This is a genomic window from Enterococcus sp. FDAARGOS_375 (assembly GCF_002393265.1).
GTDB lineage: Bacteria > Bacillota > Bacilli > Lactobacillales > Enterococcaceae > Enterococcus_D > Enterococcus_D innesii.
The window spans coordinates 807403-922745 of the sequence record NZ_CP023515.1 but is presented as its reverse complement, the minus strand read 5'-3'; the positions used below and the strand labels follow the sequence as shown (position 1 = coordinate 922745).

Annotated in this window: 100 protein-coding genes, 3 pseudogenes and 2 other annotated features (2 of these 105 only partly in view); of the genes and pseudogenes, 76 read left to right on the top strand and 27 right to left on the bottom strand. The window is 40.8% G+C overall.

The genetic code is table 11. The features are described from left to right. From CO692_RS05315 to CO692_RS05275, 9 genes are all read left to right on the top strand, one after another. Positions 1-1022, top strand: the end of a protein-coding gene (locus tag CO692_RS05315; protein WP_096741764.1) for a cation-translocating P-type ATPase. The gene continues 1657 nt to the left of window position 1, outside the view; the window shows 1022 of its 2679 coding nt (coding positions 1658-2679); its start codon lies beyond the left edge, outside the window; it ends in the stop codon at positions 1020-1022. 169 nt (positions 1023-1191) lie between these two features. Beyond that, on the top strand, positions 1192-1620 hold the full coding sequence (locus CO692_RS05310) for a hypothetical protein (RefSeq protein ID WP_096741763.1): 429 nt from the start codon (positions 1192-1194) through the stop codon (positions 1618-1620). Positions 1621-2115: 495 nt separating this feature from the next. After that, complete coding sequence (gene abc-f / locus CO692_RS05305) at positions 2116-3618, top strand: ribosomal protection-like ABC-F family protein (protein ID WP_096741762.1); 1503 nt, start codon at positions 2116-2118, stop codon at positions 3616-3618. Positions 3619-4087: 469 nt separating this feature from the next. Next, complete coding sequence (locus tag CO692_RS05300; protein ID WP_096741761.1) at positions 4088-5161, top strand: ABC transporter ATP-binding protein; 1074 nt, start codon at positions 4088-4090, stop codon at positions 5159-5161. Continuing rightward, positions 5161-6042, top strand: coding sequence for a carbohydrate ABC transporter permease (locus CO692_RS05295; RefSeq protein WP_008379450.1), 882 nt, complete (start codon positions 5161-5163; stop codon positions 6040-6042). Before CO692_RS05300 ends, CO692_RS05295 begins: the two co-directional genes overlap by 1 nt. Before the next feature lie 4 nt (positions 6043-6046). Next, the gene (locus CO692_RS05290; protein WP_096741760.1) at positions 6047-6865 is read left to right on the top strand and encodes a carbohydrate ABC transporter permease; all 819 of its coding nucleotides are present in this window, start codon (positions 6047-6049) and stop codon (positions 6863-6865) included. Next, positions 6849-8141, top strand: coding sequence for an MBL fold metallo-hydrolase (locus CO692_RS05285; protein WP_096741759.1), 1293 nt, complete (start codon positions 6849-6851; stop codon positions 8139-8141). Before CO692_RS05290 ends, CO692_RS05285 begins: the two co-directional genes overlap by 17 nt. A gap of 16 nt (positions 8142-8157) precedes the next feature. Further along, positions 8158-9441 carry an ABC transporter substrate-binding protein gene (locus CO692_RS05280; RefSeq protein ID WP_096741758.1) on the top strand — a complete coding sequence of 428 codons (1284 nt, stop codon included), beginning with the start codon at positions 8158-8160 and terminating at the stop codon, positions 9439-9441. A 176-nt stretch (positions 9442-9617) separates the two neighbouring features. Next, on the top strand, positions 9618-11165 hold the full coding sequence (locus tag CO692_RS05275) for a bifunctional metallophosphatase/5'-nucleotidase (protein ID WP_096741757.1): 1548 nt from the start codon (positions 9618-9620) through the stop codon (positions 11163-11165). A 43-nt stretch (positions 11166-11208) separates the two neighbouring features. Here CO692_RS05275 and CO692_RS17650 read toward each other — a convergent pair whose 3' ends face one another. From CO692_RS17650 to CO692_RS05260, 3 genes are read right to left on the bottom strand one after another with little or no spacing between them, the layout of a single operon-like run. Beyond that, positions 11209-11370: a hypothetical protein gene (locus CO692_RS17650; RefSeq protein WP_005233739.1), complete on the bottom strand. Its 162-nt coding sequence runs from the start codon at positions 11368-11370 to the stop codon at positions 11209-11211. Positions 11371-11403: 33 nt separating this feature from the next. After that, positions 11404-11754: a hypothetical protein gene (locus CO692_RS05265; RefSeq protein WP_005233740.1), complete on the bottom strand. Its 351-nt coding sequence runs from the start codon at positions 11752-11754 to the stop codon at positions 11404-11406. A gap of 19 nt (positions 11755-11773) precedes the next feature. Next, positions 11774-12796: a lactonase family protein gene (locus CO692_RS05260; RefSeq protein WP_034878296.1), complete on the bottom strand. Its 1023-nt coding sequence runs from the start codon at positions 12794-12796 to the stop codon at positions 11774-11776. Positions 12797-12914: 118 nt separating this feature from the next. On the opposite strand from CO692_RS05260, the gene CO692_RS05255 reads away from it, so the two are divergent. The 8 genes and pseudogenes from CO692_RS05255 to CO692_RS05220 all read left to right on the top strand — a co-directional run bounded on the left by CO692_RS05255 (position 12915) and on the right by CO692_RS05220 (position 21710). Beyond that, positions 12915-13268, top strand: coding sequence for a PTS glucitol/sorbitol transporter subunit IIA (locus CO692_RS05255; RefSeq protein WP_096741756.1), 354 nt, complete (start codon positions 12915-12917; stop codon positions 13266-13268). A gap of 15 nt (positions 13269-13283) precedes the next feature. Further along, a complete protein-coding gene (locus tag CO692_RS05250; protein ID WP_077452243.1) occupies positions 13284-14465 on the top strand; it encodes an AI-2E family transporter in 1182 nt (393 codons plus the stop codon). A gap of 280 nt (positions 14466-14745) precedes the next feature. Beyond that, positions 14746-15315 carry a TetR/AcrR family transcriptional regulator gene (locus tag CO692_RS05245; RefSeq protein WP_096741755.1) on the top strand — a complete coding sequence of 190 codons (570 nt, stop codon included), beginning with the start codon at positions 14746-14748 and terminating at the stop codon, positions 15313-15315. Between the two features lie 33 nt (positions 15316-15348). Next, positions 15349-15885: a flavodoxin domain-containing protein gene (locus tag CO692_RS05240; RefSeq protein ID WP_081117762.1), complete on the top strand. Its 537-nt coding sequence runs from the start codon at positions 15349-15351 to the stop codon at positions 15883-15885. A gap of 563 nt (positions 15886-16448) precedes the next feature. Further along, positions 16449-17339: an ROK family protein gene (locus CO692_RS05235; RefSeq protein WP_096741754.1), complete on the top strand. Its 891-nt coding sequence runs from the start codon at positions 16449-16451 to the stop codon at positions 17337-17339. Between the two features lie 129 nt (positions 17340-17468). Continuing rightward, positions 17469-19736: pseudogene (locus CO692_RS18085) on the top strand (helix-turn-helix domain-containing protein). Positions 19737-19755: 19 nt separating this feature from the next. Continuing rightward, positions 19756-21057, top strand: coding sequence for a family 20 glycosylhydrolase (locus CO692_RS05225; RefSeq protein WP_096741753.1), 1302 nt, complete (start codon positions 19756-19758; stop codon positions 21055-21057). 152 nt (positions 21058-21209) lie between these two features. Further along, a complete protein-coding gene (locus CO692_RS05220) occupies positions 21210-21710 on the top strand; it encodes a GNAT family N-acetyltransferase (RefSeq protein WP_081117758.1) in 501 nt (166 codons plus the stop codon). A 239-nt stretch (positions 21711-21949) separates the two neighbouring features. On the opposite strand, the gene CO692_RS05215 is transcribed toward CO692_RS05220, so the two are convergent. The 4 genes from CO692_RS05215 to CO692_RS05200 are packed head-to-tail and all read right to left on the bottom strand — an operon-like array spanning position 21950 to position 26312. Then, positions 21950-23254, bottom strand: coding sequence for an alpha-L-fucosidase (locus tag CO692_RS05215; protein ID WP_096741752.1), 1305 nt, complete (start codon positions 23252-23254; stop codon positions 21950-21952). 25 nt (positions 23255-23279) lie between these two features. Beyond that, the gene (locus CO692_RS05210) at positions 23280-23777 is read right to left on the bottom strand and encodes a hypothetical protein (RefSeq protein ID WP_096741751.1); all 498 of its coding nucleotides are present in this window, start codon (positions 23775-23777) and stop codon (positions 23280-23282) included. 18 nt (positions 23778-23795) lie between these two features. Further along, positions 23796-25667: a beta-N-acetylhexosaminidase gene (locus tag CO692_RS05205; RefSeq protein ID WP_096741750.1), complete on the bottom strand. Its 1872-nt coding sequence runs from the start codon at positions 25665-25667 to the stop codon at positions 23796-23798. 15 nt (positions 25668-25682) lie between these two features. After that, on the bottom strand, positions 25683-26312 hold the full coding sequence (locus CO692_RS05200) for a DUF624 domain-containing protein (protein ID WP_096741749.1): 630 nt from the start codon (positions 26310-26312) through the stop codon (positions 25683-25685). 297 nt (positions 26313-26609) lie between these two features. On the opposite strand from CO692_RS05200, the gene CO692_RS05190 reads away from it, so the two are divergent. From CO692_RS05190 to CO692_RS05160, 7 genes are all read left to right on the top strand, one after another. Then, positions 26610-27968: an alpha-L-fucosidase gene (locus CO692_RS05190; protein WP_096741748.1), complete on the top strand. Its 1359-nt coding sequence runs from the start codon at positions 26610-26612 to the stop codon at positions 27966-27968. 55 nt (positions 27969-28023) lie between these two features. After that, on the top strand, positions 28024-28977 hold the full coding sequence (locus tag CO692_RS05185) for an ABC transporter permease (RefSeq protein ID WP_008379472.1): 954 nt from the start codon (positions 28024-28026) through the stop codon (positions 28975-28977). Between the two features lie 15 nt (positions 28978-28992). After that, positions 28993-29907, top strand: a complete 915-nt coding sequence (locus CO692_RS05180; RefSeq protein ID WP_008379474.1) for a carbohydrate ABC transporter permease — start codon at positions 28993-28995, stop codon at positions 29905-29907. A gap of 21 nt (positions 29908-29928) precedes the next feature. After that, positions 29929-31581, top strand: coding sequence for an extracellular solute-binding protein (locus tag CO692_RS05175; RefSeq protein ID WP_061053315.1), 1653 nt, complete (start codon positions 29929-29931; stop codon positions 31579-31581). Between the two features lie 84 nt (positions 31582-31665). After that, positions 31666-34713: an alpha-mannosidase gene (locus tag CO692_RS05170; RefSeq protein ID WP_096741747.1), complete on the top strand. Its 3048-nt coding sequence runs from the start codon at positions 31666-31668 to the stop codon at positions 34711-34713. 6 nt (positions 34714-34719) lie between these two features. After that, positions 34720-36975 carry a glycoside hydrolase family 3 N-terminal domain-containing protein gene (locus tag CO692_RS05165; RefSeq protein WP_096741746.1) on the top strand — a complete coding sequence of 752 codons (2256 nt, stop codon included), beginning with the start codon at positions 34720-34722 and terminating at the stop codon, positions 36973-36975. Then, positions 36972-38357 carry a glycoside hydrolase family 1 protein gene (locus CO692_RS05160; protein WP_096741745.1) on the top strand — a complete coding sequence of 462 codons (1386 nt, stop codon included), beginning with the start codon at positions 36972-36974 and terminating at the stop codon, positions 38355-38357. Before CO692_RS05165 ends, CO692_RS05160 begins: the two co-directional genes overlap by 4 nt. A gap of 68 nt (positions 38358-38425) precedes the next feature. Here CO692_RS05160 and CO692_RS05155 read toward each other — a convergent pair whose 3' ends face one another. Next, entirely contained in the window at positions 38426-39286 is an 861-nt protein-coding gene (locus CO692_RS05155; protein WP_008379484.1) for a MurR/RpiR family transcriptional regulator, read from the bottom strand. Between the two features lie 216 nt (positions 39287-39502). Here CO692_RS05155 and rpsO point away from each other — a divergent pair, with 216 nt between their 5' ends. From rpsO to celB, 4 genes are all read left to right on the top strand, one after another. Continuing rightward, positions 39503-39772 carry a 30S ribosomal protein S15 gene (gene rpsO, locus CO692_RS05150; RefSeq protein ID WP_005228072.1) on the top strand — a complete coding sequence of 90 codons (270 nt, stop codon included), beginning with the start codon at positions 39503-39505 and terminating at the stop codon, positions 39770-39772. A gap of 382 nt (positions 39773-40154) precedes the next feature. Further along, positions 40155-42272 carry a polyribonucleotide nucleotidyltransferase gene (pnp, locus tag CO692_RS05145; protein ID WP_077452226.1) on the top strand — a complete coding sequence of 706 codons (2118 nt, stop codon included), beginning with the start codon at positions 40155-40157 and terminating at the stop codon, positions 42270-42272. A 210-nt stretch (positions 42273-42482) separates the two neighbouring features. Then, positions 42483-43883, top strand: a complete 1401-nt coding sequence (locus CO692_RS05140) for a glycoside hydrolase family 1 protein (RefSeq protein ID WP_096741744.1) — start codon at positions 42483-42485, stop codon at positions 43881-43883. A gap of 2 nt (positions 43884-43885) precedes the next feature. Beyond that, entirely contained in the window at positions 43886-45226 is a 1341-nt protein-coding gene (celB, locus tag CO692_RS05135; protein ID WP_096741743.1) for a PTS cellobiose transporter subunit IIC, read from the top strand. Positions 45227-45310: 84 nt separating this feature from the next. On the opposite strand, the gene CO692_RS05130 is transcribed toward celB, so the two are convergent. The 5 genes from CO692_RS05130 to mvk form a co-directional block, all read right to left on the bottom strand. Further along, positions 45311-47233, bottom strand: coding sequence for a heavy metal translocating P-type ATPase (locus tag CO692_RS05130; protein ID WP_096741742.1), 1923 nt, complete (start codon positions 47231-47233; stop codon positions 45311-45313). Between the two features lie 293 nt (positions 47234-47526). After that, on the bottom strand, positions 47527-48567 hold the full coding sequence (gene fni / locus CO692_RS05125; RefSeq protein WP_096741741.1) for a type 2 isopentenyl-diphosphate Delta-isomerase: 1041 nt from the start codon (positions 48565-48567) through the stop codon (positions 47527-47529). Beyond that, positions 48564-49646 carry a phosphomevalonate kinase gene (locus CO692_RS05120; protein ID WP_016609860.1) on the bottom strand — a complete coding sequence of 361 codons (1083 nt, stop codon included), beginning with the start codon at positions 49644-49646 and terminating at the stop codon, positions 48564-48566. The genes fni and CO692_RS05120 overlap by 4 nt, the downstream gene beginning before the upstream one ends. A 36-nt stretch (positions 49647-49682) precedes the next feature. Next, entirely contained in the window at positions 49683-50681 is a 999-nt protein-coding gene (mvaD, locus tag CO692_RS05115; RefSeq protein ID WP_096741740.1) for a diphosphomevalonate decarboxylase, read from the bottom strand. Continuing rightward, positions 50674-51606 (bottom strand): mevalonate kinase, encoded by a 933-nt coding sequence (mvk, locus tag CO692_RS05110; protein ID WP_192940721.1) that lies wholly within the window; start codon positions 51604-51606, stop codon positions 50674-50676. Before mvk ends, mvaD begins: the two co-directional genes overlap by 8 nt. 305 nt (positions 51607-51911) lie before the next feature. On the opposite strand from mvk, the gene CO692_RS05105 reads away from it, so the two are divergent. Then, positions 51912-52556, top strand: coding sequence for a deoxynucleoside kinase (locus CO692_RS05105; RefSeq protein ID WP_008379503.1), 645 nt, complete (start codon positions 51912-51914; stop codon positions 52554-52556). A gap of 89 nt (positions 52557-52645) precedes the next feature. Continuing rightward, a complete protein-coding gene (locus CO692_RS05100) occupies positions 52646-53551 on the top strand; it encodes a magnesium transporter CorA family protein (RefSeq protein WP_081117743.1) in 906 nt (301 codons plus the stop codon). Here CO692_RS05100 and CO692_RS05095 read toward each other — a convergent pair. Next, positions 53548-54183 (bottom strand): annotated as a pseudogene (locus CO692_RS05095) (pentapeptide repeat-containing protein). The gene CO692_RS05100 and the pseudogene CO692_RS05095 sit on opposite strands and share 4 nt — an antisense overlap. 332 nt (positions 54184-54515) lie before the next feature. Between CO692_RS05095 and nox the strand changes: the two are divergent. The 4 genes from nox (at position 54516) to rplT (CO692_RS05070) (ending at position 57334) form a co-directional block, all read left to right on the top strand. Further along, positions 54516-55850, top strand: coding sequence for a H2O-forming NADH oxidase (gene nox / locus CO692_RS05085; RefSeq protein WP_081117741.1), 1335 nt, complete (start codon positions 54516-54518; stop codon positions 55848-55850). Between the two features lie 101 nt (positions 55851-55951). After that, positions 55952-56075, top strand: a sequence feature (ribosomal protein L20 leader region). 47 nt (positions 56076-56122) lie between these two features. Beyond that, positions 56123-56644 (top strand): translation initiation factor IF-3, encoded by a 522-nt coding sequence (infC, locus tag CO692_RS05080; RefSeq protein WP_005228103.1) that lies wholly within the window; start codon positions 56123-56125, stop codon positions 56642-56644. A gap of 60 nt (positions 56645-56704) precedes the next feature. Further along, positions 56705-56905: a 50S ribosomal protein L35 gene (rpmI, locus tag CO692_RS05075; RefSeq protein ID WP_003128650.1), complete on the top strand. Its 201-nt coding sequence runs from the start codon at positions 56705-56707 to the stop codon at positions 56903-56905. A gap of 63 nt (positions 56906-56968) precedes the next feature. Then, a complete protein-coding gene (gene rplT / locus CO692_RS05070) occupies positions 56969-57334 on the top strand; it encodes a 50S ribosomal protein L20 (protein ID WP_096741738.1) in 366 nt (121 codons plus the stop codon). Positions 57335-57393: 59 nt separating this feature from the next. Here the strand turns inward: rplT (CO692_RS05070) and CO692_RS05065 are convergent, their stop codons facing one another. After that, entirely contained in the window at positions 57394-58560 is a 1167-nt protein-coding gene (locus CO692_RS05065) for a site-specific integrase (RefSeq protein WP_096741737.1), read from the bottom strand. Between the two features lie 188 nt (positions 58561-58748). Between CO692_RS05065 and CO692_RS05060 the strand changes: the two genes are divergently transcribed. The 3 genes from CO692_RS05060 (at position 58749) to CO692_RS05050 (ending at position 62035) form a co-directional block, all read left to right on the top strand. Continuing rightward, positions 58749-59786, top strand: coding sequence for a hypothetical protein (locus CO692_RS05060; protein ID WP_096741736.1), 1038 nt, complete (start codon positions 58749-58751; stop codon positions 59784-59786). Beyond that, positions 59786-61216: a hypothetical protein gene (locus CO692_RS05055; protein WP_096741735.1), complete on the top strand. Its 1431-nt coding sequence runs from the start codon at positions 59786-59788 to the stop codon at positions 61214-61216. Before CO692_RS05060 ends, CO692_RS05055 begins: the two co-directional genes overlap by 1 nt. Before the next feature lie 243 nt (positions 61217-61459). Beyond that, a complete protein-coding gene (locus CO692_RS05050) occupies positions 61460-62035 on the top strand; it encodes a tyrosine-type recombinase/integrase (RefSeq protein WP_096741734.1) in 576 nt (191 codons plus the stop codon). Positions 62036-62051: 16 nt separating this feature from the next. Here CO692_RS05050 and CO692_RS05045 read toward each other — a convergent pair whose 3' ends face one another. After that, positions 62052-62966: a hypothetical protein gene (locus CO692_RS05045; protein ID WP_096741733.1), complete on the bottom strand. Its 915-nt coding sequence runs from the start codon at positions 62964-62966 to the stop codon at positions 62052-62054. A 1109-nt stretch (positions 62967-64075) separates the two neighbouring features. Between CO692_RS05045 and CO692_RS05040 the strand changes: the two genes are divergently transcribed. From CO692_RS05040 to CO692_RS04950, 17 genes and pseudogenes are all read left to right on the top strand, one after another. Continuing rightward, positions 64076-64645, top strand: a complete 570-nt coding sequence (locus CO692_RS05040; protein WP_096741732.1) for a recombinase family protein — start codon at positions 64076-64078, stop codon at positions 64643-64645. Positions 64646-64862: 217 nt separating this feature from the next. After that, a complete protein-coding gene (locus CO692_RS05035; protein ID WP_096741731.1) occupies positions 64863-65075 on the top strand; it encodes a preprotein translocase, SecE subunit domain protein in 213 nt (70 codons plus the stop codon). Between the two features lie 17 nt (positions 65076-65092). Next, complete coding sequence (locus CO692_RS05030) at positions 65093-66013, top strand: hypothetical protein (RefSeq protein ID WP_096741730.1); 921 nt, start codon at positions 65093-65095, stop codon at positions 66011-66013. Between the two features lie 9 nt (positions 66014-66022). Next, entirely contained in the window at positions 66023-66265 is a 243-nt protein-coding gene (locus tag CO692_RS05025; RefSeq protein ID WP_019723519.1) for a hypothetical protein, read from the top strand. A gap of 465 nt (positions 66266-66730) precedes the next feature. After that, positions 66731-67000: a hypothetical protein gene (locus CO692_RS05015; RefSeq protein WP_002338247.1), complete on the top strand. Its 270-nt coding sequence runs from the start codon at positions 66731-66733 to the stop codon at positions 66998-67000. Then, positions 66981-68825: a hypothetical protein gene (locus CO692_RS05010; protein WP_096741728.1), complete on the top strand. Its 1845-nt coding sequence runs from the start codon at positions 66981-66983 to the stop codon at positions 68823-68825. The genes CO692_RS05015 and CO692_RS05010 overlap by 20 nt, the downstream gene beginning before the upstream one ends. A 631-nt stretch (positions 68826-69456) precedes the next feature. After that, positions 69457-70428 carry an Abi family protein gene (locus CO692_RS05005; protein ID WP_096741727.1) on the top strand — a complete coding sequence of 324 codons (972 nt, stop codon included), beginning with the start codon at positions 69457-69459 and terminating at the stop codon, positions 70426-70428. A 1214-nt stretch (positions 70429-71642) separates the two neighbouring features. After that, a complete protein-coding gene (locus CO692_RS05000) occupies positions 71643-71825 on the top strand; it encodes a hypothetical protein (protein WP_096741726.1) in 183 nt (60 codons plus the stop codon). Between the two features lie 728 nt (positions 71826-72553). Next, positions 72554-73234, top strand: a complete 681-nt coding sequence (locus CO692_RS04990; protein ID WP_002315125.1) for a DUF6998 domain-containing protein — start codon at positions 72554-72556, stop codon at positions 73232-73234. Between the two features lie 137 nt (positions 73235-73371). After that, positions 73372-74511: a recombinase family protein gene (locus CO692_RS04985; protein WP_025477256.1), complete on the top strand. Its 1140-nt coding sequence runs from the start codon at positions 73372-73374 to the stop codon at positions 74509-74511. Beyond that, complete coding sequence (locus tag CO692_RS04980; RefSeq protein WP_096741725.1) at positions 74511-74936, top strand: hypothetical protein; 426 nt, start codon at positions 74511-74513, stop codon at positions 74934-74936. The genes CO692_RS04985 and CO692_RS04980 overlap by 1 nt, the downstream gene beginning before the upstream one ends. A 336-nt stretch (positions 74937-75272) precedes the next feature. Further along, complete coding sequence (locus CO692_RS04975) at positions 75273-75494, top strand: hypothetical protein (RefSeq protein WP_096741724.1); 222 nt, start codon at positions 75273-75275, stop codon at positions 75492-75494. A 53-nt stretch (positions 75495-75547) separates the two neighbouring features. Continuing rightward, a complete protein-coding gene (locus CO692_RS04970) occupies positions 75548-75991 on the top strand; it encodes a restriction endonuclease subunit S (RefSeq protein WP_096741723.1) in 444 nt (147 codons plus the stop codon). A gap of 3 nt (positions 75992-75994) precedes the next feature. After that, complete coding sequence (locus CO692_RS04965; RefSeq protein WP_096741722.1) at positions 75995-79072, top strand: type I restriction endonuclease subunit R; 3078 nt, start codon at positions 75995-75997, stop codon at positions 79070-79072. Between the two features lie 65 nt (positions 79073-79137). After that, a complete protein-coding gene (locus CO692_RS04960) occupies positions 79138-79422 on the top strand; it encodes a hypothetical protein (RefSeq protein WP_096741721.1) in 285 nt (94 codons plus the stop codon). Between the two features lie 131 nt (positions 79423-79553). Then, positions 79554-79724 (top strand): annotated as a pseudogene (gene rplT / locus CO692_RS04955) (50S ribosomal protein L20); the annotation flags it as partial. A 195-nt stretch (positions 79725-79919) separates the two neighbouring features. Further along, the gene (locus CO692_RS04950) at positions 79920-81539 is read left to right on the top strand and encodes an ABC transporter ATP-binding protein (RefSeq protein WP_096741720.1); all 1620 of its coding nucleotides are present in this window, start codon (positions 79920-79922) and stop codon (positions 81537-81539) included. A 25-nt stretch (positions 81540-81564) separates the two neighbouring features. Here CO692_RS04950 and CO692_RS04945 read toward each other — a convergent pair whose 3' ends face one another. The 4 genes from CO692_RS04945 to CO692_RS04930 form a co-directional block, all read right to left on the bottom strand. Then, entirely contained in the window at positions 81565-82140 is a 576-nt protein-coding gene (locus tag CO692_RS04945; RefSeq protein WP_010750013.1) for a helix-turn-helix transcriptional regulator, read from the bottom strand. Positions 82141-82584: 444 nt separating this feature from the next. Beyond that, a complete protein-coding gene (locus CO692_RS04940) occupies positions 82585-83589 on the bottom strand; it encodes a PTS glucitol/sorbitol transporter subunit IIB (RefSeq protein WP_096741719.1) in 1005 nt (334 codons plus the stop codon). A gap of 27 nt (positions 83590-83616) precedes the next feature. Beyond that, positions 83617-84138 (bottom strand): PTS glucitol/sorbitol transporter subunit IIC, encoded by a 522-nt coding sequence (locus CO692_RS04935; RefSeq protein ID WP_096741718.1) that lies wholly within the window; start codon positions 84136-84138, stop codon positions 83617-83619. Then, positions 84139-84531, bottom strand: a complete 393-nt coding sequence (locus CO692_RS04930) for a transcriptional regulator GutM (RefSeq protein ID WP_096741717.1) — start codon at positions 84529-84531, stop codon at positions 84139-84141. A 263-nt stretch (positions 84532-84794) separates the two neighbouring features. Between CO692_RS04930 and CO692_RS04925 the strand changes: the two genes are divergently transcribed. The 13 genes from CO692_RS04925 (at position 84795) to CO692_RS04865 (ending at position 98034) form a co-directional block, all read left to right on the top strand. Next, entirely contained in the window at positions 84795-86039 is a 1245-nt protein-coding gene (locus CO692_RS04925) for an NAD(P)H-dependent oxidoreductase (RefSeq protein ID WP_096741716.1), read from the top strand. 79 nt (positions 86040-86118) lie between these two features. Then, a complete protein-coding gene (locus CO692_RS04920; RefSeq protein ID WP_096741715.1) occupies positions 86119-87066 on the top strand; it encodes a sugar-binding transcriptional regulator in 948 nt (315 codons plus the stop codon). A 56-nt stretch (positions 87067-87122) separates the two neighbouring features. After that, entirely contained in the window at positions 87123-88124 is a 1002-nt protein-coding gene (locus CO692_RS04915) for a thiamine pyrophosphate-dependent dehydrogenase E1 component subunit alpha (protein WP_096741714.1), read from the top strand. Between the two features lie 9 nt (positions 88125-88133). Next, positions 88134-89117, top strand: a complete 984-nt coding sequence (locus CO692_RS04910; protein WP_096741713.1) for an alpha-ketoacid dehydrogenase subunit beta — start codon at positions 88134-88136, stop codon at positions 89115-89117. A 10-nt stretch (positions 89118-89127) separates the two neighbouring features. Next, complete coding sequence (locus CO692_RS04905) at positions 89128-90345, top strand: dihydrolipoamide acetyltransferase family protein (protein ID WP_096741712.1); 1218 nt, start codon at positions 89128-89130, stop codon at positions 90343-90345. Between the two features lie 15 nt (positions 90346-90360). After that, entirely contained in the window at positions 90361-91749 is a 1389-nt protein-coding gene (gene lpdA / locus CO692_RS04900; RefSeq protein ID WP_096741711.1) for a dihydrolipoyl dehydrogenase, read from the top strand. Between the two features lie 35 nt (positions 91750-91784). Next, entirely contained in the window at positions 91785-92141 is a 357-nt protein-coding gene (locus CO692_RS04895) for a PTS glucitol/sorbitol transporter subunit IIA (RefSeq protein WP_096741710.1), read from the top strand. Between the two features lie 218 nt (positions 92142-92359). Next, positions 92360-92959 carry an MptD family putative ECF transporter S component gene (locus CO692_RS04890; protein ID WP_016609843.1) on the top strand — a complete coding sequence of 200 codons (600 nt, stop codon included), beginning with the start codon at positions 92360-92362 and terminating at the stop codon, positions 92957-92959. Further along, the gene (locus CO692_RS04885) at positions 92956-93657 is read left to right on the top strand and encodes an energy-coupling factor transporter transmembrane component T (protein ID WP_096741709.1); all 702 of its coding nucleotides are present in this window, start codon (positions 92956-92958) and stop codon (positions 93655-93657) included. The genes CO692_RS04890 and CO692_RS04885 overlap by 4 nt, the downstream gene beginning before the upstream one ends. Continuing rightward, on the top strand, positions 93654-95090 hold the full coding sequence (locus CO692_RS04880) for an ABC transporter ATP-binding protein (RefSeq protein WP_096741708.1): 1437 nt from the start codon (positions 93654-93656) through the stop codon (positions 95088-95090). The genes CO692_RS04885 and CO692_RS04880 overlap by 4 nt, the downstream gene beginning before the upstream one ends. Before the next feature lie 142 nt (positions 95091-95232). Next, a complete protein-coding gene (locus CO692_RS04875; RefSeq protein WP_096741707.1) occupies positions 95233-95940 on the top strand; it encodes a response regulator transcription factor in 708 nt (235 codons plus the stop codon). Next, positions 95930-97288: a sensor histidine kinase gene (locus CO692_RS04870; protein WP_096741706.1), complete on the top strand. Its 1359-nt coding sequence runs from the start codon at positions 95930-95932 to the stop codon at positions 97286-97288. The genes CO692_RS04875 and CO692_RS04870 overlap by 11 nt, the downstream gene beginning before the upstream one ends. A gap of 107 nt (positions 97289-97395) precedes the next feature. Then, a complete protein-coding gene (locus CO692_RS04865) occupies positions 97396-98034 on the top strand; it encodes a PepSY domain-containing protein (protein ID WP_096741705.1) in 639 nt (212 codons plus the stop codon). A 68-nt stretch (positions 98035-98102) separates the two neighbouring features. Here the strand turns inward: CO692_RS04865 and CO692_RS04860 are convergent, their stop codons facing one another. Together CO692_RS04860 and CO692_RS04855 are read right to left on the bottom strand one after the other, a co-directional pair. Beyond that, entirely contained in the window at positions 98103-98273 is a 171-nt protein-coding gene (locus CO692_RS04860; RefSeq protein ID WP_008379536.1) for a hypothetical protein, read from the bottom strand. Between the two features lie 90 nt (positions 98274-98363). Continuing rightward, positions 98364-98798, bottom strand: a complete 435-nt coding sequence (locus CO692_RS04855) for an acyl-CoA thioesterase (RefSeq protein ID WP_008379539.1) — start codon at positions 98796-98798, stop codon at positions 98364-98366. Between the two features lie 189 nt (positions 98799-98987). Then, positions 98988-99192: a binding site (T-box leader), on the top strand. A gap of 534 nt (positions 99193-99726) precedes the next feature. Between CO692_RS04855 and hisS the strand changes: the two genes are divergently transcribed. The 4 genes from hisS (at position 99727) to CO692_RS04835 (ending at position 105911) form a co-directional block, all read left to right on the top strand. Then, entirely contained in the window at positions 99727-101025 is a 1299-nt protein-coding gene (hisS, locus tag CO692_RS04850; protein WP_060791494.1) for a histidine--tRNA ligase, read from the top strand. Between the two features lie 11 nt (positions 101026-101036). Further along, positions 101037-102812 (top strand): aspartate--tRNA ligase, encoded by a 1776-nt coding sequence (aspS, locus tag CO692_RS04845; RefSeq protein ID WP_096741704.1) that lies wholly within the window; start codon positions 101037-101039, stop codon positions 102810-102812. A gap of 156 nt (positions 102813-102968) precedes the next feature. Continuing rightward, positions 102969-103844 (top strand): YitT family protein, encoded by an 876-nt coding sequence (locus CO692_RS04840; RefSeq protein ID WP_096741703.1) that lies wholly within the window; start codon positions 102969-102971, stop codon positions 103842-103844. Positions 103845-104042: 198 nt separating this feature from the next. Continuing rightward, a complete protein-coding gene (locus CO692_RS04835) occupies positions 104043-105911 on the top strand; it encodes an acyltransferase family protein (protein WP_096741702.1) in 1869 nt (622 codons plus the stop codon). 77 nt (positions 105912-105988) lie between these two features. Here CO692_RS04835 and dhaL read toward each other — a convergent pair whose 3' ends face one another. From dhaL to CO692_RS04815, 4 genes are all read right to left on the bottom strand, one after another. Further along, positions 105989-106594, bottom strand: a complete 606-nt coding sequence (gene dhaL / locus CO692_RS04830; RefSeq protein ID WP_096741701.1) for a dihydroxyacetone kinase subunit DhaL — start codon at positions 106592-106594, stop codon at positions 105989-105991. 14 nt (positions 106595-106608) lie between these two features. Next, positions 106609-107592, bottom strand: coding sequence for a dihydroxyacetone kinase subunit DhaK (dhaK, locus tag CO692_RS04825; RefSeq protein ID WP_005228158.1), 984 nt, complete (start codon positions 107590-107592; stop codon positions 106609-106611). Continuing rightward, positions 107589-107993 carry a dihydroxyacetone kinase phosphoryl donor subunit DhaM gene (gene dhaM, locus CO692_RS04820; RefSeq protein WP_005228160.1) on the bottom strand — a complete coding sequence of 135 codons (405 nt, stop codon included), beginning with the start codon at positions 107991-107993 and terminating at the stop codon, positions 107589-107591. The genes dhaK and dhaM overlap by 4 nt, the downstream gene beginning before the upstream one ends. A gap of 204 nt (positions 107994-108197) precedes the next feature. Then, positions 108198-110522 carry an HAD-IC family P-type ATPase gene (locus CO692_RS04815; protein ID WP_096741700.1) on the bottom strand — a complete coding sequence of 775 codons (2325 nt, stop codon included), beginning with the start codon at positions 110520-110522 and terminating at the stop codon, positions 108198-108200. Positions 110523-110781: 259 nt separating this feature from the next. Between CO692_RS04815 and queG the strand changes: the two genes are divergently transcribed. Then, positions 110782-111957, top strand: a complete 1176-nt coding sequence (gene queG / locus CO692_RS04810; RefSeq protein WP_096741699.1) for a tRNA epoxyqueuosine(34) reductase QueG — start codon at positions 110782-110784, stop codon at positions 111955-111957. A gap of 39 nt (positions 111958-111996) precedes the next feature. Here queG and CO692_RS04805 read toward each other — a convergent pair whose 3' ends face one another. After that, on the bottom strand, positions 111997-112353 hold the full coding sequence (locus tag CO692_RS04805) for a hypothetical protein (protein WP_008379558.1): 357 nt from the start codon (positions 112351-112353) through the stop codon (positions 111997-111999). A 165-nt stretch (positions 112354-112518) separates the two neighbouring features. Between CO692_RS04805 and CO692_RS04800 the strand changes: the two genes are divergently transcribed. From CO692_RS04800 to CO692_RS04785, 4 genes are all read left to right on the top strand, one after another. After that, a complete protein-coding gene (locus CO692_RS04800; RefSeq protein WP_096741698.1) occupies positions 112519-113394 on the top strand; it encodes an SPFH domain-containing protein in 876 nt (291 codons plus the stop codon). A 3-nt stretch (positions 113395-113397) separates the two neighbouring features. Further along, entirely contained in the window at positions 113398-113895 is a 498-nt protein-coding gene (locus CO692_RS04795; RefSeq protein ID WP_005233908.1) for an LURP-one-related/scramblase family protein, read from the top strand. Positions 113896-113914: 19 nt separating this feature from the next. Then, entirely contained in the window at positions 113915-114787 is an 873-nt protein-coding gene (scrK, locus tag CO692_RS04790; protein WP_077452152.1) for a fructokinase ScrK, read from the top strand. Positions 114788-114887: 100 nt separating this feature from the next. Further along, positions 114888-115343: the 5' portion of an alpha/beta fold hydrolase gene (locus CO692_RS04785; RefSeq protein WP_015510359.1), read on the top strand. Its footprint extends 294 nt past the window's final position; only the first 456 of its 750 coding nucleotides appear in the window; its start codon is at positions 114888-114890; its stop codon lies off the right edge, out of view.

Here is a 115343-nt window from a genome sequence, read left to right as displayed (position 1 = left end):
ACCGAGATACAGCTGAAGCCATTGCGGGACGTTTAGGGATCATCAAACCGGGCGATGATGATGCCGTCTTGACTGGTGCTGAACTCAATAAAATGAGCGATGAAGAGTTCGCTCAAAAAGTAGCCCACTATTCAGTCTATGCGCGGGTATCACCGGAACATAAAGTCCGCATCGTCAAAGCTTGGCAACAAGAAGGCAAAGTCGTTGCTATGACCGGTGACGGGGTCAACGATGCACCATCACTGAAGCAAGCCGATATTGGTGTCGGCATGGGGATCACAGGTACCGAAGTTTCTAAAGGTGCTTCTGATATGGTCCTAGCCGATGACAACTTTGCTACGATCGTCGTAGCAGTGGAAGAAGGACGAAAAGTCTTCTCCAATATTCAAAAAGCGATTCAATACTTGCTAGCCGCTAACCTAGGGGAAGTTTTGACCTTGTTCTTAGCAACCTTGTGGGGTTGGGACTCGCTATTGCCGATCCACTTGCTTTGGATCAACCTAGTAACGGATACCTTCCCAGCAATTGCCCTAGGAATGGAGCCTGCTGAAAAAGATTTAATGAAACATGCACCGCGGGGACGCAGTTCCAACTTCTTTTCTGGTGGTGTGATGAGTAGTATCATCTACCAAGGGATCTTAGAAGCGGCAACCGTGCTGTTCGTTTATTGGTCAGCGATCCAATGGCCCGTTCACAATACGTACGATGCGATCCATGCCGATGCCTTAACGATGGCTTTTGCCACGTTAGGATTGATGCAGTTGTTCCATGCCTTCAACGTCAAATCGATCCATCAGTCGCTCTTTAAAGTAGGGGCATTTAGAAACAAAGCCTTCAACTGGGCGATCCTGTTGTCCTTTGCGTTGATGCTAGTGATCTTCATCGTGCCAGGATTAAATGATATCTTCCGTGTTGCACACCTTGACTTGTATCAATGGGGCATCGTTTTAGGCGCCTCCTTTGCGATCATTCCAGTCGTTGAGATCGTCAAAGCGATCCAACGAGCAATGGGACGCAAATAAGCCAAAATAAACGGAAAAACAATCAATGGTCTGCTGTCCTTCTCCATGGGCAGCAGGCCTTTTTTTGCTGGCTTATTTCGATAAACCCTGTGTCTGTTTCTTGACCTTTTCATTTGCAGTAAGAAACGGTAAAATAGAAGATAATAACAAAGAAAGTAGGGAACCCACTGTGCGACCAAACTTAGGTTTTTATGTACAAACAATCAACGATCTTGTCAAAGAAACAGAAGCGATCGGGGAAAAAATGAATCCCAATTATGAAGAGATCCGCAAAGCGATTGACGAGAAAAAAGAAGCCGAGGTAACACCTGAGCGGCTAGCTGAGATTACCAGAATTTTTAAAGAAGGCACGGACAAATACCGCTTGATGCTGGAAAAAATCAGCAAATTGCGTCCACCAGCGAATGTGATGGGGATCCATAAAAAATTCGAGCGGGCGTATATGAAATATGTTGCCGGCTGTGATGAGATGATTTTGAGTCTGGATAACAAAATCGACCAAGAAGCCTTTGATGCGGCAGAAGCTAAGCAAGATGAAGCAACGGCTGAAATTTCTTTTGCTATCCAACGGATGACCGCTTTATTGTTAAAAAAATGATAAACATTCAAGTTAAACAAGAGTTATTTAATTTAACTGTTATGTTTTTCACATGTAAAGTTTTTTTATCGGAGGTATAATGAATTCACAACCAACAACCTTTTTATTTTTCATTTTACTCCTTTTGCCATCAGGACTAACCAACCTGATGGTTTTTTTGTTTTTCAAGTGTTTTTTAATGAAACGTTTCCAGCGATAACGGGTTTAGTTTGTGAATAAAATAGAAAGATAAAGCAGCAGTGAGTACCGAACTTGCGCTTTTTTGTCGATCAATGCTATACTTAGGGCACTATTAAACGAAATGAGGGATCCTCCATTGAAAAATTAACCAATTTGTTGAAAGCTGCATGAAACTGTTCCTCCAAGGGGATAGTCTGCAGATTTTCAGGATTGGTTGACTTTTTCAATGGGGGATCTTTTTGTGTACCTCTAAAAACTGATTCTGAAAATAGCTTTAGGTCTACTCTATTCCGTGAATAGAGACGAGGTATATTTATGTCGAATATCAGTATTAATCATTTAACTTTTGGCTTTGATAGCCAGGAACGGTTGCTTTTTGAGGATGCCAACTTGAACCTTGATACACAATGGAAATTAGGGTTGATTGGCAGGAATGGTCGCGGCAAAACGACCTTGCTGCGTCTGCTGCTCAATGAATTGCCTTATAGCGGCTCGATCACCCATGAGCAACAATTCGTTTATTTTCCCTTAACCGTCGCTGATGATCAGCAATTGACGCTTTTTGTTTTACAGGAATCTGGCGAATTTGAGCAGTGGCGTTTGGAGCGGGAATTGAACCTGCTGCAACTTGATCCAGAAGTGCTTTGGCGTCCCTTTGCGACTTTATCTGGCGGCGAGCAAACGAAAGTCCTATTGGCGCGGTTGTTCGTTGATGAAGAGAATTTTCCTTTGATCGATGAACCGACCAACCATTTGGATGTGACCGCTCGCCAACATGTTGCCCGCTATTTGCAGCAAAAAACCGGGTTTATCGTTGTGAGCCATGATCGACAGTTTGTCGATGAAGTCGTCGATCATGTATTGGCGATCGAAAAAAGCCGCTTGGTGTTGTACAAAGGGAATTATTCAGTCTATGAGCTGCAAAAGCAGCAAAAAGATGCCTATGAGCAAGAACAAAACAGCAAGTTGAAAAAAGAAATCGGGCGTTTGAAGCAGACAGCAGCCGAAAAAGCGGAGTGGTCCCGAGGGCGTGAACGGGACAAATTAGGGTCGCCGACCAAAAAAGGCAGCGGGGCAATCTATGATACGGGGGCGATCGGTGCCCGAGCGGCACGGACCATGAAGCGCTCGAAAGCGATCGTTAAACGGATGGAAGATCAAATTCAAGACAAGTCTGCGTTGTTAAAAGACATTGAGTGGATCGATCCGCTGAAAATGACCCCACTGGTTAGCCATCATGACGTGTTGCTGGAAGCAGAGCATTTTCAGCTCGGCTATGAGCATCCTTTGTTTAAACCGCTGACGTTTGCGATCCGTCAAAAAGAGCGCTTGGGGATTCAAGGGGCCAACGGATCTGGCAAGTCCTGTTTGATTGCGAGTATTCTAGGTACTTTCGATGGACAGCAGACAGGGACAATCAAAACAGCCCACGGGATCACTATTAGTTACGTCCGGCAAAATTATGAGGACAACCGTGGGATGCTGACAGAGTTTGCCCAAGAGCATGGCTTGAATTATCAAGATCTGCTAAATAATTTAAAAAAACTTGGCTTGGAAAGAACTGTCTTTCAAACCCCGATCCAGCAAATGAGTATGGGGCAACGTAAACGCGTGGAGCTAGCCAAATCATTAGCAACACCAGCGGAATTGTTTATCTGGGATGAACCGCTGAATTATTTGGACGTCTTCAATCAGAAGCAATTAGAGGAAGTGATCCATTTGGTGGAGCCTTCTATGCTGATCATTGAACACGACCGTTATTTTCTTGAGCAAGTCTCAACGAAATTGCTGACGTTGACGATCGATGAAAAAGAATGAATAAAGAGAAAAAAGGACGATTGTTTTCTTAGATAAATCGTTCTTTTTTTGTTATTTTAAACGGGAATTTACTGACAGGTTTAGTAAATAAATACTAAGGGTGCTTTTGATAAAAAAGAAGTGTAAAAATAGTGTTACTATACACAGCTGCATATATTTGATAAAATTCATTCATTTTTTCATGAAAATTTTCGAAAAATGACGAAATGTTCGTGTTTAGTGGGGATAATCCTCTTTGAGCCACTCATCGTTTTCTCATTATTAGGTAAATTAATTAAAAATTCTTTCATAATTCCCAATGATTTTTACAAAACATTTACAATAATAGTATCGAATAAAAACATTCGTTTGTTATGATTAAAATCGAATTTCTTTGAGCGTTTGACCGAAACATCAAGAGTTCGTTTTTTTTGTGACTTGAAATGCCAGTCAACTATTCGGAGGAAAAAGAGAAAATGGAGGGGCAGTTTTGATAGAAGTAGTCGGGTTGAAGAAGGTTTTCGATAATAAGTTTGAAGCCTTGAAAGCAGTAGATTTTACAATAGAAAAAGGCGATTTGGTTTGTTTGTTGGGACCGAGTGGTTGTGGGAAATCGACGATATTGAATTTGATCGCGGGGTTGTTAAGTCCCACCGATGGAGATATCCGCTTTAATGGTACTTCCGTTGTTAAGACAGAGCCGAAAGACCGCAATATCGGGTTTGTTTTTCAGAATTATGCCCTTTATCCCCATATGACTGTGTTAGAAAATGTCATGTTTCCCTTGACAGTCGGAGAGAAAAAAATCAAGAAAAATGAAGCACAAAAAATTGCTGAGAAGTTCATGAAACTGACCAATATTGAAGAATTAAGTCAGAAAAAACCTGGAACCCTTTCCGGTGGACAGCAGCAACGGGTCGCTATCACTCGTGCTTTGGTACAAAGTCCAGAAGTCTTACTGCTGGATGAACCATTGAGTAACCTAGATGCCCGTTTGCGCTTGAAGATCCGTGAAGAGATCCGTCGGTTAGTCAAAGAAGTAGGTATCACCACGATCTTCGTGACTCATGACCAGGAAGAAGCTCTTTCTATCAGTGATAAGATCATTTTGATGAACGAAGGGATCATTCAGCAAAATGATGATCCGCAAAACCTTTACTTAGAACCAAACAATCTTTTCGTAGCGAAATTTATTGGTAATCCAATCATCAACATCTTGCCAGTAGAAGTCAAAGAGGGACAAATGATCCATCCAGCGTTTACGATCCCGGTTGACCGCTTTACCGACATTCGCTTCAAAAAACCATTGACAGACGGCCAATATACGTTAGGTATTCGTCCAGAAGATGTGCTGACCACTTTACAAGCAGGGTTGTTCCAAACAGAAATCAAGAGTGTAGAGCTGATCGGACGAGAACGAATCTTGAACTTTGATCTGGCTGAAAAACATATGAAATCGATCGTTAGTATTGAAGAGATCATTGAAGAAGGCGCGCAAGTGTCATTTGATTTTCATTACAAAAAAGCCTTTATCTTTGATGAAAAAGGAGAGCGGGTCTACTAATGTTCAAAAAAAATTATAACCCTGAGAATCAACCAAAGGCGTGGCTGTTTTTACTGCCTTCATTGGTCATTATTTTCTTATTCAGTGTGTATCCGCTGTTTCGTTCCTTCATCATGAGTTTCCAAAAAGGAACCTTGATTAACCAACAGTATGCTGGGCTTGAGAACTATCAAAGGGTTTTAACGGACCCCGTATTCTTTCGAGCACTGCAAAACACAGCGCTGTTTGCTTTTGCGGTCGTGCCGATCTCGCTGATTCTCTCATTAGCGATTGCTTGGATCATTTTTGAAAAAGTCAAATACAAAAGTTTTTTTGAAACGATCTTCTTTATGCCCTATGTCACAAGTACGATTGCGATCGGGATCGTGTTTCGTTACTTTTTCAATGGCTCTTACGGGATCATTAATTATCTGCTAGGTCTTGTCGGCATTGCGCCAGTCAATTGGCTAGATAACGTCAACATGAGTATGACGACTTTGATCATCTTCGGCGTTTGGACGAGCCTCGCCTTCAACATTATTATCTTGTTGGCAGGAATGCGCAACATCGACAAAGAACACTATAAAATCGCAAAAATGTTTGGCGCTACCGATGGCGAAATTTTTCGGAAAATCACCTTTCCGCAGTTGATCCCGACCTTTGCTTTCTTGTTGACGGTCAATCTGATCAGTGCCTTTAAAGTTTATACTCAAGTATATGCTTTGTTTGGCGGCCAGCCAGGGATCGCTCGTAGTGCAACGACAGCAGTCTTTTATATTTATGACAAATTCCATATTGCCGGACGTCCGGGGATTGCAATGGCGGCAACCGTGATCTTGTTCATCATTATTTTGCTCGTCACCTTTATCCAAAATAAACTTTTGAAGAAAGTGGGCGAATAAACGAATGAAAAAAATTGTGACGATTGTTTCGATGTTGTTTTTAGCAATTTTAGCAGTAATCACGCTGTTTCCCTTTGTCTATATGATCTTGGCTGGGCTAATGACCTACAGTGAAGCAACCAGTATTCCCCCAACGATCATGCCGGAGTCTTTCCAGTGGAACAACTACGGGGAAGTCTTTACCCGAGCACCTTTTTTACGCTACTTCTTTAATACGGTCTTCGTTTCTGCGGTGACGACTATCGCGACGCTGATCACGGCGATTCTAGCTGCCTTTGCATTAACAAGTCTTGAATTCAAATACAAACGTCTCGTGATTGGCTTGATGATCTCGTTATTGATGGTTCCTTATGAATCGATCATTTTCACCAATTACAATACGATTGCGCGAATGGGCTTATTGAATACGTATAGTGCCTTGATCATTCCCTTTTTGACCAGTATTTTTTACATCTATTATTTAAACGGTTATTTACAAAGTATTTCTAATACCTTTTATAAGGCAGCCAAAATTGACGGTGCCAGCGACCTAGCTTATATCCGCCGGATTTTGATCCCCATGTCAAAACCAGCCTTAGTGACAGTCGGGATTCTGACGTTCATCTCTAGCTGGAATTCCTTCTTATGGCCGTTGTTAGTGACCAATGAGAAAAAATACCGCCTCTTAAATAATGGGTTGGCTGCCTTTACCACAGAAAGCGGCAGTGACGTTCATTTACAAATGGCGGCAGCGACCTTGACCGTCATTCCAATTCTGATCATTTACTTGATCTTTAGAAAAGAAATTATCAAAGGAGTGGCTAAAGATGGCATCAAAGGATAAAACAACGATCACCTTCCATAGCGGGATCTTAACGATTGGAGGGACCGTCATCGAAGTTGCGTATAAAGATGCCCATATCTTTTTTGACTTCGGTTCGGAATACCACCCAGAAACACCTTTACCAGATGAAGAAATACAAACTCTAGTCTCCCACCGTTGGATACCAGAACTGAAAAATGTCTACGATCCACGCTTAGACTACACGTATCAAGGCAGTGAAACGAAAGAATACCAAGAAACAGCAGTCTTCCTTTCCCATGCCCATCTGGATCACTCAAAAATGATCAACTTTTTAGACCCAAATATTCCTATGTACACCTTGAAGGAAACCAAAGCGATCCTTGAAGTGTTGAATCAAAAAGGGGACTTCTTGCTGCCCGTTCCTCATGAGGAAAAAAGCTTTGTCCGTGAATTGATCGGCTTAGAACCTCACGATGTGATTAGAGTCGGGGAAATTGAAGTCGAGATCATTCCAGTCGATCATGATGCTTATGGAGCGGCAGCTTTGTTGATTCGCACGCCGGATCATTTTATTGCTTATACCGGTGATTTACGTTTGCATGGCTATCATCCAGAGCGTACCAAAGAATTCTGTCAATTAGCCAAACACACGGATCTATTGATGATGGAAGGGGTCAGCATCAGCTTCCCAGAAAGAGAACCGGATCCCAATGCGATCACGGTGGAAAGTGAAACAGAATTGATCGAGACGTTTGTGCGTTTGGTCAAAGAAAATCCTCAACGACAAATTACCTTCAATGGCTATCCAGCCAATGTCGAGCGCTTTATGGCGCTTGTCGAAGCCGCACCACGGACGGTTGTTCTAGAGGCGACGCAAGCCGCATTGTTGAAAGAAATTTTCGATAAAGATGTACCGTTCTATACGATCGATGATCAAGTACCAGCGACCCTCGATCCAGCCTTCGCTATTTCTTATCAGGCATTATGTGCCGACAGGAGCCAGTACCTTTGGCAAGCAATCGCGCATTTTGAAAACTTGCAAACAGGTGGATTGTATATTCATAGTGATGCACAGCCGTTAGGCGATTTTGATCCAGCTTACCAAGTCTTTTTGGATCAACTGGCAGCACTGGAGATCGAATTTGTCCGTTTGCCAAACTCGGGACATGCAAAACCAGCTGATTTAGATCAGATCATTGCCTGGATCGAGCCCCAACGATTGGTTCCAATCCATACGCTGAAACCAGAAAATCTGGTGAATCCGTACGGTGAAAGAATATTGCCGCAACGCGGTGAAAAAATTATTTTAGAGTGATAGAGGAGAGGAAAAAATGAAAACAAAGAAACTTGCATTTGCAGCAGCTGCAGCCGCGACATTGGTATTAGGGGCTTGTGGAAACAACAACGATTCATCTGGTTCTACGGAAAGTGATGAAATCGTTACAGAACTAAGCGAAGATACGACTGTCACCTTTTGGCATGCAATGAATGGTGCGCAAGAAGAATCATTGACGAAATTGACGGAGCAATTCATGGATGAAAATCCAAACATCAAGATCGAATTGCAAAACCAATCCAGCTACTCTGATCTACAAGCAAAGGTGAATTCAACCTTGCCTTCACCAAAAGATCTGCCAACTATCACCCAAGCATATCCTGGTTGGTTATGGAATGCTGCCCAAGATGACATGTTGGTTGACCTTGGCGAATACATCAACGATGATACTATCGGTTGGGGTGACCAAGAAGAGATCCGCAGTGCCCTTTTAGAAGGCGCACAAATCGACGGCGTGCAATACGGGATTCCATTCAACAAATCAACAGAAATGCTGTTTTACAATGCAGACATGTTAGACGAGTATGGTATTGACGTACCAACAAACCTTGAAGAATTAAAAGAAGCTTCTCAAGAAATCTATGAAAAATCAAACGGTGAAGTAGTCGGTGCTGGTTTTGACTCATTAAACAACTACTACGCCATCGCAATGAAAAACCAAGGCGTTGATTTTGACAAAGACTTGCAACTAGATAGTGACGAATCAAAAGAAGTCATCAACTACTACCTAGATGGTGTCAAAGACGGCTACTTCCGAATCGCTGGTTCTGATCAATACTTGTCTGGACCATTTGCTAACAAGCAAGTCGCAATGTATGTCGGCTCCATCGCAGGGGAAGGCTTTGTTAAGAAAGATACTGAAGGCAAATTCGAATATGACGTAGCAGCTCGTCCAGAAGCCATCAACTTGCAACAAGGAACTGACTTGTACATGTTCAACAGCGCAACACCAGAGCAACGTACTGCTGCTTTTGAATACATGAAATACTTAACTTCGCCAGAAGCGCAAAAAACATGGGCAATCGATACCGGCTACATGCCAGTTGTTGAATCTGTTTTGGAAAGCGATGAATACAAAAACAATCCTGAAACAAAAGTAGCTGCCAAATTAGAAGACGCAACCAAAGAATTGTTCTCGATCCCAGTGATTGAAAATGCTGATCCTGCTTACAATGAAATGCGTTCAATCATGGAAAACATTTTGTCTAATACAGATCAAGATGTCGATCAATTGATTGAAAATGCAAAACCACAATTAGAAGATGCTTGGAACCAATAATTCTGAATTTCTTCGTCAAAATAGGGTATAATCAGGGAAACACCTGAGAATGAAACACCAAAGGGTTTGTGCCATAAAGTTTGAAGACACAAGGAAGCAGAAAATGCTGGCTTTCGAGGGTTTTCGACTTATGCGCATGCCCTTTTGGTCTATTGAGGGGAAAAGGAGTCTTTTGAATGAAAATCACGTTTTTAGAAACGAGCGATATGCATGGCTATGTCTATCCAACCAATTTTGCCGATGATACGGAACAAGGATTCGGCGTGGCAAAAGTTGCCACCAAAATGAAAGAGCTACGTCAAGCAGCCTCCGGGCCGGTCGTAACGATCGAAAATGGCGACTTTATCCAAGGCTCACCCTTAAGCTATTACATCGCCAAGAGCCAGCATTCCGTTGCCGCATTGACCGCTGTCGTCAACCACCTAGACGTTGATGTTCATGTCTTAGGCAATCATGAGTTCAACTACGGTCTGCCTTATTTGCAAGAAGCGATCGCCAGCTACCAAACACCAGTACTGGCAGCGAATATTTTAAATGAAGCGGGAGAACCATTTTTTGGACAAGCCTACACCATCATTGAAAAAGAAGGGGTCAAGATCGCGATCTTAGGAATTGTGACGCCGTATATTCCTCACTGGGAACAGCCTGCGACGATTCGCGGGATGCAGTTTGTCAGCATCGTTGAGACAGCGAAAAACTATGTACCTTACTTACGAGAACAAGCCGATATTGTTGTTGTCAGTTATCATGGCGGCTTCGAGCGTGATTTAGTCACTGGGGAACCGACTGAATTATTGACCGGCGAAAATGAGGGCTATCAATTATTGCAGGAAGTCTCAGGAATCGATGCCTTCTTCACAGGACACCAGCATCGTGAGATCGCCACAAAAATCAATGGTGTTCCCGTTGTACAGCCCGGTTATCGTGGAAGCTTTATCGGCGCCATCGAATTGACGGTTGAAAAAAATCAGACAGGGGTTCATGTCACAAACAGTACGGCTGCGTTGATCCCTGTTGCGGATGCTCTCCCAGATCAAGAGACGTTGGCTTTGTTAGCACCTATCGAAGAAGAATTACAAACATGGCTAGATCAGCCGTTAGGCAAAGTCAGTGGGGATATGCGAATCATCGATCCAATGGGGGCACGCTTGAAAGAGCATCCTTATATTGAATTTATCAATCGTGTTCAGATGGCTGCCAGCGGCGCCAAAATTTCTGGCACTGCTCTTTTCAACAATGAAGGCAAGGGCTTTGGCTCAACCATCACGATGCGGGATGTGATCACCAATTATATTTACCCAAATACGTTAGCTGTAGTCAAAGTAACAGGTGCTGAATTAAAAGCCGCTTTAGAACAAACGGCGGATTATTTAGCCGTTGTTGACGGTCAGATCGTGTTCAATCCTGCTTTTATTGAGCCAAAACCGCAATATTATAACTACGATATGTATGAAGGCATCGAGTATACGATCGATCTTAGTCAACCCGTCGGTCAGCGAATCACCCGCTTGGACTTTGAAGAAAAAGCTATTGCGATGGACCAAGAATTAGAGATCGTCATCAACCAATACCGTGCTGTAGGTGGTGGCAACTACGCCATGTTTTCTGCCGAAAAAATCGTTCGTGAGATCCAAGTCGATATGACAGAACTGATTGCTGACTATTTAAAACAGCATCCTCAGATCGAAGCTACGACGAATCAAAACTTTCTAGTGACGTTATAATAGCAAAACAGCCTGCGATGATTCCTTCATCGCAGGCTGTTTCTTAATTTTCTACATTACGTACATAATCATCAAAGTATTTTACCAAATCCGCTTTGACTTGTTGATAGTCTTCTTCGGAATAGTCTTTGTCTTCTAGTTTTGCTTCGAAAAATGGCATCGCCAATTCTTCTCGTAAACGATCCAACACTTGTTCTTGGTTCATAACGTCACCTTTTTCACTTTTGATTTGATTTCATCATAACAAATGAAATGAGGCTGTCAATGCTTCGTAAGTGTCTTTCATTTTTTCTAAACGATTTTTTAAAGAAACAAAGTCATCGTCATCATGAAAAAGGACTTGTTTTAATTCAAAATAATAGATCTCAAAAGCATCAAAGAAAGCAATGACTTCCGCTGTTTGCAGCTCTTTGGCAGTATCGCAGCGAATATAGGCTTTTTCAGCGATCGCATACGTTTCCGCAGTCGTTAATAGGACCAATGATTCATTGTATTTGCGGCTCGTCACTAGTTCAAAGGTTGACTGACATTTATTGTAGATATTAGAAAAATCTTTGAGCACAAGTTCCTTTGGTGTTTTATCAAACATGGGGGAATCCTCCAAAACTTTATTTTTTGAATAAGACGCAGACACATTCTGGTGCGTAGATGTCTTTTTCTAAGACAGTCAATTTGCCAGTGGCTTCATCGCGTTTGTATAACGTTAGGTTATCAGAATTTTGGTTGGCACAAACGAGATAATCGTTTGTCGGGTCCAAATCGAAGTCGCGAGGGAAGTCGCCTTCAGTCGAGATTGATTGAACAAAAGCCAGGCCAGCGCCTTCATCGGTTACTTCAAAAACAGCGATTGAATTATGGCCACGATTTGAGCTGTAAACAAAACGTCCATCGTTCGAGATACGTACCGCAGCGCCACTGTTGAAATCTGTAAAGTCCGCAGGGATCGTTGGCACTTTTTGGATTTTCTCAAAACTGCCATCTGCTTGATTGTAGCGTAAAACAGTCAATGAGCTGTCTAATTCGCCCACTAAGTAAGCATATTGGTTATTTGGATGGAAGACCAAGTGACGTGGACCAGTTCCGTCTTCTGCCACGTAAACGGCAACTTCTGTCAGTTTGCCATCTTCTGAAATATCATAAGTATAGACCCGGTCCGTTCCAAGGTCACAAACTGCTAAACGTTGGTCTGGTGTTAAGTCAGTATAATGGACATGAGGTTTGTCTTGGTTTTCATGAGAGCCGACGGGCTCATCATGGTAGATGCTGTCCGTTGCTTCGATGCTGCCATCTTCTAGAATTTTATAAACATTCACTTCACCTTTGTGGTAGTTGGCACCATATAAAAGCTGACGGTTTTCATCAACTGCTACATAGCAAAGGGGTGCGCCTTCTTCCGTTGCGGTATTCAGCAAGGTAAAGTCTGGAGTATAAGCAGCGGCGCCGCCGTTGCCAGCTACTTCTGTGACGCTGTAAACTGCTTCTTTTTTACTGCGGGCAAGATAAGTCGGACTTTTTTCTTCCGCACATAAGGTCAAATCGGTCAGTGTTCCTTTTTCCGTATCTAAAGCGATCGAATAGATCCCTTTACTTTCGCGACGAGTGTACGTACCTAAATAAATCGTTTGCAACATAAAAAAACCTCCTAATAGTTTCATTCCTCTTTAATTCTACCATAGAATGCGGTTTTGGGCGGGTAGAAAAACTCTTTATGTTATAATAAACGAGAAGATAGAAAGGGGAGTTTGTCATATGAAAAAAGGGACGATCAAAGAAATTGGTCCACAAGCGATCGATTCACAAGAAAGAATGATCATCTTCTTTGGGGAAGAAGCGACCGACACACTGCGAGAATATTCAGTCATTCAAACGATTCCTAATTCGCAAGCGTTAGTCGTCAAAAAAGGGGATCAGATCACTTTTGGTGATCAGACCTATCAAGTCCAATATGTAGGAACGGTGGCTAACCAAATCCTGCAAACGATCCAGCATGTGACCTTTGTCTTTGACGAAGAGCCGGCGGAAGATCCGCTTTCAAGTGCGATTTATTTAACGCCAACTGTTTTGCCGAACCTCGAAGTCGGCATGCAAGTGACGTACAACTAGGAGGCAAAGAATGTCATGAAAGAAACGCAGAAAAAGCCGCATTCCTGGTTTTGGAAATGGTTTTTAAACAATCAAGCAGTGACCAGCTTGCTGGTCATTTTATTGATTCTCTTGATTTTGCTGCTCTTTACGAAAGTGTCGTATTTGTTTGAACCTGTCTGGCAATTTTTAGCTATCGTCGGATTGCCAATCATTTTGGCGGGCATTTTATATTACTTGATGAATCCAACTGTTGACTACTTAGAACGCAAAGGGATCAAGCGAATCTACAGTATTTTCGGTCTCTTTATTTTAGTGGTTGGTCTGATCGTCTGGGGTGTGGTGGTGATCATCCCTAAGATTCAAGAGCAATCCATGAGTTTTGCGGATAATTTGCCAGGCTACTTGACGATTATTGAGAATAAGGTAAATGAAATCTTGTCTGATCCAATCTTCTCGCAAGTCCAAGAGCAGATCGAAGCTTCCAATGAGAAGCTGATTTCTTCTCTGACGGATATCGTCCAAAACCTTTCCCGCAGCACGATTCAAAATCTAGGCAGTTTCTTCGGGGCCGTTGCGACGATCGTTTTAGCGGTCATTACCATGCCGTTTATTTTGTTCTACCTACTGAAAGATGGCCGCAAACTAGCCCCTTATTTTGTCAAATTTTTACCAACCAAAATGCGCCAGCCGTCACTGATCGTTTTAAAAGAAATGAATGACCAGGTATCCTCCTATATTCGGGGACAGCTGACAGTGGCGTTTGCGGTCGCAGTGATGTTTATGATCGGCTTTAGTATTATTGGCTTAGATTATGCCATCACACTAGGCATTGCAGCTGGCTTTTTAAATTTGATCCCTTATTTAGGATCTTTTTTGGCCATGATTCCAGCGGTCTTTTTAGGAATTGTTGGTGGGCCGGTATTGCTGATCCAAGTCCTGATCGTCTTTGTCATTGAGCAGACCATTGAAGGACGCTTGATCTCACCGTTAGTTTTAGGAAACGAATTGTCGATCCATCCTGTCACGATTCTTTTAGTCCTCTTGACTTCAGGAAAACTATTTGGCCTTGTTGGGGTCATTTTAGGGATTCCTGTCTATGCAGCTGCCAAGGTGATCATTACCCATGTATTTGAATGGTATACGCGGGTTTCCTCCTTGTATGAAGACGAAGAACCGATCCCCGAAGCACCATCAGAGGAGACACCCGAAGTCTAGCAACTTCGAATGTAAAAGAGTCCATACGTATTATCAACGGTACAGCCTTTTTCTGTGGGCTGTATCTTTTTTGTGCGGATAAAACAACCAGTATCGTTATAAACTGAATAGCGTATAAATTTGAGTAGACTATGAGAGGTGGGGCTGACAGAAACGCTGCCCACTTATTTCCAGAAAGAGGATCGAAAGGTGTCTCGAAACGGATTGACTTCTAAGGATCAAATAAATATAATTGAGTTATATAAATTGTTTATATAACTAAGGTATAGGAGTATGATGGATGCCAAAACAACGAATAACAAAGGAAATGGTGGTTGATGCTGCTTTTGAGATTGCGCGAAAAGGCGGTATGGAGCAAGTGATCGTCAAGAACATTGCCGAGAAGTTAGGCTGTTCAGTCCAGCCGATTTATAGTTACTGCACCAATATGGAGGGGCTGCGGACCGAGGTAGAACAGAGAGCACAGCAATTTTTACAAGAGTATTTAGCAGCCCATATTGACAAGCGTGATTTGTTTCGTAGTACCGGACATGCATATGTGCAACTTGCCAAAGAAGAACCACATATTTTGAAATTATTTGTATTGCAAAAAAGAACGAATGTTTCATCATTAGAAGAGCTGTATCAGTTGGAAACGAATCCTCAAGTAGCAAAAAGGATTGCCGCCGATTTGAACATTAGCATAGAAACCGCCAAACAGCTACACTTGCATATGCTGATTTACACCATCGGAATCGGCACGATTTTCTCAGTAACGACACCCGGTATTCCACTAGATGAAATCTATGCACAACAGGAAAAAGCGTACGAAATGTTTTTGAAACAGGCAATAGATTCCACAGAAAAATAAGTCGCAGTCCTAACTGCAGGGAGGAGTTCCCCCATGAAAAACGGCATTATTGTTTACCAATCGAAATACGGCGCTGTCAAAAAGTATGTTCACTGGCTTCAAGAAGCAACAGGTTTTTCTAGCGTAGAAACTCCAAAAGCGAAAATAGCTGAAGTAATGGATTATGACACAATTATCTTCTGTGGGGGAATCTATGCTTCCGGCATTGCTGGACTGTCCTTTTTAAAAAAGAATAGCAACCAGCTAAAAGACAAAGAGATACTTATCTTTTGTGCGGGAGCCTCTGCTCCTGAAGAAGATGTGGTGAAAAAACTCAGAGAACAGAATCTCACGGGTCAATTAAAAGACATACCGCTTTTCTACGGAAGAGGGCAATGGCAGGAAAGCAAAATGACCTTTTTTGATCGGACCTTAGTGAAGATGTTAAGAAAAGCTGCCGTTAAAAAAGAGCCACATACCTATGACCCACAGACGAAGGCGCTCATGGAAGCCAATGGACAAGATTGTGATTGGACGGATAAAAAGTACTTGGTTCCGTTGGTGGATTATTTGGAACAGGAACTGTTTTGAAAGAGCAAACAAGTTTTTTGAGGTTTTATGAATCAAAGGAACAATGATAAGTCAGAGAAAAAAATGAAGTGTTCTTACTACGCATTTATGTTCTGTTTGCTACCAAGAATTTGCCAATATATTCTTAGAAAGTTTTCAATCTATTTCTAAAAATCAATGATTAAATTGAATACCGATCACGCATGGGCTGATGCCTTATGTGTGATCGCTTTTTTTGTTTTTACCCACATCGCTTATCCCATTAGAAAAAGAGATGCAATGGCTTCCTTTTTTAGTTTCTCAGTTAACTACATCCAATGAGGTCGTTTTTTTGCTTTGAATGAGGCAAATTTTTGTGAAGCTGAGGGGGACATCAGCTCTTTCAAGTGCTAGAAAAATAAGTTACGAAGCTATCGCTGGCTTTTTAATGGTCCTCTTTTTAAATGCCAAAAATCTTCTATTTCGCGCTTTTTCAATGCTTTAAAGGATTTGACACATTGCTGCAAGAAATACATATGGTCGAGAAAAACATCGGTTGCGTATACTGAATCTAAGACAAAAGAAAACCTTGTGAGGTCAACAAAATGTGGATTTTAGCAATTGATATTGGCGGTACTGCTATTAAATGTGGGTTAGTGAATAGTCAGGGGGAACGTAAACAATTGACTCAATTTCCCATGAACAAGGAATATTCCACAGTCACGCAACGTATATGTCGACAGATCGATGCATTCTATGCAGCAGCATTTGATGGCATTGCTATTAGCTCAACGGGACTGGTTGATCCCCGAAGCCAAGAAATCGGGATGACATCCCCTTTATATGAAGGATTTGGTAAAAGACTGGTTAAGCATTTGCGCAGTACATACCAATGTCCAGTGGCTGCCGAAAATGATGGCAACTGTGCGTTATTGGCAGAAAAGTGGTTGGGTCACGCTCAAAATTGTGCGTCCTTTGCGACAATTGTTCTAGGTACATCCGTTGGCGGTGGCTTGATGATCGATCATCAACTGGTTCGCGGCAAACACTTACTAGCAGGAGAGTTTGGTTATATGCTTTTTCCGACCGAAAGGAAGGATTGGGAACTTTGGAGCATCGCAGGGTCAACCAGAACCTTAGTAGAGAAAACAGCAAAACGCATCGGAGACCCAACAATCAATGGTCAGCGTATTGATACACTGGTTCAAGAACAAGATCCGCGATGTCTGCCAGTAGTAGATGATTTTGTCGATAAGCTGGCGGCAGCTTGCTATAGCCTGCAATATATGATTGATCCGGAAATCATCTTGATTGGCGGTGGAATCAGTGCGAGCCGTTTCTTGATCCCACATGTAAACGCACGATTAGCTATGATTGCTGAGCAGATTCCCAGTACTGTTATCGTGCCCAAAATTTGTGCCTGTCGTTTCGGCAATGAATCTAATTTGTTGGGGGCTTGTTATAACTGGTTAAGAATATACAAGCCTGATAGCTGACTTGTAAAAAAGCATTGTTTTTTATTGAAATAAAGCGTATTTTATTAGAGTATCATACATTCTTTTCTCCTAAATAAGTACCGATAAATGAAAGCGTTTTTGAGCTTTCGAAATAACAGAGAATAGGTGATGCAAATGGGAAAGTACACGGAACTGAATCGTCAAAAACTATTTAGGGGAATCATTCGTGCCATCAGCTCTTATTTAATCGTGTTTTTAGTGCCTTTTTTAGCCGTGTCATGGATTTGGTATGATACCTCTGTCAAAAGTATCAATGAACAGGTGATGCTGACCGCTAGAAACCAATTGATTCAGTTGAAATATTCTTTAGAAAATACGTTTATTCAATTGAATTATCTGACGCAAAAAATGACCAATGATCATGTTGTCTCATTGACATATTTGCAGCATCCTTACTTGACCAAAGAAGCAAGAGAGGCCATGCAAACATACAAAATCACCAACGACTTAGTCGAAGAAGTCTATTTATATTATAAAGAGTCCCCAGCAACCTTGTATTCAACCGTCGGATCATTCTCTTTTGACACATTTTTGAAAAAAGTACTGCCGAAAAATGAAATGGGCCAGGAACAGTTAGCCGCACAATTGGATTCCTCAGCGCCTACATTGTTGACATTAGAAGGCGCCGGTGAGGAGCAGCGTTATTCCCGCTTCTTTTATATCGTTCCCATTCAAAGTGAAGAGATGACTGTCTATGGCTCAGCGATCTATGAAATCAAAGAGAACAATTTGAAGAGAATTCTTGATCTCAGCAATAACGATGGGATCAGTAACACCTATATTATCAATGATGAGTACCAGTTATTAGCCAGTACCACCAATGATGAGTTAGCGCGCTTTTTGAATCATCCCGATCGCATGAAAAAAGGCATTCAAACAGGACGAATGCGGTTTGAACAATCAACGTATTTTGTTCAAGCGATTGCCAATAATGAATTGAATATTTCAGTGGTAGCCGTTGCTAATCCGAATCAAGCGCTGGCATCGGTCAACCGTGTACAAGAGCAGTTCGTCCTAGTATTTATTGCCATATTGTTTACGGGGATCACCGCAGTCGTGATGCTTGGTTTACGTAGTTATCGGCCGATTCGCAAAATCGAAAATCTAGTTCAGGAGTTTCATCGTGATCCAAAAATGACCCTTCATTCGATGGATGATGTCCATAATACCTTGGCGGCATTTTTGGTAGAGCACCAAGAACTGCATCAAGAAGTCCGCCTGCAAACACCTCATGCCAGAGAGCAAGTGTTGCGCAAATTAATGAGCGGACGTTTTCGGTCCTAGCAAGAATTGGCTCTGCTTTTGGAAGCAGTTCATGTCTGCTTTCCTAATTCAAACTACTTTGTGATCGCCATTGATACGAAAACTGTGGATTCCAAAGCCAAGCAAGGAGATAAAAAATTTCTGATCGATTATATCGAGGAAATCAAAGAGGCAGATTATACGGCATATGCGACGGAAATTTTATCCAAAGAAATGCTAGCGTTGACCATAGGGTTTGTTGATGGCAAAGAACAAAAAGAAATTGTGGATGCCATTGCGGAAAAAATTACCCATGCGATCTCTCTAACACCCGCAATGGGTGTCGGGATGACGGTGGATCAACTAACGGCTATTAATGAATCGTATATCGAAGGATTGGCGGCACTGGAAAATCAAGGAAGTCAAGGGAAGCAAATCAGCTACTATGCGGAACTTTCCCAAGAGACCAATCATTTGCCAATCAATTATCCAGACAATCAAAAATTAAAATTGATCCAAGCCTTGAATCAAGGAAATATTGAGATTGCCAGTGAAACGATCCAGCGGTTGATCGAAGAAGGCGAGAGTAAACAGACTTCGCCGCGTGTCCAAAAAATGTATGGCTACTACTTGTTGAATACGATCGCACAAGTCGGCGGTGAATTGGTGGGGGCAGAAGTACTGCATACCGCTTCTGAAAGTGCTGATTTCAACAGCTTGAATCAATTGCAAACGGCCTTGTTAACGATTGCCCAGCAGATTTGCACGAAAGTGCAGAAACAACCGCTGGATGATGAGTCGGAAATGAATGAGAAAATCTTCAGTTTTATCCAAGAAAATTACCATTCCTCTCAGCTATCGCTAGAATCGGTGGCAGAAGAAGTGGGTGTATCTGTCTCTTATGTCAGCCGTTTTGTAAAAAAAGAAAGCGGCAAAACCTTCTCCAAATATATTCAAGAACTACGGCTGAAAAAAATCAAAGAGGAACTGATTGAGACAGATTTGCCGATCAAAGAAATTATTCGCAACAATGGGTATTATGATGTTTCCAATTATACGAGAAAGTTCCGAAAAATAGTGGGTGTGACACCAGGGCAATACCGTGAAATGAACCAAAAAATGAGAAATTATTGAAAGTATGAGGGAAAATGAGATGAACAAACAAGTTGATTTGACAGAAGCTCAGCAACGAGCAGCCGTCTTTTTTGAGGAAATAGGTTGGCAGTCGGCGAAAGATCCGTTACCGAAAATAGTGGTCGATCCGCAGCTGGATGCTGATTTTCGATTTGAAAACCAAACAATCAGTGTGTCCTCGCCAGAACATGCCTTTTACGCGTTAACCAAATATGGCCGAGATCAGGCGACGGATCAATTAGCACAGAAAAGCTATCTAGCAGCGCTTAAAGAACGCTGTCTGATGATCGATATCGGGCGCAAATTCTATTCGCTAGCTGATTTGAAAGCAATCATCCGCAGCATGGCTTGCTTCCAATTCACGCATCTGCAACTTCATTTTTCGGAAAACGAAGGCTTTCGGATTGAATCCCAGCAATTTCCAGAAATTGTTTCGGAAGAATATTTGACCAAGCAGGAGATTCGTGAATTGATTGCGTATGCCCAAAACCATGAAATTGCCATCATCCCTGATTTTGATTCTCCTGGTCATTTGCGACAAGTGTTGGCTCAAAAACCTCAGTGGCAATTGCCGACAGCAGCTGGCACGCGTGATGATCGAGCACTAAACATTTTGGATTCAGAAGCGGTAGCCTTTATTCAGGAAGTTTATCGGGAATATGCGCAACTGTTTGAAGACAGCACTTATTTTCACATCGGGGCCGATGAGTTTATTGATTTTGACCAGTTAGAAAACTTTCCACAAATGATCGAAGCAGCCCGCGAGCGCTATGGGGAAAAAGCCAGCGGAATCGAAGTCTTTATTGATTATGTCAATGAGCTGGCGGTCTTTGTTGAAAGTCTCGGCTTTGTTGTGCGGGTCTGGAATGATGGTTTTTACCGCTTGAATCGCCAAGAGCAGACAACGTTGACGGAGAATTGCCAAATCTCCTATTGGACCCGTTGGAACCAAAATATGGCGCCGGCGGAAGTCTTTTTTGAAAAGGGCTATACCATGATCAATCACAATGATAATTTTTTCTATTATGTCTTAGGAGAAGCGGCAGGGTATACCTATCCAACTTACGAAAAAATCAGCAATGAATTCCAGTTGACGACGTTTGCCAATGGACAACAAGTTGGACAGGAACAGCTTGCCCAAACACAGGCGATCGCTTTATCCGTCTGGGCGGATGTACCTGAGGCTCAGACTAGCCGTGAAGTGATCCAAGCGATTTTTTGGCTCCAAGCGGCCATTAGCCAAAAAGTTTATAATGAGCCAAACCGACCAAAAGAGACATTTCAAAAGCTTTATGATGGGTGGGAAGCGACATTCAGCTGATTGTTAGAGGAATTGGGTGAAAGGGCGCATCGCTAACAATCCCTGTTGCTTTCTTTATGCTGAATAAGTATAACGACAAGTGAAACAACAGCCAATAGTATTTTTGATAAAATGAACGTAACTCCGAGTGAGGGGAGAAATGGAGCAAATAAGTGATCATAGATATTCAACCGTTGAAGAGAAAAGATATTCTTGAAATGGATCAAATGTTTTTAAAGCAAGGGTGGCCTTCTCGCCAGCAGCTCTTGATGGAGTATTTAAATGAGCAAGAAGCGGGGGAGAGATACGTTTTGCTTGCCAAAATAAACAACAAAACTGCCGGGTATTTGACTTTGGTCCCTCTAGCAAAGCACGGGCCATTTAAAGGCTTGTATCCAGAAATTGCGGATTTTAATGTTTTTGAATCCTATCAAAAACAAGGGGTAGGCAGTCAGCTTTTAAAAGCAGCCGAAGAAAAGGCACGAGAAATAGCTGCCGTGGTGACTTTGGGGGTAGGTTTACACACTGGTTATGGATCGGCCCAGAGACTGTATGTAAAACAAGGCTATATTCCAGATGGGTCTGGTGTTTGGTTCAATAATCAGAATTGTGCGATGAATGCGCCTTGTTGCAACAATGACGATCTTGTTCTTTATTTGTCCAAGAAACTTTGACCCTCCCGTGGTAAGTACCTTTAAGGAAGGATTAAGCAAGCAACTCGTCTGGATGTTCTCATCACCTGTTCAACAAGCTAGTTTGCTACTTTCGTATAAGCGAATTTGGGGAGTTCTTGAAAAAATAGCCATAAAAAATGACTAGAAACGATCAGTTCCTAGTCATTTTTTTGTAAAGAAAGTAAGGACAATGTTTTTGTATCAATAAAAATATTCATTTAACACAGTGCAATAGGCGCTTATGTTTCTTTTAAAGTGATTTCGACCACTGGTACCAACACATCTGGTGGGCAGACGGGTAAGCTGAGAACAAGGTCCTCTTTGTTGATGATGGCTTCCGTTGAAGTGAGAACTTCCTCGGGATCAAATCCTCGATAAAACAACTCGGAACCATCATGTAAGAAACGGATATGCTTCACGCATCCTGCAAGTCCCGGAAGATGCAAGGATTTGTAGGGGTAGGAGAAGAGGTGCAAGTAAAGTTTATTCCCGTTTTGGGTGTAGCGACTGTCAATAGGCGATTGAAAAGAGCTGGCACCACAGCCGATAATCGCTTGCTGATGATAATGCATCCATGAACCGATAGCTTCTAAATGGCTGCGAGTTGGTAAGTTGATTTCTCCACGAGCAGTCAGGCCGATGTTTAAGAGAAAGTTCCCATCTTTTGCTACTGTGTCAATCAGCACTTTGGTCATCATTTCACTGGATTTCCAGTGCTGAGCATCACGATCATAGCCCCACGTTTCGTACATCGTTTGGCAAGCCTCCCATATTAAAGGCAATCCATCCGCTTCTAATGGTTTGTCTGGTTGGAATTGCTCAGGGGTGGTAATTCCGCGGCCCAAATCCAAACGGTCATTCAGCAGCATGTTCGGTTGCAGGTTTCGACAAATTTTTTCGATCCGTTCGCTATCCCAATCGGCGGCACCTTTGCCTTTTGACCAGCCCCAATCTCGATGGCTATAAGGAAAATCAAACCACATATAATCAATGGTCCCATAATTGGTCAATAGTTCGGTGACTTGACCGGCCAAAAAATCTTGATAACGGCGCATGTCCCGCTGGTCATTAGTTTGACGGGCTTGAATAGTCTCTCGTTGCGGATGCAGGCCGTCGAGCGTGAAATCTGGATGATACCAATCAATCAGCGAATGATACAGTCCGACCTTAATGCCGACCTTGCGAAATGCCGGCAGCAGTTCTGCTAAGAGGTCTCGCTTGAATGGGGTGTTGGTTACTTTGTAGTCGCTGAGCGCGGTGTCCCAAAGGGCAAAGCCTTCATGATGTTTCGTCGTGAAGACCATGTATTGAAAACCGGCCTTCTTTGCGGTTTGAGCCCATTCCTCCGCGTTGAAAAGATCAGGATCAAACTGAGAAAAATAGTTCTCGCGATAGGTGGTAGGTTCAATTTTTTCTGTCGTCATAAACCATTCGTGTCGAGCGCCAATACTGAATAGGCCGAAATGGATGAATAAGCCAAACCGATCATGGAGAAACCAGTTTGGGTCAGGGTAGTTGGCAGGCCAGTTCCTATACGTTCTCATTAAAAATCACTCCTTTTTCACTCACTTAAAGAAATTCGGTATTCGTCATGACTGTTTCTTGAATTTTCCAGCCATCTGCTTCCTTAACGAAAGTATGGTAAGCCTCTGTGATGTGATCACGGTAGGAAGAATCTTTTGGGCTGATCGTTTTCTGTTGCGCCGCGACCAGCATGGATCCTGTCTCTTGTTTAACGACTTCAAAAGAAAGCAGCGTGTGCTGCAGCTGTTCTTCTGCAAAAAAATCAGCCAATTCTTGGGTCGTCTCTGCTCGCGCCGCTGCCACGAGCGTGGCGGCATAAGCTGTCGCGTCTTGGTCAGAGGCTGCTTGTAAATTTTCTTTCAGCACTGCCAAACAAGCCTCCGCCGCTGCTTGATTTGTAATATTACCTGTCATCTCCAGTTTTTCTGAAGGTTGGGCATGAACTGGAGCAGAAGAATCGGTTGTTAGAAAATAGAGAAAGAATAGGCTAACAACAGCCAGTAAACTCACGATGATGGTTCGGCGCAGCAAGGATGTTTTCATAATTTCTCACTCCTTCTTTTAAACATCAGAAATTTTCCCCGCACTATAGATTCCATGAAATAAATTGCGACCCACAGAAGTACTGCCGCTGAAAGGGGTCACCATTGGTAAGGACGGTTGAGTTAATTCTTCCAAAGTATCGAGCTCCCCGTCCAAGAAGGCAGTAAGCCGCCAGAGTGTCGTGTCGCAGCGCATCAGCAAGGCGCCGTAGCGCAGATCGATACTCTCAAAACCGAAAGGTCGATTCCAGTCAAACCAGACTTGACGATGGGCTTCATAAAGGGATTGCAAGGCGGATTTATAGACACTGAGCTCATCGACTGCTTGGCGCAGTCCGCTGCGATCCTTGCTTTTATAGGCACTGGTGATTTGGTTGGTAATACAGGCTTTTTGTGCCAAAACATCAGCCAGCTGCTGATAAAAGGCAAACATCGTTTGTGTGTCCCGTGTTGCTTTCACAGCGGCCAACTCTTGAGCCAATGCTTGATAGTGGGATGCTAAAGAAAGATCGGTTAAGTTTTCATGATACAAACCATACAGCAAGTCTTGGTAGAGCAGCAGCTTGCTGGGGTTTTCTCCGTGAGGATTGTTTTTTGGTACACCTGCAGTTTGATCAAAGCGATCAAGCAGTAAAAAATCGCTGGCTATTGATTGGTGAAAGAGCTGAAATTTTTTAGTTAAATTCTCTAACGAAAGGTCGTTTCCAAACTGTGCTTCACTGAAATATTGCAAACCTAGTAGCGCAGCAATCAACGGTGTTTCAGCTCCGTCGTCGCCCCAAAGTGTGGCATAGACTTCCTGAACATCGTTTTCTTTGGCGGCTTGCAAGGCATGACGCATGGTGGCGAAACTTTTGCCATAGTTCGGCGCCAAACCGTTCCAAGTCCAGATACCTCCAGCAAAGACGATTGGCTGTTTTAATTCCCGATGTTTCGCAAACATTCGCTGATAAGAGGCATAATCATTGTGGTAATAATCCCAGTAAACCATTTTGACAGCAGGAAGGTCAGCAAACAATTCTGTTGGAAAACACACGTCTGGATCGTAATAATCACCAGTAGGTGCACCGATCCTAAAAAACATATCGCTCCACATCATCGGCTTAAAACCCACGTTTTGACAAAGCACAGCTACCCGCTGCAGATGTTCGGCCATAATCGAGAAACGGTCTTTTAAACCGTGCACTACCAAATATTTTCCTTTCCCCAATTGGTGAGCTTCATCCATGCCAATGTGTAGCTGATCCGTCGTAAAACACGAACGGATCGAACGGATCGCTGCTTCCAAAAAGGTATACGTTTCTTCTTCTCCCACCAGTAAAATATCTTCCGTGTCCCGAATGTTTTTAGCAAATCCCCATTTTAAGGGATTCGTTAAGTGTGCCAATGTTTGAATCGCTGGAATCAAAGTTACACCTATAGATTGCGCATAGCTATCAAGCTTCTTTAACTCAACTTGTGTATAACGGCCTCGTAAATGACCAAAATAAGGATACTCTGGAATTTCATAAGTGTCTTCCATATAAAGCATGAGGCGATTAAGCCCCATCTTGCTTGTCAGTAGAATAACGCGTTGCAGTTTTTCAACGGTCATTACTGCATTGCGGGACAAATCGATCATTGGTCCAATTGCTTCAAAATGAGGGTGTTCCTCCAGGATATAGACAGGGCGGTCCTCATGCAACCACAAGGTCAACGCCCGAAACAAATGGGCTTTTTCTTGATAGTAAATGATTGTTTCTAGCGGACCGTGGCAAATTTTCAGAGAACCGGGCCGTTGAATCAGCTGTAATGGATGCCCTTGCGGTGATTCTCGCAACGCTAGTTCCGGTAGTATGTTACTAAAAAAATCATCAAGGTTTTCATTACTTTGGATAAAAATGTCTTTCATCACGAACGTCCCTTCTTAAGTTTCTTTTATCAGCAATGATTCTGAACATTGGATCGCTTGAAAAGAGAACCAACTATTGGGAAAAAGGAAAAAAGGAACAAAGCCGATGACTAATAAAATCGGTAAAAAAGTCAAAATGATTGTAGTTACTAAGATTCCCAAAATCATCGCAATCGTTTGGGGAACACTGATAACCATCAGTATTACCGCTTGTTTAAAATAGTGAAGAAGGGTCAAGTCATAACGCAAATACACTGGCAGCAGATACAAGCTGATCAAAAGGGCACTGATAAACAATAGCAGCAAAAAAAAGTGAATCAAGCTATTTTGGATAAAGGTACTAGAGATGCGCAATTCTAGCCATAAGAAAAGCAGCAAACCCACTTGCATGGCTCCTAATTGATTGGCGCGACGGAAATTTTTTTTCACGACAGTTCTGAACCAAGACTTCAAAGCCGCTGGTCGTCCCTTTTTTTGGAAACTGTCGAAAAAAGCTTGAATGATCGTAGCGGTGGCAGGAAAAATCCCTAAAAATATCCCGTATCGCAAAACCCAATAGAACCAAAGAAACTGCAATTTTAGGCAATGGAGGAGCCATTCACCGACTTGATAGGAAACATGATAAAGACCATTGGATTGTTTCATAAGATCCTCACTTTCTTACGGATAACCATATTGTATCCGCTTTAATTGTTGTTCTTATCGTACCATTGATCCATGGATAGTGGGCATGGATGAAAAAAACCACACATCTCATACAGGAAAAACACAGCAAATATGTTTGACCCGCTTTATTTCTCCTCACGTTTTTATGGAAGGAAGCTTTCTTCATTACAAATGTTACAAACGCTCTTGCTTGGTTTAACACAGTGAAAAAAGTTACATATTGTTAGATGGACTTTTTTTCGCTTACATTTAGAACAAAGAAAGGAGTGCAAATGCATGACAAAAATTCGCGGCGATATTGAAGAAGCCAAGGAGAGAGAGCAAGCAGCGTGGGTCCCAGAAACAGAAATGCTCAAGCAGCGTCTGGAATGGTTTCAAGACTTGAAATTCGGAGTGATCTTCCATTATGGGCTATATGCCGAAGCGGGGATCGTTGAATCATGGCAATTATCTGAAAAAGATGAATGGGCTAGAGAAAACCAGCCCTATCGAGAAACTATCGAAGCACTACGTTTGGATTATTGGCAGTTGATTAATCAGTTTGAGCCGAAGAAGCTGGATACCCGCAAATGGGCCAAGATCTGTAAGGATGCAGGATTTAAGTACTGTTTGTTCACGACAAAGCATCATGACGGGTTTTCGATGTTCAATACTATGGAATCAGAGTTTAAAATCGGTGGGAAATTAAGTCCCTTTAAACGCGATATATTGCAAGAAGTGTTTACGGCATTTCGAGAAGCAGGGATTGCAACAGGAGCCTACTATTCTAAAGCTGACTGGTATTCTCCTTTTTACTGGTTGGATGATGATACGGTCAAAGGCCGTCATGCCAGCTACGACACCCACCTTCATCCAGAAATTTGGGCGCGTTATGTGTCGTCTGTGCATCGCCAGATTGCAGAGATTACTTCCAATTACGGAAAAGTCGATTTTCTTTGGTTAGATGCCGGTTGGTGCGGACAAGGCAAAGAAGACCTACAAATGGATCGTTTAGCTGAGATTGCGCGTGAGAAACAGCCGGAATTGATCATCGTTGATCGGATGATGGGTGGCCGTCATGAAAATTATGTGACACCGGAACGCAAAATTCCTGCATTAGCGGAAATTCCTAAAAAAGTTTGGGAAAGCAATATCCCGATTGGGAATGATTGGGGCTATGTGCCGAATGATACTTTTAAGAGCAGCCAAGAACTGCTGGAAACCTTGATTGAGGTAGTCAGCAAAGGGGGAAATTTGATTTTAGGTGTTGGCCCAACACCTGAGGGCGAATTTACATTCGAAGAGACCCAACGCTTAGAAGAAATCGGCCATTGGTTGGCGCTATATGGTGAAGGCATCTATGAAACGCGGGCGAGACCAACAGCTTGGCCAAATGAATGGCATTTGACCTATCAAAAAGACGGCAAGGCTCATTTTGCATTTCGCAGTATCGCTGCAGTGGTTTGCGAACAGATTCCTTTAACAGAGATCGACGCAACTGAAGAAGACGAGCTAATTGATCTCGCCACAAAAAAACCGTTACCAATCTATAAAAATGCTGATGAACCGTATCTCTTATGGTCGGATATCAGCCACCCGAACGTTGGGGCAGTTGGGATTCGCGTTTCGACACATAGGGGAAAAAATACACATTGATTTGAAAGCGAATACAATTCATGATAAGGCTAACACCAAGCAAGGAGGAGGAAGAATGGAAACAGCGCCAATCAGACAAACCGTTTCAGTACCTAAAACAAAGAAACAAGATATAAAAATGAAGATCAAGAAAAATCGGCAATTGTACTTGTTTGTGTTACCAGCATTTTTGATTATTTTGATTTTCTCTTATGGACCGATGTATGGAATCATTATTGCATTCAAGGATTATATGCCATCATTAGGGATTTTGGGCAGTCCTTGGGTTGGATTTAAACATTTTCAACGTTTCTTCGATTCCTATTATTTTTGGGAACTCATCAAAAATACTTTAGGAATCAGTATCTATTCATTGGTTGTCGGTTTTCCGCTACCGATCATCCTGGCATTGGCTTTGAATGAGATCAAAGACGGCCCGTTCAAAAAGATTACCCAAACAGTCACCTATGCCCCAAACTTTATTGCTGTGGTGGTCATGGTTGGTATGGTCATTGCTTTCTTATCTCCCTCAACAGGGATCATCAATCACCTATTAGAATTTTTGGGTTTCGAGCGGATCAGCTTTATGACCAATCCCCGTTGGTTTAAAACGATTTATGTCCTGTCGGGGGTTTGGCAAGGAACGGGATGGGGGTCGGTGATTTATCTGGCAGCTCTATCTGGAGTCGATACGCAACTGCACGAAGCGGCAACGATCGATGGCGCTTCTCGTCTGCAACGCGTTTGGTATATCAATATTCCAACGATCATGCCCACGATGGTGATCTTATTGATCATGAGCTTCGGCAGCTTGATGTCAGTTGGGTTTGAAAAAATCATCTTGATGCAGAATCCTTTGAATATGCAATCCTCGAATGTGATTGCGACCTTTGTATACCAGCAAGGGCTGTTAGATGCGCAGTACAGTTTTGCTGCGGCAGTCGGCCTATTTAACTCACTGATCAATTCAGTCTTGTTGATCGTAGTCAATCATATTGCCAAACGTTTAAGCAATTCTAGTCTATTGTAGGAGGGAGGACCAAAAGTGAAAACAACTTCTTTAATAAAAGATACCCGTGCTGATAAAATCTTTTTGATCTTTGTTTATGTGTTTTTAGCAATTTCATTGCTGATCGTTTTGTATCCGCTGATCTATATCGTCAGCGCTTCGATCTCAAATCCGCATCTGGTAAACTCAGGTGAAATGTGGCTTTTACCAAAAGGAATCACCTTCGAAGGCTATCGAACATTATTGGGCAACAGCAGTATCTGGCGTGGCTATTTGAACACGATCTACTATACAGTGTTAGGAACATCGATCAATCTATTGGTAACTTTGCCTTGTGCCTATGCGTTATCGCGAGAGGATTTTTATGGGCGACGGGCCTTCACCAATTTTATGCTGGTTACCATGTTCCTGTCTGGTGGCTTGATTCCCAGCTATTTGCTGATTCGCAGCTTAGGCATGCTGAATACCGTTTGGGCATTGGTGATTCCAGGGGCCGTCTCAGTTTACAATGTGGTTGTTACACGAACGTTTTTTCAATCCACAATTCCGCGAGAGATGGAAGAAGCAGCGATTGTGGATGGTTGTTCCGATTTTCGGCTATTCATGCAGATCGTTTTACCATTATCAACGCCGATCATTGCGGTAATGGCTTTGTTCTATGGCGTCGGACATTGGAACAGCTTCTTTAACGCATTGATCTATCTTTCTGATCGATCGATGTACCCGCTGCAGATGATTTTAAGAGAAATTTTGATTCTTCAAGATATGTCTTCAAATACCGTCAGCAATGTGACTTCAGAAATGGCGAACATGCTATACAGCAAACAGCAACTCGCTCAAGTCATCAAGTACGGTGTCATGATCGTTTCCTCGCTACCGGTAATCATCGTCTATCCGTTCTTACAAAAGTATTTTGTCAAGGGCATGATGGTCGGTTCAATTAAAGGATAAAAAAATCAAAGGAGGAAGAAAATGGGATTAAAAAAGAAACTTTTAGGAATGGCGGGGGTCGCTTTATGCAGTACCCTCGTCTTGGGTGCCTGCGGCAATTCTTCAGATGAGGGAACTGGAGAAAAGAAAGAGGTTGCTATCAATCATGACAGCCAATTTCCAATCATCAAAGAAGGCGAAGAGCTGACCTTGAATATCATGGCACCAGGCGTGGGAATGGCCGAGTGGGAAGACATGCCGACGTTACAGGATTACCAAGAAAAAACCGGTATCAAACTGACTTATACGACACCGCCATCGGCTGACTTTAGTACGAAACTGAACTTAGCCTTTGCTTCCGGCGACTTGCCGGATATCGTTTACGGTGCTGGTTCGCAAGCACTGACTGCTTCGATGGAGATCGATTACGGTTCACAAGGGATTTTACTTCCCTTAGAGGAGTATATCACGCCAGAAATCATGCCAAATCTTTATGCACTGACGCAAGAAGATCCTTCTATTTTAAAATCGATCACCACGCCAGATGGGCACATTTACTCCTTACCGATGATCTCGCGGAATGCGACTTCAATCTGGTGGCAAGGCCCGATGTGGTACAACGGCACGTGGCTAGATAATTTAGGCGTATCAGAACTGCCGAAAACCACAGAGGAACTGCAAGAATTGTTGACGCGTTTCAAAGACGAAGATCCTAACGGAAATGGTCAAGCAGACGAGATTCCATTGACGGATGTCGATATGAACTCGACACGTGTTTGGTTGATGGCCGCCTTTGGCTTACGGACTCGCGGGATTCAAGTGGACGATGATGTGGTCTCCTACACACCGACATCAGAAAACTACAAAGCATTCTTGGAATACATGAATACACTGTACGATGAAGGATTACTGGATAAAGAAGTTTATGGACAGTCCGATGAGCAGAAAAAAGCGAAGGGTGAAAACAATCAACTAGGGCTTTTTGCCGACTATTTCAGCTTCTTTACTACTGGTCGTAGTGAGGCAGAGGCAATGAACGATCCGATGTTCCAACCGTTGACCTCTGAATGGGCACCAGAAGCCAAGATTCCTGGCAGTCCACGAATCTCCCGCGGAACTTTTGCATTGACCAATGTCAATCCTTCCCCAGAAGCTTCCATGCGTTGGGTGGATTACTTCTATTCGGAAGAAGGTACAAAATATATTGAACAAGGGCCAGAAGGTGTTCTTTGGGAGTACCAAGAAAATGCGGATGGCGAAAAAGTCCGGGTTTATGTGGATGGCATTGATACAGATAACACGGAAGACGAACGCGGCAAAATCACGCCGGCGTATGGATTGACTACACCAAACATTGTCATTGATACAACAGGTGAATACCATATCCGCAAAACGGCTGATGAAGAACCAGATACTCGTTTTAGTGATTGGGTTGCACAAGAAACGGCAGAAAAGATGGAAGACATCGCTGAAGTACCATTCCCGCTACTGTATTTAACGATTGAAGAAAATGACAAAGTAGCAGCCACTGCCACTGATTTGACAACTTATGTAGAACAAATGGAAGCGAAGTTTATCACAGGTGTCGAGCCATTAGACAATTGGGACGATTATGTGAAAACGATCGAAGCAATGGGCATTGACGAATATGTCGAAGTCTATCAAACGGCCTATGACCGCTGGAAAGCAAACTAATATCATACGATAAGGGAAACGGGTCGAGACAATAAATCTCCACCCGTTTTTTTTCAAAAAATAGATAGAGGAGTCAAAAGAAAAATGAGAGTTATGCAGCCTTACGAGTTTGAACGCATCCGAAAAATTTTCTACAAATTAAAACAGTACCGTGTACGCTATCAACAGCCAATAGACCTGCTTTTTTTTAAGCAAGAGGATTGGGTACCGTATGAACAAGGGAGTTATTTCGGAGAAAAAAACACCTATTATCAGTTGAAAGGCAGCTTTCAAGTTCCCGCTGATTGGGTAGGGAATCCTTGTGTCTTACAAGTCTATTCAAGCCTCTCAGAGTGGGACAACACCACCAATCCCCAAATCAAAATTTATTTGGACGATACCTATGTCCAAGCTATCGATGTCAATCATCGAGAGGTCACTTTGACTGAAGGATATCAACAAAAAGCAGTCAAACTGAAGATTGATCTGTTCTCGGGCCGTTCCGATAAACCATTCCCACTGCATATCAACTTATTGGCATTGGATCCTGTCGTCAATGAACTCTGGTTTGATTTTTATACGCTGTTTGATAGTTGGCGTGCCATTCGTGCGTTTGGCGGTGACGAAGCATTTTATCAACAAGTCCTTGGTCAAGTCGCCAATGTCTTGGATTTTCGTACGCCCTACTCAGCGGCATTCTATGAAAGTCTCGCAAAAGCAAAGCAGCTGCTTGCGTCATGTTACTTACCAGCGCATACACCAAAACAAAAAGTGACGGCTGTCGGCCATACCCACATCGATCTGGCGTGGCTTTGGACGGCACAGCAAGCAATTGAAAAAGGTGAGCGCAGTTTCCAGACGGTCTTGAAATTGATGGAGGAGTATCCAGATTACACGTTTTTTCAAAGCCAACCACAACTGTATCTCTCCATGAAAACACATTATCCTGAACTTTACGCTGCAATCAAAGAAAAAGTTCGAGAAGGAAGATGGGAAGTTGACGGGGCGATGTGGGTGGAAGCCGATTGCAATTTGACTTCAGGGGAATCGCTGGTTCGTCAGATCCTTTATGGCAAACGGTTTATGAAAGAGGAATTTCAAGTCGATAGCCGCATCTTATGGCTACCGGATGTCTTTGGTTATTCAGCCGCCTTGCCGCAAATTTTACGCAAAACAAATACGCCCTACTTTATGACGACGAAGCTGTCATGGAACCAGTTCAATCAAATTCCTTATGATTCCTTCTATTGGCAAGGAATTGATGGCAGCCGCGTTTTGACGCATTTTATTACCACCATCAGTGAAGGATACAGTCCAAGAGATTATTATACGACGTATAATGGATTGCTAGATCCGTATACGATTAAGGGGAGTTTTGAACGTTATCAGCAAAAAGATCAGCACGACGAAATTTTGATTGCCTATGGGTACGGTGACGGTGGCGGAGGCCCGACGAAAGAGATGCTAGAAGTCCAGAAACGGCTGCAAAAGACACTGCCAGATATGCCGACGATTACTGGCAATCATGTGGGGGGCTTTTTTGATCGACTGGCAGATTCTTTTATGGAAGAACCTGGCCCGGTCTGGTACGGCGAATTGTACTTTGAATACCATCGTGGAACACTGACTTCGATTGGCAAAAACAAGAAGGCCAATCGCCAAGGAGAATTTTTCTTACAGACGATTGAAAAACTTTATAGTATTTGTGCAATCAATCGTTATCCGCAAGCTGAATTAGAACAACTTTGGAAACAGCTGCTATTTAATCAATTCCATGACATTCTACCGGGAAGCTCAATCAAAGAAGTTTATGATCAGACGGATCAAGAGTATCAACAGCTCTTTGATAAAGGTTGCAAGCTGATCGAAGCTTTGATTCCAGCGGCGCAAGCAGCCGAAGCTAATTCATGGCATGTCTTTAATCCGCTGGGACAAGAGCGGACGGGTCTGGTCTATTTAGACGATCAGACAGGGATCAAAGAAGCTTACCTGACTCAGCGGACCTATGATGACCGGCTCTTAGTCAAAATTCCCGCCATGGCTGGATTGAGCTGCAAAACACTGACCCCTGTCTCAGCTATGCCTCAATCAAAGCAAGTGGCAATGCGGCTGGAGGAATCGTTTGAAACGGTTGATTTTAAAGTGATTTTTGACAAACACTTTGACATCATCTCTTTATTTGACAAACGGCAGCAGCGAGAAATCGTGCCAAAAGGAGAGCGGTTGAATCAGTTAGTGGCTTACGAAGATCTGCCAATGGATTATGATGCGTGGGACATTGATATTTATTACCAGAAGAAGCCTTATCCTGTGAAGCAAGTTCTCTCAGCTGAGGTTGTTGAGCAAGGGGAGATTCGCGATACCTTGAAGATCAAACGTCAGTTTGAAGATTCTTTTATTACGCAATGGCTGCATTTTTACCATGGCACGGGAAGAATCGATTTTGAAACAGCGGTTGATTGGCACCAGCATCAACTGCTGTTAAAGGCATTGCTGCCGATTGATGTTAACACATTGGAAGCAACGTTTGATATTCAATTCGGGCAGGTAAAACGGCCTGTGCATCAAAACACGTCATGGGACCAAGCGCGTTTTGAGAGCTGTGGACAAAAATGGGTAGATCTCTCAGAAGGGAATTATGGGGTTAGTATTTTGACGGATTCGAAATATGGGTTCAATACGGATTATCAAAAAATCGGGCTTTCTTTGATTAAATCACCGATTGATCCGTATCCTGAAGCGGATCAAGGCCTTCATGAGTTTACCTATTCCTTGTACGCCCACGAAGGAACTTGGCAAGACGCGCAAACGATGGAAGAAGCTTTGGCATTGAATGTTCCCGTTCTAACCGTTCCAAGTGTGCCACAACTATCAGCAGAAGCTTTTCTAGCAGTCGACCAAAAGAATGTCTTACTGGATACGGTGAAAAAAGCCGAAGATGAAGAGGCACTGATCGTGCGGTTGTATGAATATCACAATCAAACCACCGCCTGTCAAATGCGCTGCCAGAAAAGAATCAAAAAAGCGGTTTTGACGAATCTTTTGGAAGAAACCGTCGCTGAACTGCCGGTCGAGCCGCTGGATGCCCAAAGCATCACAATCCATTTCCAGCCTTTTGAGATCCAGACCATCATGCTTTATTTAGAAGACTAAATAGAAATGGAGAAGCATATGATTGAGACACTTTTACGGCAAATGACATTGAAAGAAAAAATCGGCCAGCTGAATCAGCGTCTGTATGGTTGGGAAGTTTACGAAAAAAACAATGGAAAAATTATTTTAACTGAAACCTTTAAAAAAGAAGTAGCTCGTTTTGGCAGTCTTGGCTGGATCTACGGCGTGTTTCGGGCTGATCCTTGGTCAGGTAGAAATCAGCAAACCGGCCTGACGACCACGGAGTCCTATGAGCTATCCCTTATGATTCAAACTTATTTGCAGGAGCACACTCGGCTGGGGATTCCGGCCCTTCTCAGTGAAGAGTGTCCTCACGGTCACCAAGGTTTGGAAGCGACGACGTTTCCGGTCAATTTTAGTGTTGGTTCTAGTTGGAATCCAGAGCTGTATCAAGCGGCCCAAACCATCACTGCTCAAGAGATTCGGGCAAAAGGGGCCCATGTCGGCTTGGTTTCCGCATTGGACATTGCTAGAGATCCTCGTTGGGGGCGAACAGAAGAATGTTTCAGTGAAGATCCGTTTTTGACCAGTAGCTTTACCAAAGCAGCCGTCAGAGGGTTACAAGGATCAAAAGCAACGATTGAAAAACAGAACGTTTTAGCGGTGTTGAAGCACTTTGCTGCCCAAGGTGCAGGAATGGGGGGACACAATGCAGGGCCAGTGGCAATCGGTGATCGGGAATTCCGCGAGATCCATCTGCCACCAATGAAAGCAGGGATTGCTGCCGGGGCTTTGGGGTGTATGGCTGCATACAATGATCTAGATGGTATCCCATGCCATGCCAATGCTTATTTGCTACAAGAGGTTTTACGAGAAGAAAGTGGCTTTACGGGAATTGTGATGGCCGATGGGTGTGGGCTGGATCGGATTGCTGACTGGCTGGGAAGCCGCCCGCAAGCGGCCGCCAAATCCTTGACCAGCGGTGTGGATGTTAGTTTATGGGATGAAGTTTTCCCAGTGTTAGAAGAAGCTGTCCTTGAGGGGCTGATTGCGGAAACGGCGATCGATAATGCAGTCCGCCGTGTGCTTCTTTTGAAAGAAAAACTTGGCTTGTTTAAAGAAGCAACGCCCCATGTTTCATTGCCCCGTAAAGAAAAGGCGCAACAAGTTGCCTTGAAATTGGCGGAGGAATCGATTGTTTTACTAGAGAACAATGGCATTTTGCCTTTGAAGAAAACGCGACAAAAGATTGCCGTCATCGGTCCTCACGTTAAACAGCTCTATCATCAGCTGGGGGATTATACGCCATTCAAGGAAGAAACAACATGTACGACCCTTTGGGAAGGTTTGACCAGTTTAAGTACGCATCAAGCTGACTTCTTCTACGAGAAAGGCTGCGAAATCTCTAGTGGCACACTGGCTCAACGAAGGCAAGCCTGTCAGATTGCAGAAACAGCGGATGTCATCTTAGTGACGATCGGCGGCTCCAGTGCCCGTGATTTCACAACGGATTTTGACAAAAACGGTGCCGCCTTAAGGGGATCTCAGGAAATGACCAGTGGAGAAAACATCGACTTGGCTACCCTCGATTTGCCGCAATGCCAGTTGGATTTACTGTTTGCGTTGAAGAAGAGTAAAAAGCCGCTGATTGGGATCGTGATTTCCGGTCGACCGCATTGCTTAGCACCTTTGCAAGACTTGTTCGATGGGTTGCTTTACGCTGGCTATCCCGGACAATATGGAGGGGAAGCGATTGCTCGGATCCTTTTTGGTGAAACGGTACCTAGTGGAAAATTAGCAGTTTCTATTCCTGATACGGTTGGACAGTTGCCTGTCTGTTATAATTATCGCAACACAGCGTTTCAAAAAGACTACCTCGATCAAAAAGGCGCACCAGTATATGCTTTTGGTCATGGTCTTAGTTATGCCTCTTTTATTTGCAGCTCGGTTTCGTCTGAATATGCAGGGGGAACCATTCGCGTCAGTGGCACACTTGAAAATCATTCTACTGTGTCTGGTAAAGAAGTGGTCCAATGCTATCTAAAAGAGTATACAAAAGCATATGTGCCGAGGAAAAAAGTCCTATGCGGCTTTCAAAAAGTATGGGTGCCTAGACAAGGACAAGCAGCTTTTCAACTCGTGATCGGTGAAGCATCATTGCAGCAGCTGGCAATTTCTCTGGAAGAAACAACATCATTTTGTTTAGAAATCGAGGCAGCTGCGCAGCGGTATCAGTTTGCATTTCAACGATCCAACCCTGACCGCACGTGGCAGATAATTCAGAAAGGAGCAAAAGAATGATTCAATTTCCAAAAAACTTTTTATGGGGAGCGGCCGCGTCAGCACCGCAAACCGAGGGGGCCGCGGCGGTTGACGGCAAAAGTCCCTCTACATGGGACAAATGGTTTGAGTTGGAGCCGTCACGCTTTTACGATGGTGTCGGACCAAGCGACACCTCAAATACCTACTATCAATACCGGGAAGACGTAGCAAACATGAAGGCCATGAACTTGAATTCCTATCGGACATCTATTGCATGGACCCGCTTATTACCAGATGGAAAAACATTGAATCAGACAGCAGTCCGGTTTTATCGGGCATATTTTCAGGAAATGCTGGACCAAGGCATCGAACCGATCATTAATTTGTTTCATTTTGACATGCCTTGGTGGCTGATGGAAAAAGGAGGCTGGGAGGCGCGGGAATCCGTGGACCATTTTGCATTTTATGCAAAAACTGCTTTTGAACAATTCGGCGATCTAGTGAAAAAATGGGCGACCTTTAATGAACCGTTGGTGCATATTGAATGTGGGTATTATGGAGATGCTCATTGGCCGCAAGTGCGTGATTTCAAGCGGGCGATCCAAGTGGGTTATCATACCTTGTTAGCCCATGCGAAGGCAGTTGCCGAGTTTCGTAAAATCGCACTACCTGAGGGAGAAATCAGCATCATCTTGAATCTGTCACCTGTTTACCCAAAAAGCCAAGAGGCAGCTGATCGAGAAGCTGCTGAATGGGCAGATCTCTTGTATATTCGCAGTTTTTTGGACTGTGTCGTTTATGGACAATTTCCTGAAAAACTAACGAGCTTATTCAAGGAGCATCACTTGTCCCCTGAATATGAAGCAACAGATGCGGAAATTTTTCGTGAAAATACCGTAGATTTTATTGGTTGCAATTATTATCAACCGTTGCGGATCCAGGCACCACTTCCGCAGAAAGCAGCATTCGGATCCTTTGAGCCGCGCCAGTTATTTCGTGGGTACGATTGGCCAGAGAAAAAAATCAATCCTCATCGCGGCTGGGAAATCTATCCAGAAGGGATTTACGATATTGCGATGCGTCTAAAGAACGACTATCAAAACATGCCATGGTTTGTTTCCGAAAATGGCATGGGGGTATCTGAGGAAGAACGGTTCATGGGCGCCATGGGGCAGGTCAATGATACGTATCGGATCGCCTTTGTTGAAGACCATTTACGTCAGCTGCATCATGCAATCGAAGACGGGTCTCCTTGTTTCGGTTACCATATGTGGACCTTTATGGATTGCTGGAGCTGGTTGAACGCATATAAAAACCGTTATGGGTTTTATCGAGTGGATTTGAAAAATGACTTCAAGCGTTATCCCAAAGCGTCCAGTTTTTGGTTGGCAGAAGTAGCTGCCAAGAATGCCCTTGATTGATCAAAGTGTCCTTAGAAGAAAAATACCGCAGGAAAACTTACCTGCGGACTTCTTTGGCTATGAGTATTTTATAAATACTTCTCACGAAAATCAGCGATGGCTTGGCGTGAGGCATAGATATTGCGTGCCAGCTTTTCATTCTTACTTAAAAAGACATAGAAAAGGACATCGACCGCCAATAGGTGGGCGATAATCGAATTCGTAGCAGCACTACGTTGGTTGGCTTCTTTGGAACGGGACACTTGCAGGGGAACATCCGCCAACTTTGTTAACGGATTACTGCCAAAGCGGGTGAGTGACAGAATCGGGACGCCAAGATTTTTAACGATTTCTGCTAAGTGAACCATCTCAGGCGTGTGTCCACTGTTGGAAATGACCCAGAGGAGACTTTTTTTCTCGTTTTTGACGAGTTGCGGCAACAAGAGATTGTAGTCATTTTCAAACACGACGATCTTGCCTAAACGGGTCCATTTTTGTTGGATATCTTGTGCGATCAATGAGGAAGCGCCGATCCCGCAGACAAAGATGCGCTCACGAGTCGCGATCAGTTCAGCGGCAGCCAACATCAGCTGTTCTTCTAACAATTGGGCCGTCTCATTCATAGTCACCTGTGCATTGTGGCTTAATTTAGATGTGATGGCATGAAAGGGCTCATTTAATTCAACATCGGCATAGCCCAAGTTTTCATTGGCATTTTGGCGCAAGCCGGATTCCGCAGATAATTGTATTTTTAAATCTGTCAAACTAGCAAAGCCGGTTTTTTTCGCAAAGCGTACGACAGTCGGCGCACTGATCCCAGTGGCTTCTGCTAATTGACTCGCAGTCATCGACGGCACTTTTTCAGGATTGGCCTCCATGAATGCGAAGAGTTTCTTCTCAGAAAGCGATAATTCATTTTTCATGCTCTCGATTCGGGAAAGAACGCTCATCCTTACACTTCCTTTAGATAGAATAGTATCCTAAGTATAACATAAGTTTTGGAGGAGCTTTCAAAAGAAACGAAAAGAATAGGTAGATAAACTTGCTTTTTTACTTAGAATCAAGTAAAGTAATTACGTGTGAAAAGCACAGTACCTGTTACTTGGTTTAACGAATCACCAACGTTTTACTCAGTCGCAGGGGAAAAAGAAAAAGAGGTGAAAAACATGGCAATTTCAAAAGAACGCAAAAACGAAATCATCAACAAATTTGCACGTCATGAAGGAGATACTGGTTCTCCAGAAGTTCAAATCGCTGTTTTAACAGAAGAAATCAACCATTTGAACGAACATGCACGTATGCACAAAAAAGACCACCATTCATACCGTGGGTTGATGAAAAAAGTTGGACATCGTCGTAACTTATTAGCTTACCTACGTCAAAAAGACGTACAACGTTACCGCGAATTAATCCAAGCTTTAGGATTACGTCGTTAATCAAACAAAGAAAAGTGAGGTTCAACCCGAATCTCACTTTTTTGCTATGAATCACTGCGACTGGGCGGCGCAAGCCGCACAGAGCAGATGATGAAACCTACTAGGCGAGAGCAGCGAGCGTAGTGACCAAGCAGCGGAATCACTGCGACGGCATTGTCGGCTAAAACAGCTGATGCAGTCTGACAGGTGATCTCGAGCCATCTAAAAAGTGAAACACCGAAAGAGCGGCCTTTTGACTGGTGAATCAAAAAGCGTAGCTAAAAAGAATTTTGGGTCCTTGTAAGCAGCATCCTACTAACCAAATGAAAGCAGCGGAACGACATTCCGATTTTTTCATTTGTTTAGTAGTGACTTGCTGGGATCCGATGAAAAGGAGCAGAACATGACAGAAAAACAAGTATTCAAAACAACTTGGGGCGGCCGCCCATTAGAAGTAGAAGTTGGCCAATTAGCCAAACAAGCAAACGGAGCTGTATTGGTTCGTTATGGCGATACGGTTGTCCTAAGTGCAGCGGTTGCATCTAAGGAAGCAAAAGATACCGACTTTTTCCCATTAACAATCAATTACGAAGAAAAAATGTATGCCGTAGGGAAAGTACCTGGTGGCTTTATCAAACGTGAAGGACGCCCAAGTACGGAAGCAACCTTGACCGCCCGCTTGATTGACCGTCCGATCCGTCCAATGTTTGCGGAAGGTTTCCGTAACGAAGTACAAGTAACAAACATCGTAATGAGTGTTGAACAAGATTGTACGCCAGCAATGGCGGCAATGTTAGGTTCTTCTTTAGCATTGTCTATTTCAGATATCCCGTTTGACGGACCGATCGCTGGTGTTGATGTTGGTCGGGTCAATGGCGAGTATGTCTTGAATCCAACAGTAGAACAAGCAGAACAAACTGATATCGAATTGACAGTAGCTGGAACGAAAAAAGCCATCAACATGGTTGAATCAGGAGCAAAGGAAGTTTCTGAAGAAGACATGTTAGGTGCGTTATTATTCGGTTTTGATGCTATCAAAGAATTGGTTGCCTTCCAAGAAGAAGTTGTCGCAGCTGTGGGCAAACCAAAAATGGAAGTCAAATTGTTACAAGTAGATGCTGACTTGAAAAAAGAAATCTTCGACGGCTACTACCAAACAATGAAAACTGCTGTTATGACGGAAGAAAAATTGGCTCGTGAAGACGAGATCGATAAAGTCAAAGACACAGTGAAAGAAGTGTATGCAGAAAAATTTGCTGGACATGAAGAGGAAGCACAATTCTTGAAAGAAGTGAAACAAATCGCGGAAGATCTTGAAAAAGATGTGGTTCGCGAACTGATCACCATCGACAAGATTCGTCCGGATGGCCGTCAATTAGACGAAATCCGTCCATTGGCATCAGAAGTTGGCTTATTGCCACGTGTTCATGGTTCTGGTCTATTTACTCGGGGACAAACCCAAGCATTGTCTGCTTGTACATTAGCACCTTTAGGCGAACACCAAATCATTGATGGATTAGGGGTTGAAGAATCAAAACGGTTCATCCACCATTACAACTTCCCTCAATTTTCTGTTGGTTCGACTGGTCGTGCCGGCTCACCAGGACGTCGTGAAATCGGTCATGGTGCATTAGGCGAACGTGCCTTAGCACAAGTGATTCCTGATGAAACAGACTTCCCTTACACAATCCGTCTCGTTGCAGAAGTATTAGAATCAAATGGTTCTTCTTCTCAAGCAAGTATTTGTGCTGGAACTTTAGCATTGATGGATGCAGGGGTACCAATCAAAGCACCAGTTGCAGGTATCGCAATGGGACTTGTATCTGATGGTGAAAACTACACGATCTTAACTGATATCCAAGGCTTAGAAGATCACCTTGGCGATATGGACTTTAAAGTTGCTGGAACCAAAGATGGGATCACTGCGTTACAAATGGATATCAAGATTCAAGGAATCACTGAACAAATCTTGACAGAAGCATTAGATCAAGCGAAAAAAGCACGGATGGAAATCTTAAATGAATTGACATCAACATTGGCTGCTCCTCGTGAAGAGTTAAGCCAATACGCACCGAAGATCGAAATGATCCAAATCGATCCTGCGAAGATCAAAGATGTAATCGGTAAAGGCGGCGACACCATCAATGGCATCATTGATGAAACTGGCGTGAAAATCGATATTGATCAAGACGGAAAAGTTTCGATTGCTTCTGCTGATGCAGAAATGATCCAAAAAGCTATCAAGATCATTGAAGAATTGACGAAAGAAGTAAAAGTTGGCGAAGTGTACCTTGGGAAAGTTGTCCGTGTTGAAAAATTCGGTGCGTTTGTCAACTTGATCAAAGGCAAAGACGGCTTAGTTCACATTTCACAACTTGCGAACGAACGGGTCAACAAAGTAGAAGACGTTGTCAAAGAAGGCGACGAAATCTTAGTGAAGGTCACAGAAATCGACAAACAAGGCCGTGTGAACCTTTCAAGAAAAGCACTATTGAACGAAGATAAAGCTGAGCAAAAATAAGCTGCTACTTCTAAATCATAAGCAAAGTCTAGGAAACTGGACTTTGCTTTTTTTTTGTCTAAGTAGCACATCTTCAAAAGGGTCTTACTTGACAGGAGTTATTTTTTGCGTTACCGCGAAAAATAAGAGATAATTCAGAATATTGTCTTTGCCATGCAAGCAATAATTCTAAGATGTTAAACGCATCTTATTTAGGATAAGGAGTACGATATGAAACAAACATTTCCAACTGATTTTTTATGGGGAGCATCGATTTCCGCTCACCAAACCGAAGGGGCGTATCAAACCGACGGCAAGGGTCTGAGTGTCCAAGATACTCGTCCAAGAGACAACCACAAGATCGCGGATTTTACTGTGGCTGTCGACCATTACCACCAGTACAAAGAGGATATCGCCTTGTTAGCAGAAATGGGGATCAAAATTTTCCGCTTTTCGATCGCTTGGTCGCGAATTTTTCCAGAAGGGCGCGGTACTATTAATCAAAAAGGATTGGATCATTACAGCGATGTCATTGATGAATTGCTGAAACACGGCATTCAGCCCTTTGTAACGTTGAACCATTTTGACTTGCCGCAAGCATTGGAAGACGAAGGCGGCTGGACAAAACGCAGCACCGTTGAGGCATTTGCCGCATACGCCAAAACGCTGTTTACAGCCTATGGGGATCGAGTGACGCACTGGCTGACGATCAATGAACCAAATATCATGCTGCTGGTGGATCAAAAAATATTAGGGAAAAAGATTCCATTATCAGAAAAATACCAGCAATTTCATCACCTGATGATCGCTGAAAAATATGCCTTCGAAGCGTGTCATGAAATCGTTCCAAATGGCAAAATCGGACCGGTCCCGAATATTTCGTTGGTCTATGCGGCGACTAGTCGACCAGAAGACAACCAAGCAGCGTTGTACTTCAACAGTGTCCGGAACTGGGCTTACCTTGATTTTGCCTGCTTCGGTCGTTACAACACGGTCTTTCAAGATTATTTGAACCAAAACGGCCTCACGATTGACTTTGGTCCGGAGGATGAGGCGTTGATGAAACGGGCGCTGCCTGACTTTGTCGCGATGAACTTCTACACCACAGTGACAGTGGAGCAGCCGACGGAAGCCGGGGATATGAAAAACGGTATCAGCGATCAGCAAAGTGAAGACATTATGGAGCGTGGTTTTTACAAAGGGTTCACCAATACGTTCTTGAAGAAAAATGCCTTCAATTGGACCATCGATCCCTTGGGACTGAAAACGACGTTGCAAACACTTTATGATCGTTACCACTTGCCGATCATCATTACTGAAAACGGCTTAGGGGCCGAAGACCATCTAGAAGCAGATGGCACGGTTCATGATCCGTACCGAATCGATTATTTGTCGCAGCATATCAATCAATGCTTAGCCGCGATCAATGCTGGGGTGGATCTGATCGGATATAGCCCGTGGTCTGCCATTGATTTGATTAGTGTGCATGAAGGGATTCGAAAACGGTATGGTTTTATTTACGTGGATCGCAATGATGCAGAGGAAAAAGAACAAAAACGAGTGAGAAAAGACAGCTTTTATTGGTATCAAAAGCTGATTGAAGAAGGGGCGATCCCTTCGTTGGAGGAGTAACGATGACAAGTGTTTTTACCTTTTTAGAAACGCGTTTGATGCCGCCTTTGAATAAGTTGGCGAATTTACGCTTTATTCGCGCAATCATGCAAGCAGGGATCATTACGGTCCCTTTTACGATCGTCGGATCGATTTTTTTGATCATTAATAATTTACCACAAATCATTCCGCCACTGGCTAGCTTTTTCGAACAAACGATTTTACGATTTTCGCCGCTTTATAGTGTCGTAACTACCATGTCTGTCGGTTCGATTGCTGTTTTTTATTGTTTAGCAACAGGGTATTATTTAACTGAGATTTATCATAAAGAAGAGCATTTGACTATGAGCAGTTTTGTAGGAGCGTTATTAAGTTTGTTTGCCTTTTTAATGACGATCATTCAAGTCGATATCACAGATGGTACTGCACAATTGCTGCAGTCAGAAAGCGAAACTGCCATTGTTTACAATGGGATCGCCATAGGCGGTTGGATCACACGCTTTAGCGGGGTAGGCATCTTTATTGGAATCATCACCGCAGTGCTTGCTACGTCAGTCTATCGTTTTTGTGTAAAAAGAAAGATCACCATCCAGATGCCTGAAGGGGTTCCTGATGGAGTCAGCAAAGCATTTGCGTCATTGATTCCAGCGATTTTGATTGCCTTTTTGATGGTCGTGATCAATGGAGTACTGGCGGTTTTCCACACGGATCTTCACGGATTGCTGTCCAAACCCTTTGAATTCGTGAAAGAGTTGACGGGTTCTTGGTTAGGGATCATCGTGATTATGCTCCTTATCCACCTCTTATGGGCAGTGGGGGTTCATGGGACGGCAGTTATTAAAAATAGTTTCATCAATCCCATCCTGTTGGTGGCTCTAACCGAAAATATCGATGGTGCCAATAATATTTTTGCTGGGGATTTCGTGAACATGTATATTTTTATGGGCGGCGCAGGAAGTACGCTTGGATTGGTTTTATTGATGCTGTTTGTGGCAAAATCGCAACAACTCAAAGTCTTAGGAAAAGCAGCGATCTTACCGGGGCTTTTTAACATCAATGAACCAGTGATCTTCGGGGCACCGATCGTCTACAATCCGTATTTGATCATCCCCTTTGTCGTAACCCCTTTGATCAACGTGACGATTGCTTACTTTGCTAGCTCGTTTGGCTTTGTCGATAAAGTCATTACGGGAATTCCCTGGATTTCACCAGTCGGAATTGGGGCGTTTTTAGGAACCGGCGGTGATTTCCGAGCCATCCTGATCGCTTTGATTAACTTAGGGGTTTCCATTCTCTGCTATTATCCATTCTTTAAGATGTACGATGGCAAACTCTACACGGAGCAACTTGCCAATCAAGTATAAGTAGAAAAAATACAGTAAAAACGCCCATTGTTGGACTTCTAGTGAAGTGCCAACAATGGGCGTCTTTGCTAGTGCAAATAGTGGTCACGTATGCAAAGACTGTTGATACAAGACACAATCATCGCAATCTTTGTGGGTTGGTTTGGCTTGCTGGGGTGTTTCTTTGTGTAATGGCAAAAGCATACGCAACCCGTTTAAGATAACTAAGATCGTGCTTCCTTCATGACCCACGACCCCTAGAGGTAGCGTGAGAAATTCAAGGAAGTTTGAAGCGATCAGCAACAAGATGACACTGATAGAAAAGACGATGTTTTGTTTGATAATCCGCTGTAATTTCTTAGCCAAACGGTGACTGTCGACCAAACGCAGCAAATCATTTTTCATCAAGACGATGTCCGCCACATCCATTGAGACGTCAGTTCCTTCGCCCATCGCGATTCCTACACTTGCGGTCGCTAAGGCGGGGGCATCATTGATCCCATCACCGACCATCGCATTGATTTGGTAGGTTTCTTTCATTTCTTTGATCCGAGTGGTTTTCTCATCAGGCAGGCAATCACTTTCGTAGTCAGACAAGCCGATTTCTGCGGCGATCACTTTGGCAGTACCTAAATGATCACCCGTCAGCATCGTCGCGTGAATTCCTTGCTTATTGAAGTAGGCAAGACTTTCACGAGCTTCAGGACGGGGCTGATCCAATAGTGCTAAATACCCTGCTAATACACGGTCACGATTGATGTAAATCAAGGTTTTTCCGGCTGCTTTTAATTCTTGGATGCGGGTTTGCTCACTGACAGCTACAGAGGTTAGATCGACTTCTTTTCCAATCGTCCAATGGGCAGCTTGGTAAGTGGTGGCTAGACCGACGCCCGCTTGTTCTTCCACTGCTAATTCCAATGGTTTTTCATCATGAAAATACGCTAGAATCGCTTCAGCCAATGGGTGATTTGATTGTTTTTCCATCCCGACGATCAGTTGGGGGATAAACGGTTCATCCAGCAACAGATGAACATCAGTGACAGCAGGTTTGCCGCGAGTCAGCGTTCCGGTTTTGTCAAAAGCGATCGCTTTGACATTGGCAAAGGCATCCAAGGCTTGTCCGCCTTTGCATAAAACGCCCAAACGAGCAGCGTGAGAAATGGCTGCTAACGTCGCAGGAGTAGCAGAGGCAACTAAGGCACAAGGAGATGCCACCACCAGTAAGACCATGCCACGATAAAAACTTTCTTGGAACCCCCAATTCGTGAAAAACGTACACAAAACGATCATTAGTGGGACGGCGATCAAGACGATCGGCACATAGATCCGTTCGATTTTTTCAATCAGGGTCGCCGTTTGACTTGGCATTTGCTGTGCTTCTTCCACCAATTGAATGATTTTTGCAAAGCGGGTGTTTTCACTCGTTTGAGTAACTTCAATGTACAATGGCTGTCCGAGGTTGATGGTTCCGCCAAAGACTTCACTGCCTAAACGTTTCTCGACAGGAATGGATTCGCCACTGATAGCCGCCTCATCAACACTGCTGGTTCCTTGGATCACGATACCGTCGATTGGGATCGCACTGCCTTTTGCCACCATAATCGTATCTTTTAACTGAAGGGCTTCGACTGGTACTTCGACGAGCTCCCCAGATTCAATCATTTTTAAGGCAGTCGTTGGTTGCAGTGCCATTAATGAACTAATTTCTCGCGTACTTTTGTTGGTCGTATATTCCTCAAGGGCACCGCTCAAACAAAAGATAAAGGTTAGCATCGCCCCTTCAAACCAATGACCAATGATACAGGCACCAATGGCGGCTAATGCCATCAGTAGATCGACGTTCAATCGTTTGTCGTGCACCAATTCTTGCGTGCCTTCCCAGGTTTGTTTCCAACCCCCGGCAAGTATCGCTAACAAGTAGGGGACAAAGCTATAAGGGATAGAAAAAGATGCCATAAGAAAGCCAGTAGCCATCAATAGCAAACAAGTGATCGTTGAAAAAACAGCCGACGATTCTGATTTACTCATAAGAAACGCCTCCTTTTGAATGTAGTCTAGGAATGAAAAACCGATCCTTTTCTCAAGAAACAATCGATTGGTCCTCCCTCAACTTGAGCATAGCACATTCGAAACCAAGATGGTAAAAAAACAACGTACCTGATAATGAAAGTGATTATCAAGTAGCGATTAAATAACATTACTATCCAAATGATAAATGGAAACTTACTATTATAGAAAAAAGAACACAAAAAAAGCAGTACAATAAAAAACGAATTGTACTGCTTTTGCTTGTTCGATGAGGTAGTCAGCGATTGGATCGCTTAACGCAAACTATACTTTGCTAAGGGAATTTGACGTGCTTCACACCATTCTTTGACAGCGCCAGAAAAAATCAGCTGGACCTTGGTGAGGTCTTTGGTACTTGTCTGTCCTGCCATAGTGTAGAGCAGCTGTAGCTGTTCCTTCCATGATTGCAAGGTGGCGATCGTTTCTTCTTTGCCTTTTGACAAAAGCAGCACGAGGATCGTGGCGGATAGTCCTACGCTATCGGCACCAAGGCAAAGTGCTTTGAAGATATCGTAAGCATCCCGAACCCCGCCTGAAGCGATGCGGGTAAAGGGTTGTTGGATCTCGTTTGCTTCCAGCAAGGAAATCACGGTGGATTGGCCGAAGGTATCTAGATACGCCAATTCACGTTTTTTCCGGCGAGCATTTTCGATTTGAGTAAAACTTGTGCCGCCGCTGCCAGCAACATCAATGGTTTGTACGCCGATCGCCAGTAACTGCTGAATCGTTTCACGGGACATCCCAAAGCCGACCTCTTTGACGACAATCGGAACGGCAACGGAAGCAATCGTTTTTTCCAATAAGGACAGCCATTGGCTAAATTGACGATCGCCTTCGGGCATCACTAATTCTTGTGGTGCATTAAGATGGATCTGCAAGGCGTCGGCGCCAAACAGTTCTACTGCCCGTTGTGCATTTTCAACGGGACTGCCCGCACCAATATTGGCTAATAAGAAGCCGTCAGGATTGGCTTTACGGACGATGCGGAAAGAGTCGGCGACACTTGGGTCTTTTAAGGCAGCCGAAACAGAGCCGGTTGCCATCATCAACTCACAGGCTTGTGCGATCTCTGCTAACTCTTGGTTGATTTTTAAGGTTTTTTCACTGCCGCCGGTCATGGCATTGATGAAAAAAGGGCTGGAAAATGAGCGGTCAAAGACAGTCGTCGCAATTGACACATCAGCCACGTCAATTTGTGGAAACGACTGGTGAACCAAGCGAACTGCATCAAAATCGTTGCTGTGTTCTTTATGGAACGCTTTTGCTAAGGAAACATGTTCATCTTTTCGATTCATGATAGGTCCTCCCGGTAATGGTAAACATGCAGCGGCAAGGGGGTGATCTCGGCTTTTTCCCACGCACTCATCAATGGTAAAATACCGGTTTTTTGGTCAACGATCACGATACCGCAATCGCCGCCGCCGGCACCGGAAGATTTGGCTGCACCACAATAATTTTCTGCTAGATCACAAAGCTTTTTAAGTGCTGGAGTTTCAATCGGCACACCAGTCAGTGCGGACAACTCCCGCAGGAGCTTTCGATTTTCCGTGATCATTTTTTTGATCGTGCGACTGTCTTCATTTAAGAAGCCGTCGATCAATCGATTGACGCAGTCTTTGCTGGCTGCTAAAAAGGCCGCATAGGCGTTTTCTTTTTCTTCTTTGGATTGATAGACTTGATCCACTAAATCAGAAGTAGAGGCTGGAGAGCCTGTCCAGCCAATCAATAGTCGAAGAGATTTCGGAACCGTCAAGGGACGGATCGATAATCCTGGCCAATCGAAAGCGATCAATTCTGTTAAGGTATGGTCTTTTTGTTTGGCTAAGACCCAGTCGTGATCGAAGGTTGAAAAAGCGATCCAGCCGCCATAACAAGAGGCCGCAATATCACCGCACGACCCATTGCCTTGAACAGCGAGATGGGCAAGAGCCGCAATTTTGAATTGGGTCAACCGATCCATTTCCATTTGATAGTACAGATTCAATGCTTTGACCGTGGCAACAGTCACGGCACCGCTGGAACCGAGGCCGTATTTGCGACCATTCGAGTTATCCAGTTCACTGGTCACTTTTAAATCGTAAAAGGAAAGGGGGATGCCTTTTTCTTGGGCATATTTTTCCGTCAGACGAATGGCTGCCAAAATATAGTGGAACGGGTTATCCCGGTGGTCTAAGACTAATTCGCCTTTGCGACGCGTCCAGCGAATTGGCAGGTCGCTGTATTGGGCAGACTGGATGCTGCCGTTTTTACGGGCCTCTTCAACAGTGACCGTGATAAATTGGTCAACGGCAACGATGATTGCAGGATGACCAGGTTCGACAACGGCGTATTCACCAGCAATAAATAGTTTTCCAGGAACGGATAGTTCAATCATTTCGACACTCCTAATCGATGGCTTCTTAATGGCTTCTTAGTTGATGGGGGAAGATTCTTCCACCGGTAAAAAGGCTAATCCTTTGCCCGCATGAGCAGTTACTAATTGTTCTGAGGCAAAGTGAGCACTTAATTCACGTAAAATCGTTTGTTCTTCTTGTTTTTGGCATAAAACTTTGACATTGGGACCAGCATCCATCGTGAAATAGCAAGCCAATCCTTTTTTTCGCAGCATTCGGACACATTCCATAGCTCGCAAAGATTCAGAAGACCAATAAGTAAAAGGTGGTTCGGCGGCTAAGGTCGTTCCATGCATTTTCAAGGCGTTGGCCTCGGTCGTTTCACCTAAAGCAGTAAAGTCTTTTTCGGCAATCGCTTGTTTCATTTTCACAAGATCGGTGGCAGTGGCAGAAAGCCAGCCTGGATAAAAGCTCGAGGTTTCAACGGTTCGGCGCATCCCCTCACGACTGGAGACTTCTTTGGCTTGTGCATTGATCAAAATAAAGATCATACTCAATTCTTCTTCCCAGCCATTCGACGGCACTTGGGTGGCAAAAGAAGTCTCATCGGTGCCTTGATGCCATTCAGCAAAGCCGCCGTAGATACTCCGACAAGCCGAACCAGAACCGCGACGGGCCAAACGGGATAACGCTTGCTCCGACAAGTTTAAGTCCAGTGCTTCACTACAGGCACCCGCCAATGCCGCTAATCCACTGGCAGAAGAGGCAAGTCCAGCAGCGGTTGGGACGAAGTTTTGACTTTCCACCGTGGCATACCACGGGCAGTCCGCTTTTTTTCGTACCAGATCCAAAAAGTCCGCAACTTTTTTGGTGGCAGCGTCTGTTTGCACCACGCCATCCAGCGTAAAGCGATCCTGCGTAAAATCGGGTGAAAAAGCCACCGTTGTTTCTGTGTAAAAGGCATCGAGGGTCAGGGACAAACTATTGTTCATCGGTAAAATGAAGGTTTCGTCTTGTTTTCCCCAATACTTGATCAATGCGATATTCGTGTAGGCGCGAGCCTTTCCCTTATACATGTTCATAAACTCCTAATCCTTGTATCCATGCCGCACGAGCGCCATCGGACAATAAAATACGGCTGATATTCTCAGCCTGTTCCTTCGTTTTGGTTAGTGCGATCATACAGCCGCCCCGGCCCCCGCCGGTCAGCTTTGCCCCGTAAGCCCCGTGTGCCAACGCTAAGGAAACCAACTGATCCAGTTGCTGATTGCTGACCCCTAACTGCTGCAGGGCCTGATGGGCGTTGTTCATGCTTTCACCCAATGCTTCTAATTGATTGGCTATGATGGCCTCTTTAGCTTTTTTGGTTTCGATCCCTAAACGCTGGATTGCTTGACTAGCCAGCTGCTTGCTGGTTTCAAAAAGATGGGCGACACTTTTGACTGCTTCTCTCGTTTGCCCTTTGATGCCAGTATCAGCGACGAGCAAATAACCGTCGATCGTGAGGGGAAATGAAGTGATGGGATGCCCTTTGATAAAGTAAATGGCATCTGTCCCGCTGGCTGCCGCAGCATCGATCCCGCTAGGATTGCCGTGAGCGATTTTTTCAGAAAAGTTGACATAGGTCATCAATTCTTCTTTTGTAAAGTCTTTTTTGATCCAATCAAAAAAAGCGCGAGTCAGTGCAACAGCGACCGCCGCGCTAGAACCCATTCCCCGTTCAGAAGGGATGGTGCTGACGATGGAGGTTGCAAAAGGACCCGTGTGGAAATCTTGTTGCAGACGATGCAGCAAGTCTTTGACATTTTTTAAGTGGCTGGGGACTTCTTCAAGCAGACCGTGATAGTAACTTGAAATCAAGGTGTTTGTTTCATTTGCTGTGATCTCGACTTGTACTTTTGCTCCCGCAAAAGGGAAAGCAATTGCTGGTTCACCGTAAACAACTGAATGTTCACCCATTAAGATGATTTTTCCTGTAGCTATGCCAGTACCAATTGACATTATTTTCCTCATTTCTCTAGGGAGCTTACCCCACATGATTCATTTATCGTTTGTCAGTCAATTGTAACTATCTCCTGACGAAAACACAATTTAATTAAAGATCCTTTCCTATTTTACTAGAAGAAGGCTCTTTCGTTAAGCATTCCGTATGAGATTTCAAAAAAAAGCAAAAATCTTTAAACTTTTATTGAAAAAAATCTTGATCTGTGCTTCGAAAGTTTCAGTTGACGGCACAAGATATAGTGTTGTATAGTTGGTATCGCAAAGGCAACATACAATATTTAGTGATGAGTGAGTTGGGGGATATGAGCGTGATCGTATTAGCAGGAACGATTGGTGCCGGTAAATCAAGTTTGACCGCATTGATCGCCAATCATTTTGGCAGTCAAGCCTTTTATGAATCGATCGATGACAATGAAGTGTTACCATTATTTTATGCAGATCCAAATAAATATGCGTTTTTACTGCAAATCTATTTCTTAAATAAACGATTTGAAAGTATCAAGCAAGCCATGAAAGATGACAATAACGTCTTGGACCGTTCCATTTATGAGGATTCACTGTTGTTCCATTTAAATGCGGACCTTGGGCGAGCAACCGATACCGAAGTCAAAGTCTATGATGAATTGTTAGCCAATATGTTAGAAGAGCTGCCGTATGCAGCCCACAAAAAGCATCCAGATCTCTTGGTGCATATTCGCGTTTCTTTTGAAACGATGCTGGAGCGTATTGAAAAACGCGGACGGGAATACGAACAATTGACCTTTGATCCTTCGTTATACGACTACTACAAAGAGTTGAACAAACGCTATGATCAGTGGTACGAAGAATACAATGAGAGTCCAAAGATCCAGATCGATGGCGATCAATTCAATTTTGTCGAAGACCCGCAAGCGGCACAGGCCGTTTTAACAATGGTGGAAGAGGCCTTGAAAGACGCCCGTAAATAGCAATAGCTGATACAGCCAGGAAAGTCCTTTGATTGGGCTTCTGGCTGTTTTCTTTTATAATAGAAGAAAGCAAGAGTGGAGGATGGATTGTGGAAAACAAACATGTCTTTTATGACGGAAACTATGAATGGATTCAAGTCGACCAGCAAGACGCAAAAAGCGTGATGGCACTGCAAAAACAATATCATTTATCTGACGAGATGCTTACGTACTCTTTAGATAAAAACGAACGCGCACGGGTCGAATATGATGCCGAAGAGGAAGCATTGCTGCTGGTTTTCAATGTACCTCAGCAAGAAAAGCGTGACAATCATTTTGAGACCAGCCCAATGACGTTTATTTTAAAAAGGAAACAACTCTTTACTTTTGCATCCCACAATACCCGTTATGTGATTCCAATGATGGAGCGCTTGATCCTGCAAAACCCGCTGCAAACGCCCATTCATTTTTTGTTTCAAAGCTTATTCTTGATTTCTGGCACGTTTTTTCCGCTAGTGGAAGAAGTCAATAGTGAGCGGATTCGCTTGAATCAGCGACTACGGGAAAAAACCACCAATAAAAACCTGCTGCAAATGTCCGATTTGGAAGTTGGACTGGTTTTTTTAGTGTCTGCCACGAAACAAAATGCGGTCCTCTTGGAGCAAATCAAAGCATTGTCCATTTATCGCTTGATGGATGATGATGAGCGGGAACAGCTGGATGATGCCTTGATCGAAGCCAAACAGGCAGTGGAAATGACCCAATTGGCTTTCCAAATTTTGGAACAATTATCTGGTACCTACAATAATCTATTAAACAATAACTTGAATGATACCATGAAGTTTTTGACTGTTTGGTCCCTCTTATTGACTGTGCCTTCCATCGTGACCAGTTTCTTTGGCATGAATGTTCCGCTGCCTTTTACCAATAGTATTTTCGGTTGGGGCATTGCCTTGCTGATTAGTTTAGTGTTATCCGTCTGGATGTTGATTGCTTTATGGCGCAGAATTCGTTAGTCGATCACCAAACCTAGACCGGCGGCGATGACCAAGGCTTGTTCTTGATCGACTGTTAGTCCCCGCAATTGTTCAAAGGACAACGCGATCTTTTGAAATTGATTGGTCCGAAAATCCAAAGTTGCTAATTTTGTGTGAAACCAGTTGCTATTGTTCAACTGGTTTTCTTGTAGCGTCAAGTGTTTCCAATCCATCTCATAAAACTCACTGTCGTTTAGTTGGCACTGACGAAACAGCATCGTCCGTAAATTGGTGTTGCTAAAAGAAGCAAAGTTCGCCACGCAATCTTCAAAGGTGCAGTCACGGAAATAGCTTTCCGCAAAATTGGTGCCAGTCAATTTACATTGTTTAAAGTGAACCCGATGAAAGCTGGCGCCAAAACATTCCAGATTAGAAAAATCGCAATTCTCAAAAAGAACGTTTTGGCATTCCCATTGACTCAAGCGTGTTTTTTGCATCGTCACTTTCTAGAAATGACATTGCTTCAAGATGAGATTTTTGCAAGCATCATAGCTATAGTCACCGCCTTCGAAGAAAGCACCTTCGAAAAGCAGTTCTTCTTCTAAATAAAAATCCTGTGGCTCTAATGCCGACAATAAGGGCGGTAGTGGCAATACGATTTTTTTCTTCATCAAGATCCCATCCTGTATGTTTTTCTCTCAGTATAACACGGCGAATCGCTGTCGCGATAGTTACGAAAAAGCGGTGGGGTATTGTGAAATTTATTCAATCGGTTTGCAGAATGCTTTTATAACAAGGAAAATCTTTGATTTTTAATACATATTTTTTCACAATCTTTTTACTTGCAAGACTAAAATAATTTTGATATAGAAACTTAACCCGCTGAAAGTGACGTATATCAACGAAAAACTGTCACAAATTTTTAAAATCGCGAAAAAGTTGATAGTTTTCAAATTCACAAGCGAGCTATAATGACAATGTAAACAAAAGGAGGAAATTTTCCATGACAAAAACAGTTATTATCGGTGCAAACCACGCGGGGATTGCTGCTGCCAATACACTATTAGATAACTACAAAGACCAAGAGGTCGTAATGATCGACCGTAATACAAACTTAAGCTACCTAGGTTGTGGGACTGCTTTATGGGTTGGACGTCAAATCGATTCATACGAAGGCTTGTTCTATACAAAACGTGAAGATTTTGAAGCAAAAGGTGCAAAAATCCATATGGAAACTGTGGTTGACCATATCGATTTTGAGAAAAAAGAAGTACACGCTGTGACCAGTGAGGGTGAAACGATCGTTGAATCTTATGACAAAGTTGTCATCGCAACTGGTTCTGTTCCGATCTCACCCAAAGTACCTGGACGTGACTTGAAAAACATCCATTTCTTGAAAAAATTCCAAGACGGACAAACGGTTGATAAAGAGTTAGCCTCAGAAGACGTGAAAAACGTTGCCGTTATCGGTGCTGGTTACATCGGTGTTGAAATTGCTGAAGCAGCAAAACGCCGTGGTAAAAATGTGTTGCTTTTTGATGCAGCGACACGGGCATTGCCAAACTACTACGACAAATGGTTCACAGAAGATATGGACAAAAACTTAGCTGACAATGGCATTGAATTGCATTTCGGTGAATTAGCACGTGAATACAAAGGAACAGAGAAAGTAGAAGCAGTTGTAACAGACAACGGCGAATACCCAGTTGATCTTGTGATCAATGCGATCGGTTTCTTACCAAACAACGAGCTAGGCAAAGATCATTTGGAATTGTTTGCTAACGGCGCGTACTTAGTGGACCGCCATCAACGGACAAGCGATGCAGATGTTTACGCAGTCGGTGACTGTGCAACTGTGTACTCAAATGCTTTGCAACAAACCACTTATATCGCATTAGCAACGAATGCCGTACGTTCAGGGATCGTCGCTGCCCATAATATCGGCGGAACTTCTTTAGAATCAACGGGTGTTCAAGGATCAAACGGGATTTCGATCTTCGGCTACAACATGGTTTCAACTGGCTTGTCAGTCGAAGCTGCCGAACGTAATGGCATGAAAGTGAAATACTCTGATTACGAAGATACCCAAAAACCAGGCTTCATGAAAGAAAATGCGACAGTTAAGATCCGCATCGTCTATGAAGAAGAAACACGCCGTATCGTTGGTGCACAAATGGCGTCACGTACATCTGAAATCGCAATGGGCATCCACATGTTCTCACTAGCGATCGAAGAAGGCGTAACGATCGACAAGATGAAGCTATTAGATATCTTCTTCTTGCCTCACTTCAACCAACCATACAACTACATCACGATGGCTGCGTTGAAAGCAGAATAAGAAACACAAAAGTCGGAGCGTATGCTCCGGCTTTTTTTTTTGAAACAATCATGAAAACTGTTGACAATAAGAGGAAAAAGCAGTATACTATAAAAGTTGAGAAATAAAAGCAGAAGCACCCGCTTCTCGCCTGAGTGAAGATATCGCTGGGCAGAATAGGATTCCTACCATTTATTTGTGTGGAGTACGTGCGGGTTCGTGAAGAACTCGTTTTTTTATTGTCTGATTTCGAATCGACAAGCTTTTCTTTCTCTCAAAAAACTCGGAGGTGAATGACCATAGCAAAGGATATGATGGTAAACGACGGCATTCGTGCACGTGAATTGCGTTTGATTGATCAAAACGGCGAACAACTTGGTGTAAAGAGTAAAGCTGAAGCATTGCAAATTGCAGAACGAGCAAACCTTGATGTGGTATTGGTGGCACCAAATGCTAAGCCGCCAGTAGCAAGAATTATGGATTACGGGAAATTCCGCTTTGAGCAACAGAAAAAAGACCGTGAAGCTCGTAAGAAACAAAAAGTAATCAACATTAAAGAGGTTCGTTTAAGTCCAACGATCGACGTCAATGATTTCAACACAAAATTGCGTAATGCACGTAAATTCCTTGAAAAAGGGGACAAAGTGAAAGCTTCGATCCGTTTCAAAGGCCGTGCCATTACCCATAAAGAAATTGGTCAGAAAGTGTTAGATCGTTTGGCGGAAGAAACTGCTGATTTGGCAACTGTTGAGCAAAAGCCAAAAATGGATGGCCGCAGTATGTTCTTAGTATTAGCACCAAAAAACGATAAATAATGACTCACTGAGTTTCAGTTTAAAGTCAGATAACGAAAGATTTTGAGGAGGAAATTAGTTATGCCAAAACAAAAAACACACCGCGGATTAGCAAAACGCGTAAAACGCACTGGCGGCGGCGGATTGAAACGCTTCCGTGCCTTTACCAGTCACCGTTTCCACGGCAAAACAAAAAAACAACGTCGTCAATTGCGTAAAGCTTCAATGGTTTCAGCTGGCGATTACAAACGTATTCGTCAACAACTAGCACGCATGAAATAATTGCGTAACCCAAGCTTCACGTATACAAACAATTATCGATTTTCATATTAGGAGGAATTATACATGGCACGTGTTAAAGGTGGAACAGTAACTCGTAAACGTCGTAAAAAAGTGCTTAAATTAGCAAAAGGTTACTACGGTTCTAAACACACTCTATTTAAAACAGCAAAAGAACAAGTAATGAATTCATACAACTACGCATACCGCGATCGTCGTCAAAAGAAACGCGACTTCCGCAAATTGTGGATCGCTCGTATCAACGCAGCGGCTCGTATGAATGGCTTAAGCTACTCAAAATTGATGCACGGCTTGAAATTAGCTGAAATCGACATCAACCGCAAAATGTTAGCTGACTTGGCTGTAAACGATGCAGCAGCATTTACTGCATTAGCTGACCAAAGTCGCCAAGCCCTAGAAAACAACAAATAAAGGGGTATTCAATACCCGTGAACCCACTCTAACCAGTGGGTTTTTTGTTATTTTTAAAATTAATCTAGGTTCATAAACTCTGTTAGCTTATCAACTGTTTGTTCTCTTTGTTTATCACTTAAATGTGTATATACGTTCAGTGTAGTTTTAACATTAGAATGACCTAAACGTTCTTGTGCTTCCTTTAGATTTATTCCTGATAAATATAGTAAACTTGCGTGGGTATGTCTAAAACCATGAATCGTAATAATTTTCAGGTCTTTTCCAGTCTTCTTTTTATAATGTCTGGCAATAGTTTGTAGCCATTCTTTTGGTATATTTGGTTCTAAAAAACTATTTTTATGGTTAGGAAATAGTAATTGTTTGGGGTTATCGTAAGTTAAGTTTAGTTTTTCTTTTTGTAATTCTTTCCATGTCTGTAAATAATTCAATGTTTGATTATCCAGAAATATTTTCCTGAAACTTGCTTTAGTTTTCGGTGGATGAATTAGGAATCTGCCATTTTCACCCTTTGTTAATGTTTTTGATACAAGCAAGTATTTTTCTTCAAAATTAATATCATTCCAAGTTAGTGATAAAGCTTCCCCACGTCTGATTCCTGAAAAAGCCAACAAATGAAAAAATATGAATCTTTGATGTTCAAAATTCTTCTTAGTAAAGTTTAGAAATTCTAATAACTCATCTTTTGAGTAAAAGTTATCAAATTCTTTATATTGATTTAAATCTATATTATTCTGGGGTAATTGAACAAATTCCATTGGATTTTTAAAAATTAATTCTAAATAATTGGCATGATTCATAACAGCGTTGAAATAATAAATATAACGTTTGAATCTTTTAGGGTGAATTTTATACCACTTATTAACTATTTCCTGACAATAAACTGTCGTAATATTTTGCACTTCTATTTCTTGAAAATATGGCAAAATATTATTTTTAAAGATACTAAGTGTTCCTGCATACGTGCTTTCTTTAACAATTCCTCTATATTTCTTTAGCCATAGTGTATAAACATCGTTAAATGTTTTATATTTTCTAGGTAAATACTGTTCGGTTGCAACCAATAGACTCAATTCTGCTAAAGCTAAACTAGCTTCCTCTTTTGTTTCAAATCCCCTCCTAGTGGTTTTTTGTTTTTTTCCAGTTTTAGGATTAACACCTACATAGTAATCAAACATATAATTGATTGTGCCATCCTGTTTTTTGTATGGTTTAATTTGTGCCATAAAAATTCTCCTTTTTATGGCATAGGATAAAGTTAAGAACATTATATGATATCAAGTAATAGAATACGATGTTTTATTTGATGTAATAAATGGAATTAAATCGTTTATTTTAGACTTCAAAACAACCTTATTTGAAATAATGCTATAATATAAAAAGAGTTTTAATATAAAAAAAGGAAATTTAAAGTATGAAAAATTTTAATGCTTCAGCATCAATTTTTGGATGGCATTTTCAAATCAACGTAGCTATATTTTTTATGTTAAATGAAATTCAAAATATTGACAGTGTAAGAGTAGAAGGAAAAGATGAAGATATTGAATTTAATCTAAAAACAGGTAATAAGATATTTATCCAAGCAAAATCAAAGTCTGATTTAGGAATAGATAAGAAAGCTTTGGAAAAATTTTCGGAAGGGTTAAGAACTCTGATTTATGCCTCGAATAATGAATCGTATGAGAGGCTTTACTTTGTTACTAACTATCCTAATCCTATTGGAGGACAGCAGTCTCATTACTATATGTTTATGGGTGGAAATTATATTGAAAGACAATTTCTAGAGCTTCCTGTGTCATCTACCAAGAGAGCTTTGAAAAAAATTAAGGAAATTGAAAAATCAGAAAATTTGAAATTTGATATTGATAATTTTCGTATTGCAGTCATGCCTTTTGATGGAAATATAAAGTTAACAAGAGAAAGAATAATAGAGTCGAAACTCAAAGACTTTTTAACCAGTATTTCTATGAAAGAGAGTTATGCTAGGGATATACTTGAAATATGGCAAAGTGATTTGTTCTTTAACGCAAGTGACAAAGATACTAATATAAACCTATCCAAAAGACAATTGATGTGGCCTGTCATATCAATTTGCTGTAATTTAAAGGAAAGTGATAAAATTGTAATAGACTATGAAGAAGAACTGGGCTTAGATAAAGAAGAAGTTGAACTCATAATTTCTAGATATGAGGACTTTATTAATAGACAGACAGAACGTTTTGATTTTGCAACTAAAGTAATAGGTGATTTTTCTGTGCATAGAAAATCACATAATAGAAGAGAAAAAAATATTAATTATTTTGTGCTTAAAAACTGGAATAGTTATGTGGATGCTATATTCACTGATTCCATGGATGCAGAGCTTTTAGAGACTCTGATAAAAATAATTTTATTTAAAATATTGAACAATAAACAGGTGATTAATGAGATGATAACGGAGGTGAATCTTTAATGTATTTTAGAAGCCTAGAGCTATCATATGGAAATTCTGTGAAAACTTTTCTTTTTAGTGAGAATGTTAATTTAGTTGTGAGTAAGGAAAATAGTGTTGGGAAATCCACTTTACTAAGACTTCTATTTTATTCAATGGGATACTCTATACCAGGAACTAAAGGAATCAAGTTCAAAAATGTTAAAACTAAATTAACTATAGAGACTAGCAAAGGATTAATTATTCTTGAAAGAGATGATAAATTTATAGATTTTGAACAAAATGGAAATACACATTTATTTTTTTTACCTAACGATTCTGAATCGTTGCATAGCTTTATCTTCGAAACTGATAATGAGAAGGTTTTATCCAATATTTTAGGTGCGATTTATCTAGACCAAGAAAAGGGATGGACGTTATTAAATCGAGGAATTGTCATAGGTAAACAATACTTTAATCTAAAAGATTTGATTTCTGGATTAGCAGAACGTGAAAGTAGAACTCTTGAATTAGAGTTAGAATCAGTCGTTTCTGAACAAAAGAAATATAAGACAATGAAAAATTTATATGATTATAAAACTACTTTGCTGGATATTAAAGATAGTGATTTTTCAAGTGATTATATAGACGAGTTAGAACGAGATTTAAATATTCTGCTTATGGACAAAAACATATTAAAAAAACAGATTAAGGATATTGAGGTATCCTGTAAAGACAATATTTCATTTGTTGAATATATTGAAAATATGCGTCTATATATAGAAAATAACGGAGAAAAAATACAAGTAACCAAAGATAACTTAGTTGATTTTGAGGATAATCAGGAGTTGTTAAATATTAGAAAAAAAATATTAGAATTCAAAAAAAGAAAGTTAGAAGCAAAAATAATAGAAGTTCAAGATAAAATAGCAAAAGAGAGTAGTTTAATTTCATTACAAAGCGAGATTCAAAAATTTGATTCTCAAGTTGCTAATCTAATTATTAATCCGATATCTCTAGATAAAATCATCAAACAACTCAAACAGAGAGAAAAAGAATTGAAAAAGATGATATTTGATAAAATAACAATAAATAATAGTATAATTGATAATGTGTATCTATCTATACAGAGATATGCCAAAGAATTAGATATTTATCAATATATGGACGACAATAGGGATTATATATTTACAGATGATTTAAAAGGTTTTTCTGGGGCTGTATACCATAAAATGGTTTTTAGCTTCAAAATGGCTTATATTATTGAATTACAGAAATATTTAGGGTACAAACTGCCTATAGTGCTGGATTCACCTAGTGGAAGAGAGGTTGACCAAAAAAATATTTCCGACATTATGAAGATATTATCTAGAGATTTTAAAGATAATCAAATCATTATTGCTTCCATATATGATGACTATGGATTTGAAAAAACTAATAGAATAGAGTTGGATAAGGGGATATTTATATAACAAGTATTTGAATAGTGGTTTGACGTTGAGTGTATTATGCATCAACGTCTTTTATGTTCTACAAATTTGCAACCTCCAAATTATGATGCTATAAAGGACCCTAACAGGGATACTTTTATAATTAGTATCCATCACCAATCCTATTCTATCAATCTTTCATTTTTGATTTATAGGGAGATGGATACTTTTATATTGAAATACACTATAAGTATCCATAAATAGTGCATATTTGGGAGGTAATTTATGGGACAAAAAATGATTAATGTCAAACCGATAAAAAATAAAGAAACGCTAATTCAATTTGGAGAAGAATTACAAAAGGGCAAACATGGAAAAAGAGATTATTTGATTATGGCAATTGGAATAAAGATAGGGTTACGGATTTCAGATATATTGAACCTGAAGGTATCTGATGTGAAAAACAAGACGCAAACAGAAATTATTGAAATAAAGACTGGTAAAAAAAGAACTCTTCATCTGAAATCATTAACATCAAACATTATTGATTATTTAAATACAGAACATAGTGCGGAATCTGAGTGGCTATTTCCAAGTCCAACAGATAGTAGTAGACATTTAGCCAGTCATCAGTATTATAAAATCCTACAGAAAGTTGCAGATAATCTAGGGTTAGATTGTATTGGCACACATACACTTAGAAAAACATTCTCTTATTTCTTTCTAAAACAGAATAAGGGTGATATTGTTACTCTGATGAAGATTTTAAATCATAGTAGCCAAGCAGTAACTTTGCGATACGCAGGAATTGAAGAAGAAGATATAAAAGCTAAACTTGAAGATTTTGACCCGTTTAAGTAAGTAAAAGCACAATCATTTAAGATTGTGCTTTTTGCTTGACTCGTTTTAATTGAATAGTATTATACTTTTCCTTATTCAAATAACTCTGAAAATACAAGACATCTGCATTATCATAATCTGCTTTGTCATTAGAAAGATAAATGGTATCCTTAGAGTTTTTGTGCAAGGTTAAATAATAGAAGAAGTCAACTACAGAATAAATTGCTCGTAATGTATATTGATTATTTTCTTTCACAAAATAACCAAGGGTATTAGAATCATTCAGATAAATCAAAATATCATCCCGAATAAGCGTGGTATTATTTTTCAAATTTCTAAATGATACATCTGCTAGGTTAGATTGTATGGCAGGGATAAATTCTTTATTAGGTAGTGCAAGAATATCAACAGTTTCTAAAGAGGTTGTATAATATTTTTCTTGTAGCATATCTGAAAAAGAAGCTACTCTAATTGGGAATTTAGTCAATTCGTTGATGATAAACTGACTAAAATACTTTCTATTTTCTTCAGAAGTTAATTGATTGTATCGTTTATTTGCAAGTTTTTTTATAGATTTATCATTTTTATAGTTATATTTACCTGAAGCAAATACTGAAAGATAGAGCTGTTTGTTCTTATCTAGAGAATCAATTACTTGAATTTTATTGGTATACAAGCCAATTGAAACCAAATTTTGAACAACCATTGCTTGTAAGTCTAAATCCTTCATATGTTTGAATTCATAGTTACTAACATAATAGAAGTGTTTATTTAATTTTCCTCTAGATATTATTTTATTCTTTTTTAAGGTCTTTAGCCGTGCCTCTAGGCTGATACGATTGCATTGCAAGAGCTTAATTAAGGTGTTCTCATATATTCCGTTTGATTGAGCAATGATGTCTATTAATTCCTCAGAATCAATAGCCCGATTGTTTACAATAAGTGTGTTCATGTTCACTCCCTCCTATAGTTTTATCTGTTTTATTTTTAAAAGTATCCATTCTCGTAACTATCCATTAGTAACCCAACACTCATAACTATCCATTTTCATTTCTATCCATCATTTGGTGATGGTATTCAGATAGAAAATTTTTCCATTTTTTGCTTATGCATCTGTTTTGGAAAATTCACGGAGGTTTCCATTGTAATTTCTCCGAATTCACCTCATAAATAACATAGTTTTCAAAAAGTTATCACAAAAGTTATCATTTTGTTATCATTTGATTTTTTGAAAAAACCTCTTTTTTAGGGTTGACGTAGGGATTAGGTAGGGTAAGAAAATCAATAGATGTAGAGATTAGGTAGGGGTTCGTAATTCGATAAAGTATCCCAGGTTTACGAAAATATCTATCTCATAAGTATCCTTTAAAGATTATCCCACCCCTACGTTACCCCTTCATTATACCATCCGTTTCTTAGTACTGGAAATTTGAGTGTTGTGTGTAAGTCTACTTGTCTATAAAAGTGATGTGTGATTAATAAATTAGTGTTATTTAGATTTTTGTGTATTCTAATTCTGTAACGCTTATTATTTACAGACACAAAAATAATTTATTTGGAAGTAGAAATTGGATAATCTTGGTATCAAAAAGAATCTAGGTGAAAGTATGAAAGAAATGGTCCTCAGAGATACACTTAATAAAAGATTTACAGTAATTGAGGTGTTACGACCGATTAGTTACGATTACAACGACTACTGAAAGTCCAAAACTTGTTCCGTTTTTCATAAAACAGTCTCCTTTATTAGTTATTTTATTGTTTTCCGAAATTATACCTATTTCAAACTGTTTTACAAATTATAGCGTCTCTTATTGGTTAGAAAACATTATTATAACAGTGTTTTCTACTGACTTTAAAGGTAAATAATAGAAAAGTAAAGGCATAAGTTATTTGCTGGACAATCGTTATATTTGATGTGATAATTAAATTACCTTAACGAGAAGTATTTTAAATCATCTCTGTTTATATTGTTTATTTACCCTGACTTATAAGAGAAGTCAGGGTATTTTTAATATTTCAAAAAAATCATTACACTAATATGGAGGAAAGGAGGAGTATATAATGGCAAATAAAATTATTGGTTATATTCGAACGAGTAAAAACACACAAGATTTAGGATTAGAAGTGCAAAGGAAGGCTCTAGAAAACTATGAACCAGATGAATTATTTTCTGAACAGATTAGTGGTAGGAAAGAGAATCGAACAGAACTCGATAAAGCATTAAAACGTTTAGAAAAAGGAGATACTTTACTTATTTACAATTTAGCTAGATTAAGTAGGTCAAGCAGGCAATTAGTGAACTTGATGTCTGAGTTGAATGAGAAAGAAATTTATCTGAAAAGTATTCAAGAATCGATTGATACCAGAACAGCAAGTGGACGATTATTTTATACTGTCTTAGCTGGAATAGCAGAATTTGAAGCTGAAAATATTAGCATCAGAACAAAGGAAGCCTTAGCTAATACTGACAAGACCTTGGGAAGACCACCAATAAAACAAAGTAAACGTAAGAAAATCATTGTTTTATATAAGGGGAATCAGCTATCACTGAAAGAAATTGCAGTAAAATGTGGTGTGTCTGAGAAAACTGTTTATAACATTGCTAAAAAAGCTGGTTTGTCCCGAAAATGAGACTTGATAAATTATCAATCTAAGGGTAACATTATTGGAGGGAAGCAAGATTTTACCGGCAAAAAATCAACGTTTTTTACCGATACTACATAAAAAAATAATTTACATAAAGAAGACGATTGTATCAACATTTTTGAGGTTGATGGAATGGTCTTATTTTGTTGTGGCAAAAACGTTGATTTTTTGCATCAAGAAAGTTTAAGAAAGGATTGGAATAATGGCGTTAAAGGGCGGAAGGATTTTTCAAGAAATGATAGAAGTACCTGACGAAAAAGAAAAAGGGTGTGGCTGCATTGGTTGGATAGTATTATTAATAATTGTCATAACCATTTTGATACATGTATTGGATTTTGTTTTCCAACATCTGTTTATTTCCTTTTTGTTTGTTGCTGGAATAGTGTTTGTGATTAATTTATTTAATAAAAGATAACAGAAGAGGTGAATAAAATGAAAAAATGGTTAAAGATGGGTGTAGCTTTAGTTGGAATTGCTATAATAAGCGGGGGAACAGGAGCTTATTTATATTCACAAATAAAAGAACCAGTGGTAGCAAAAGCAGTTAATAGTAATTCTTCGACAATTAAAGAAAAACCTATTGAAAATGAAAGTAGTTTTAACAGTAATATATCGATAGATTCAACTGAAAAAGTTGAAGAATTAAGTGCGATAGATGAATTTAAACAGTTGCAAAACGATGAAAGTCACTCTGAAGTATCATTAGAAGATAAAATAAAAATCGATGATGACAGGTTCAATACGAATATTGTTGTAAATCAACAAGATATTTATGAAGCTTTTGAGATGGATGGATTAAATGTAGGCACTTTATTTTATAATGGGAATCCTAGTGCTTCAAACCCATTTTTTTATATAGGTAACTCTAAAGCCGAAGTAGTAGAGGCAACAGAAATTGGTTCAAATCTACAAATTGACAGTAGTAAATATGATAAATTTGTGACTCTGCTTTTAAATCAAGGTTCTGGTGAAACAAATTATTATTTAGTAACTCAAAAAGCTGATGAAATAATAATAAGTTTACACACTGTAAAAGACTTGGTAACAGAAGAAAATCGTGTAGAAAAAGCATTATTGGTAGTAAAACCTATCCATTCAAAGCAAGCAACGGACACAAGAGATATAAGTAAAATGTTAAGTAGTCTAGAAAATGAGGAAGCTCCATCACTTGCGGTTTTAAACAACCAAATGAGTATAAATGGAAAAAATACTTCTCATTTGGATAACGTATATGTCTCACTAACCGATAATAATGAACCTATTTATTTATATAAACAAGCGTTCGATGGAGTGTTAGCTGAATTTGAACAATATTTTTTCACTATTGCAATGTTTGACCACTTTTTCATGTAAGGAGAATAGATGAATACTAATCAATTAGCCCGAAAGAAATATGTTCAAAATAAAGTGAAGAAAGTATTTGTTCAAGCGAATGTAACTATCCCTAAAGTAGTAATCAATGGAGTAGCTACTGCTTTATATAAGGAATTTATAAATTTATCTATTGAAGAACAAGAGAGAGTATTATTCAGTGAAGAATTAGTAGCTTGTCTTTGGGAGAAACATGTAGTAACAAAAGAAAAAGAATTGTTAGAAGAGATGTGAGTAAAATCATGTCTCTTTTTTTGTAAAAAAATATCTTAAAATTTTCGATAAAAACCACTTAAAAAATGACCCTTAAAAAAACCTTATTTATCAAGGGTTTTCTACTTGTTGACAGAAATACAAGATTGCTTTTATATCAACGATTTTTCAATGGATTTTTGAAAATATACCTCTCAGACTTCACGAAAAAATTTTTATGGGGAATTATCCACTTCATGTTCAATTTAAGGTGTTTTTTAGATAGAATTTAAGATAGGAAATAAAATAAACGTTGATGTATCAATGTTTTTAATGGTTTCGATATGTCTAAGAACGGAATAAGAAAATAAGAGTATTCTTATTATAAAAATACACCAATTATTTTTTGTTGTCCGATTATGATAGATTTACTTTACTTCAGCATTAGATGATGGTAATGTAAGGACCCATTTTTGATTAATATAATAATTTACGGAGGACAATTAAATGAATTCAAAAAGATTAACAGAAGAGGAATTGACTGAGAAACAAGAAAAGGTAAAGGCTTGGCTACATATTTTAGATAAAATATATTGGGTAAAAATGACTGTTTTTTCTAGAGCAATCAATATTCATAACCAAAACTTGCATAATTTTAGAAAGGGAAAAAGAGGATTAACAGAAGAAAAAACGGTGCTTTTAGAGAAAGTAATTGTTAGAAAATACGGAAGATTATTGATGTTGGAGGACAGTGACTATGAAAGTTTATCTAAGTAATATTCCGAATAAAGAAAAACCCAATCAGTATATGGTGAAAAAGATTTCTAATACGATTATGAATAATCTAAGAGAAATAACAATACAAGAATTTGCAGAAGAATTAGCAGTAAATGGAAAAACAGTGGTTTTAGCTGAATTATCAGAGAATAAGTTATCAAAAATGACGGAAATTCTTGGTCAAGAACTAGTGATGTTGGATTTTGATAACAAGGATGAGAATAATTTATATACGATTGAAGATTTAGAAGCCGATTCTTTTATGCAGGAAAATGCTAGTTTTATCTATCGAACATTTAGCGATATGTATTCTGAAATTGATAAGTTCCGAGTTGTCTTTCAATTGGATAAATTAGTGACTGATAACCATGAGATAGAACAGATTTATCAAGGGTTATTTAAAAAATACCCACAAGCAGATAGTTCGGTGGGTCAAACAAGTAGGATGTTTTTTGGAAGCAACGCAGGATACGAGATTATTGATTGGGATAATCGGTTAGATACTAAGACCATACTTGTTAGTGATGAAATTACAGAATCTAGTGATATAGAAATTGTAAGTGGGGAAATGTTGAATGAAGATACACCAATCTATTTATTGCTGAAGTATAAGAAATATGATTTGGTTAAACAAAAATTTGGCAAAGAACACAGCAATATTTTTCCTGATGATATTACAGCTTCAAATTATTTTAAAACAAGAGATATGCGAGAGTTCTTGGAAATATCTGATGAAAATCCATTCTATGATATTTTTCATGAAGAAGATAATCCAAGTGCCAGCGTTTATTTTGCGAAAGATATTCAAATTTATATGTATAAATGCTTTTCTGAAAGTCATCCATTTCATGGAGATATTGTGAAAGTATTAAAGGAATACTTAGGATTTCGTTCATTTTCTGAAGTGATGGATTTATTAATTGAAGTGACTGATAGTGAAATAAGTTATTTAAGTGAAATAGGTCAAGCAAAGCGTGATTATAACGATTTAAGAGACCAATTGAGATATAAACAATTGAAAAATAATTATCCAGAAGTCTATAGTTATTTAAATCGTTATGAAGATGAAGTGATTGAAATAATGGATATCATGTTCGATTTTACTTATCTGGATAAAACTACAGGAGAATTACAATATTTGAACTATTTATCTTTAGATAGAATCACAAAATATGTCAATGATAGGTTGCATAAGAAAAATTCTAGAAATAAAATTTCAAATATAATGAATTTAATTATAGTGATGGAAATGGTCACGAAGTTACCACCAGAGAGTATTCCTGTTGAGTTAAAAGAACAATTGATTGATAAACAACAAAATGATTCTAAGCAAATAAGAACCAGCAACGTTTATATTCCTACAATTGATTTAGGGAATGCTTTTGAAATAGCTAAGATATTAAAGAAAAATGATACAACTATCAAAAGCTTAGGATTCGAAGTCGTTTATCGAATGTTTGGATTAGAGAAGGCAAAGAAGGATTTTCCTCAAGCATATACCCCTTTAAAAAAAAGAAAATTGATTAAAATGAGTAAGAAAGATTCCAATCTACCTAAAGAGAACGTGGAATTTGAAGACAAAGTTACAAAAATACTTTTTAGGGAGTTAAAGAAACAGGGCTATGTATTTGAAGTAGATTTAATTGAATTGATAGCTAAAAAATTAAAGATAAATAAAGCAACAGCTAGGGATAAATATAATAAAGTTAGAGCTGATATGATAAATAAATATGATTTGGTAAGACATAGGAACAATATAGAAACTAATAACCTTCTAGAAATAAAAGGTAAATTTAGTTCTAAAGTAATTATTTATCATCAGTAAGAATAGATTTCAAAATGCTCTAATTAATATCAAGGTATTTTTAGAATCTAAATGAATTAGTTTTTGGATGATTTTTAAGAGAATTAGGAATAATCTTCTCTTAATTTTCATCTATTTTTTTCATTTTTTGGAAAAAGAGGTTAATAAAAGTCAATAAAATCAAGAGGTTTTTATCAATTCATTTTAGGGGTATATATTAGTATATTCTATTTTATACCCCTAAAATGAATCTCGATTTTCTCCTAGAAAAAGGGGATGTTTTTAAAGGTCTTTTTTAAAAAAATTCTACTTTTTTCTATAATATTATATACCGCTAAAACGAACTGAAATATTTCCCTAGAAGAAAGCGACTTTTGAGCAACTTTATTTTCATTTTTTTGAATTTTTGCTTTTAAGCATTGATAAGGCGGTGGTTTTACCACCGTATTAAACAGAGAATTATAGGTTCAGTAAAATAGCTAAAATTTGCTGCCTAGAAGGTTAGATGAAATTTTGCTAGAGTGAGAAATAAAAGAATAGAATTATTCTTTACTCATATATCAAATCAAACTATATTAATGATAATAAAAAGGATTTTTCATTGACAATGTAATATGCTTTTCGTATTCTTTGAAATAAGGAGGTATTTCACATGGTTAAAGGAAAAAGTACAAATGGATTGATGAAACACATTAGAGATAACCATAATGTTCGTATTGTTGGGAGTAAAGCGAAGAAAGAATTACTACAAATGGGATACTATCATGGATACAAAGCTTATCGATATTATAAACGAAGTAGTAATACATTTCAAATTAATGATTTTAATGAAATTAAAGCAATCTATGATTTTGATATGAATGTAAAATCGTTATTGTATCCATACATTATGAATATTGAAACAGCAATAAAGAACTACTCAATTGACACACTAGTAGTTTTAGGAGACTGCTCATTTGACAAAGTATATGAAAATCATTTGTTATATTATCGGACGAAACGTGTAGGTAGTGATGAGTATCAGGTAGAAATTAAAAGAAGACTAAATCTCAGGAAGAAAATTCAATCTACCATTTATTATGAGTATGGTAATGATAACCCAGTTATTAAACATTTTTCACATTCGGGAGAACCAATCCCTCTGTGGGCTATTTTTGAAGCAATTTCTTTCGGAACACTAGGGTACTTCATTCAATGCTTATCTGTAGATGAAAGAAGAAAAATATCGGAAAATATAGGTGTTCACCATAATCAGGATAGGCAAGCAGTGACACTTTACAAACATATTTATATTTTGAAAGGGCTTAGGAATGCAATAGCTCACAATAATATCGTCTTTGACTGCAGATTCAGTAATAATCGTATTTCCAATAATATATTGCGAAACTTATCTAGCGAGTTACACTATGTCGATTTTACTTGTGAAACTATTACAGATTATGTGGGTATTGTTTTATTTTACTTGAAAAAAATTGGATTTTCAAAAACTGAATTGAAAAGTTTAGTAAGAAAGTATAAATTATATATTGAAAAATTTAAGTCAGAAGTTCCGCAAAGTGTGAGTGATAGAGTATTAGGTACGAATATTAATCTCAAAATATCTTCTCTTGAAACATACATCTAACAAATTGCTTTACAAATATTGAATTAGATGGTAGGATATAATTACTAATTGCGGTATAGATTGACTATACCTAAGGGCGAATGATATATTTCATTCGCTCTTTTAATTTGTCTTTTTTTTTAAAGTTTTATATATATATTATTTAATTTCTTTGAATGAATAGTATTTCTGTTGAATAGTCTGTTTTTTCTCCTAATAGCTCTTGAAGATGTTTTCGATATAAATTATATACAAAATCATAAAATCGCTTAGAACGCAATTTAAGCAGCTTATAATTGATTCTGGTATTAATTAAGATGATTAAAAATTTTAAGACTCTACAACTGTTTCTGAGGCTAGTATTTTAAATCGCAGGAACTTTGAGTTACCTATGGATTTTACTTGTAGGAATTTTAGGTTTTAGTAATTAGTTTAAAACGTTGATATATCAACATTTAATATGATTTTTGGAAAAATACATATTAAAAAACACTTCTCAGATAAAAGTTAGTGAGTAATTCCCCACATTTTTTTCTTCAATGAATCTGAGAGGTGTTTTTTTTAAAATACATTGAAAAATCGTTAATATTACAGCAATCTTGTATTTTTGTCAACAAGTATAAAACCCTTGATAAATAAGGCTTTTTTGAGGGTCATTTTTTAAGTGATTTTTATCATAAAATTTGAGATAAAAAAAATCATAATTTTGAATAATCAATTTTAATGTTTGGCTACGATAAAGAGTATTTGCTAATGCTTTCATATAATAGTCGGTTGCAGATTTGTTTGAAAATCAATAGCTTCATTAAAGAATTGATAATGTTGAATCATATTATGGTTGATACTAATAATCGAACGATTATAATTTGAAGAAATTTCCAATCTACCAGCTTTTAGAAAATACTTTTTAATTTCAATAGGTTTGAAAATAGAGGCAATGCTTTTTTAGTGGGTATGATATTCATAATATCCTCCAAGTGATTTTCTTTTATTATATCAGATGAATTTCTGTTAGGAATTGGTTAATATACGTCTGTTTTGAAGCAATAAAACACCCTTTACTTTTTTATTAAATATAACAAATAATTAGATTTATATAAATAAGTAAAGTTAGATGTGGAGTGTTGAGACGACAGTTAAAATTGCAATTTAAAAATGACGATGATACTATAAAAATATAACATGAATATTCATTATTCTTGTATAAAATTTTATATTAAAGGAGGTCATTTTTCATGACAGATGGAGCTTCACAAGGACTTTTTGTAATCGTAGCGGTGGTAATTTTTGGTATTTTCGTATTAATCGCTTATATCTTATTCCGTGATACATTGCGTCCACAATTAGAAGGAATCTTCAGTAAAGCAACAAGTGATGCAGGAGCAAGCTTAAAATATACACCTACACCTGCAGGTTAAAAAATGTTCTACAAATTTGCAATGTAAGAAATAGGATGTTATATTATCTTTAGAGATATAGATGATAGAAAATGTCATTTTAAATTAAGAGAACAGTCTAGTCCACTGTTCTCTTTCCTTTTGGGCAAGTAGATTACTCTGCTTGTCTTTTTTGTATACTTATTGAACAAGAAATATTAAAATTAAACCAACAGCTATAGATTTTAAAAATTGAATAAAAATATAATTAATAGCAAAATGATACATGAAATTTGAAAAATCTTAAAATACATTATAGGTAATATAGAATTGAACCTAAAGCTAGGAAGTAAGTTTTTTCTTGTTATTTAAAACGTTGATTTATCAACGATTATTTAAGCAGATATAAATAGTTTATATAAAAAATACCTCCCAGATAGCTTTAAGTGTAGAATTACCCATAAAAATTTCATCGTTGCATCTGAGAGATATTTTTTCAGAAATTCATTGAAATATCGTTGATGATACAGTAAGTTTGTATTATTGTCAACAAGTAGAAAACCCTTGAATTTACTGTCTTTTTTGAAGGTCATTTTCTAAGTGTATTTTGATTAATTTTACGAGAAAAATTTTCGCTATATTTGTAGTAATAAAATGGTACCTATTCTAAAATTACTTTTATAATTTATAATGGAGGTAAGTCAAAAAATACCTTTTGATGAATTATAGAAATATAGTCGATATAATAAAGAATATTAAGGAGCAGTATAATGGCACTGACACAAAAAGAGATGATTCATTCGCTCTCTAAACTTCTAAAATGGCTTGAGCAAGAAAGTAAATGGGGAACGAATAGCGGAGAATTGAAATTTATTACAGGACGTATAGGTGAAATTTATACAGCAATAATGACGAATGGAAAAATGGCTACAAAAACAAATCAGCCAGGTTATGATGTAATTGCTAATAATGGGGACTGTATAAGTGTTAAAACAACCACTAGTGAAAAAGGAACGCATCATTTTAATTTCAATGCTTCTACATTAGATAGTGTTGATAGAGTGATAATTGTATATGTGGATACCGAAAAGTTGAATATTGAAATTATTTATGATGCTGTAATTGAAGAGGCGAAAAAGCTTATGATACCAGCCAAAAGCGGGAAAGACAAGGTGATTTCTCAAAGCAAAATTCTAAAAAAATCAAAAATACATAAATCAGAAAATGAAACTATTATAGAAGTTAAATATAAACAATTTACTGTTCAAAAACTAGAAAATGGTTCTATCAAATTATTTGAAAACTTTGAAGAAGTGGAAATAGTAAAACCAGTTCTCAGAATGATAGCTCGACAGATAGGAGTGGACACAACGAATATTAACGGAAACGAATTGAATACAAGAACTCTTGGAAATAATGTAATTAAGGAACTTTTAAAAGAAACAAAATAAATAAGCTTATTCTTTAGATTTATTCATAAGGTATAAAAGAATTAATTTAATTCGATTGGTAATTGTAGTCTATTTATAGAAAGTTGATTAAAATCTATGTATAATTAAATCGAAGGTTTTTCAATTTAGGAGTGAAAATCGTGAAGAAAAATGATTTTAGAGAGGAGCAGAAGTTAACTAAACAACAGAAGAAGATACAAGAAGCGTTTAGTAATAAACGTGAAGTAGAAGTTATTCCAGCAAAAATTTCTAATTCTTCTATACAGAAAAAAAGAGTAGCTGCATATTGCAGAGTAAGTACTTATGCCGAAGCTCAATCTGGTAGTTTCGAATTGCAAATACAATCGTATAAAGAGAAAATTAGGTTGAATCCCGAATGGAAACTAGTTGATATTTATGCGGATAGAGGAGCATCGGGAACCACTATCAAAAAAAGAGAACAATTCAATTGTATGTTGAATGATTGCCGATTGAACAAAATTGATTTGATTATTGTAAAAAGTATCAGTCGCTTCTCACGAAATGTATTAGATTTTATTTCAATTTATAGAGAATTGAAAGCGTTACCTAACCCTGTGGGAGTATTTATTGAAGATTTGAATATCAATACTTTGGATACTACTAGTGAAACGTTGTTATTGATGTTGAGTGTAGTAGCACAAGCAGAAAGTGAACAGAAGAGTGAAGCTATTACATGGTCGATTATTGAACGGTTTAAAAAAGGGTTACCTATCATTCCCACGCATAACTTCTTAGGATTTACTAAGGATAGATTTGGTAAGGTTGTTGTTGAAGAATCAGAAGCTGAAATAGTTCGTTTCATCTATAAAAATTTTCTTGAAGGAGTTCGGGCTGTTGATATAGCAAGTCTTCTAAATGAAGCGAATATACCAACTGTAGCAGGCAATAAATGGAAATCTTCATCAATTTATCGTGTATTAAGAAATGAGAAGTATTTTGGCTTAGTTATCATGCAAAAGACTTTTACCGTAGATTGCTTTACCCATAAGAAAAAAGTCAACCGTGGTGAGAAACCTCAGTATTTATTGAGAAATGGATTGCCTGCTATTGTTTCTGAAGATGAATGGAATTTGGTGCAAGAATTATTGCTAAATCCAAGAAAAGGGTTCAAAAAGAAAACTGTCAAAAATATTGAAAAACCTAGGAATTTTGTTTCTACTATTAAATCAGGTGTATTTAAAGGATTTATTGTGATTGATACGAAATGGACAAAAGAAGAAGTTGCTGAAGTATTGTCGAAAGGAGAACACCAATAATGAGTAAAATAAATTTTGATGATTATAATTTTGAAGTAATTAGTGTAGAAACGACTGGTAGCTATTTGTTGACTCTCAATAAAAATTCTTTGACGTTTGATAAATCAATTGCAGAAGCACTAGGTTATACAAGTCATGTAAAACCACTTTTGGATAGAGAAAATAAGGTATTTGCTATTCAAGCATGTAAAGCAAATTCTCTAAAGTCTATTCCGTTTTCAAAACCTGAAAGTCAACAAAAAGGTAGTATCAAGATGCAATATGGTGCAATAAGAAATATTCTTAGGTCACTAATGGGAGATAAATGGAAAGAAGAGATGAGGTATCAATTTAAAGGAGATTTAATACCTGATAAAAAAGCTATGGTATTTGAGCTAGAAAAATTTGAAGAATTATTACCGTTTATTCCTAGAAATAAGAATTAATTTAAAGACCCACCGCTTTATCATGTATGTAAGCAAAACACCTCTCAAACGCTAGTTCGAGTTTGAGAACAAGACTTTTGAAAATCAAGTAGCAGAGTATTGTTGTAAATAAATAAAATGAACTCAAAAAGTGATAGTTTTTAATGGTCATTTTCAAAATGTTACTCTCTATCAAATTATTTTTTAATTTTATTGACTATAGTTTGTTCATATGATAAGGTCCGGTACCGGTAGGATTTGATTCCTATAACACCAATAGCGTCAATATACAATCTAAAAAGTTGGTTTTTGGATATTTAACGCTATAATTTATTTGTTAAGTAAGGTGAGTGTACTGTGGCTAAAAAACGAAATTATCGAGAAATAGAACAAGATTTCCATCAGCTAATGAATAAGAAGTATTATCAGAAGCAACATAATGAAAAACTACAATTGTTGATGGATGAGTTAAAAGAAAACTATGATTTTTCAACATATACAGAAGATACTTCTAGAGCAATAGCTTTGCATTACTACATGTCACAAAAATTTAGAACTGATAAACCTAGTCTGTTTTAACTAGGTTTTTTTGCTGTCCAAAATTAGTAAGAAAACTGCTATAATATGAAAGTATGTATAGATGCAGTGTTGATATCAGTGATAAAGTTAAAATTGAGAATGGTGATGTTGTTTTTTCTTGGTCAGGAACTTTATTAGTTAAAATTTGGACGGGAGGAGATGCTGGATTAAATCAGCATCTATTTAAGGTCACTTCAAATAAATTTCCTAAATGGTATTATTATCTATGGACAAAGTTTTACATGAATAAATTTATAGGCATTGCAAAAGATAAGGCTACAACTATGGGGCATATTAAGAGACAGCATTTAAATGAGGCTAAAGTTCTTATTCCTTCAATCAATATGTTAGAGAAGTTTAGCAAAGTTTTAGGTCCTACGATTGATATGGTAACTGAAAAAGGTATTGAAAATTTAGAACTTTCAAATCTACGAGATTCTTTACTCCCCAAATTACTATCAGGTGAAATAGAACTAACAGAAGATGAGGGGGTGTAATTTTTGGCTGAAGAATACCGGTTCGATGAAAATGAGTTAGAATTAGTTGCTTTGCGTTGGTTAGAAGAAGTGGGATATACTTCTGTTTCTGCCAAAGAATTAGAAGATAGTGGGATGTCTAAACGGAAAGATTACAAAGAAGTTGTTTTGATAGACCGTTTGAAAGAAGCTCTTGTAACAATTAATCCTGAAGTATCAATGGTAGTAATTGATGATGCAATAAAGACAATTACTGTCCATAAACATCCAGACATGGCAGTCAATAATCAGACTTTTCATAGATACATTACAGATGGTATTGAAATTCCTACACGAGAAGGTAATCGCAATGTTACAAAACGCGTTTTACTATTTGATTTTAATGAGCCAAGAAATAATGACTTTTTAGCCGTCAATCAATTTATAGTAGAAGAGGATAATCAACGCAAAAGAACGGATATTATTCTTTTTGTCAATGGATTACCTATTGTGCTGTTTGAATTGAAGAATGCTACGGATGAAGCCGTGGGTATTTCAGACGCTTATAACCAATTACAGACATATAAACAAGAAATCCCTTCATTACTTACATTTAATGAATTTATGGTTGCTAGTGATGGTGTGCAAGCAAAAGTAGGAACTTTATCAAGTAATGAAGAACGTTTCATGGTTTGGCGAACGATTGATGGAAAAGTGGAACATGGAACAGCTAGTAGTCAATTAGAAGTGCTAATCAAAGGAATGTGTAATCCAGAAGTATTACTTGATTTACTTCATCACTTTATCTTGTTTAAAACTGATGGGGATAAAACGATTAAGATTTTAGCAGCTTATCATCAATACCATGCCGTGAATCGTGCAGTAGAAGAAGCAAAACGTGCGGTTAGCACTGAAGGAGATAATAAAATTGGGGTTGTTTGGCACACTCAAGGTTCAGGTAAAAGCCTATCAATGGTTTTTTATACAGGGAAGTTGGTACAAGAATTAAACAATCCTACTGTTGTAGTTTTAACTGATAGAAATGATTTAGATGACCAATTGTTTTTAACGTTTAGTCAATCAAGTGATTTATTACGACAAACACCAAAACAAGCCAATGATGGGGATGAGTTAAAAGAATTACTGTCTGTCAATGCAGGTGGCATTGTGTTTAGTACCATGCAAAAATTTGCACCTAAAGAAGGCAATCAAATGGATGTATTAACTGATAGACGAAACGTTATTGTAATGGCAGATGAAGCTCATCGTTCTCAATATGGATTTAGTGCTGATGTTAATGCAAAAGATGGCTCAATCAAATACGGGTATGCTAAATACTTACGAGATGCGTTACCTAACGCTTCCTACATTGGTTTTACAGGAACACCTATTTCTAGTGCAGACAAGTCTACAAAAGCTGTGTTTGGGGATTATATAGATGTATACGATATGACCCAAGCGGTAGAAGATGGAGCTACAGTAAAAATCTATTATGAAAGCCGAATCATCCCTGTATCACTTCCTGATGGATTAGATATAGACGATTTAGTAGAAGACATTGTGGAAGGTCAAGAAGATGATGTCGCTTCAAAAACGAAAACAAAATGGAGTCGGATAGAAGCTATCACAGGTTCACAACCTCGATTAGAAAAATTAGCTCAAGATTTTGTGAAACACTTTGAAACAAGACAAGAGGCTTCTTTCGGTAAATCAATGATTGTTACAATGTCTAGAAGAATTGCGATTGATTTATACCAAGAAATAATTAAACTTCGTCCTGATTGGCATTCTGATGATGATGATAAAGGGAAAATTAAGATTGTAATGACAGGCTCAAGTAGTGACCCAGATTATTGGCAACCTTTTATTGGGAATAAGACAAGACGTGATAAATTAGCGAAGCGAATGAAAGATGATTCTGATGAACTTCAAATTGTCATTGTTCGAGATATGTGGTTGACAGGTTTTGATGTTCCGTCTATGAACACGATGTATATTGATAAACCAATGCAAGGACATAATTTAATGCAAGCAATCGCTCGTGTGAATCGTGTATTTAAAGACAAAACAGGTGGATTGATTGTCGATTATATTGGGATTGCACCGAATTTGAAAAATGCTCTACAAGAATATACACCAAATGACCAAAAACAAGCAGGTATTGATACCCAAGTCGCTGTGAATTTAGTCAAAGAAAAATATGATTTGATTACCAATACGATTTTAGATAAATTTGATTATTCTGATTTCAATTCAACAGATTATACAAAAAAATTACAAGTTATTACAAATGCTGCAAACTATATTTTAGGATTAGATGATGTCGAAGATGTTAAGAGATTTAAAGATTTAGTAACGGAAATCACTCGAGCGTATGCTTTGTGTGTGACAGAAGAAGAAGTCCAACAATACAATGCTGAAATTGCCTTTTTTAAAGCTGTAAAAGTATATTTAATTAAATTAAACTTTGTAGATGGAGTAAAATCTCCTCAACAAATCGATGAAGAACTGAAGCAATTAATTTCTAAGTCCGTTGTAACGGAAGATATTGTGGATATTTACGATTCTCTAGGATTAGAAAAAGCTGAATTGTCTATTTTGTCTGACAAGTTTTTAGAAGAAATTAAAGAAATGCCACAGAAGAATCTTGCTTTACAACTACTTGAAAATTTATTAGCGGGAAAAATTAAGTCTATTCAAAAAACGAATGTTGTCCAAGCAGAAAAATACTCTGAACTATTGAAAAAATCCATAAATAAATACAATACTAGAGGAATTACTTCTGAAATTGCCATTCGTGAGTTAATTGAATTGGCAAAAGATATGAAAACAATGAAAGAAGAAGGCGAAGAATTAGGCTTGACAGTCGAAGAAAAAGCCTTTTATGATGTTATCTCTAAAAATTCGGATGAAGATGAACAAGTTCTAAAAGATATTGCAGTAGGTATCGCTAAAACTATTGAAGAAAATATGACAATTGATTGGACAAAACGTAGTTCTGAGAAAGCCCGAATGAGAGTTAAAATCAAACGTTTTTTGAGAAAAAATAAATTTAAGACAGATTTAGAAACCATTGATTTAGTGATTATACAAGCAGAGTTAATGGCTGATAATCTTTCATAATTATTAAGTAGAAAAGCTCAAAGGGAAGCATTCTAATTGCCAATAAAAATGAAAGGCAAGGTAAGATGACTATCAAGAAAGCTTTATTAGAACTTACAATTGTTGAAGCAGTTACTTGTGAGCAACTTGCCGATTTTTATGATAATTATCATGAAGATAAAGAATTTCCAGATGCAATTGATTTTCTAAGTGGAAGTATTGTAATAGATATGTGGCAATTAAAGGACGAATTGTATGCTTCTGAAGATTCACATGAGCTAGGTGCTGTGGAGTATATACAAAAACATTATCCCTCAGCAGTTTTATTAATAAATTTAATCCCTAAAAATAAACGACATTTCATTCATTAAACTAAGTATATTTGTTATTTAATCTCTGTTTATTTATTTTTTAAATAAAAATCAACTTTATCCTATGCCTGTTTATTTTTGATTGAATACCCCATTGAATACCCCTTAATGTAGGTAAAAATGAGAGGTTGCGTATCAACGCAGCGGCTCGTATGAATGGCTTAAGCTACTCAAAATTGATGCACGGCTTGAAATTAGCTGAAATCGACATCAACCGCAAAATGTTAGCTGACTTGGCTGTAAACGATGCAACAGCATTTACTGCATTAGCTGACCAAGCAAAAGACGCTTTAAACAAATAATCAATCGTTGGCAACAACGTTAGCCCCGCTCTTTGAGCGGGGTTTTTTTGTTTTTTCTCGATGACCGAAGAATGGTTTCTCACTATCTTTCATATGTTTCTTTCCATTAAGCGAAAAATAGATTATACTTTTGAAAGCGTTTGTTTTATTTACCTTACGATTTTTCCACGAACACTGCAGCAAAAGGAGCATACGATGGCAATTGATTTATGGCGGCATTTTAAAAAAGAATTGACGGTATATGTTGGGATTGGAATTGCGGTCTCATTTTTGAGTGCCGCGAATGTTTTTTATTTTCAAAAACTACTCGATTCATTTGGCAAGACACTTGATTGGCCAGTTGTTTTTATCTATGGGTTAACGCTAGTACTGGTACCACTTTTGTCCTATCTCGAGCAGAAACCAACAACAACATTGTACAACAGCATGTATTTCTATCTCAAAGAACAAGCTTTAGTAAAAATCAGCAAGATTGCCTATTCCGAATACTTACAGATCGGCTCTGGAGCACTCTTACAGAAAACCGAAGCGGGAGCAACGGCAGGCAGAAATATCCATTTGAATTTTTACGGACGCTTGTTTAAAGAATTGCTTCCCGAAACACTGTTTAACTTAGCTTTTATTGCTATGATCGATAAAAGATTGATTCCAGCGATCCTCATAGGCTATCTAGTGGTGTTTATCGTGACCAATCTGCTTTTGAAAGTTTTACGCTCTCTTAAAGAACGTGCGCTAGTTTCAGAAGAAACCATGAATAGCACCTTTATTCGCGGACTAACGGAAATGGTCACGTTTCGGATCAATAAACGGTTTGAAAAAGAGATCGCACAATATAAAAACATGTCTGCTGACACAACAGAACGTTTGACAAAAATGACGATGATCCATGAGTTTTTCTTTGGTTTTTTTGCAGTTTTAGTCGCATTGATCAAAGTCGCAATTGTGGTACTGGCATTTACAAATCAGATTACGGTCAGCCTGGGCGGTTTAGCAGCATTGATTATTTATGTGGATCGAATCTACACGCCTGTTGCAATATTTAACGTGATTTTTGTTCAATACAACTTAGATAAAGTTGCCTTTGCACGGTTAAACGAATTTTTCTATCTGCCAGAGGATAAATCTTTAAAACAAGGCGATGCATTGTCTGAGGCCATTAACTGCATCACAGTTAAGGATCTATCCGTCATACTTCAAGAAAAGCAAATCTTAACCGATAGCACACTGAAGCTGAAGCGAGGAGCGATTTATGGGTTAGTAGGAGAAAGCGGCGCAGGAAAATCAACGCTGGTCAAAACGATTTTAGGGTTGTATCAGCCGACTACCGGTGCAGTTCTGATCAATCACAAAAATTTGGCTGCTTACAACTTAAATGATTACTATCAGCATGTCTTTTATCTATCGCAAGATGCGCCAATCTTCCAAGGAACGCTGAAAGAAAATATCATTTTTGATAAGGAAATCGCAGACGAGGAAATCATAGCGGTATTAGAAAAATGTCAATTAGGCGCATTCTATCAGGCACTCAAGGGAGGACTGTCTGCTGAAATTGGAGAAAAAGGAGCCAACCTTTCTGGTGGGGAAAAACAGCGGATCGCTTTTGCCCGATTGTTTTTCACAAACGCAGAAGTCATTGTCCTTGATGAAGCCACATCTGCTTTAGACGAAACAACAGAAGAAAAGCTTTTTGCAGCGATCAAAGACCAATTGAAAAATAAACTAGTCATTATGATCACCCATCGACCGAAAAATTTGATTTGTACGGATGAGATCATTGAGTTGAAAAAAACACAGGTTGTAGCGGCTTCATCATAAAAGCAGCTGCACCCTGTATTTTTTGTCAGCGCATCAGTAAATGCGGCAGTGTACTAAGCCATGCGATGATACCGACGATCAAGGTAAAGACCACGACGATGACTGCTGTTGAAAGGAAATCTTTTTTGACGTCGCGCTTTTTTCTAATGGCATCGAGGTCTTGATTTTCCATGAAGGCAACGATCTCTTTATACGTTTTGATATTTTGGGTTTTCTTGATTTTTTCGATCTTTAATGCGGCATACATGGAGACGAGCCAAAAACATAGAGGCGGGACAATCCACCAGTATCCGGGTAAATAAAGAGCAGGCCCAACAGAGAGTGCGGTCAATAGTATAAAAAGCAGCATCATTTTTGTGTAACGATCCATTTCTGTTTTCTCAATCGTTTCTTTCATTTGTTCAACATCCCCTTTGACTAATTCATCTAAAGAAACATCAAATAGAACACTGAGCAATAATAAATTGTGAACATCAGGATAGCTTTTTTCATTCTCCCAATTGGAGATCGTTTGTCGGGAGACATAGAGTTTTTCTGCCAGCCCTTCCTGAGAGAGACTTAATCGTTCCCGATGTTTTTTTATTTGTTTGCTTAAGTTCATTTTATCCGCTCCTTCTACCATTAGTGTAGGACAATGTCTGCGTTCTAACGATCAAATGTCTTTGACAATGCCTTGAAATCAAGTGTCAAAATGTTTTTACAGTTAGGTTTGGGCTTTTTATAACAATATTATTTTTAAACTTAAGATAATAAGCAAAGGTATTTTTTCTTCACTTTGTTTTTTATTTGTATCGATCTTTCTCTAGTAAAAAAAGAGAATTTGAACTATCTAGTATCATCTTATATACTCGATCTTTCTCTATTATTCATCAAATGAAGGGGGAAAGAAAGGAAAAGAGAATATTTATTTTCCTATCTTCTGTACTACGATTTTTAACATAAAGGAAGAAAAATGCTTTTTAGCAGGAAAAGACCAATCTAGTAACCACGCTAGATTGGTCTTTTTGTAAGTTTAGCAAGATACTCGAATAAATAGGCGACTTCCTCAATACAACCCAAAACTAGCTAGCCAAGCCAGAATCACTGCTAAGGGACCAGTGAGTAAGCGAGAGAACAAAACGGCAGGGACACCGACTTCTACGGTGTAAGGCTCAGCTTCGGCTAATGTGAGACCGACAGGGGTAAAATCTGCACCGGCTTGAGAATTGATTGCAAAAAGAGCGGGTAGTGCCATGGCGGGAGCGATCGTGCCTTTGCCAATCTCTACTCCTAACAATACGCCGACGACTTGAGCAATGACGGCACCTGGGCCTAGAACGGGTGAAAGAACTGGAATTGAACAAATAAGAGATAAGATCACGAGACCAATGATACTACCAGATAAGGGAGTGACACCGCTAGCGATGATGTCGCCAATGCCTGTATAATTGATGATCCCTACTAACATACTGACAAATGCCATGAAGGGAAGAATATTTTTGATTACGATTTCGATCGTATCACGACCCGCTTGGTAAAAGATTCCCACTATGTTGCCGACAGAACGACCAAGGCGGTTGATGAAACCTAGAAGCCCTCCTTGTGATTCAGCGACTTTTGCTTTAGCAGCAGTGACTTGTTCTTTTTTAGTAGGTGTTGGTTCTTCCACTTTTTCGCTTGTTACCGAAGATTCTGTCATTGCTTCATCAGAGCTGTAAACGTCATCTATGGTGACGCCTGAGACAAAATTCTTTTCATTGATAAATTTCATCAACGGACCTGAAGGAGTAGTAGGATGGAGATTGACGGTCAAGACATTTAATTTGGGATAGACACCGCAACGGGCAGTCCCTCCACAATCAACAACCGCACAGATCATTTGACTTGGTTCCACTTTTTCTTTAAATCCGTCGATTGCTTCCACACCCAATTGTTCAGCAATTTTTTTCGCCACTGGATGGATACCTCCGCCTGTGATGGAAGCAACGACGTTTTTTTCAGTCGTGGGTTCTAGCGTTAGTGGACCACCCCAACCCTTCGTTCCATGTTTGACAATAACCGTTTTTGACATTGTTTTTCCTCCTCTTTCCAATGAATATCATTCAGTGGTTTCTTTCCACATCAGTTTCGTTAATAATTCTGTGACAACGCCTCGAATAGTGATAACAACAAGACCGACTAGAAAATAGCGGACAGCTAACGGCATGGTGGATAAGCCTAAAGTAGTTAAACCAGAAGCAATACCAGTCCAAACAAATAATTCACCGGCATTTGCATGGGGGAATAAGCCAGTGATGGGATGGACCAAAGAAACGGCTGAATCGTAGAAAGCCGGTTTTTGCTTTTCTTTCAAAAAACGCCCAAAGGAGTAACACATTGGGTTCGTAAGGAAAAAAACAGCGAGAAGCGGAAAAATACTATAGCGTAAAATGATATTTCGGGTACAGATTTGAGCGAACTTGGAAACGCGTTCCTCCCCAATCAGTGCAATCAGTGCATTGACGAATGTGAGTAAAACAATCAAAGTTGGTAAGATACCAGTGATCAAACCCACTAGATTTTCCCCGCCAGCATCAAAAATACCAATAAAATTTTCAGCAACCATTACTAAGAAATCCATTTACACTACCTCCAGTCGATTTTTTTCAGATTGAATCAATTGAATTGCTTGTTCAAAAGCAGCTTTCCTTCTTTTACTAGCAAGTAATGGCATTGCTTCCGTTGGTTTCTTTCCGATAAATTCTTGATGTTCTTTAAACCGGGCAAAGATCGTGATGCCAGCCATTTCTTTATAGGTCACGATACAATCCTGTTCATCTGTAACGACTAGTAGCACGATGCCACGACCTAAGTTAAATTTTGCTTTTGAGATTCCTACACCCAAAAAACCAGTATTTCGTTTTTTTAGTTCGTTTATTTCCTGCCCATAGTTTTTGTGCTGCAAGTGGGACAAGAAAATCTGAATGAACCAACAACCGGCTAACAATAAAACAAGTTCCTTGTATTCCTCCATCAAGTAATCCCTCATTTCTCAATTTGTTTGAAAGCGCTTTATAAGAAAAGCTTAAATTGTGAATTTGTGAAAGTCAATATGAAATTCACATATTCTTTATGTTGGAACATATGTTAAGTTTGTGAAGAAATGGGAACGTTAGGTAAAGATGCATCGTTCGCAGCTGAATTTTATTGGAAGCGTTGACAAGGGAATCTTGGACTACTAGTATAAGGGTGTATCATATGTTACGTGAAATATATTTTGTTAAAGGAGAGCTGAGAATGACTATTTATCAACAATTATTGGAGAGAGAAAATCACGGAATGCCAATCAAAATTGGCGTGATCGGTGCAGGTCAAATGGGCTTTGGAATGATTGCACAGATCGCGACGATCCCGGGAATGGCTGTGACAGGGATCAGTGATATTCGGTTAGATTTTGCACAAAGTGCGGCGGAAGCTTACCGTGCTTCCTGCACAAGCCAACATGAAATTCTAACAGTTACTGATTTCAAAGAGGTGATCTACTCAGAAGACGTTGAAGTGATCGTCGATGCGACAGGGGTACCTGAAGTAGGTGCAAAAATTGCGATGGAGACGCTTTTAGCTAAAAAACACCTTGTTCTACTAAATGTTGAAATTGATATTACGATCGGTCCTTTGATGCATCGGCTTTATCGGACTGCCGGTCTAGTGTATACCGGATCAGATGGAGACGAGCCGGCAGCGACAACCGAACTTTTTGAATTTGCGAAGTCTATGGGGATGGAAGTTTTAGTAGCAGGGAAAGGGAAAAATAACAAACTTAACATTGCCGCTAATCCAGATACTTGTCAGGAAGAAGCAAAGACGAAAAAAATGGCTTCTCATATGCTTGCTGCTTTTAAAGACGGTACGAAGACGATGGCTGAAATGAATTTACTGTCAAATGCGATTGGCTTTGTCCCGGATAAAGTAGGGATGCACGGTGTTGCTGGTGATCAAGAGTCCGTTTTGAAGGATTTGAACCTGCAAGAAAAGGGTGGCATACTGAATAAATTTGGGGTTGTAGAATATGTCGATGGCTTGGCTCCAGGTGTTTTTGTAATCGTCAAAGGTCAAAATGAAGGAGTCAAACATGAACTGAATTATTTGATGCAAAAAGAAGGAGATCATCATCTCTTGTATAGACCCTTCCACTTAGCAAGCTTAGAAACACCTATCACCATTGCAAAAGCTGTCTTGCAAAAAGATCATGCGATCGTTCCATTAGGGGCACCAATTTCTGAAACAGTAGCTGTTGCGAAAAAGACAATTAAACCAGGGGAGCGTTTAGATGGGATCGGCGGATATTGTGTGCGTGGAGTTTTAGAAACCCATGCCGACATGACAACAGAAGGACATATCCCGATTGGTTTGATTTCAGGAGAAGTAGTAGCAAAACGCACCATCGAAGCAGGCACATTTTTGACAGAAGACGATGTGGAGTTAGACCAATCAACAACCGTCTGGAAGCTTAGAAAATTACAAGATAGCACCTTTGCGTAATTCTTTTTTGAAAATCGCCGTTTTAAAACGTGTTAAAATCAATAGTAATAAAGTATTTATACTATTGGAGGAAAAATAAATGGGCTACTCGGATGATAAACGATTACTTGTAGAATTGGCATCAATGTATTACAACGAAGGAGCAAAACAAGAAGAAATCGCCAAAAAGTTTAGTATCAGCCGCTCACTGGTCTCTAAGTATTTAGCGAAAGCACGTAGTTTAGGATTAGTAGAAATCATCATCCATGATGAATTGCTGCACCCATTTCAACAACTTGAACAAAACATTCAGCGACAATATGGACTAAAAGAGGTCATTTGTGTTCCATCAACCGGAGAAGAATCTTTAAACAAACGATTAGGCATTGCGGCAGCAAAATACCTGACGCGCATCACTAAAGCAGATGCGACAATTGCGATTTCTGCTGGAACTACGATCCATGAAGCAGCCGTCAATTTTTCTGCAAAAAACCATTTACCAAATGTGCGCTTTATCCCCTTAGTAGGTGGACTAGGCAGAGAACACGCAACTTTACAAGCCAATGTTCTTTGTGAACTTTTCGCAAGTAAGTGTGGTGCAGTTGCAGTGGAATTACATGCGCCAATCACGGTGGATTCAGCAGAGGCTCGAGAGGTCTTCTTGAATCAATCCTTTATAAAAAATGTGTTTGAAAAAGCAAGAAATGCCGATATTTCTTTGGTGGGAATCGGTGGGACGCCTGTCTATTCGACCATGACAAAAGCTTATCTTGCGAAAGAAGAGGGCATGAAGCTTGAGTTTACCAATGGGACGATCGTCGGCGATATTTGTTATAACTTTATCGACGAAGCGGGCGCACTAGTAGATTGTGAATGGAACAAACGAGTATTGTCACTGGAGGTGGCGGATCTAAAAAGGATTCCTTTAAAGATTGCTGCAGCGGGTGGAAAGGATAAAGTGAAAGGCATTAAAGCAGCCTTAACTGGTGACTGGGTTGATGTGCTGATTACGGATGAAGACACCGCAAAGGCTCTGTTGAATGGGTAGAGTGAGTCCTCGTGCTGCTTAGATGAACTTTTAGGCAAAACAAAAGGAGAAAACAAATGGAAAAAACGAAGCATCTTTCGATTGAGAATAGTGCAAATCTCTCAAATGAAACATTTAAAGAGATTTTTTACAAAATGTGGGAAATTCGCTTTTTTGATGAAAAAGTAGATGAACTGTTTGCTCGAGGCTTGATCCATGGAACGACCCATTTGGCTGTAGGGCAAGAAGCGACTGCTGCAGGAAGCAGTGCCGTCTTAAAAAAGACCGATTGGATTACCTCGACCCATCGCGGGCATGGACATACACTTGCCAAAGGAACCAATGTCAATGAAATGATGGCGGAATTGTTTGGGAGAACCACAGGGACGAATAAAGGCAAAGGCGGCTCAATGCATATCGCTGATTTGGATACTGGAAATTTGGGTGCAAACGGTATTGTTGGCGGTGGGTTTCCGATTGCCGTCGGCGCAGCTCTGACCTCGAAAATGAAAAAGACGAAACAAGTCGCTTTGTCATACGGGGGCGATGGATCTACCAATGAAGGAAGTTTTCACGAAGCAGTCAATTTGGCTTCGATCTGGGATCTACCGGTAGTCTTTTTTATTGAGAATAATAAATATGGTATGAGCGGTTCTGTTGAAAAAATGACGAACATCCAACAGTTATCAGAGCGAGCAAAGGCCTACGGAATTGAAGGGATCACAATTGATGGAAACAATCTGATAGAAGTGATCGAGACCACCTATCAAGCAGTTGAAAAAGCTCGGCGCGGCGAAGGACCGACATTGATCGAAGCTATGACCTATCGTTGGAAGGGACATTCGAAATCAGACGCGAAAAAATACCGGACCAAGCAAGAAGAAGAGCAGTGGCGCAAAGAAAAAGACCCAATCCAACAAGCCAAAACAACCTTGATCTCAGCGGGAATTTTTACTGAAGATGAGGCAGAGGAAATTCGAAAAAAAGCCAAACAAGCCATCAATGATGCAGTGACCTTTGGTGAAAACAGTCCCGTCGTTGCCGTGGAAACGATGTTTGAAGATGTATATGCAGAGTAGGAGGACATCATGAGAGAAATTACTTATGCGGAAGCCGTGAGAGAAGCTCTTTCGGAAGCAATGCGAGAAGACGAAGCTGTGTTCATGTTAGGGGAAGATATCGGTGTTTATGGAGGCGCTTTCGGCGTTAGCCGTGGGATGGTGGAAGAATTTGGCGAGGAGCGGATTCGATCCACCCCAATTTCTGAATCAGCAATTGCAGGTGCGGCAGTTGGCTCAGCTATGACGGGCATGAGACCGATTTTTGAAATTCAATTTTCTGATTTCATTACGATCGCCCTCGATCAAATTGTAAACCAAGCAGCAAAAATTCGTTATATGTATGGTGGAAAAGCACGAATTCCTCTTGTAATGAGAACCCCCGGTGGTTCAGGAACTGGAGCAGCAGCGCAGCATTCCCAAAGCTTAGAAAACTGGACGGCTCATATCCCTGGCTTAAAGGTGATCCAGCCAGCAACGGCTTATGACGCCAAAGGCTTACTGCATGCAGCGATTGAGGATGATAATCCAGTAATGTTCTATGAACACAAACTATGTTTTCGAACCTCGTCGGATGTGCCGCAGGAAAAATATACGATCCCTATTGGGGTTGCGGATATTAAAAAAGTAGGAACAGATATTACCGTCGTGGCTACAGGAATTATGGTGCATAAAGCATTAGCTGCAGCGGATATTTTACAAGAGAAAAATATCAGTATTGAAATTGTCGACCCTCGAACATTGGTGCCTTTAGATAAACAAACCATCATCGATTCAGTGATGAAGACTGGGCGTGCGGTGGTCGTGACCGAAGCAGTCAAACGCAGTGGTTTCAGCGCTGAATTAGCAAGTGTGATCTCAGAAAGCGAGTCTTTTGACTTTTTAGATGCGCCAATCGTTCGCTTAGCAGGTGCAGAGATTCCGATGCCGTATCATCCTGACTTAGAGAAAAAAGCAGTACCACAAGTTGAGGATATTGTTGAAGCATGTTGCAAACTGATGGCGGATAAATAGGAGGGAAAGTATGGCACATGAGGTTTTGATGCCTAAATTAAGCTCAACGATGACTGAGGGAACCATTACGACTTGGCTAAAAAATGAAGGCGATACCATTGCGATCGGTGATCCAATCTTTGAAGTAATGACAGATAAAATCGCCATTGAAGTAGAAGCCTATGAAGAGGGGATTCTCTTAAAGAAATACTTAGCTGATGGGGAGAGTGCGCCCGTTAATTCAATTATTGCTTATATAGGAGCAGCAAATGAAACGGTCCCACCTCAGATGCCTTCAAGCGAAGCAACTCAACCAGACCAAGCTAAGCAGAACCAAACAAATACAGAAACTGAAAAGACAGCACCTCGTACCAATGATCAAATGATGCGTACCATACGGGCAACTCCTTCGGCTAGACGTTTGGCAAGAGAGCGTGGGATCGATTTGACTACGGTTCAAGGAAGTGGACCGAAAGGCAGGATCCAAGCTTTGGATATTAAGGCCATCAATAAACAACCAACTGTCGAACCACAGATTGAGGAAGTGGTATCTGAGAGTGCGCTCATTCCATGGAGTCCGTTACGAAAAGCAATTGCAGAGAAAATGGTAGCGAGCAAAACGACCATCCCCCATGTCACCATGACAGCGGAAGTCAACTTGACGAAAGTTATTGACCTACGAAATCAGCTGTTACCGATGATCGAACAAAGAACAGGTGAACGTCTTTCTTATCTGGAAATTTTTGCCAAAGCAACCATGATTGCCTTGAAGGATTTTCCGCTATTCAATGCCCACGCCACGGATGAGGGGATCAAACGGTTTTCAGCGATTCATCTTGGAATTGCCGTTGCTCTTTCAGAGGGATTAGTCGTTCCGGTCATTTCATCAGCTGATCAGCTCGGTCTAGCTGATTTGACCACGGCAATCAAAGAGAAAACGAGAAAAGCTCGTGAAGGAACATTGACGAATGCCGAAATGTCTGGTGGTACGTTTACGATCAGTTCATTAGGAAAAACAAAGGTCAAGCAGTTTACGCCGATTATCAATAAACCAGAAGTAGCGATCTTGGGCATCGGTGGGATTTATGAAAAAGCTATCTTCAATCAGACTGCTGTCGAAGTGAAAAACCAATCCTTTGTTGAACTGAATCTTTCATTTGATCATCGTGTCGTAGATGGGGCACCAGCAGCTGCATTTTTAACAAAAATCGTGACGTTACTAGAAGATCCACTAGGCTTCTTATTGTAGAAAGTGGGGGAACTTATGGAATATAACACAGATACCTTGGTCATCGGATCTGGTCCTGGCGGGTATGTGGCAGCGATTCGGGCGGCGCAATTAGGTCAACAAGTCACGATCGTAGAAAGCAATGCTATCGGTGGGGTCTGTTTAAATGTGGGATGCATTCCTTCTAAGGCACTGATCCATGCCGGACACGTCTATCAAGAATCAAAACATAGCCATTATCTTGGAATAACCAATCAGCAGACAACGTTAGATTTTCAGACACTCCAGAAATGGAAGGATGAAACCGTCGTCCAAAAGCTCACTTCGGGCATTCGTGGACTGCTACTCAAAAATAAAGTTCAAATCGTTAAAGGTTATGCCCGGTTTCTTTCACCAAATCAAGTAGAAATCAAAGGTAAGGGAGAAAAAATCATTCAGTTCAAGCAGGCGATCATCGCCACAGGAAGTCGCCCAATCGAGATTCCCGGCTTTGCATTCGGCGGCAGAATTTTGGACTCTACCGGGGCATTGTCTTTAAAAGAAGTGCCAAAAAAGTTGGTGATTATTGGTGGCGGTGTGATTGGCACTGAACTCGGAAGTGCCTATGCAGATTTAGGCGCAGATGTCACGATACTGGAAGGATCGGAGCAACTGCTTCCTTCTTACGAAAAAGACTTAGTGGCGGTGGTCGAAGCGTCCTTTGCTAAAAAAGGGATTAAAATAGTAACAGGTGCAATGGCAAAATCAGTAAAAAGCCATGATACAGGTGTGGAAGTCACGGTTCGTGTCAATCAAAATGAAACAATACTAACGGCTGATTACGTACTGGTCACAGTGGGACGCAAACCAAATACAGAAAATCTTGGTTTAGCTCAGGCGAAGATCGAGACAGGAACGAACGGCTGGATACATGTCAATCAAAAATATCAAACGTCACAAGCCCACATTTATGCCATCGGTGATGTTATTGAAGGACCAGCACTTGCTCATAAAGCGAGTTATGATGCGAAGATAGCTGCAGAAGTCATCAGCGGGAAAAACGTAGCAAAAGATTACCGAGCCATTCCTGCAATTTGTTTTACAGATCCAGAAATCGCTACTGTAGGCAAAACTTTAGCAGAAGCGAAGACTCAAGGACTGGCAGCTGATACTGCGAGCTTTCCATTTCAGGCAAATGGTCGTGCTTTGTCACTGAACACCTACGAAGGCTTTGTTCGCTTAGTCTTTGATAAAGACTCAGAAGTAGTCATTGGTGGACAAATCGTGGGACCTGGAGCTAGTGATTTGATCGCTGAAATCACGTTGGCGATTGAATCAGGACTCGCGTTAGAAGATATTGCGCTGACGATCCATGGACATCCAACACTTTCGGAAGTTATAATGGATACAACAGAATTGGCATTAGGTCTACCTATTCATCTATAACGAATAAGTGAAAAAAGCATGAAGGAGGCATTCGATTGTATAAAAGTACGGTGAAAGAAATTGGTGAGTTGGTTGAAGCTTTTGAAGAGGAGATGTTGTTGATCTTGTTTGGTCCAGCAGCAACGGAAGAGTTGAAATCAATCTGTGTGCTTCATGAAACAATTGAACAACAAGAAAATGTTCTTCAACCTGGAGTGAAGCTTCAATTAGGTGAGGCGACTTATACGATAAAGAAGGTTGGCAGTGAAGCCAACCAAAACTTTAATGAACTAGGACATATCTCTATCTATTTTCGTGATGGAGAAAATGAAATCTTACCAGGAGCAATTCTAGTAGAACCGGGAGCTTACCCTAAGTTGACGGTGGGGGACATCATTAGAATAGGCAATTGATAAAAAATATTTGCCACAATCGTCTGCAAGTAAAGTCGCTTTTATCAGGGCATTACCTGCAGGCGATTTTTTGATGATCAGTGTTTGTTTACCAGTAAGCATATCTCCCCCTAAAAACGTCTACTTTGTGCTATACTGAGGCTTTGTAAAAATAAGTTTGTACAAGCAAGCAGCAACGGTTTTTTCATTGGATGCTTGCAAGAAGGAGCGTATACGCAGTGAAAAAACTAAAGGTTCAAGATTTAATTGCAGTGGGGATCTATACAGCGATCTATTTTCTTTTAATGAGCGTCTGTCTATTGATTTTGCGTTTTGTGATCCCAGGTTTTCATAATTTATTTATTCCAGCAGTCACCGCTTTGTTTTCTGGCATTATCTATCTGATTTTATTGAATAAAGTACCGAAATTTGGCGCAATCACCATTATGGGTACCGTGGTAGGGCTCTTTTTTTTGATTTCAGGACATTTTCCATTGGCCTTTTTGCCCAATATGATTTGTGCCTTAGCAGCTGATTTGATCCAATACAAAACAAAGCTCAAAGAGAACGTTCGCGTACTGGCGAGTTATATCGTTTTTAGTTTTGGCTTGATGGGCCCGATCTTGCCCCTGTGGTTTATGAAGAATGCCTACATTGATTCATTAGTGGCTCGCGGAAAAGATGAAACCTACATTGCCGGCGTGTTTGCTCATACCTCCAATTTGATGTTGGGGCTTTGTGCGTTGGCCGTTTTGATTGGTGCGGTGGCTGGTTTAGGTATTGGTAGCCGCTTGATGGAAAAACATTTTCAACCAACGATCCAATCGCATAAAGGGTGAGGAATGTGTCGAAAACAAGGTTTGATCCCCGCAGCAAATTAGCGGTGATTCTCTTTGCTAGTTTTACTATGATGGTGACCATCAGCTGGATCGATGAGTTTGCCTTTGTCACGTTCTTGCTGCTGCTATTTATAGTCAGCGGCTTTTGGAAAAAAGGCTTGCTGCTCTATGGCGTGTTTGTCTTGCTGACAATGGCAGATAGTTTTTTGTTTCGCCAAGGCAACCACGTACTAATCGTGTTGCTGGATTTCTTTTCCATCGGTTATCGCCGCTTATTGCCAACGATCATGGCGGCGGCTTTTGCCATTAGCGGGACGAAAAACAGTGAGTGGATGGCTGCGCTGCAAAAAATGCACGTGCCCAACGTATTATTAGTCCCGCTGGCAGTCTTATTTCGTTTTTTTCCCACATTGGTACAAGATTTCAAAAGTATTCGCCAAGCGATGCGCTTTCGCGGCATCTCACTGTCGGCAGGATCGATCTTGCTTCATCCACTGCAAAGTGCGGAGTATTTTTTGATCCCATTACTGATGTCGGCTGAAAAGACCGCAACCGAACTGTCGGCTACGGCGCTGGTTCGCGGGTTAGCATCAGAAACTCCCCATACCACCGTCCACGAACTGAAGCTGCGCTGGTGGGATGGCTTGGTCTTTTTAGCATTAGGCGGCTTTATCGTGAAAAGGATGTGGCTTGGATGATCACATTAGAACAAGTGTCAGTGAAACGAGAAAATCGAACCGTATTATCTGAGCTCTCTTTGACGGTCGCAGCTGGGGAAGTCATCGTTTTGTGCGGCGCTAGCGGCAGCGGCAAAACGACCCTGCTCAATGTTTTGAATGGCTTGATCCCTGAGCTGTATCCCGCCGAAGTGCAAGGGAAGATCCGTGTCGGAGAAACAGACTTGCCAGTTGCCGATTTCTCCCATTATGCCCAGACGATTGGCGTCGTCTTTCAAAACCCCAAGACGCAATTTTTCACCACGGATGTCTATTCGGAGTTGGCTTTTTCGATGGAAAATGCGGGCGTCGCACCAGAAAACATTCGGCAGCGAATCACCGAAGTAGCACAGCAGTTTTCCCTGACCCCATTGCTTGATGCTAGTGTCTTTGACCTATCTGGTGGGGAGAAGCAGCTGATTGCTCTCGCTGCAGCCACGATGTTGCCCCATGATGTGTTCTTATTGGATGAGCCTTCCAGTAATTTGGATCAAGAAGCGATCCAAAAGTTGACTCAAGGATTGGCTTCTTTAAAACAACAAGGGAAAACCATTGTGATCGCCGAACACCGCTTGGCGTATTTGGCGCCACTGGCAGATCGCTTCTGTCTATTAGAAGCAGGACGATTGCGGGCGTCTTATCCAGCAGCTCAGCTTTTGTCACTATCAGAGGAGGCAATTCACGAGTTGGGATTGCGAAAAGTAGGTGAGGCGGCATTGGAAACTCAGCACTGCCGAGAATCTTTGCCAGAAAAATCTGGATTAACGGCAACGCATCTGCAGATCAAGCAATCAAAACGCTCGGCAAGCAGCAGAAATTGGGCGCTCAACTTGCCTGAACTACAACTGCCGATGAAGCAAGCTGTGGGGATCGTTGGACCAAATGGTGCTGGCAAAAGTACGTTGGTGCAAGTCCTGTCAGGATTGAAAAAATGCCCAGAAGCAGTATTTGCCATCAATGGACAAAAGCGAACCCAAAAGCAGCTGCTGCAGGAAAGTTTTCTTGTGATGCAGGATGTCAACTTGCAACTGTTTTTTGAAACGGTGGAAAAAGAGCTGCTGATCAAAGCCCAAAACCCAGCTCGCTTTGAAGAAATTGTCTCATTGTTGCACTTAACACCACTCCTTGCCCGACATCCGCAAAGCTTGTCGGGTGGGGAAAAACAACGAGTTGCGATTGGTAGTGCCCTGCTTTCTGGTAAACGTTTGTTGTTTTTCGATGAACCAACGAGTGGGTTAGATTTGCAGCAAATGGAGGAAGTCGCAAAACTGTTGCGAACAGTTGCTAAAGAAGTTGATTTATTAGCGGTGATCAGTCATGATCGTGAATTTTTAGCTGAAACATGTCCTTACATGCTTCAACTCGAAAAAGGAGAACTTGTTGGCACGTATCAGCTAGCAAAAAATATGGAATAAATGAAAGACGGAGTGAACCTTGGTTCATGCCGTCTTTTTTTGGGCGAACATGAAAAAATCTTCATGTTTTTTTTCTTTCAATCAGTTAGGAAGTTTCGAAAAAATCCGTTATGATAGAAGCAAAACCAGAGGAGGAACGCATATGGCCTTGAAGATCTTGCTAGTAGAAGACGAAGAAAGTTTAGCCAGTTTTATTCAGACCGAATTGACTTTTGAGGGATATGACACGGTCTGGGCCAAAGATGGGCAAGAGGCATTGGCCTTGTTCAATCAGCAAGCAAATGCTTTTGATCTGATTTTATTGGATTGGATGCTGCCAATCTATGATGGCATCACAGTGGCGCGGCGGATACGCAAAGAAAGCGACATCCCGATTTTGATGATGACCGCCAGAAATCAAACCGCCGATGTGGTGACGGGGCTTGATGTCGGATTAGATGATTATTTAACGAAACCTTTTGAAATCGAAGAACTGTTTGCCAGAATTCGGGTGATCGAGCGGCGGCTGCAAAGAGAAGCCCAACAACAAAAGAACCAGCAAAACCAATTAGTGGCGGGGGAGTTGATGATGGACATCGCCAAGCACTTGGTTCAAATTGCTGGAGAGACCATCGAATTGACGCCCAAAGAGTTTGGGATTTTATATGAATTGATGAAAGAACCGGAAGTCGTCAAAACCAGAGATGATCTATTGAATGAGATTTGGGGCTATGAATACGACGGCCAAACGAATGTTGTAGATGTCTATATCCGCACACTGCGAAACAAGCTGGATGTTTGCGGCAAAGGCAAAATGATCGCAACCGTTCGTGGATTAGGCTATGTCTTGAGGACCGACCATGAAGAATAAGTCAGTCAACCAACGTAGAAAAACAGCCCAGTTTCAATTGACGAGCCGCTTTTCCTTGATACTCTTTGGTCTGCTGATTCTCTTCAATCTGCTGTTTATTTTATTGTCCGTAGGTTATTTGTTTGAACATATCGAAAATCGTGCCAGCAACATTCTTGAAGCCATCGAAAAAGGCGAGGCATCAGGGGATACCTGGGACACTCTCGTCAATGCCTATGTTTCGGCAGATGAAGAAGACGCCCTGCAAGTGATCTTAGCCGATGGCAGTGTCGTTTCATCAGAAGATGCGGAAGAGATTTTTGCCGATATCAATCAAGGACGAGTGCTGCCATTTCTCGAAGACATCGTTTTTACAGAGGATGGCATCTATTACACGAAAACCCAAGAAGTCGATGGGGATCAGGTGACGATCGCTATCAATGGGGAGGATAGTGTGGAATTAGCCTATGGTCTCTTTATGATCAGCAGTTTCTTGAATCTGATCGCTGTTGTGATTGGCAGCCTGCTGATTTATTGGAGTGTCGGGAAATGGAGTCAGAAACTTACCGGCATGGCGCAAGAAATTGCTGCCATTGAACAAAGCCGAACAGGAGAACTGACGGTTTCTGAAGAGCCCATCGAAATTCGTTCGGTGGCCTTGGCCTTTAATAAATTATTGAAAGAACAGCGAGAGACGATCGAGCGGGAAAAACGGTTCGTTGCCGATGCTTCCCATGAGCTGCGAACACCTCTAGCTGCGATTCGCGGACATGTCCAATTGATCCAGCGGCGTGGAACCAAACATCCCGAAGTCATTCCTTCCTCAATGGCGTTTATCGACAAAGAGTCGAAGCGTTTGGAAACATTGAGCAATCAATTGCTGGACCTAGAAAAAAATCAATCCCAAGATGAAATGACCCTCGTTGATGTTTCCCAGATCGTCCGAGAAGAGTGTGAAAAACAAGCGACGATCGTTCCGCAATCAATTGAATATTTTGTGGAGAACCAATGTATGAAGCGAGGGCATAAACGTGACTTCCAGCAAATCATCCAAAACCTATTAGAAAATGCCGCGAAGTATTCACCTGCCGATCAGTCGATTCATGTGACCTTGACGCAAGAGCAAAGGCAGTTGTCTTTAACCGTCGCCGATTTTGGCATTGGGATTCCCGATGATAAGAAAGCCTTGATTTTTGAACGGTTCTATCGGGTAGAAGATTCTCGTTCTAGCCAGATTGCTGGGTCAGGCATCGGGCTTTCATTGGTAAAACAGCTGGCAGACAAGTATCATGCCAAAATTACCGTGACAGACAATCAACCGCAAGGCAGTATCTTTAAACTTGCCTTTCCAAATGAAAGAGAAAGATGAAGATTTTTTTAGATTTTCTTCAAGCATTTTTGATTCTTTTTCATGAGGAACTTGTTATTCTAAATATATAGAAAAAAGGAATACACAAACATTTGGAGGAATGAAACATGAAAAAAACAACTATTTTATTCGGAATTGCCACATTAGGATTATTGGCAGGATGTACACAAAACAACACTGGAAATTCAGAACCTGCGCAAAACAGCAGCTCAAGCACAGCAGTTGCCTCATCAAGTGAAACAACCTCATCATCAGTAGCGGACAGCTCTTCAAGCAGTGCAGCGATCGCCAATGGGGGCTTGCCTACGGTGACCGTAGAAGAAGCGATCCAAGTATTCCAAGACAAATACCCAGATGCAGCGATCACTTCGATTGATTTGGATACTTCTTTTGGCAATTACTTCTACCAAGTAGAAGGCGTGGATGACACGAATGAGTTTGAATTAAAGATCGATGCAGAAACCAAAGAAACTTCTGAAGAAAGAACGGAAAAATTGGATACCGATGAACAAAACGGTGTTAAAAAAGATGCCGATCAATTGGACCTAACCAACTTGCTTTCATTGGAAGAAATTTCTGATATCGCCGTGAAAGAAGCTGGCGGTGGTCAAGCAACAGATTGGTCCTTAGACAAAGAAATGAATGTAACCTATTGGGAAGTCAAAGTAGAAGATGGCAACAAACAAACAGATGTGAAAATCAATGCCCAAACAGGTGAAGTACTAGAAACCGAATTAGATGACTAATCCTGTTTCGCAGTAAAAAAGATAAGCCGCTATCGTCTATGCGCAAAAGACGATAACGGCTTATTTCTTTACGTATGCTGTTTGACTTCAGTTAACGGTTTGACGCGACCACCAATTTTATCTGCAAATGCTTCGGACTGCTTCCGATCTTCAAAGACCCATAACTTGTCTGGAATTTTTTCACGAGTGCGACGACCATCTTTGCCAATGTAACCATGCAAAACTTTAATCACGTACATCGCCATCATCCTTCCCTGAAATTACTTTTGATTATACGAAAGCCGTTTCAAAAAGCAAGGATTTTGACTTAAATGAGTGATCAGAATTAATTATTCCCCTGACAGGGCAGCATAATCAGCAAATCGTTGATGGATTTCAGGAAAACTACGCTTCAGCTGCACGATGCGATTGGTCTCTTTTGCTAAAAAACAATGCTTTGAAGTCCCCGTCGTTGCCAACTGACCATCGCTCGTTTTGTAGATCTCATAGCGAAAATCCAAACGCGTGCCAGTATATTTGTCGACCAAAACATCGATTCGCACCTCATCTTCGTAACGAATCATCGTTTTGTATTGCGCACTGACTTCCAGCACGGGAACGATCAAGCCCGCTTCTTCGATGGTATGATACGGTAAATCCAAAAACGCGAGTAATTCCACGCGGGCCTCTTCAAACCAGCGGATATAATTGGCGTGATGGATGATCGCCATTTGATCGGTCTCATAGTAGTGTGGTTGACGGATATAGCCTGAATATAAAGACATAAAAACAGCTCCTTTCATAGAAACAAAACCTTCGTTATTCAGCATAACGCAAAAAGGAAGAAAAGCAAACAGAAGGAGAGCTTCTTTGTGTTGAACACTTGAGAAAATGCTACTAGAGAGCAGCGGAATGAAAAAGACAGTGAAACACCTTGACTTTTTCATAGCTTTCTTGTAGTTTATAGATAATATCAAAAATCAGTGAAGGATCGAGTACTTTATTCTATTCCTTAAAAGAGAAAACTGCCCCGGCTGAAAGCAGTTTAGGACGTGTAAAGGAAAGACAATCTGGAGATGAACAGAAGAAAAGCTGTTCCGTGACCGAGCGTTAATCGAGAGGAGAAGAACATTTCTCGAATTTAGGTGGTACCGCGTGTAATCAAAACTCGCCCTTGTATAAAAAAACAAGGGCGAGTTTTTTGCTGTGAATCACTGCGACTGGTCCGCAAAGCGGAACAGAGCAGATGATGAACAGTACTAGGCGACCGTAGGGAGCGTAGTAACCGTACTAGGAATCACAATGACTGGTCCGCAAAGCGGAACAGAGCAGATGATGAACAGTACTAGGCGAGTGCAGGGAGCGTAGTAACCGAACTAGGAATCACAATGATTGGCTTGCGGAGCAAGACAGAGCAGATGATGAACAGTACTAGGCGACGTAGGGAGCGTAGTAACCAAACTAGGAATCACTATGACTGGCGTAAGAAGTGAGACATGAAAGCTGTACTTGGCATTTTTTGCTTTGTTCAATTGCAGTCGAAGCCAACGAAATGATGACCAGCAACCAACGGCAAAGAGCGCAATAACCCAAAAGTCAAACACGAGAACAACCCACCCACATCAATGAGCAACAAGCAATAGGTGAATAAGCAAACAAGCAATGAAAGCAAAGAACATGGGCAACCATGAAACAAATAGGAGGATGCATACGATGAGTTACCAACGTCCAAAAGGAACCAACGATATTTTGCCAGGAGAATCCGAAAAATGGCAATTTGTGGAAGAAACAGCACGCTTAGTGTTTCGCGATTATCAATTCAACGAAATTCGGACACCGATTTTTGAGCACTTTGAAGTGATCGCCCGCAGCGTCGGGGACACAACGGATATCGTTTCAAAAGAAATGTATGATTTCTACGATAAAGGAGAGCGTCATGTGACGTTGCGTCCAGAAGGCACCGCACCGATCGCTCGTTCTTATGTCGAAAACAAACTATTCGGACCAGAACATACGAAGCCTTATAAAGTGTTTTACATGGGACCAATGTTCCGTTATGAACGTCCGCAAAAAGGCCGTTTGCGTCAATTCCACCAAATCGGTGTCGAAGTTTTCGGTTCAGCAAATCCAGCGACCGATGTTGAGACAATGGCGATGGCAATGGATTTTTATCGTCAATTAGGACTGAGTCAATTGCGCTTGGTCATCAATTCATTAGGCGATAAAGAAACACGCCAAAACTATCGGCAAGCGTTGATCGACTATCTAGCGCCCCATGAAGCGGAGCTTAGTGAGGATTCAAAACGCCGCTTGCATGAAAATCCTTTGCGGGTCCTTGACAGCAAGGACAAGCGAGACCAAAAATTCGTGGCGGATGCACCATCGATTCTAGACTACTTAACACCAGATGCCAAGGCACATTTTGAAACCGTAACGAGTATGCTGGATGCGTTGGAGATCCCTTATGAGATCGATTCAAATATGGTGCGCGGTTTGGATTATTATACCCACACGATTTTTGAGATCATGAGTGAGGCACCAAAAATGGGGGCGCAAGCCACCATCTGTGCCGGCGGTCGTTACAATCATTTAGTGGAAGAGCTAGGCGGACCAGAAACACCTGGTTTTGGTTTTGCTTTAGGGATCGAACGTTTATTGATCACTATGGAAGCCGAAGAAGTTGTGATTCCTGCTTTGAATGAGTTAGATGCGTATGTGGTTGGTTTGGGACAAGAAACCAATTTAGAAGCGTTGAAAGTCGTGCAAGCGATTCGTAATTTCGGTTTTTCTGCCGATCGTGATTTCATGGATCGTAAAGCCAAAGCCCAGTTTAAATCTGCTGATAAACAAGGAGCACGGTTGGTTCTGACTCTAGGCGAAACAGAATTAGCAGAACAAGTGATCAATATCAAATCCATGGCAAGCCGTGAAGAAAAACAATTTCCGTTAGCGGATCTTTATGCCCGCTTCGATGAGATCTACGATGAAATGACAACCAAAATGTTTGAGTGAGGAGAAAAAGAATGACAAAACGTACAGTATATTGCGGGTTAGTAAATGAGACCCATTTAAACCAGACAGTGACTCTAAAAGGCTGGGTGCAAAAGCGCCGTGACTTAGGGGGCGTGATCTTTATTGACTTGCGCGACCGAGAAGGGATCGTGCAAATCGTCTTCAATCCAGAGGTTTCGAAAGAAGCCTGGGAGATCGCGGACAAATGCCGCAGCGAATATGTGTTAGAAGTAACGGGTCAAGTCATCAATCGTGCACCAGAAGCCATCAATCCGAAAATGGTGACAGGTGCCTATGAAGTGATGATCAGCGAAATCACGATTTTAAACACTGCAAAAACACCAGCCTTTTTGATTGAAGATGATCAAACCGTTGGCGACGAGATTCGCATGAAATACCGTTATTTAGACTTGCGTCGTCCAAAAATGACGAACAACATCGTGATGCGGGCGAAAACGACGCAAGCGATCCGCAATTTCTTAGACACGAACGACTTCTTAGATATCGAAACACCTTATCTAGGAAAATCAACACCAGAGGGCGCGCGGGATTATTTGGTTCCTTCACGGATCTATCCAGGTCATTTCTATGCGTTGCCACAATCACCACAAATTTTTAAACAGTTATTGATGGGTGCTGGCTTCGATCGCTACTATCAAATCGTACGTTGCTTCCGTGACGAAGATTTGCGGGGCGACCGTCAACCTGAATTTACCCAAGTCGATATCGAAACCTCTTTCTTGATGGCAGAAGAAATTCAAACCTATACGGAAGAGCTATTGGCAAAAGTGATGCGAGAAGTCAAAGGCATCGAAGTTACCTTGCCATTCCCACGGATGACCTATGATGAGGCAATGGGACGCTACGGCAGTGACAAACCAGATACACGGTTTGACATGGAGCTTATCGACTTATCAGAAGTTGTGAAAGACGTTGATTTTAAAGTCTTCCAGATGGCTCTTGAAAAAGGCGGCGTTGTGAAAGTCTTAAACGCCAAAGGGGCTGCAGACAAATACTCCAGAAAAGACATGGACAATCTAGGTCATTACGCTGGCCAATTTGGTGCCAAAGGATTGGCATGGGTCAAAGTTGAAGAAGATGGATTGAAAGGACCGATCGCTAAATTCTTGACGGAAGCAACCGACGCGATTATTGCAGCAGCCAATGCGGAAGTTGGCGATATTCTGATGTTTGGTGCCGATTCCTTTGAGATCGTTTCAGCAACGTTAGGTGCGATCCGTAATAAATTAGGAAAAGAATTAGGCTTGATCGACGAGAGCAAATTCAACTTCCTATGGGTCACTGATTGGCCGCAATTTGAATACGATGAAGAAGCAGGTCGCTATGTTTCTGCTCACCATCCGTTCACATTGCCAAAAGAAAGCGATCTGCCGTTGTTAACGACAGACCCTTCAAAAGTCTATGCGCAAGCCTACGATATCGTGCTAAACGGTTACGAGCTAGGTGGCGGATCATTGCGTATCCATACACGGGAAGTGCAAGAGCAAATGTTTGAAGCGCTAGGCTTCTCACGTCGCGAGATGCAAAATCAATTTGGCTTCTTATTGGATGCTTTGGATTATGGTTTCCCACCACATGGCGGCATCGCCCTTGGGTTAGACCGATTAGTCATGCTATTGGCTGGTGAAGAAAACATTCGCGAAGTCATTGCCTTCCCTAAAAATGGGAAAGCGGCTGATCCAATGTCGCAAGCGCCAAGTACCGTTTCGCCAATGCAACTGTTTGACTTGAGCATTGATGTAACAACGGTTGAAGAAAACGAATAAGCGTTAAACCCATGATGAAATGAGTGATGAAATAGAAATTGGTGAATGAATGAAAAAAGTTCATGAGAATTCACCCATTTCTTTCATTGCTCGTTTCTTTTTTTATGTGCTGAAGTATAATAAAGGCAAATCAAAAAAGTGAGGCTATGAAATGCAATGACTCCTCTGTTTAAATGGCTCCCTCATCCGGAATATGCCAACAAACTTTCATTCTCGATCGTGTACGCACTGCTGGCATCGATTGCGGTCAATTTTTTCTATCAGCCGGGCAATATTTATTCCAGCGGCATTACCGGTGTCGCTCAGATCATTACTACGATCTCAAGAGAATGGATCGGGTTTTATATCCCCTTATCTCTTGCGCTATTATTGTTGAATGTGCCATTATTTTTTCTTGGCTGGTTTAAGATCGGCCACAAATTTACGATCTTTACTGGAATCACTGTTTTATTGACATCCTTATTCGTGCAAATTTTTCCAGAAGAAACCGTCACGACGGACCCGATGATCTGTGCGATTTTCGGTGGTGCCATCAATGGAGTGGGGATCGGCTATGCCTTGAAGAATGGTCTTTCTTCCGGAGGGCTGGATTTTGTCAGCATTGCCATCCGCAAACGGACAGGGAAGACGATCGGCTCGATATCGATTTTCTTTAACATTGTTATTTTGTTCGCCGCTGGGATCTTGTTTGGCTGGCAATATGCGTTGTATAGTGCGATCGCGATTTTTGTCAGTGGAAAAGTGACGGATGCGGTCTTTACGAAACAAAAGAAAATGCAGGTGACGATCATCACTCGCAACCCAGAAGAAGTCATTCAGACGATCCAAAAACATATGCGGCGAGGCATTACCATCATCAATGAAGCCGAAGGAGCCTACAAACATGACAAACAAACGGTTTTGCTGACGGTAGTCACACGCTTTGAACTGCCGATGCTGCGCAGTGCTATGAAAGAAGCCGATCCAAAAGCCTTTGTTAGTATTGCGGAAAATGTCCAGATTTTGGGTCGGTTTTATGAAGAAGAACTGTAAAAAAGGAGTTGAAAAAAGTATTTCTTTATAGAAGTACTTTTTTTTCGCTAAAAATTAATTTTTTTGAAATATAGCAGATGTTGCTAGCTTTATATGGGGGATTTCTGGTAAATTATGAGAGTATGGAATCAATAGCGTTCATGCTGAAATTGTTTTTTTATGAAACAATTGGATCAATTAGAGAAAAGTGGTTGGAGAATGAACAAACGTTTAAGTACAAGCCGCTATATTACCGGGTTCGACGGCATTCGCACCTTGGCAGTCATCGGCGTTATTTTATATCATTTACTACCTACTCATATGCGAGGCGGGTATTTAGGAGTTCCAGTATTCTTTGTCGTATCAGGTTATTTAATCACTGACTTGCTGAGGCAAGAGTGGGATCAAAACGGCAAAATCAAAGTCAAAGATTTTTATGTTCGGCGGATGAAACGGCTCTATCCAGGAATGGTGGTGATGCTGCTTATCTCAGCAGCGTATATCACTTTGTTCCAGCGAAACCTGCTGAATAATTTGCGCGGGGTTTTTGTTAGCTCGCTGCTGTATTACAACAACTGGTGGCAGATCAATCATGGGTTATCCTATTTTGATCGGTTCGGCAATGAATCCCCCTTTACCCATCTGTGGTCATTGGCTGTGGAGGGACAGAACTATCTGATTTGGCCTTTAGTGTTTATTTTGTTGATGAAAATCGGCAAGCAGAGGCATCGCGCCTTTAAATTTACTGCCGCAGTCACGATTTTATCGGCAATTCTGTTAGCGGTCCTTTACACACCGGGTGCTGATCCAACACGGGTCTATTATGGAACAGATACGCGACTCTTTTCGATCTGGATGGGGAGTGCCTTAGCATTCATTTGGCCAAGTACTCACTTGAAGAAAGAGATACCGCAAAAAGCCAAACGGGTCTTAAATATCTCTGGTTTTGCTTCCTTGGCTGGTCTGATCGCAGCGTTCTTTTTCTTAGATGATCATTTGACCTTTGTCTATTATGGCGGCATGTTCTTGATCAGTATCCTATGTACGATTCTTGTGGCAGTCACCGCTCATCCCGGAGCCAGTTTGAATCGGGTATTGAGTAATCCGATTTTCAGTTATATCGGCAAGCGTAGTTATGGGATCTATTTGTATCAATTTCCAGTGATGATATTTTACGAAGCAAAAGTGGGAAATATCGGTGAGAACGTACTGATGCACACGTTAGTGGAACTATTCTTGATCTTGTTTATCAGTGAATTGTCCTATCGGTTTATCGAAAACCCAATGCGTAAATTCCAGTACAAAGATACATTCAGAACGGTCCGCGGTTGGTTCAGTAAACCAATTTTTAGTTGGAAAAAACCGTGGTTAGTGCCCAGCTTACTCATTACCCTCGTTGCTTTGTTTGGCGTCGTGACTGCACCGACGAATTATGTCGATGCCCAGCAGCAGCAGTTGAGAGACAACATTGCGGCCAATAAAAAAGCGGCTGAGCAATCGCAAAAGAATGCGAACGCTGAAGGCAATGAAACGGACGATGAGGCGAACACGAGTGAAGATGAAAAAAATATCATGGAAAAGTATGATCTAACAGCAGCCCAAGTGAAAAAAGCAGAATCTCTTGAAATCACGGCTTTTGGTGATTCTGTGATGCTGGATGCAACGGCTGACTTGAAAGAAGTCTTTACCCAAGCGGTAGTTGATGGGGATGTTGGGCGCCAGCTGTATGCGAGCCCTGAATTGATCAAAGACTTGAAAGAAAAAAATCTTTTACGGGATACCGTCCTTGTGGGGCTAGGGACGAATGGTTCCTTTACAGAAGCCCAATTTGACAGCTTTATGAATGAGATCGGTGATCGCAAAGTCTACTGGATCAATGTGCGGGTACCGACACAGCGTTGGCAAAATGAAGTCAATCGGATGTTGGAGCGCATGGCGGAAAAATACGACAATATGACCTTGATCGATTGGTATGATTTGAGTAATGACCAAGAGTCCTGGTTTTATGAAGATCGGGTCCATCCAAATCCAGATGGCATGGATCAATACGTGAAGCTAGTTGCCCAAACGATTTTACAAGAGGAATAGGCAAGAAAAAGACAAACCTTATGCAATCATAAGGTTTGTCTTTTGTCTTAAACGGTGCTTTGAAAGAGCATCGTTTTTTAATCTTTTTCTATCACCATTAACAGTGAGTCAAACAAAATCGCACTAGAAGCTGATCCGGGATCGATATGACCGATGGCACGTTCACCAACATAAGAGGCACGGCCTTTTTTAGCAACAAGTTCTTTGGTATGTTCTTTCGCTGCTTCGATCGTGTCCTTGGTCAATTCCCCTTTTTTCAAGGCTTCTGCGACAGGTTGCCAGACATCGACCATCGTTTTGTCTTCAAACTCAGCTTTTCCCCGCATTTTGATGCCGGTCAAGCCTTCTTCAACGATCGTACCTAATTGTTCAAAGGAGTCGATTGTTTCTAGTTCCTTCGTTGCTTTGGTCATATTCATAAACGCCGAACCATAAAGGGGACCCGAAGCGCCGCCGACTTTTGAGATCATTGCCATCGAGAAGACTTTAAAGGTATCACTGATCGTCGTTGGCTGTTGTTTGGCATAAGCTTCTTGATAAGCAGCTACGCCGCGTGCCATATTGTTGCCATGGTCCCCGTCGCCGATCGGTGTATCTAAATCGCTTAAATAGGCCTTGTTTGCTTCGATTTCTTTCGTGAAGGTATCTAACCATGCTTGCACCGTTTCTGTTGTCAATTGCATCTCTATTCGCTCCTTTACCAGGCTATTGTTGTGACGTCTTCATTTAACGCATCGGTGTGATCCGTTTCGCTGAAATCGATCATGGTCAGTGAAAGTCCCTGCATATCGATGGAAGTCATGAAATTGCCGACCTTATGGAAGGAGACAGGGATGTCTTTTTCTGCGAGTAATTTCGCGACATCATTGGCAAAAACGAACAACTCCATTTGCGGCGTACCACCCATACCGTTGATCAAGACACCGACTTTTTCTGGGGTCTTTTCATAATCCGCTAAGATTTTTTCCACCAACTCTTGTGCTAGTTCACGTGAGGGTTTCAGTTTTTCTCGACGGTAACCAGGTTCGCCGTGGATGCCCACTCCATACTCGATCTCATCATCGGCTAAGTCAAAACCTGGTTTCCCAACTTCAGGAACTGTTGCCGCTTTTAATGCGACCCCAATGGTTTTGATCGATGCAACCAAGGCATCGCCCAGTGTTTTTAATTCACTTAAGCTGGCACCATTACGAGCAGCTGCGCCTAAAATCTTGTGGACTAAGACCGTACCGGCAACTCCTCGTTTGCCAGCAGTATAGGTGCTATTTTCAACAGCGATATCATCATCAACGACCACGATCTCCGTTGTGATCTCTTCCATTTCTGCCATATCTTTGGCCATCTCAAAGTTCAAGATATCGCCAGTATAGTTTTTGACGATCAACAAGACGCCTTGTCCTTGATCAGAATCTTGGATAGCCGTCAAAATCTGGTCGGGGGTAGGGGAGGTGAAGACATCGCCTAAAACGGCGGCGCTAAGCATCCCATCACCGACAAAGCCAGCATGGGCCGGCTCATGTCCGCTCCCACCGCCAGAAACAAGACCGACTTGTTCTTTTTGATTATTCTTAGCAATCACCCGTGAGTCGGCGACTTGATGGACCAGTTCAGGATAACTGCCTACGATACCAGCCAACATTTCTTCTACGATCATTGAGGGATCATTAATGATTTTTTTCATGCTTCATGCCATCCTTTCTCGGCTGCTTTTTTTGCTTCTGCAACGATTTGCGCCAAATCATCACTAAAACCAGCGGTGATCGCTGCAGCAAAGGCACCTTCCACCAGCGGCGCGTCGATCAGGTGATAGCGTTCTTGTTGCTGAGGTTCTAGCATGTCGTAAGCAAGTTCGGCATTCAAAACGGCACTGCCTAAATCGGCAAAGACTAAGATCAGTTCAGCATCTGCGGATTCGTTGACGGCATCTACGATTTTCGTGGCGTCAGAACCCAGCTCTCCTTCTGCTGTCCCGCCTAAAGAATAGATCGTGACTGACTCGCCATCAGCCATTTCTTCGATCATCTGTTTTAATCCTTCGGTGAGTTGCTGACTGTGAGAAACGAGTAAAATACTTTTTTTCATCCAATTTCACCAACACTTTCTGATTAAATTTGGCTGTTTGACAAGGGGGTTGCCTTTTCCAAAGAAACACCGTCCTTGTTGAAACCGCCTACAGGTTCAGTATACCAAATTTCTTTCTTCTTGTATGGTTGCACCTATGGAGAGGACAAAAAAACAGCATCGTCTTTCTGGACAAAGCAAGAAAGAGCGATGCTGCAAAATCAATTAAGACTGTTTAACAAGCACTTTGGCTGAAAAGCGCTTCGTTAGGAAAGAAAGCCCAACGTACAGGCAGATGTTCAATGCCATCATGCCAAGGAAGTAAGGCAAGGTCACGGCGGTCAAGAAACCGACTTCCAGCAACCCGTGAAAGAGCATTGCTGCGACATAGATCCCCACGGTAGTGGTAATCGCTAAGAACAATCGCAATGGATTTAATGGCAAGCAAGCGCGAATCACAGCGATACAGCTGATCCCGATCAACAAATAGTACAACAAGGTCGTCGTATCAAATTGTGACCAACCGTAGTCGGTTTGTAAAAAGCGGATCGCAAAGTAATTGACTAACACCAACAAGGCATTTGGCAACGCATTGAGCAAGACTGTCGGCAAGTAACGCCCCTTGATTGGTGCTTTGTTTTCTTCAAAGGAAAGGAAGAAAGATGGATAACCTTCAATTGCTAAGTCGATCAATGTGATTTGGATCGGCAAGAACGGAAAGGCGCTGGATGTCAGGATACAAACCAAAGAGAGCAAGAAGCTGTAAATCGTCTTGATAAAGAAGATTCCCGACGCTTTGGTGACGTTATTGACGACGCGGCGTCCTTCAAATAAAACATCTGGCAACGTAGTAAAGTCAGAATCCAATAAGACAAAGTTAGCGATTTGACGAGCCGCACTGTCGCCAGCAGCCATTGCAATGCTGACGTCGGCTTCTCGTAACGCCAACACATCATTGACGCCATCGCCCGTCATGGCAACGGTCCGTTGATTGGCTTTTAATTCTTGGACAAGTAGTTTCTTTTGTTCAGGGGTCACACGACCAAAGACCGTATAACGTGTCGCAGCTTCTCGGACTTCTGCTTCGGTCGTTAAGGTAGAAAGATCGATGGCTTGATCGGCATTCGCAAGACCTGCACGATGGGCGATCGCTGCGACAGCTATTGGATTATCGCCAGAGATCACTTTTAGATCGATGCCTTGATCCGCTAAGTAAGCCAAGGTTTCTTCTGCGTTTTGGCGGATGATATCGGATAAAATCAAGACAGCCACCGCTTGTGCGTTGGTTGGGTCAAAGGATGCTGGCGCTTTTGGATCGGTCTCTACGGCTAAAATCAACACCCGCAGACCTGCTTCTTGCGCTTCTTTGACTTGTGGCAAGGCAGCAGAGCCGGCGACTTTTTCAGGTGCACCAAGATAAACATTTCCTAGATGTTCAAAAGCCACAGCACCCCATTTGCGCTGTGAAGAAAAGGCAGCGACTTCGATCGGCTGATGATCCGTTAGCTCAGGGCAGCCTTGACGCAATGCTTGCATCGTTAAATTGTTATCTGTGCTGGCTGCCAAATAATTCCCTAAGAGCATGTTAGGGTCGCTATCGGTTTGGAGAGGAACGATCGACTCGAGAACCATATGGCCTTCCGTCAACGTCCCCGTCTTATCCAGACAAAGGGTATCGACATGCGCCAAGGTTTCAACGGCATACATGTCTTGGACCAAAATCCGTTTTTTGGCCAATTTAATGACACCTGTCGTCAAGGCGATACTGATCAGCAGGACAAGTCCTTTTGGTAACATTCCTAATAAGGCAGCGGCAGAAACGACGACGGATTCCTTGATCCCAGCATCTCGCATCATAAAGGCTTGGAAGAACAAAATCACCCCTAAAGGAACGATTACATAGCTAGTGAATTTGGATACACTACGGATCGAAGCAAGCAGCTCAGAGCGGATCGGTTTGTGGACCTTCGCCTCATTGCTTAGTTTCGCTGCGTAGTTTTCTGCACCGACATGAAGGACTGTTCCTGTCACTTCCCCGCTGACGATGAAACTCCCTGAGAGTAAGGAAGCACCTGCTTCTTTGACAACCAGATCGGCTTCACCAGTCAGCATCGCTTCATTGACTTCGACTAGTCCAGAAAGCACCGTCATATCAGCGGGGATTTGGTCCCCAGCACCAAGAATAACTACGTCCTCTAAGACCAATTCTTTGGCTGAAATCTCATGGATTTGAGCATCTCGAATCACTCGTACCGTTTGCGGTGAAACAAGTGAGAGTTTTTTTACTAAATTACGCGCATGCAATTCTTGGCTGATCCCAATGGTGATATTCACAAAAATAATCGCTAAGTAGAACATGTTGGAATAGGCGCCTACAGCAAATAAAAAAACGCCAATCAATAGATTGAGAAAATTGAATAACGTCAGTAAATTGTCTTTGATGATCGCAGCAGTTGATTTACTGGTTTTTGTTTCATAATCATTGTGCAGTCCCTCTTGGGTTTTCTTGGCGACTTCTGCTGCAGTCAAGCCGGTGGGTAATTGAGTCATAAGCATCTCCATTTCATTTGTTCATTTCTTTCTAATTCCTTTATCTAGTCTAGCATTCGAAAAAGGCAATGCAATCGTTGCGAGGAAAATAACGATAAAATTAATTAAAATCTTAAACAATCAACACGTGTTCTTTTAAAGAAAGAAAAAAACGGGGGGAACAAACCGCACCATCGACTTTTTTCAGGTGCTTACGTATAATAGGGGAAGAGAAAAAGCCGAGAAGCAGATGCTTAGCGGACAAAAGAGGGTAGCGTGCATGTCTTTAAAAGAAAAAATTATTGCAGAAAGCAAGCGAATTGGCATCGACAAGATCGGGTTTGCTTCAGCGGAGCCGTTTTTGGCATTGGAGCCTTCCTTGCGGGAACAAAAAGCCAAAGGCCATACCTCTGGTTTTGAGCATCCCGTGATCGAAGAGCGGATCTATCCTGAACGGACATTTGAAAATCCGCAAACGATCATTGCGATCGCTTTAGCTTATCCGACAAAAATCAAAGAGAAAGTCCCCCGGGATGAAAAGCGTGGCATGTTTGCCCGGGCTTCGTGGGGCATCGATTACCATGATATTTTGCGAGAACGGTTGGATCGCTTGATCGCCTTTATCAAAGAACAAGCACAAACGATGGAAGAACAAGTCGAATGGCGTTTCGCACCGCAAGTCGATACAGGGGAATTGGTGGATGTGGCGGCAGCGCAGCGGGCGGGTCTTGGCTTTATCGGTCGTAATGGCTTGCTGATTACAGAGGAATTTGGTTCGTTTGTTTATCTCGGGGAGATCGTCACTAATATCTCTCTTGAACCGGATGAAGAGGTCCCGTTTGGTTGTGGGGATTGCATGCGTTGTGTGACGGCTTGCCCCACCAAAGCGTTATTGGGCGATGGTCGGATGAATGCCCAGCGCTGTTTGTCCTATCAAACCCAGACGAAGGGCATGATGCCAGAAGAGTACCGCAAAAAGATGCATAATGTGATTTACGGTTGCGATATTTGTCAGCTGGTCTGCCCTTATAATCGGGGGAAGGACTTCCATTTTCATCAAGAGATGGAGCCTGAAGTCGATACCGTTTATCCAAAACTGCAACCGATGCTGTCTTTATCAAACAAAGCCTTCAAAGAACAATTTGGCCATCTATCTGGCTCTTGGCGGGGGAAAAAACCGCTGCAGCGTAATGCCATCATCGCCTTAGCCAATGTGGGAGACCGCAGTGCCTTGCCAGCGATTTGGCGCTGTGCGACAGAAGACGTGCGCCCAGTGATTCGAGGAACGGCTTATTGGGCAATTGGCCAGTTGGGCGTCAAAGAACCAGAGATGTGGTTAGAGCGACTGCAACGGTGCGCAGAGTTAGAACCCGAAGAAGAGGCGCTACAAGAATTGCAGCCTGCCATCGAACGATTGCAAGCAGTCATTACCAAAAAGCAGGAAAAAGAGCTATAAAAAAAGCAAAACGTGCCTGTGGCCGTTTTGCTTTTTTGTTTAATCTAGTACGTCATCACTTTCAACGATTTCTTCTGAATCCAGTTCAAAATCTGGTGCTGGATGCACACGTTCAGGCAGTTCCATTTCTAACTCGCCGTCTTCTGTATACTGATTGTCGGTATCGGCAACGTCAATTAAAATTTCTTCAGGAAGCTCTTGTTCTAACCGATAGCCTTCTGCATGACGCGCATCGAGTAATTCCAAAAGATGTTGCCACTCGTCTTTCGAGATCACTACAACGTCAATGCCATCTTTGTTTTGTACCTCTACAACAGAGGAAAGATCGGTGCCGACCGTTTTAATGATCGATTCCAACGACCATTTACTCGTTTCTAAGTCAATTTTTTGTGCCATAAGAATTACTCCTTTTTTGTGAAAAATTTTGTCCTACCTTAATTGTAACGGGAAAGTTGCAGAAAACAAAATAGCTTGATTGGGAATCGTCGCTGATATGCGCAAGAACATTTGCACAGCGGCTTTAACCAAGGTAAGATAAGAGCAAGAAGGGAAGGAATAAAAATGACAGAAAAACAGACATTTCATGTGAATGGGTATTTAGCACTGGTTGTGCTGATCGGGTTATTAGTTGGCGGCGGTTATTTGTTTTATCATGGGTTCGTAAATGAGAGCGTTCTCGAAATCGTTCTCAGTATTCTTTTATGGATCGTTTCGTTTCTTTTCCTTAGTTCGTTAACGATCGTACAGCCCAACCAAGCCAAAGCGATCCTCTTTTTTGGGCAATATTTAGGGACCATTAAAGACAACGGCTTATTCGTGACAACCCCCTTAACCAAAAAAATCAATGTTTCATTGAAAGTCCGCAACTTTAACAGTTCGCTGTTGAAGGTCAATGATTCAGACGGAAACCCGATCGAGATCTCGGCAGTGGTGGTTTTTAAAGTCGTGGATACGGCGAAAGCATTGTTTGATGTCGATTATTACCAAGATTTCATTGAGATCCAAAGTGAAACAGCGATTCGTCATATTGCGACGCAATACCCCTATGACACGTTCAATGACGATGATCTGACGTTGCGAGGCAATACCAATGAAGTTTCGGAGGAGCTGGCAAAAGAATTGCAAGAACGATTGGCTGTTGCCGGGGTCGAAGTTTTGGAGACGCGCTTAAACCACTTGGCGTATGCGACTGAGATCGCTAGTGCGATGCTGCAGCGCCAACAAGCCAAAGCGATTTTATCTGCACGGCAAATCATTGTTGAAGGGGCCGTCTCCATGACACAAATGGCGTTAGAACAAATCGAAGACGGACAGGACATCAATTTCACGGATGACCGCAAAGTCCAACTGATCAATAATTTATTGGTGTCGATCATTACCGATAAAGGCACGCAGCCGGTGATCAATACGGGCGATGTCAAAGAGAAAGGAGTGTAGCATTTGAAGAAACTTTACATCAAACAGAAGGTTTTCAGCATCGGCGAAAAATTTACCGTCACCGATGATTTACAAAACCCTCGCTATTATGTCGAAGGCAGTTTTTTTAAGATCCCGAAAAGTTTTACGATCTTCAATGAGCAGCAGCGACCGATCGCGGAGATCACCAAAAAAGTGTTCAGTTTATTACCGAAATTTTTTGTGGAAGTCCACGGCCAAGAAGCGATCGTTTTAGAAAAACATTTCACATTTTTTAAAGCCCGCTATTCCATCAGTGCAGAAGGCATCGATGTGGACGGCAATTGGTGGGATATGGATTTTGTGGTTAACCGCAACGGTAAGCGAATCGCAGAGATCCACAAAAAATGGATCTCTTGGGGCGATACCTATGAAGTCGTGATCTATGAAGAAGATCTAGATGACCTGATCATTGCATTAGTGGTAGCCATCGATCGCGTCAAAGCAGATGATGCCGCAGCATCAAGTTCAGCAAGTAGTTAGAAAAAAAGGAGCGATGTGCATGTTATACGGTTCGATTGAAGCAGGCGGCACAAAATTTGTGTGTGCCATTGGCGATGAAGAAATGACGATCAAGGAAAGAGTGAGCTTTCCGACAACGACACCTGAGGAAACAATGCCTTTAGTCATTGATTTCTTCAAACAATACCAAACAGATTTAGCAGGGATTGGGATTGGCTCATTTGGGCCTATCGATATCCATCACGATTCTGCCACTTATGGGTACATTACCTCGACCCCGAAATTGGCATGGCAAAATTTTGATTTCATCGGTACCATGAAAAAAGAATTTCCGATCCCGATTTCTTGGACAACAGATGTCAATGCGGCTGCCTACGGTGAGTATGTCTTCGGCAGTGGCAAAGGATTGAGTAGTGTCGTTTACTACACGATCGGTACAGGTGTTGGCGGCGGGGCCTTACAAGAAGGGCGCTTTATTGAAGGCTTTAGTCATCCAGAAATGGGGCATATGCTGGTCGTCCCTCATCCAAAAGATGACTTTGCTGGCAGCTGTCCATTTCATGGCAACTGTTTAGAAGGGATGGCAGCTGGACCAGCCATCGAAAAACGCTTAGGGAAAAAAGGACAAGAGGTTGCAGAAGATGATCCTTATTGGGAAATCGAAGCCTCCTATATTGCTCAATGTGCCTACAATACAACCTTGATGTTTTCTCCAGATGTGATCATTTTTGGCGGTGGTGTGATGAAACAGCGCCATATGCTGCAAAACGTCCACGACGCATTTGCAAAATTGGTCAATGGGTATGTCGAAACGCCTGAGTTAAGCAAATATATCGTGACCCCAGCATTGGAAGACAACGCTGGAACCCTCGGTTGTTTGGCATTGGCTCGAGAAGCGGTCTTACATTCATAAACGAAAAAACGGATCATACTCTTCGGGTATGATCTTTTTTTACAGCGTATCAGTGGCGCTTTTGGCGACTTTTTGTATACTTAAGCTGAGGTGGAAAAGAATGAAATTAGCTGTTCGAAAAAGAAAAATCGGGAATATTCCGGTCTTAGAAGTCGTACCAGAAGAAATGATTTATGAGCCGCTGCCATTGATTATTTACTATCATGGCTGGCAGACGAGTAAAGAATTAGTGTTGACACAAGGCAGAAAGTTGGCTAGAGAAGGTTTTCGGGTGGTCTTGCCAGATGCAGCCAATCATGGGGAGCGCAAGACCCAGCTATCGGAGATTCCTTCTTTAACTTTTTGGCAAAGTATCCAAACCAATCTATTTGAGTTTTCTTACTTAGTCGATTTTTTTGAAAATCTTGGTTTGGTCAACGGTCAGATCGCAGTTGGCGGAGTCTCCATGGGAGGGATGACCACGTGCGGTTTATTGTGCCAGCATCCAGAAATCACAGCGGCAGCTTGTATCATGGGTTCTCCTTCCATGTTGAAATACCGTGACCGCATCCAAATG

Bases quoted from the DNA above. Each gene is read 5' to 3' on its own strand.
- pnp (WP_077452226.1), top strand. From the start codon at position 40,155: ATGACAGAAAAACAAGTATTCAAAACAACTTGGGGCGGCCGCCCATTA.
- CO692_RS05170 (WP_096741747.1), top strand. From the start codon at position 31,666: ATGAGAGTTATGCAGCCTTACGAGTTTGAACGCATCCGAAAAATTTTC.
- scrK (WP_077452152.1), top strand. From the start codon at position 113,915: ATGTTATACGGTTCGATTGAAGCAGGCGGCACAAAATTTGTGTGTGCC.
- CO692_RS05275 (WP_096741757.1), top strand. From the start codon at position 9,618: ATGAAAATCACGTTTTTAGAAACGAGCGATATGCATGGCTATGTCTAT.
- CO692_RS05165 (WP_096741746.1), top strand. From the start codon at position 34,720: ATGGAGAAGCATATGATTGAGACACTTTTACGGCAAATGACATTGAAA.
- CO692_RS04925 (WP_096741716.1), top strand. From the start codon at position 84,795: ATGACTATTTATCAACAATTATTGGAGAGAGAAAATCACGGAATGCCA.
- CO692_RS05015 (WP_002338247.1), top strand. From the start codon at position 66,731: ATGAATTCAAAAAGATTAACAGAAGAGGAATTGACTGAGAAACAAGAA.
- CO692_RS04920 (WP_096741715.1), top strand. From the start codon at position 86,119: ATGGGCTACTCGGATGATAAACGATTACTTGTAGAATTGGCATCAATG.
- CO692_RS05025 (WP_019723519.1), top strand. From the start codon at position 66,023: ATGAATACTAATCAATTAGCCCGAAAGAAATATGTTCAAAATAAAGTG.
- CO692_RS04930 (WP_096741717.1), bottom strand. From the start codon at position 84,531: ATGGAGGAATACAAGGAACTTGTTTTATTGTTAGCCGGTTGTTGGTTC.
- CO692_RS04805 (WP_008379558.1), bottom strand. From the start codon at position 112,353: ATGGCACAAAAAATTGACTTAGAAACGAGTAAATGGTCGTTGGAATCG.
- CO692_RS05155 (WP_008379484.1), bottom strand. From the start codon at position 39,286: ATGAGCGTTCTTTCCCGAATCGAGAGCATGAAAAATGAATTATCGCTT.
- CO692_RS04875 (WP_096741707.1), top strand. From the start codon at position 95,233: ATGGCCTTGAAGATCTTGCTAGTAGAAGACGAAGAAAGTTTAGCCAGT.
- queG (WP_096741699.1), top strand. From the start codon at position 110,782: ATGTCTTTAAAAGAAAAAATTATTGCAGAAAGCAAGCGAATTGGCATC.
- dhaL (WP_096741701.1), bottom strand. From the start codon at position 106,594: ATGCAATTGACAACAGAAACGGTGCAAGCATGGTTAGATACCTTCACG.
- CO692_RS05120 (WP_016609860.1), bottom strand. From the start codon at position 49,646: ATGATTGAACTATCCGTTCCTGGAAAACTATTTATTGCTGGTGAATAC.
- CO692_RS04950 (WP_096741720.1), top strand. From the start codon at position 79,920: ATGGCAATTGATTTATGGCGGCATTTTAAAAAAGAATTGACGGTATAT.
- CO692_RS05000 (WP_096741726.1), top strand. From the start codon at position 71,643: ATGACAGATGGAGCTTCACAAGGACTTTTTGTAATCGTAGCGGTGGTA.
- CO692_RS04990 (WP_002315125.1), top strand. From the start codon at position 72,554: ATGGCACTGACACAAAAAGAGATGATTCATTCGCTCTCTAAACTTCTA.
- CO692_RS05185 (WP_008379472.1), top strand. From the start codon at position 28,024: ATGGAAACAGCGCCAATCAGACAAACCGTTTCAGTACCTAAAACAAAG.
- CO692_RS05065 (WP_096741737.1), bottom strand. From the start codon at position 58,560: ATGGCACAAATTAAACCATACAAAAAACAGGATGGCACAATCAATTAT.
- CO692_RS04940 (WP_096741719.1), bottom strand. From the start codon at position 83,589: ATGTCAAAAACGGTTATTGTCAAACATGGAACGAAGGGTTGGGGTGGT.
- CO692_RS05140 (WP_096741744.1), top strand. From the start codon at position 42,483: ATGAAACAAACATTTCCAACTGATTTTTTATGGGGAGCATCGATTTCC.
- CO692_RS05210 (WP_096741751.1), bottom strand. From the start codon at position 23,777: ATGAAAACATCCTTGCTGCGCCGAACCATCATCGTGAGTTTACTGGCT.
- CO692_RS05265 (WP_005233740.1), bottom strand. From the start codon at position 11,754: ATGTTTGATAAAACACCAAAGGAACTTGTGCTCAAAGATTTTTCTAAT.
- CO692_RS04870 (WP_096741706.1), top strand. From the start codon at position 95,930: ATGAAGAATAAGTCAGTCAACCAACGTAGAAAAACAGCCCAGTTTCAA.
- CO692_RS04855 (WP_008379539.1), bottom strand. From the start codon at position 98,798: ATGTCTTTATATTCAGGCTATATCCGTCAACCACACTACTATGAGACC.
- CO692_RS05105 (WP_008379503.1), top strand. From the start codon at position 51,912: ATGAGCGTGATCGTATTAGCAGGAACGATTGGTGCCGGTAAATCAAGT.
- CO692_RS04980 (WP_096741725.1), top strand. From the start codon at position 74,511: ATGAGTAAAATAAATTTTGATGATTATAATTTTGAAGTAATTAGTGTA.
- CO692_RS04910 (WP_096741713.1), top strand. From the start codon at position 88,134: ATGAGAGAAATTACTTATGCGGAAGCCGTGAGAGAAGCTCTTTCGGAA.
- CO692_RS05245 (WP_096741755.1), top strand. From the start codon at position 14,746: ATGCCAAAACAACGAATAACAAAGGAAATGGTGGTTGATGCTGCTTTT.
- CO692_RS05055 (WP_096741735.1), top strand. From the start codon at position 59,786: ATGTATTTTAGAAGCCTAGAGCTATCATATGGAAATTCTGTGAAAACT.
- CO692_RS05295 (WP_008379450.1), top strand. From the start codon at position 5,161: ATGTTCAAAAAAAATTATAACCCTGAGAATCAACCAAAGGCGTGGCTG.
- infC (WP_005228103.1), top strand. From the start codon at position 56,123: ATGACCATAGCAAAGGATATGATGGTAAACGACGGCATTCGTGCACGT.
- CO692_RS04800 (WP_096741698.1), top strand. From the start codon at position 112,519: ATGACAGAAAAACAGACATTTCATGTGAATGGGTATTTAGCACTGGTT.
- CO692_RS04865 (WP_096741705.1), top strand. From the start codon at position 97,396: ATGAAAAAAACAACTATTTTATTCGGAATTGCCACATTAGGATTATTG.
- CO692_RS05215 (WP_096741752.1), bottom strand. From the start codon at position 23,254: ATGAGAACGTATAGGAACTGGCCTGCCAACTACCCTGACCCAAACTGG.
- CO692_RS05160 (WP_096741745.1), top strand. From the start codon at position 36,972: ATGATTCAATTTCCAAAAAACTTTTTATGGGGAGCGGCCGCGTCAGCA.
- CO692_RS05050 (WP_096741734.1), top strand. From the start codon at position 61,460: ATGGGACAAAAAATGATTAATGTCAAACCGATAAAAAATAAAGAAACG.
- CO692_RS05060 (WP_096741736.1), top strand. From the start codon at position 58,749: ATGAAAAATTTTAATGCTTCAGCATCAATTTTTGGATGGCATTTTCAA.
- mvk (WP_192940721.1), bottom strand. From the start codon at position 51,606: ATGTCAATTGGTACTGGCATAGCTACAGGAAAAATCATCTTAATGGGT.
- lpdA (WP_096741711.1), top strand. From the start codon at position 90,361: ATGGAATATAACACAGATACCTTGGTCATCGGATCTGGTCCTGGCGGG.
- CO692_RS05175 (WP_061053315.1), top strand. From the start codon at position 29,929: ATGGGATTAAAAAAGAAACTTTTAGGAATGGCGGGGGTCGCTTTATGC.
- aspS (WP_096741704.1), top strand. From the start codon at position 101,037: ATGACAAAACGTACAGTATATTGCGGGTTAGTAAATGAGACCCATTTA.
- fni (WP_096741741.1), bottom strand. From the start codon at position 48,567: ATGAATCGAAAAGATGAACATGTTTCCTTAGCAAAAGCGTTCCATAAA.
- CO692_RS05285 (WP_096741759.1), top strand. From the start codon at position 6,849: ATGGCATCAAAGGATAAAACAACGATCACCTTCCATAGCGGGATCTTA.
- CO692_RS05035 (WP_096741731.1), top strand. From the start codon at position 64,863: ATGGCGTTAAAGGGCGGAAGGATTTTTCAAGAAATGATAGAAGTACCT.
- rpsO (WP_005228072.1), top strand. From the start codon at position 39,503: ATGGCAATTTCAAAAGAACGCAAAAACGAAATCATCAACAAATTTGCA.
- dhaK (WP_005228158.1), bottom strand. From the start codon at position 107,592: ATGAAAAAAATCATTAATGATCCCTCAATGATCGTAGAAGAAATGTTG.
- CO692_RS17650 (WP_005233739.1), bottom strand. From the start codon at position 11,370: ATGAACCAAGAACAAGTGTTGGATCGTTTACGAGAAGAATTGGCGATG.
- CO692_RS04970 (WP_096741723.1), top strand. From the start codon at position 75,548: ATGTATAGATGCAGTGTTGATATCAGTGATAAAGTTAAAATTGAGAAT.
- CO692_RS05200 (WP_096741749.1), bottom strand. From the start codon at position 26,312: ATGAAACAATCCAATGGTCTTTATCATGTTTCCTATCAAGTCGGTGAA.
- abc-f (WP_096741762.1), top strand. From the start codon at position 2,116: ATGTCGAATATCAGTATTAATCATTTAACTTTTGGCTTTGATAGCCAG.
- CO692_RS05260 (WP_034878296.1), bottom strand. From the start codon at position 12,796: ATGTTGCAAACGATTTATTTAGGTACGTACACTCGTCGCGAAAGTAAA.
- celB (WP_096741743.1), top strand. From the start codon at position 43,886: ATGACAAGTGTTTTTACCTTTTTAGAAACGCGTTTGATGCCGCCTTTG.
- CO692_RS04905 (WP_096741712.1), top strand. From the start codon at position 89,128: ATGGCACATGAGGTTTTGATGCCTAAATTAAGCTCAACGATGACTGAG.
- CO692_RS04915 (WP_096741714.1), top strand. From the start codon at position 87,123: ATGGAAAAAACGAAGCATCTTTCGATTGAGAATAGTGCAAATCTCTCA.
- CO692_RS05010 (WP_096741728.1), top strand. From the start codon at position 66,981: ATGAAAGTTTATCTAAGTAATATTCCGAATAAAGAAAAACCCAATCAG.
- CO692_RS04835 (WP_096741702.1), top strand. From the start codon at position 104,043: ATGAACAAACGTTTAAGTACAAGCCGCTATATTACCGGGTTCGACGGC.
- CO692_RS05130 (WP_096741742.1), bottom strand. From the start codon at position 47,233: ATGAGTAAATCAGAATCGTCGGCTGTTTTTTCAACGATCACTTGTTTG.
- CO692_RS04935 (WP_096741718.1), bottom strand. From the start codon at position 84,138: ATGGATTTCTTAGTAATGGTTGCTGAAAATTTTATTGGTATTTTTGAT.
- CO692_RS05225 (WP_096741753.1), top strand. From the start codon at position 19,756: ATGAACAAACAAGTTGATTTGACAGAAGCTCAGCAACGAGCAGCCGTC.
- CO692_RS04840 (WP_096741703.1), top strand. From the start codon at position 102,969: ATGACTCCTCTGTTTAAATGGCTCCCTCATCCGGAATATGCCAACAAA.
- CO692_RS05190 (WP_096741748.1), top strand. From the start codon at position 26,610: ATGACAAAAATTCGCGGCGATATTGAAGAAGCCAAGGAGAGAGAGCAA.
- rpmI (WP_003128650.1), top strand. From the start codon at position 56,705: ATGCCAAAACAAAAAACACACCGCGGATTAGCAAAACGCGTAAAACGC.
- rplT (WP_096741738.1), top strand. From the start codon at position 56,969: ATGGCACGTGTTAAAGGTGGAACAGTAACTCGTAAACGTCGTAAAAAA.
- CO692_RS04960 (WP_096741721.1), top strand. From the start codon at position 79,138: ATGACTATCAAGAAAGCTTTATTAGAACTTACAATTGTTGAAGCAGTT.
- CO692_RS05250 (WP_077452243.1), top strand. From the start codon at position 13,284: ATGAAAGAAACGCAGAAAAAGCCGCATTCCTGGTTTTGGAAATGGTTT.
- CO692_RS04815 (WP_096741700.1), bottom strand. From the start codon at position 110,522: ATGACTCAATTACCCACCGGCTTGACTGCAGCAGAAGTCGCCAAGAAA.
- hisS (WP_060791494.1), top strand. From the start codon at position 99,727: ATGAGTTACCAACGTCCAAAAGGAACCAACGATATTTTGCCAGGAGAA.
- CO692_RS05205 (WP_096741750.1), bottom strand. From the start codon at position 25,667: ATGAAAGACATTTTTATCCAAAGTAATGAAAACCTTGATGATTTTTTT.
- dhaM (WP_005228160.1), bottom strand. From the start codon at position 107,993: ATGAAAAAAAGTATTTTACTCGTTTCTCACAGTCAGCAACTCACCGAA.
- CO692_RS05240 (WP_081117762.1), top strand. From the start codon at position 15,349: ATGAAAAACGGCATTATTGTTTACCAATCGAAATACGGCGCTGTCAAA.
- CO692_RS05290 (WP_096741760.1), top strand. From the start codon at position 6,047: ATGAAAAAAATTGTGACGATTGTTTCGATGTTGTTTTTAGCAATTTTA.
- CO692_RS05255 (WP_096741756.1), top strand. From the start codon at position 12,915: ATGAAAAAAGGGACGATCAAAGAAATTGGTCCACAAGCGATCGATTCA.
- CO692_RS04945 (WP_010750013.1), bottom strand. From the start codon at position 82,140: ATGAACTTAAGCAAACAAATAAAAAAACATCGGGAACGATTAAGTCTC.
- CO692_RS05280 (WP_096741758.1), top strand. From the start codon at position 8,158: ATGAAAACAAAGAAACTTGCATTTGCAGCAGCTGCAGCCGCGACATTG.
- CO692_RS05045 (WP_096741733.1), bottom strand. From the start codon at position 62,966: ATGAACACACTTATTGTAAACAATCGGGCTATTGATTCTGAGGAATTA.
- mvaD (WP_096741740.1), bottom strand. From the start codon at position 50,681: ATGTATAAGGGAAAGGCTCGCGCCTACACGAATATCGCATTGATCAAG.
- CO692_RS04880 (WP_096741708.1), top strand. From the start codon at position 93,654: ATGATCACATTAGAACAAGTGTCAGTGAAACGAGAAAATCGAACCGTA.
- CO692_RS05040 (WP_096741732.1), top strand. From the start codon at position 64,076: ATGGCAAATAAAATTATTGGTTATATTCGAACGAGTAAAAACACACAA.
- CO692_RS05030 (WP_096741730.1), top strand. From the start codon at position 65,093: ATGAAAAAATGGTTAAAGATGGGTGTAGCTTTAGTTGGAATTGCTATA.
- CO692_RS05005 (WP_096741727.1), top strand. From the start codon at position 69,457: ATGGTTAAAGGAAAAAGTACAAATGGATTGATGAAACACATTAGAGAT.
- CO692_RS05235 (WP_096741754.1), top strand. From the start codon at position 16,449: ATGTGGATTTTAGCAATTGATATTGGCGGTACTGCTATTAAATGTGGG.
- nox (WP_081117741.1), top strand. From the start codon at position 54,516: ATGACAAAAACAGTTATTATCGGTGCAAACCACGCGGGGATTGCTGCT.
- CO692_RS04860 (WP_008379536.1), bottom strand. From the start codon at position 98,273: ATGTACGTGATTAAAGTTTTGCATGGTTACATTGGCAAAGATGGTCGT.